The organism is Flavobacterium sp. ov086, from assembly GCF_900187965.1.
In the GTDB taxonomy this organism is placed as follows: domain Bacteria; phylum Bacteroidota; class Bacteroidia; order Flavobacteriales; family Flavobacteriaceae; genus Flavobacterium.
In genome coordinates, this window is the sequence record NZ_FZNL01000017.1 from 57672 (window position 1) to 156342 (window position 98671).

Consider the following 98671-nt stretch of genomic DNA (forward strand, 5'->3'; position numbering starts at 1 on the left):
GTAAGTGCACTGCAAAGTCACAGTGTACACCTTCGTCACGAGAAATCAATTCGTTAGAGAAAGTTAAACCTGGCATTAATCCACGTTTTTTCAACCAATAAATAGAACAGAAAGCACCTGAAAAGAAAATTCCTTCAACTGCTGCAAAAGCAATTAGTCTTTCAGCGAACGAATCAGATTCAATCCACTTTAAAGCCCAGTCTGCTTTTTTCTTAATTGCAGGAAAAACTTCCAAAGCATTAAATAGTTCTGCTTTTTCAGCTTCATCTTTCACGTAAGTGTCAATTAATAAAGAATACGTTTCACTATGAATGTTTTCCATCATGATTTGGAAACCATAGAAAAACTTCGCTTCAGCATACTGAACTTCGTTTACAAAGTTTTCAGCAAGGTTTTCATTTACAATTCCATCAGAAGCTGCAAAGAATGCCAATATGTGTTTAATGAAATATCTTTCGTCGTCACTTAGTTTATTATTCCAGTCTGTCAAATCCTGGTGCAAGTCAATTTCTTCAGCAGTCCAAAAACTAGCTTCCATCTTTTTGTACCATTCCCAAATATCATGATGTTTAATTGGAAAAATAACGAAACGATTTTTATTTTCTTGTAATATTGGCTCGACTTGTGACATGTAATTTTTGTTTAATTTTTGTACCGAATTTTTGCTAATTCAATAGACTACAAAGATTGTCATTTGTAGCCAAAAATAAAAGTCAAACTTATTCACAATCGGGCGTAGTTTTTAACAACGCACCAAAAATGAGATATTTTTCAGACAATAATTAAATTGTTGTAAATGAGTAATTTAATATTGTCATTTACACCTTAAGGGGCTGTAAAATATAGACTTTTTAGAATAAAAAGCAAGAAATTTTTAATTGTTTTTAAAAGTTTTTTTGAAGCGGCTTTTTGATTTTTTTGATCAAAAACAGAGTACTTCTCAGCAATGGTAATGGCTACCGAATTTTTAAGATTTTTTAAGTTCTTCGGCTACTTTTTCAAGCTCCAAATACCAGTCTTGGCCAAAGCGGCGAATTAGCGCTTCTTTGACAAATTTATACACCGGAACTTCTAATTCCTTACCTAAAGAACAGGCATCATCGCAAATATCCCATTTGTCATAATTCACAGCAGCAAATTCCGTGAAGTCTTTTACACGGATTGGGTATAAATGACAAGAAACAGGTTTTTTCCAATCTACGATTCCTTGATTATAAGCTTGCTCGATTCCGCAAAGTGCAGTTTTACCGTCAAAAATAACGTAAGCACAATCTTTATTATCGATTAGTGGCGTTTCAAGATCGCCATCAGTTCCTTTTACCCAGGTTCCTTGCGCTTCTATCGCAGCAATTCCTTCTTTACGTAAAAAAGGTTTTACTTTAGGATAAATTTCTTCCATGATTTTAGTTTCCGCTTCGCTCAAAGGCGCACCGGCATCTCCGTCAACACAGCAAGCTCCTTTACAAGCTGACAAGTTGCACACAAATTCTTTTTCAAGAATATCTTCTGAAATAATGGTTTTACCTAATTGAAACATGATAATAAAATACTGAAATTTATAAAGTGCAAAGATAGGCAAAGAAAGCAGATGATATGAGATTAAATTTTACTACACAGTTTGGACAGATTTTACCGCAGAGATACGCAAAGTTTTTTCGCAGAGATACGCAGAGTTAACTTCATTGGATGTTTTTTTTTAAGTCCACAAAGCTTTGAAATTTAATTTTCGCAAAGCTTATTAAAAAACTTTGTGTATCTCTGTGGTAAAACTCACAAGACTAATAAAATCTAAAAATTAACTTTGCAAAACTCTGTGAAAATCTTTGTGAATCTCCGTGGTAAAGCTATGAATTGTTACAAATATCACTTTTTTAATCAACCAAGCGTGTTTTTATAACAATAATACAATCTATCAAAAAAACACCTACCTTTATTATCTACCTTTGCACAAAATTTTAAACCCTTAAAATCAAAGTAATATGTTAGAAATCGACTTTAAAGAAATAATTACTGTTGGAATGGTTCTCTTTGCTGTAATTGATATCGTAGGATCTATTCCGATTATTGTGAATTTAAGAGCAAAAGTTGGACATATCGAATCTGAAAAAGCTTCAATTGTTGCAGGTCTTATTATGATCGTTTTTCTTTTTGTTGGAGAAGGTTTTTTAAGCCTTATTGGTATTGATGTGCATTCATTTGCCGTTGCGGGTTCATTTGTATTATTCTTTCTGGCTTTAGAAATGATTTTAGGAATCAGAATCTATCGTGACGAAGAACCAGGATCTGCTTCTATTGTTCCTTTAGCTTTTCCGTTGATTGCCGGAGCAGGAACGATGACTACTTTACTATCTCTTCGATCTCAGTTTCATACTATTAATATCATTATTGCCATTTTATTGAACATTATACTGGTTTATATTGTTTTAAAATCTTCTAAAAAAATCGAAACTTTATTAGGAGAAAACGGACTGGGCGTGGTTCGCAAGACATTTGGAGTTATACTTTTAGCAATTGCTGTTAAATTATTCGCTGCTAATGTTAAAGGTTTGTTTGTCTAACAATTATTTTTATAAATTTACCCCATAAAATTTCTAAAATATAACTTTAAGACAATTTTAAGTCTATAGTTTTACTTTATTATTTTAGGCAAACAAACAACCATTATGAAAATTTTTACTTCCATCTTAGTGCTTCTAGCATTAGCTTTAATTGTTTTTAACATTACGTTGCTAGACTTCAAAAATCCTTTTCAAGGGGATAGTGTAGTTGCTTTTATTGGAATTGCAGCTTCATTTTGTGCCGTATTAATTCTTTTGATTTTTAGAATCTCAAAAAGAATTGAAGAAAAAACAAACGGACGATAATACTTATGTATGACGTTTTAATTATTGGCGGAGGTGTTTCGGGCATGTCTTGTGCCTTAGTTTTAGGATCTGCCAAAAACAAAGCTTTTGTTACCGATAAAAAAATCGGAATTTTTACACATCAAAAAAGTTCTTCTTTACAAGAGGCAATTTTCTACAACGCTTATGGCATAACTCCAGGTAAATTAGGTTCAGAATTACTGGATGAAAGCACCGAACATTTAGCCGAAAGTTATCCGCACATTACACAAATACCAAACGAAAAAGTAGTTAAAGTTGAAGGTTCTTATCCTGAATTTACTGTAACCACCAATAAAGACTCCTATAAGACCAAAAATATTGTTATTGGGATTGGTTCTGCCAATACATTTGATATTGAAGGTTTAATGCAATATATCGAACCGCATAAAAAAGCACTTCCCGAAAAACAACGTATTCAGCTTAAAAACGACGATCACAAGGTAGCTGACGGCATTTATGTTGTTGGAACTTTAGCAGGCTGGAGAAGTCAATTGGCAATTGCTGCCGGAAGCGGTGCTGCTGTTGCTACAGATATTCTAACTTTATGGAATAATGGCGTTCAAACTCACGCGCACGATAGCATTCGATAAAATTTAAAAAACATTAAATTTTTAATTTACCATTAAGAGATTAAGTTTATTAAGCTTTGACGTTTGAAAAACTTAATAAATCGATCCCAAATCTTGTGGAGATAGAAAAAAAATTGCCCAGTCCCGATAGCTATCAGGAGCTAAGTTTTTTTACTCTTAGCTTTTATAAAGTATCCCGAAGCTCGGGACGTAAAGCTTTGTATTGATTTAGCTTTGCGAACTCTATGCTTTCTAAAGCATTCTTAGATAAAATCTTTGCGCTCTCTGCGGTAAAAAAAAATTACTGAGTATATTTCCACACCATTTAGCGTTGATCCAACTTAATACTAAAAATTAAAAAAAAATAAACTTTTATAAAAGATTAAACCATTAAGATATTAAGAAAATTTAGCCGCAAAGCTTAATAAACTTAATATCTTAATGGTTCAAAAAATTATGCTTAGTTTTTATTTAACCGAAACAATCTCCGTCACTCTGATGTGTTTTTCGTCATCAGTTTTCCAGATTTCTCCTTTTAATGAAACTACATCACCAATTTTTAATTGTTTGTAATTTTGAGGTCCGCCAAGGTTTACAATGCTGATTGTAGCAAAATACACTTCCTTAGCATCAGTAGAGATTTTAGCCGTATAACCGTCTTTTCCTGATTCGATTGAATCTACTTTACCTGTAACTGCATTATTACTGTTGCTTTTCATAGTCGCACAAGAAATTACAAAAGCCATTAGCATTGCTAAGAAACTTATTCTTTTTAGATTTTTCATGTTTTATTTTATTAACCGCAATCCCCCTATAGCTATCGGGACGCTAAGTTCTATTTTAAGGAATTATTAATTCTATTTCAATTCGACACAGCTACCGGCAATTACTTTCAGACTTTCGCTGAATTGTTTCCAAACTCTAATGTATTTAAAAACTCCATCTAACGGATTGTGATCGTAATTTCCTTTTAACAAAACAGTCACGGCAACTACAGCTATACCATCAATAATACTAATAATCTGATCCGAAGCTTCAAGTGTATCAATTTTCATTTTTCCGGAACGATAAACATTCAAATCAAACTCTTTCGTGATGGTTTGACCATCCGGTAAATTAAAGAGTAAATCATCATGAAGCATGTTCTCTAAAGCAGAAACATCAGCTTTTTTAATAGCGGTCAAAAGTTCAATCTCAGCATTTACAATGTCTTCTGTTTTCATAGAAAAATGAATTAAAATTACTTTTTCGGATTCAAAACTGCTTTAATCATCGCATCTTCTTTCAAAATCACATCATAATAATACAATTCGCCATACAATTGTCGGGCAAACTCTGCAGTAATATAACGGTTTACCAGCGCTTTTGTTTTATCTAATTTTAAGTCTAAACCTGTCACTAAAACATAGGCTTTAAACTTTTTGAAATACACATCAGAGGTTTTCATCTTATTTAAAAACTCATTAAAATGAAGTCCTGAAAAAGCATTTCGGTTTTTATCTAATTCTTCAAAAACAAAATGACCAACAATCCCTGTTTGAAGTAGATACGCAACATTTTCATTTCCGTGTTCTGCTTCCATTGGTACGAAAACATCTGGAACGATTCCGCCGCCGCCATAAACAATTTTACCTTTTGGAGTTTTAAATTTTAGAGAATCTGCAACCTTAATACTGTCTTTTGCATAAAGCTCCCCTGATTTTAAACGAGATTCTGATTCTTTAAAATATTCTTCGTTTCCTTTTTTGTATGGTTTCTGGATCGATCTTCCGGTTGGTGTATAATAACGAGCTACGGTTAATCTTACTGCCGATCCGTCGTTAAAATCCATTTCACGCTGTACCAATCCTTTTCCAAAAGAACGGCGTCCCACAATAATTCCGCGATCGTTATCCTGAAGCGCTCCAGCTAGAATTTCACTGGCAGAGGCACTATTTTCATTAATTAAAATATATACTTTACCCGTTTCAAAACTACCCGCTTTTGTAGCATAAGTTTTCTCAGTAGTACCATTTTTATTTTTGGTAAATACAATTAGCTGTTTGTCTTTCAAAAACTCATCGGCAACAGCAATAGCTTCTTCCATATATCCACCACCATTATCACGAAGATCTATTACTAAGGATTCAATTCCGTTTTGTTTCAATCTGTTTAAACCTGCTTTAAACTCATCAAAAGTAGTTTCTGCAAAGCGATTGATTTTAATGTAACCAATATTCTTTCCAAGCATTAAAGAAGCATCAACACTTTTTATCGGAATAATATCTCTTTTTACTTTAAACTTAAGTTTCTTTTGTTCAGATTTTCTAAAAACCGTTAATTCGATTTCGCTTCCTTGTTTTCCTTTTAGTTTCGAAAACAAACTATCAGATGGTAAACTTCTTCCAAATAACTTCGTTTTTCCGGCAAACAAAATTCTGTCTCCAGATTTTATTCCGGCTTTCGCCGAAGGTCCGTTTTCGATAGGTTTTATGATCGCAACAGAATCTTTATACATATAAAAATTGATTCCGATACCTACGAAATCACCTTTCATACTTTCAGCAACTTCAGCCTGTTCCGTTGGCGGAATATATACAGAATGCGGATCTAATTTTGAAAGGATATTATCTACTGTTAAGTTTACAATAGAATCTGTATTGATGCTATCAACATATTCGTTATTGATAAAATCAATCAGTTTATTCAGCTTGGTTTTAGAGTAATTTTTAGCCAACAACTGATCATCAACGGGCGCATTCATCCTGCTTCCGAGTACGGTTCCGAGAGCAAAAACAGCTCCGATAACGATTGGCAAATATTTTGGATTAAATTTCATTTACTCTTCTAAAACAGGAATATGTTCAACCTCAACACCGGCTTTTAATAAAAACTGAATCCCGGAATCATCACGATATCCGTTATGATACACCACTCTTTTTATTCCGGATTGATGAATCAATTTACTGCATTCCTTGCAAGGCGAAAGCGTGATATATAACGTTGCTCCTTCGCAGGACTGAGTTGACCTGGCCACCTTTAAAATCGCATTTGCTTCAGCATGCAAAACATCCCAACGTGTTAATCCGTCTTCGTCTTCACAGCAATTTTCAAATCCGGATGGCGTACCGTTGTATCCATCAGAAATAATCATTCTATCTTTTACGATAATTGCTCCAACTTGTTTTCGCTTGCAATACGAGAGTAAACTCCACTCTTTTGCTATGCGCAAATACGCTTTATCGTATTTATTTAATTTCTTTAGCTTCATTTAATTTATCTGTTCCAAATTGGGCTTTCGATAATCATTGGAATCACAACTCCTATAATAAAAGCCGACATTACAAGCGCCCAATCCCGTTTTGAAAAACGAAAGACCGTTTGTACAATATATGATATAACCAGGACCACAAAAACTACAACTAATTGTGCAACTTCAATACCTAGTGCAAATTCTCCTAAAGGTAGTAATTTTGACGTTGGTGAACCTCCTAAAATTGTCTTAAAATAATTCGAGAATCCAAGTCCGTGTATAATCCCGAAAAACAAGGTTACAAAAAAGACCAAATTCACACCGTCATTCTTAGATGTTTTACCCGCTGTAAGGAGGTGAAAAAAGGCTGTTATTAAAATCGTAATCGGAATTAAAAATTCAACAATATTTACTTTTATGGCAATAATTCCATAAACAGAAAGCAATAAAGCTAAGGTGTGTCCTACTGTAAAAACAGAAACCAAAAGCAAAATGCGTTTCCAGTCCTTAAACAAATAAGGAACTGTTAATGCTATTAAAAAAAGAACATGATCGTAAGCATGGATATCTAAAACGTGTTTTAATCCTATTTGAAAATAAATCCAAAATTCTGACATAGGTATACTACTATTAAATGATTAGGGGTTGTAAACTTACGATTTTATTTGAAAAAGTAATTAAGTCCAACTTTAAATCAAGGGATAAAAATAAGTTAAATTTTATGAGAACTTTAAAATTAATAATTTAAAATAAAAATTATCTTTGCAGGATAAAAAAACTATAATTATGTCATTTTCAGATTTATTTGATAGCGAATTCAAACAAAGAAACAAAGGTCACTTTTCAGCTATTGTTCGTGTAGCATTAGCAGACGGAATTGTACATCCTGAGGAAAAGAATTTCTTAGATAAATTAGCTTCACGTTTAGAAATTTCAGAAACTGAGTATGAAGAAATTCTTAACGATCCATTAAAATACCCAATCAACCCACCTTATTTACATGTTCAGCGTTTAGAGCGTTTGTACGATCTAACAAGAATGGTGCATGTTGATCATCATCTTGAAGACCAACAAGAAGTAATGTTAAGAAAATTAGGAATTGCATTAGGATTTACTCCAAGCAACGTAAACCATATCATAGCAAAAGCATTATCATTAGTCGACAAAAAAGTAGACGGTGATACTTTTGTTTATGAAATGCAACACATGCATAAATAATAGAAAAAAGCTCCTTACGGAGCTTTTTTTAATCTTACAACTAAGATATTTTTTATCTACCATTAAGATATTAAGAGTCATTAAACTTAATTATCTAATTTAGATTATTCTGAATAGTAAAAACTCCTGCATTTATTTTTTCTTTTACTTCTGTAAATTCAAATTTGCCGTTAAATCCGCCTTTAAAACTAACTTCTGCATTTTTAACAATATCAAATGCTGTCACAGGATTAGTAAACTCAAAACCGAACTTAGAATTACCTAAATCTGTAACTTTTAAGGTGTACCCTAGTATAGAATATCTTGTTTTTGATGTTACGAATTCAGAACTTACTAAAAGTTCATCTGCAGTTCCTGGTCCAAAATCATAGATTCCATTCAAATCTTTTTGAGAAGAAGGAAAAGAAATATCAATATAAAATTTTTCGTTATTTTTTTCGTCAGAAATTACAAATCGAACTTTTTTCTGTGACTCAAAACTTGCCGTTTGATAAAAATAAATCCCTTTAGTAGGTTTAAAACTCACTCCATCAATAACAATTGTCGAAGTCACCCCTCCTTTATCATCCAAATCTGATGAACATGAAGTTACAAAGCCTGATATCACCAAGAGTAATAGCACAATTTTTCTCATAAATATTTTTTTTCTAAATTATACAAAAAACTCAAATTGTACACTTTTTGATTTTTTGCAGTCGTCGTTTACCTTTTTAAAACTGATACTAATATCAAAATATAAACCCGACAGGTTTTATCCCGAGGTTTCGGGACTGTCGGGTTTGAACTGTAACTAAAAACTAAGACTGAAAACTAAGACTGAAAACTACTCAGCTTCTGCCATAAACTCTTCTGCTTTTTCTACCATATTATAACTTCCGCAGAAAAATGGAACTCTTTGATGTAACTCTGTTGGTTGGATTTCCATAATTCTTCCAAAACCGTCTGTTGCTTTTCCTCCTGCTTGTTCTGCAATAAACGCCATCGGATTACATTCATATAATAAACGTAATTTCCCTTTTGGTGCTTTTGAACTTGTTGGATATAAATAAATTCCGCCTTTAATCATATTTCGATGAAAATCAGAAACCAAACTTCCAATATATCTTGAAGTATATGGCCTGTCTTCTTCTTCGCGCTGACAATATTTAATATAGTTTTTTACGCCTTGCGGAAAATGAACATAATTTCCTTCGTTTACCGAATAGATATTCCCATCCTTTGGAAATTTCATATTAGGATGTGATAAATAAAATGTTCCGATAGCCGGGTTTAATGTAAATCCATTTACGCCATGACCTGTGGTGTAAACCAACATCGTCGAAGTTCCATAAATTACATATCCTGCTGCTACCTGATTAACTCCCGGTTGTAAAAAATCCTCGCTCGTTACCGGAGTTCCAATTGGTGTAATTCTTCTGAAAACTGAAAAAATAGTTCCCACAGAAACATTTACATCAATGTTTGAAGATCCGTCAAGCGGATCCATTAAGATCACATACTTATTATTATGACTGTTGTCGCTCCCCTGAACAGTGATAAAATCGTCGTTTTCTTCTGAAGCAATTCCACAGACAATCTCACGGTTTATTAACGTCTGGATAAATACTTCGTTTGCATATACATCTAATTTTTGCTGGTCTTCGCCCTGAACATTTTGCTCGCCTGCAGCGCCAATGATGTCGACTAAACCAGCTTTGTTAACTTTATAGTTTACGACTTTTGCCGCCAAACGTATAGAGTTGATAATTCGGGAAAGCTCTCCCGACGAATACTGAAATGCTTTTTGGTTCTCAATAATAAACTCTCCTAGTGTTTTATTGCGTTCTTCCATTACTATATCGTTGTAGATTTATTTTTAAGTCACAAATATCGTTTTTTTTGTGAGAATGATTTAAAAATTATTTTGTTAGTTTGCTACTATTGTATATTTGCTAATTAAAGTCAAAAAGTACACACAAAAAACATACTTTTTTAGCTTATAACTAATTAATAATAAGAATATATGAAATTGCTATAGAAGATTGTTGGTGCAAACAAACATCTTAAAAAAGAAAGCAATACTATATAGGATTATAAAAATAAATTGCACATAATATGAATATTAGAAAAGGAAATCCCGAAGACATGAAATCGGTTTTAGGATTAATACAGGAGCTGGCAATATTCGAAAAAGAACCTGATGCCGTTGTAATAACTGAAGAAGATTTAGTTCGCGACGGTTTTGGCGAAAAACCATTGTTTCATGTTTTTGTAGCAGAAATTGAAAACGATAAACAAGAAAAAGAAATCGTTGGAATGGCAGTGTATTATTACCGCTATTCTACCTGGAAAGGAAAAACAATACATCTTGAAGACTTGGTTGTAAAAGAAAAGATGCGTGGTACCGGATTAGGATCTGCACTTTATTCTGAGATTATGAAACAAGGAAAAAGAGACAACGTTAGAAGAATAGACTGGAATGTTCTGGATTGGAATACTCCGGCAGTTAAATTCTATGAGAATTCAGGCGCAAAGATTCTCGAAGAATGGAGAGTTGTGCAAATGGATGAAAGCGGAATTAATACGTTTTTAGAAAAATTATAAAAAATATTTGCCACTCCCGATAGCTATCGGGATATTAAGATTAAAATGATTTTAAAATCTGCGGATAGTTCGCCACGAATTTCACGAATTGGCACGAATTAAATTAGTGAAAATTTAGGGAATTCGTGGCAAAAAAATAAAACAAGATTTCATTCAAACCCCGAATCTGAAATCTAAAACCTGAAATCTAAAATTAAAAATGAGAGTATTTAAATTTGGTGGAGCATCTGTAAAAGATGCCGATGGAATTAAAAACGTATATGACGTTTTACAAAAAGTAGGTTACGAAGATGTGATTTTGGTAGTTTCGGCTATGGGAAAAACTACAAATGCTCTTGAGGTTGTTATCAAGAATTATTTTGATAAATCAGCAGAGTTAAATTCTTCTGTACAAGAAATAAAAAAATATCACAATCAAATCTTATTAGATTTATTTGAAGATGAAAAACATGCCGTTTTTACTGCTGTAAATGCTCAATTTTCAGAGTTAGAATACTTTTTGGCACATAATAAATCTCCTAATTACAATTTTGTTTACGATCAGATTGTGAGTTTTGGAGAATTAATTTCGACTACTATTCTAAGTCATTTCATGAATTTTATGGGAATCCAAACGCAATGGCTGGATGTTCGTAATTTTATTAAAACAAACGCAAATTACAGAGATGCCGAAGTTGACTGGGAAACTACGCAACAACTGATCAGTAAAAATGTAAAACGCAAAATATTAAACATCACTCAGGGATTTTTAGGTGCCGACGAAAACAACTTTACAACAACTCTTGGCCGTGAAGGTTCTGATTATACTGCGGGAATTTTTGCTTATTGCTTAAATGCCGAAAGTGTTACAATCTGGAAAGACGTTCCTGGAGTTATGAATGCCGATCCGCGTTATTTTGAAAATGCTAGTTTGCTAAATCAGATTTCGTATCGTGAAGCAATCGAATTGGCCTTTTATGGTGCAACGGTTATTCACCCAAAAACATTACAGCCGCTACAGAAAAAAGAGATTCCGTTGTATGTAAAATCTTTTATCAATCCATTATTAAAAGGAACTTGTGTTTCTAAAGGTGTTGATTTAGAGCCGCAATATCCTTGTTTTATTGTAAAAAGAAACCAGCTTTTGATTTCGCTTTCATCAATTGATTTCTCTTTTATAATGGAAGAAAATATCAGTGAGATTTTTGCTTTATTCCATGAATTCAAAATCAAAGTAAACTTAATTCAGAATTCTGCTATTAGTTTTTCTGTTTGTGTTGAAGATAAATTTGAAAACTTCAGCGAATTGAATGCAATACTTTCTAAAAAATTCAAAGTAGATTATAGCGAGAATGTAACTTTATACACCATTCGTCACTTTACAGAACAAGCTGCTCAAACGGTTGAAGACAATAAAGAAGTTTTACTAAAACAAGTGAGTAGAGAAACCATGCAAATTGTGACTAAAGAGATTAATTAGTTTTAGACAGGTTATATTATTAAATTCAGCATAAAAAAATAAAGGTCTCACCAAAAAGTGAGACCTTTATTTTTTTAATCAACCAATTCAAAAAAGGTATTTTTATTTTATAATTTTTACAACACCTGATTTTCCGTTGCTGGTTTTTACTTTTACCAATAATACACCATGTTGATTTGATAAATCATCAGAGAACAATGTCACAGTATTATTTGAAACCGTATACATATCCTGCTTTATCAATTTCCCTAATAAATCATAAACCTGAATATTAACCAGAGTTCCGTTTGTATAATCAGGCAGTTCTAATACCACATAATCTTTCATTGGATTAGGATGCGCTTTTACAGAGAATATTTGAGTATCATTCTTAAATTCGTTATCAGAAATCCCAAGATTTGCATTGTTGTCGGTGTAAACAATTCCTCTTCCTACGGTACTCATATAAACCCTACCAAAAGTATTCATATCACCAATTACAAAATTACCATTTCCTGTTCCGCCAAACTCATATGCATCATCATTTACACGAAGCCATGTAATACCCTCATCAATAGAACGAAACACACCGGTAACTCCATTTACTGTTCCCCAAATATATATAGAAGGATATGTTTTTCCAGAAGCTGCTTTACCAATACCTACAGCTGACGCAGCTGTTACATTTGCTGAAGGAACAACAAAAGTCAGACCACCATCAATTGAACGTTTTAAACCGCCGCCACTCATTGCAATCCAGATGTGTCCTGCATTACCCGGAACAGTTCGAATTAATTGTGAACCTCCTGAACCGGCATTACCTGCAGAAGCAAAATTAACCCCTCCATCAGTACTAATCATCATTAATCCTGTTGGCTGATCATAAACATAAAACTTATTATTGGTTACCTGATCAGAAACCGGGATTGCATCCTTAACACTTATACCTTTACAGATTGTCCATGTAGTTCCGTTATCAACAGAACGATATGTACTTGTTGAACCGGCGGGACAATGCAAAATGGTATTACCATCATAAGACAAGGCTGCCCTTCCTTTTTGTCCCATTAAGGCCGCTGTAGTTTTGGCCCATGTTGCACCTTGATTTCCAGAATAATACATGAACTCCCCTAACCTCACAATTTTGTTTGTGTTTCCTGCAGCATACGAAATAGAAGTTGAAGTACCCATAGTCGGAGCATGTTGCGGAGCAAAAACAGTTACATCTGTATGTTTAAATCCGTCAAAATCACCAATTACACTCATTAGCGGACCAGATGGAATACTTATTAAATCTAAAGGAACTGATTCTTCAATACCGATTGCATCAAATTTCCAGGTAGTTTTAACTGCATTAATATCATCACAAGTAAAAAGTCCGTTTCCTGAAACAATACTTGCCTGAGCTGTATTTGCCGGGTTAAATTTAAAATCTGTTGCCCAATGTATTGACTGACCGCTAACCCATGTACAACCATTAGTTTCAAAAGAAAATCCGGAATTACCAACTAAATCTCTCCAATTAGTTCCTCCATCTGTACTTACATAAAAATGATCCCCATATACAGCTGTCCCTCCAGGAGTGGTATATTGAAACGACCATGTGTTTGTCGTTGAAGCGATTAATCGTTGTGGATTTGTCGGATCTACATCAATACCTCCAAACGGCCTTGTAATACCAGCCGGCGTAATGTCTGTAAAAATTCCTGTACTGCTTAATTTTGATATTTTTCCCTGGGTTCCGTTCCATGGTCCTTCAAAGTCAGCATAAGTAATCAATAAAGATCGATTTGAATCTAAAACAGCACGCTGCGGCATATAAGATGTTGTGGCTCCTGAAACAGCAGTCCAACTAATTCCGCCATCAAGACTTTTGTATAGATTAGAGGCTCCAACTTGTGAAACCCCAGCATAAATAGTTTGTGTTTTACCTCCTGAAACAGAAGCCGGATCCAAAACAACAAAACATACCCCATTTGCATTTGAAGTTGTCGTAACTGGAAAACCTGACAACTTATTCCAAGTCAAACCGGCATCAATACTTTGAAAAATACCATTGTTTCTGGTTCCACAATAAATAATATTCGAATTATTTGGATCAACAGCTAAACGTTCCCCATTCGAACGCCCCATACCATTACCGTGTGCTTTAAATTTAGAAGTCACTTCAATTTCGGTAAATGTATTTCCTTTATTTGTGGATTTTAAAATAGCCGTTTTTCCATTATTAAAATAACTGGTTCCAACCAATAAGTAGACCACATTATTATTTTGTGGATCTATTGCCAGTGATTCAACGCCAAAATAACCAACCTGATCTATACTTAGCCAATCCAGCAAAGAGATCCATTTTTTGTTCGCAGCATCCCATCTGTAAGCACCGCCAACATCAGTTCTGGCATATTTTAAATCTGCATCATTTTTACTGGTAATAATTCCAGAGACAAAACCTCCTCCACCTATCTGAACATTCTTCCACACATTTTGTGTTTTTCCTGACAAGGAAGCCAGAAGCAATAAAAAAAGTAAAAAATAGTTTTTCTTCATTTTAGTAATCATTTAAATTATGGTTTAAGTAAATTCTTAGATCAAAAATATTCTCAATTGACTATCAAAAATATTTTATCTTAACTTATGGTTAAATCGACAACAAGTATACATTTTTATTTTTTAAATAAAAAGAACATTCAAAAACGTAACAATTAAAAAATATAATTTATGCATTTATCAAAGCAAAACTTATAATAAAAAAACGGATTACAATAACGAACCCTCCGAAGAAACCAAAAACAAATGGCATAACGATCCAAATAATTGGATTTGGGGAATTTTTATTACAATCTTGAAGATAAAAGACTCTTCCCAAAAAAAAAGAACAAAACAAATGGGATTCACAATTAACTTTGTTAATCCCAATTCTGTTTTCTTTGCAGTAATATTTATACTTATTTTATACATTATATCAACACAGATATAATCATGATAGAAATTTTCAGAGGCTCGTATATTGAAACAATGAATATTAAAAATTTATTAGAAAGCAACGACATTTTAGTTTTTACTGCAAATGAATACATCTCGAGCATTCAGCCATGGTCTGTTTCTGTAGGAGGTAATGATGCTGCAATTCTAAAAGTACAAGAAAAAGACCTGGGGGAAGCTAAAAAATAATAGTAGATTATAAGCATGGAAAATATAGTTTGGATCTATAAAATTGCATTTTTACAGGTAGGTTTAATTCCTACAATACTAATTAAAGAGTATCTTTTTAAGGCTTTACATATTTGTAGAGCCTTTTTTAGTTTTTACCCTTATTCAAATTTCTAATAATTGTCTTAAGATCATCAATTTGTAACTCATATCTTTTTATAATTTTTCTATAAACACTAAGCATTGCAATTTCGGTTAAGCGTTCTGTATTCCTCGCAGATTCCGTTTCGTCTTTCACCAAATCTTCCGGATTTATTTCAAAAACCTTACAAATTTTATTAAAATAAGTTGCCCACGAAGTGCTTTCCCCCCTTTCCATACGTGCGTATGTGGATTGCGATATATGTAAACAGTCAGCAACTTCTTCCTGAGACATATTTTTTGCCTTACGCCATTGTTTTAGTCTATTTCCTATGGTTACATTCATAATTTAACTCTTTTACCGTTATAAACATAAGAAATATTTTACAATTTTATAAATAAAAGAATTAAATAACCGAAAATCGACTTAGACTTACTTGAATTACATTGTAAGTTAATCCCACCAATAATTCAAAAGAGAAAAGCATGTCAACCTTTAGTAAATTAATGATAAATCTTTATTTAATACTTTGTATTCTTTGGATAGGCTTTGGAATTTACGAGATTATAATTTTTGGATTTTCTTCTGGAAAAGATTCTTTTCTTGGCTTTGGTCGAATCATATAGGGATCAATACCCGCATATATTATATATCGCAGATTTTATAAGAAAAAGAAAAACTGAATTACCCGAATTCCGACTTAAAATAACCGATTTTTGCATAAGGATAACTTCACGTAGCTTACAACTTTGTTTAACTAGCTAAATTATAATTCTATGAAAAATTTAATTATTTACTATTTCCAAATTTTATTACCACTATCTTTATTATGTTTCTTTGCAAAGCAAAATGATTCTGTGATGTTTGCTGTATTACTGATATCTTATTACATCTATAGAATATTCACTGATTATTACAGACTACAAAAAAAAATGTCATACAGAAAAATGATTTCTTGTTCTTTATAATTCCTTTATGGAATATCAAATATTTTAAGGAATTATACTTTGAGAACTAACGGCATTTTATACAATAAATAAACCATGAATAAAAATAACCTTTTTATACTTGTTACCAAAATAAGTATAGCCCTCGTGCTGTATTATATATTTATAGCCAGAAATTTATTTGACATGATAACACCTACAATAGTTCTAATTACTATAGGTTGTATTTATTATAATAAACAAAATAAAGAAAATCAGTAGTAGCAATTAGTTATTAGAGCGCTAACACTGAAATTAGTATGATCACTGAAAAAAGCAAACTGTTTGCCTCTTATTTATTTTTTCTATTTGCAATTTCATTATGTCTATTATATCAATTTGATAAAATTGATTTTAATCCGTGGCTTCCAACATTACTATCCATCCTTCTTGTTTTATATAAAAGCTATCTGTTTTGCAAAAAGACAAAATAATTTATTTCAGTAATTCACTCGTCACTTTACAGAACAAGCGGCTCAAACGGTTGAAGAAAACAAAGAAGTTTTACTAAAACAAGTAAGTAGAGAAACAATGCAAATTGTAACTAAAGAGATCAATTAATCTTCTTTAAAAGTTAATTATATTAATTCAATATATTCCTAAAAAGGCTTTACGTGATGGTAAAGCCTTTTTTATTATCTACCTCGCTCTATTATTCTCCGTTTGCTCCAATTCTGATTTCTTGTAATTTATTTTCTTCGAATTCCCAAAACTATACGTTGCAATAAACCTAAAGTAGTTGGTTGTGTAGGTTCTATGATAATATATTTGAGTTTGTCCCACGTTATAATCTCCGGAAACCATAAAGTCATGAAAGATATCATTTGCAGTGAAATTCAGTTTAAAAGCATCTTTAAGAAAATTTCGTTCAATTCCTAAGGTTACTGTCGATCTGCTGTTATCGCTTCCTAAACCATAACTTCTATCTCCCAAATACCACGCAAGTAGTTGAATTTTAAAAAGATTCGGAATTGTGAAGGTATTATTCGAATACAAATATAGTTGTGGTTTTACAGGTCCTAAAGCATACGAATATTTATTGTCGAAAGATTTGGTTAAATTCATACTTACTGTATTAGTAGAAGTCCACCATTTTGCTGTAAATGATTTTGAAACTGAAGCGAAATAGACCTGTTCTTTTTCTCTATTCAAAGATCTTAAAATATAACTATTGGGAGTATCACCTCTCAAAGCTGCTCCTGAAATAGGATCAGTTTTATAAGTAAACCCTATTTTAAAATCAAATTTCCTGTACATAGCACCAACTTCAAATGCATGAACTTTTTCCGGAAGTAAATTAGGATTTCCTTCGATAGTCGTAAACGGATCCTGATAAATAACATACGGATTCAGTGCCTGATATCTTGGTCTAGTAATTCTTGACACATACGAAAAATGAGCTTTCCAATTTTCAGAAAAATTCATATTTAAAAGTAAATTAGGAAAGAGATTTCCATAACTTTTTTCGAATTTTTGAATCCCGTTGGCACTAGTATACAAATTATATTTCGTCCACTCGCCTCTTACGCCAACAGAAAAATCAAACTTCTTGCCAATTGAACTTCCATAATTAAAATAGGCTGCTCCAATACGTTCCTGATATTTAAAATCACTCGAGAGTTCCTCATCAAACTCAAAATTCATATCATCTGCATCTGCAATCAAAAACTCTGTAGCTGATTTTATAGTCGCAAAACTATATTTAGCTCCCGTTTCTAATCTGGTATTTTCTTTAATTTTTTTAGAATAATCAACCTGTGTGGCGATTATATTTATGGTATTGCCAACATTATTCTTAAGATACTTTTGCGTATTAACGTCATCAACTAAACCATTTTCATCAATAAAATCTTTTACAGTTCCGTTATAATTCGAATATTGTGATCCTATAAATAATGACGAGCCTTGTTTATCTGTTATGGCATTATAATTTAAATTCACAAACTGATTTAGCAAAACATCATTTTTATCAATATCAGTGGCATAAAAACTATTTCCTGAATTATTCGTTATCGAATTTCGACTTTCGACAACTCCGCCTAAATCTTCGATATTACCACTATAAGCAAGCGAGATATAATTCTTTTCAGAAAAAGTATACTGCAAACCAAAACCAAAATTAGAATAATTATTAAACTGACGTTTCCAATCTGTGGTCAATTCTGACCTCATAAATTCCTCAGGATTCGGTCGCGTTCTGGTTGTGTATAGCAGCTCTCTACCTTTTCCTAATTGCAAACCATAATTTGTAATAAAAGAAAACTTTCCTTTTGTGTAATTAAAATCGAGTAATGTATTGGTACTAGTTCCAGCAAATTTAGAAACGGTTACTTGCTGAGTAGCTGTTCCCATAACTCCGTTTTCGATATTTTTTTTGGTAATAATATTAATTACTGCTTTTCCCTCGGCATCATATTTTGCCGAAGGATTTGAAATTACTTCAATTCTTGAGATTTGCGAAACTGGAATTGCAGCAAATCGTTCATAATTAATCAATATTCCGTTAAGATAAATTATGGCTTCTCCTTTTCCAAGTACACTAATTTGCCCTTCAGCAACAATTACATTTGGGACTCTGCCTAATAATTCATTTACAGAACTACTTGTCGAAAGCAATGTATTGGCGACATTGACATCGATGTTTCCGTTTGAAGAATACTTCACTAATGATGTTTGTTTTTTAATAACAACCTCATTTAACTCATTATTCTTATTGGCGACTTTATCTGAAATAATTTGTGCCGTTTGTGCATTTGTTCCTGTCGAATACAAAAACAGACTGTAAATAGAAAGGAGAACTGAAACTGGGAATTTCATAAATTTTAGCGATTATAAATTTGACTTTTAAATGACAAAAGTCAATCGAAAATTGCTAAATGAAGTCTCCAAAATGGAAATCAGGAGTACAGATTTATAAATCAATACCCTCTTTAAGACTTATAAAACCTGCAATTGATAGTTTAGTGGCGTTTTTCCGGTATGTTTTTTAAAGGCCGCAAAAAAAGTTGATTTAGAATTAAAACCTACATCATAGCCTATGGATTCTAAAGTAAATTTATCCGTTGATTTTATAATTTTACAAGCTTCGTTTATTCTGAATTCGTTGATAAAACTCGTAAAATTCTTCCCCAAATTACTATTTAAAAACTGAGAAAGTTGATGACTCGAAATGTTTACTTCCTGCGCCAATTCCTGTAAAGTCAAATTAGAGTTTTTATACAGTTCTTTTTGAATCATTACACTTTCTAATTTTTCAGATAAAATCATTGCTTCGTTTGAATCTATCTTTTTTACCGAAGATTTTTGTCCGTTCAATAAAAACAAATCGTCGGTTTTTTTCCGGTATAAAAGAATTGAAATTATTAAATACAGGATAAATGAAAAAACAATAGCTCCACTTATATAAGTTGCCGAAGGCGCTCCGATTATTGCAAGAAAATAAAAAAGGAATAATAAAAAGTTACCAAAAAACAAGGTACTAAACCAAACTTCAGAAGGAGATGATTTATGATTTTTGTCTACGATTTTTTTCAAAACTGCTTTAATCGTAAAACCAGAAAGTACAATACAAATAAACCATTGAAAATAAATAACCCTTATAAAATAATGTCTCCACAATTCCGGATAACCTTCATATGGAAATAAAATCCCAACGGTAACAATCACGATTCCTAAAAGTACTAATGTCACTTTCCAGGATCTTGGCATTATATTGATTTCTTCTACTGCTGATTTAAGAAAATAATACAAACAAGGTCCTATAAAAAAACAAGCTGTAAGCCCAATCTGTAAATACATTTTTGGCAATGCCGAATCAAAATACACAAAAACAGATTTCCCTATTCGTATGCTTAAAGCAAATAAGAGTGCACCCAGAAAATAATTGGTAAGGTATTTTTTCTTGGTGAAGAAAAAGAAATAGACCCCAAGAATAATTCCGTTGAAAACTCCTAAAGCACTAAAAAAGAATAAAAGTTCCTTACTAGTATCCATAATTTAAGTTGGTTATATCCCAACAAAGCTAAAAAAAAGATTGACTTATCATGCGAATAGTATTTCAAAATAACAAACTAACACTTTAATTGATACTATTATCAACCCGCAAAAGGCTTCATTATTTCCCAATTATAAATACTACTTTTGGCTTTTTAGAGTTAAAGTCTTTATGCTTAAAAAATTACTGTTTTTAACGTTGCTTATTTGGTTTTCTGGTCTTCAGGCTCAGGAAACGGAATCATCGTACAAAACCAAAAAAGTAATTGCAACCCGTGACACAATTCATCTGGAAGAATTTAGTATCAATTCGAGTTTTTTTCAGATTCTGAATACTAAAAATGAAGTACTTGATTCGACTTTTTATAAAATAAATTTCCAAAAAGGAACCTTACTTTTCAACGAAAAACTAACTTCGACTTCAGACACTTTAATTGTCAATTACTTAAAATACCCTGATTTTATTACCAAAGAATACAGTCTTTACAAATCAAATCAAATTGTCACCAATGATATTGGTTCTGAAAAATTGTACAAAATAGACAATAGCAGTGCTAAAAAAGTAACTCCGTTTGATGGTTTAAATACTTCCGGAAGCATCACTCGTGGAGTAACTGTAGGAAACAATCAAAATGCGGTTTTGAACTCTAATCTGGATTTGCAAATCACCGGAAAAATCTCTGACAAAGTTAGTTTGAGAGCTTCCCTTCAGGACAGTAATATTCCGTTGCAGGATGGTGGCTACTCACAAAAGCTGGATCAGTTTGATAATATTTTTATGGAACTTTTTAGCGATGACTGGAACATTCGTGCTGGTGATGTTTTCTTAGAGAATCGAAGAACTCAGTTTTTAAGTTTCAACAAAAAAGTACAAGGAATTTCAGCAAGTTTTGATTTTGATACTGATAAAAGTAAAACCAATATTTTCGCATCGGTTTCATTTGCAAAAGGACAATATGCCAAAAGTACTTTTACAGGTCAGGAAGGCAATCAGGGTCCCTATAAACTAAAAGGTCAAAATGGCGAATTATATGTTCTGGTCATTTCAGGTTCTGAGCGTGTTTATGTAAATGGTATTTTGCTAAAACGTGGCGAAAACAACGATTACGTAATAGATTATAATGCGGGCGAAATTACTTTTACTTCGCTTTTTACGATTACATCTGAAATGCGTATCAATATCGAATATCAATATTCGGATCGAAATTACAACCGAATCGTGACCTACGCCGGCGCTACACATGAAAATAAAAACTGGAGTTTTGGTGGCTATCTATATTCGGAAAGTGATATGAAGAATCAGCCTTTGCAACAAAATCTTTCTACAGAGCAGGTTCAGATTTTAAGTCAGGCGGGCGATGATCCAAACTTAATGAAAGCGCCGTCTGCTTATGAAGATACTTATGCCGACAATAAAATTTTGTACAAAAAAATCATAGTAAATTCGGTTGAAGCTTATGAGTATTCGAACGATCCGAGTACTGTTTTATACAATGTAAAATTTAGTCTCGTTGGCAATAATGCCGGAAACTATATCATTCAGAATAATAATTCGGTCGAACGTATTTATCAATATGTTGCGCTTGTTAATGGGGTTTTACAGGGAAATTACGAACCTATTGTACAATTGGTTGCACCTATAAAACTGCAAGTCGCCACTTTTTTAGGAAAATACAATCCTGACGAAAAAACATTAGTTGACTTTGAAGTTGCTATAAGCAACAATGATAAAAACTTATTCTCCCAAATTGATGATGGAGATAATAGTGGGATTGCTTTAAAAACGAATATCAAGAAACGTCTATTTACCAGAAATTGGACTTTGGACGCTTTTGCCAATTACCAATTTGTTCAGGAAGATTTTAGATCTGTCGAACGTTTGTATAATATTGAGTTTAGCCGCGATTGGAATTTGAACGGTACCCTTTTTGGAAATCAAAGTTTGCTGGTTACAGGTTTAAATTTTGATTTATTTGCTAAAAAACAAACTTCAAACATTGGTTTATTCACTTATCAATTTGAGAAATTAGATTATTCAGAAAGTTATTCGGGAGCGAGACATACTACAACGGCGCTTTTTAAACTGAAGCAATGGACGATTGAAAATCAGGGAAGTTTTTTAAATTCGGATGCTACGGCTTCGACTTCAAAATTCATCAGAAATCAAACCAGAACTAAATATCATTTCGGAAAAAACTGGGTTGGTGCAAGTCTGCAAATTGAGGACAATCAGCAAAAGGATAAAGTAACAAATCAATTTTCGGCCCTGAGCCAAAGGTTTTCAGAATATGGCGCTTTTGTTGGTCGTGGCGACAGCACCAAAGTTTTTGTAGAAATAGGTTATTTACAACGCCGAAATGATAGTTTGCAAAATGGTTTATTACAACATGTGAACAATTCGCAAACCTATTATTTAAAGTCAAAACTGATTCAGAATAAAAAAACAGATTTAGCGGTCTATGCAAGTTATCGAAACTTAGATTTTACAGATGCCTCCCGAAAAAACGAGCCTTCTTTAAATTCGAGAATACTTTACAACGATCGCTTTTTTAATCAATTGATGCAAATTGGTACGGCTTACGAAACCAGTTCCGGAACTATAGCGCAACAGGAATTTACGTATATCGAGGTTCAAACCGGACAGGGAGTTTATACCTGGAATGATTATAATGGTGACGGAATTCAACAATTGGAAGAATTTGAAATCGCCGCTTTCCCAGATCAGGCAAGATATATCAGAATCTTTCTGCCGAATCAGATTTATATTAAAACCAATCAAAACAAATTTTCACAATCTGTTGCTTTGAATCCAATGCAATGGCAAAACGAAAAAGGTTTCAAAAAACTGCTTTCTTATTTTTACAATCAGACTTCATTTATTATGGATCGAAAAGTAAAAAGCCAGGGCGAACGCTTAGAATTGAATCCGTTTAATTCATCCGAAGAGAATATTTTGGGATTAAATTCAAGTTTTAGAAACAGCTTATATTACAATCGCGGAAAACAAAAAAACTCTGTAACGTATACTTATCTTATTAATAAAGGGAAAAATTTACTTTCTATCGGTTCTCAAAATGTCAAAAACAGTTCACATCAATTACAATATACCCATTTGTATCAAAAAAGCTGGTTGTTTAATTTCTTTACCAAAACGATTGAAACGAACTTAGTTTCTGAAGATTTTGTCGAAAAAAACTATGATTTAAAAGGTTATCAAATGGCTCCAAAAATTAGTTATCTGTTTTCTAAAAATACGAGTTTAGATTTCTTTTATGAGTTTCAGAATAAAGAAAACAAAATAGGAAATTTTGAAACACTTGTTCAAAACAGACTCGGAACTTCTTTTTCATTTGCCGGTGAAAAAAAGGTAACCTTAAATGGGGAGTTTTCTTTTTATCAAAATAAATTCAATGGCAATGAATTTTCGTCTGTAGGGTTTCAGATGTTGGAAGGACTTCAGGCAGGACAAAATTTAGTATGGAAGCTTCTATTACAGAAAAATATAACACAATTCCTGGATGTTAACCTGAATTATCAGGGGCGAAAAAGTGAAACTGGTTCTATTGTACATACAGGAAGCATTCAATTGCGTGCATATTTTTAGTGGTTAACGAAAAACATTACAATAAATTGATTAATTTTAATTGAAATTTTAACTTTTAGCCTTATGAAAAAATTATTATTACTCTGTTTTCTAGTTGTTTTCTCCTCTAATTTCTATGCTCAGGAAACTGCTAAAACTACTAAGAGCAAAACGGAAGCTTCTACTAAAAAAGCAAAAGCAAGTGCAGACAAAGCAACTTCGGATGCAAAAAAAGCAACTGCAAAATCTAAAAAAGCAGCTGACGATGCTACTGCATCAGCAAAAAAGGAAACTGCTAAATCAAAAAAAGCAACTAGTGATGCTGCCAGCGACGCTTCTGCGAAAGCAAAAAAAGAATCAACTAAAGCGAAAAAAGCTAGTGCCGATGCAACTGACGTTTCTGCGAAAGCAAAAAAAGAAACCGATAAAACAAAAAGCGATGCTGACAAAGCTGCAAAAAAAGCAACTGCAAAATCTGAAAGCGCAAAAAATGATGTAACTAAAACAGCAGCAAAAGCAGATGCAGCCAGCAAAACAGCAAAAAAAGACGTGACATCCAGTAAAACTGCGGCTTCTAAAACAATAAAAGAAACCAATGAAAAAGCTCCAAAAGTAGCTGATAAAGTTACCGGAGAATACAATGGAAAAAAAGTTTACACAGGACCAAAGGGTGGTAGATACTATATTAACTCCAATGGGAACAAAACTTATATTCAGGATAAATAATAATTTCACATCTATACAGCAAGGAACTATCTTAAGGTAGTTCCTTTTTTTTTGCAAAAAACTTATTTATAGCAAATTGGTCGTTAACATACAAATAACCTTACACTATAAATTTTACTGTTTTTAAACTTTTTTATCTTAAAATGCCTTCTAAACCAGTATCTAGAGTTAATAATTTAGTAATACGCCTGAAATATCATAGAAAACATATTTCTTTATCTTCGTTTTTAAAAAGCGTTAAACTATGAGCATTGACTATTCTGCGAACAAAACAATTTTAGTTGCTCCATTAAACTGGGGATTAGGCCATGCGGCAAGATGTATCCCAATTATTAAAGCGCTTCAAGAAAACAATTATATTCCAATAATCGCCTCTGATGGAGTTGCATTGGCTTTACTACGTAAAGAATTTCCTTATGTACAAACTCTCGAATTACCATCTTATCATATTGAATATGCTAAAAATGGGAAAAACTTTAAATGGAAGCTGATTAAGAATTTACCCAAAATGATCGTCGCTATTCTTGATGAGAAAAAAATGGTGAATGGCTGGATAAAAAAACACGGAATTGACGGTATTATATCTGATAACCGTTTAGGCGTTTTCAGCAAAAAAGTGCCTTCTGTATTTATGACGCATCAACTGAATGTGATGACGGGAAATACGACTTGGTTTACGAGTAAATGCCATCAACATGTTATAAAAAAATATTCTGAATGCTGGGTTCCAGACACTAATGAGAAGGTGAACTTGACTGGTGAATTAGGTCATCTTAAAACAAATGATCTTAACTTAAAGTATATTGGTCCGTTGAGCAGAATGCGCAAAAAGGATATCCCGAAAGCCTATGATTTAATGATTATTTTATCAGGACCGGAACCTCAGCGTACTTTTCTAGACGAGAAACTACAAAAAGAAATTGTTAATTACCAAGGTAAAGTGGTATTTGTACAAGGTATTGTAGAGAAAACACAAAACAAATGGCAAGCCGGAAACGTTACTTATTACAATTTCATGAACTCAAAACAATTGGAACAAACGTTTAATGAAAGTGAATTTGTTTTATGCCGTTCGGGTTACACGACCGTTATGGATTTGGCAAAATTGGGCAAGAAAGCCTTTTTTATTCCAACTCCGGGACAATATGAACAAGAATATCTGGCGATAAAACTTCAGGAAGAGAACTTGGTACCGTATGCAATGCAAGACGACTTTACCATTGAAGATCTTTCAAAAGTAAAGTCGTTTAAAGGTTTAACCCAATTTAATGAAGACATTGATTGGGATAAGTTATTTTCTATATTCGAAGACTAGAGACGCACACCAATACTTCTTTTTTGCCACTAATTTCGCGAATTTGCACTAATTAATTCGTGCGGATTAGTGAAATTCGTGGTGAACTCGCACCGATTTTAAAATCATTTAATTTAGAAATTAAACTGAGCTTGCAATCTCAATAAATTTCCTTGTTGTCTATTGATTGGTAGTGCGCTGTCTTCGAAAGTACGGTCGGCAATCACATATTCTGCTGTAAGTTCGAAGGCTTTGATTGGCTGCCATTCTATACCAATTTCGTAGTCTCTAACAACATAACTTCGGGCATCTTTTTCATATTTTTTCCCTCCGTCATAATATTGAAACTTTGCAAAAGGGTATATATGTTGTTTTTTGAAGTCTAATTTATAATTAAATAATACGTAACCACCATTTAAATCTGTTTCGTCAACGGTGTTGGTAAGTGTATTGTATCGAGGTCCTCTTCCGATATTATATTCTGTTTGGATTCCGAAGGGTCTTGGATACAAGACAAATGTTGCCCCTACTCGTTGGTCCTTTACATATTGCGGATCGTTTACTTTTACTCCTGGTGAAATTTCTCCTGTAAAAGCCCATTTTCCGGTGTAAGCCTGGATTCCCGGTTCGATAATCTGACTTCCTATTACAAAAGGATACGTTACTCTGGCAACCACATTAAGATCTCTGTTTCCGTCTAGTTTATTAGCAATTTGTCCGTTGTAAACTCCAAAAGCAAAAACTCCATAATCTCCAGAACCTTTGAAGCCGTCTTTTACCAACATCTCAAAACGTTCTCTAATTTTGGCTGGTGCCCAATAAAAGAACATTCCCAAATCGCGTTCGTTTAATATTGCACTATTCATCGCATCATTTCTGTCTAAGGCCAAACGCTGCGAGCTCGATTGCATGTTTTCGAAACCATATGGAATCTTACTTTGTCCAACACGAACACGATATTCTCTTTTTTTATCGAAAGAAAGATCAAAATAAAGATCTCGAATCTGAACGAAATTTTGGATTCCCGTAACCGGTGAACTGGCAAAATCAGGTTGAAAATAGAAAAATACATTTGGATGAACCTGTCCTGAAAACACCAAACGGGCACGTCTTATAAAAAGTCCGTTGTTTGCTTTTGCATCCGGAGCTGTAGAAGTTGTTCCCCATGATTTATCACATTGCTCGCAAGAAACTTTATCATTTGTAGAAAGTAAACCATTGTATCTTATTTGGGCATAACCTCGCAATGAGATTCTATCGTACCAATGTTCGGCAGTACCTGCCCCTGATTGTGTGTCTGGAAGTTTTGCTTTGTTTATGGAATCCAGAAGACGAACGACTTCTTTTTTCACATCTTGTTTACTTAGTTCTTGCGCATTTGCTACACAAGTAATTAGCAATAAAATTGCAATTATTTTCTTTTTTATCATTTTGCTCTAATGCGCTTAAATTCAAGGTGCAAAGATGTGTCACCTATGTTAAGAAATCATTAACAAGATGTTACTATAATAAAAATTTATTGTTACGAGATGACAGTCAATATTACATTAAGGTTAAAATCCCCGTGTTTCTGCACCTCGACAGAAAATAGCTTACAATTATTTAACCTCGGCTTTTATTGCTTTTATTGCTTTTTCGAGCGTAAAAGAGAATTCTGAACCTATTCCGAATTCACTTTCTACATAAACTTTCTCTTTATGAGCTTCAATAATATGTTTTACGATTGCCAAGCCAAGACCGGAACCTCCTTCTGAACGGGTTCCGCTTTTATCAACTCTGTAGAAACGCTCAAAAAGTCTTGGAATGTTTTGTTTTTCAACTCCTTCTCCGTTATCACTAATACGAATCAGGACTTTTTTCTTGGTTAAATTTACAACCCCAACTTCAGTCAAACCACCATCTTTACCATATTTAATAGAATTCACAATCAGGTTTTCAAGCACTTGCTGAATTCTGTCCTGATCACCACGAACAACTACAGATTGAACATTCTTGCTTTCAAAGGCTAATTTGATTTTCTTTTTATCAGCTTTCATTTCTAATAAATCAAAAACATTCTGGATAAGCTCAACAATATTAAAATCAGTAAAATTTAAATCCAAATCTCCCGATTCTAATTTAGTAATCATATCAAGATCTTCGACTATATAGATAAGACGCTCTACTCCTTTTTCGGCACGTTTTAAATATTTCTTTCTAATGTTCTTATCGTCCATTGCTCCATCAAGCAAAGTCGAAACATAACCCTGAACAGTAAACAAAGGTGTTTTTAGTTCGTGCGAAACGTTTCCTAAAAACTCTCTGCGGTATTGTTCACGAATTTCCAGCATCTCGATCTCCAGTTTTTTATCTGTCGCAAACTTCTTTACTTCGCGTGAAAGCGTTTCCATATCAGTGGTTATAGGCTGATTGATAAGTGTGGTCGATTCCAGCAACGAAACCTCATCGTATATTTTCTTAACTCTTCTGTAAATAAAACGTTCTACACGATATTGTAAAACCAGAAAAGCAAATACATAAATTGAGATAATAAAAATTATTCCGAATGCAACCTGATGCTTTAGTTGATTTTTATAAAATAAAGACATTAACATCAATACAAACGCTGTTGCAAAAAGACTTATATATAATGCCGATTTGACAGCAAATTTGTATGTTTTTTTAAAATTAATTTTCATTGATAGTATTAAACCATTAAGAGATTAAGAAAAATTAAGTTTCTCTTTGAGTTAATGAAATTCTCCTAAATTAACATTTGAACTCAAACAAAGTTAACTCAAAAACCATATAAGAAATTAAAGTTCATACGATCTCTAACCCCTTATATGGTTTATTTTTTATGTAATTCAAATCCGTTTAAATCTTCAGCAAAATCACTTAATGCCTTAGTAACTTAAAAAAATTAAACTTCAAATTTATAACCAACTCCTTTTATTGTTTTAAAAAGGTCTTCTCCTATTTTTTCACGTAGTTTTCTAATGTGAACATCAATTGTTCTTCCGCCAACTACAACTTCATTGCCCCAAACTTTATCCAGGATTTCGTCTCTTTTGAAAACTTTCCCCGGTTTAGAAGCTAATAAGTAAAATAATTCGAATTCTTTTCTTGGTAAAGCAATTTCTACATTGCCTTTTATGATCTTATATTCTTCTCGATTAATCTCGATTCCGCCAACGTTTAAGGTGTCGCTGACTACTTCTTGTTCTTTTAACCTTCTTAACAAAGCCTTTACTTTGCTTACCAATAATTTTGGTTTTATTGGCTTGGTGATATAGTCATCTGCACCTGCATCAAAACCAGCTACTTGTGAGTAATCTTCACTTCTCGCTGTTAGGAATGTTATGATAACATTATTTAATTCAGGAATTTTTCTAATGTGTTCGCAAGCTTCCATTCCATCCATTTCTGCCATCATTACATCCATAATAATTAAGTCTGGCAATTCTTTCTGAGCCTTTGCAATGGCCTCTTTTCCGTTAGAAGCTGTTACAATCTGGTAGCCTTCCTGAGCAAGGTTATAGCCAACGATTTCTAAGATATCTGGTTCATCGTCAACTAATAAAATCTTGGTTTGTGTTTTTTTCATAAATAGCAAAAATTGAGATTCTTACATCAAATTTTCTTTATTATACATTCGATGATTTTCATTTGAGATGGTAAATATACTAATAAAACAACGGTCAAAAATTGCAGTTAACCGTAATTTAATCTGGTAACAATTTGATAATCTACAAGACACGAAAACATAACGAGTACCTAACATGAACTTTACACAGCGTTTCTTTCTTTGCACAAAAATAAATTAAACACAACACTGAAATGAAATTCAATTTAAAATTTCTATTTATTGCATTATTCATCTGTACGATTTCGGTCGCACAAAACAAAGGTACGATTTCTGGCTTATTAACTGACAAAGAAATGAACAATCAAGCGTTACCTTTTGCAAATGTTTTAATTAAAGGTACAAACATTAGCGCAAACACTGACATCGACGGAAAATATTCGTTGACTGTAAATCCAGGAAGCTATACTATTATTTTTAGTTTCGTTGGATATGAATCTGTAGAAAAACCCGTAACTATTAAAGCAAACGAAACTGTTACTGTTAATCAGGTGCTTTCGTCCGGAGGTTATACTCTTAAAGATGTTGTTGTAAAATCGACAGCAAATAAAGAAAAAGAAACTGCATTATTACTAGACCAAAAAAATGCTGTTGTTATCAAACAAAGTATTGGTGCACAGGAAATGGCTAGAAAAGGTGTTAATGATGTTGAGGAAGGTTTGACAAAAATTACCGGAATCACAAAAGTAGATTCCCGTGGAATATTTGTACGTGGACTGGAAGACCGATATAATAATTTATTGATTAATGATTTGGCTGCACCAACAAACAGCCCATTCACTAAAATTGTTGCTTTGGATTTGTTTCCAACGAATGTTGTTGGAGTAATTGATGTGTACAAAACATTTAATCCAAATATATATGGTGATTTTGCCGGAGGTACTTTCAATATTCAAACTTCAAAGCCAACAAAAAGCATTACGAAAATAAGCGTTGGAGCAGGTTACACAACCGGAAACAGCTTTAAAGATTTCTTATTATCAAATGATGCAGATACTGCAACAGGTTTTTTAGGTTTTAATGGTAAAGACAGAGAATTACCAAGTTTTCTTGGCAATCAGGCAACGAGACAAACTTACACAACTGACCAGGCTTTAAACTCAGTAAGTAACGATAAAGGTTTTAATGTAAATGAAACTAAAAGTCCTTTAAATACAAGTATCAACCTTTTGCATGCAGAGAAATTCGATTTGAGTAATAATCAAGCTTTCTCGTACCTGCTTTCTATAAATTACGACAATAATTTTTCAATAAGAGAAGGAGTTGACAGAACTATCGATTTACAGTCTTCCGGATCTAAATATGTAAACAATTTTATCACTACTGATTATCGTTTCAAAACCACAAATTCAGCATTAGTTGGTTTAAACTACAGCAATGACAGACTTAAGTTATCGTTCAACACATTATACATCAGAACTAACTTAAACTCTATAAAAGATCAGTACGGGCCATCAGGAGGAACAGCTGCTGAAAATGGATTTATCCGTACCAATCAATTAGACAAAAGTGATTATTTGAATGCCCAATTATTAGGTGAATACGCAATAAGCAAAGACAAAAACCAAACTATTAAAGCGGGAGCCTCATTTGCTACTACAAAATATGAGCAGCCAGATAGAAAGTATTTCTCTGGTCTTAAAACAGGCGATGATATAATAAGCACTTCTTATGGAGCAAATAATTTCCTGCGCCAATATTTAACTGTCGATGGTAATTCTTTTTATTCAGCATTAGTAGAGTATAATTTGAAATTCGGGAAAAATGACAAACAAAACAAATTAACCGTTGGATATAATGGCAGCGGATCTAAGATGGAATCTTCATACCGTTTTGTTTCAAGTACCGGTAATGAGGGGTTTACTTCAAGCATAAATAATATAGATACTCAAATAACTAACGACATTTCAGCGAATAAAATGACTTTTAGCGAAAACTCTAATGCAACTTACAAAGTTAAACTTGACGAAATGGCTAATGCAGGGTATACTAATTTGTTTTTAAAATTTGGAGAGAAACTTGAAGTAAACGCAGGAGTTCGTTTTGAAAGCACTCTTAAGGAAACTCATTACAGAACACTAGGTTCTTTTGATTCTCCATTCAGAGTATTAAAATATGATAATGCCTATTTTTTACCATCAGTAAATCTTAAGTATTTGCTGACTGACAAAGCTAACATTCGTTTTGCAGCAAGCAAAACATACACCAAACCAGTTATCATGGAGGCTTTCCCTATATCTTTCATCAATGCTGACGGAACTTCAACTCAAGGAAATTCAATTTTGAAAAACAGCGACAATTACAATGCTGACTTAAAATATGAGCTGTTCCCAACGAGTAAAGAAATGATTGCTGTTGGAATATTTGGAAAACACCTTATCAATCCAATTGAAAAAACTTTCATCTCAAACGCAACAACAGGAACAGTTACTACTTTTCTAAATTCTGAAAGTGCTAACATATATGGAGTAGAAGCTGAATTACTTGTTGGTTTAGAAAGAATCAGCGAAAACTTAGATAATTTTTCATGGGGATTAAATGCTACTTTGATGTCATCAAAAGTTACTGTAAGCCCAACTTTTGAATCTATCGATGAGGACGGGATAATTACCGTAAAACCTTCTATTGAAACACATCAATCAAGATCACTGCAGGGAGCATCAAACTGGTTAGTAAATTCAGATTTAAAATATGAATTTAATTTAGGAAAAGACATGCCAAATACTATGTCTCTTGTTTATGGTGTTTTTGGAAAAAGAATATATGCTGTAGGAACCAATGGACAAGACAATATCTATGAGTTGCCTGTACAACAATTGGATTTTGTATGGGGAAGCAAACTTTCTGATCACTTTGATGTAAAATTCACTGCCGATAACATTTTGAATTCATGGAGAAAACGTGAATTTGGAAACGAAGGAACTATAAAAGTAGATGAATCCTCTTTACTAGCAAACAGCTATAAAAAAGGAGTTGGTTTCTCTTTAAAACTAGGATATACTTTTTAGTACCCATTCAAATAAATATAAAAATGAAAGCTCCAGATATCTGGAGCTTTTTTTATTTATAAATCCTTGAAAAAAACTCATAGCGTTTTTCTGATATTTAAATGTCTTTTAGGTAACTGTAATGTAATACCTATATAACATGTTGTCAAAATTATCCTGCTAATTTTATCTGGAATTTTAAACAACAACTTATGAAAAATGTAAAATTACTATTTATGATGTCTCTGCTTTTTTTGGCAGAAATTGGATTTTCTCAAAATTATGTTACCTACAGCCCAATGTCAAAAACAATTGATGTTAATTCAGGAGTAGAAGGAACCGTTGATATATTGGTCAATTGCTATGGAAGCACCAGCGATCCTGTATTTCTTAATGCATTGCAATCATGTGCTAATAATGACGGTATTCTTTCAACAAGCTACACAAATGGGAGTATATTAACACCTGGGCAAAATACTATTATAAGATACAAGTTTAAAAAAACAGTGACAAGTAATACTCAGATTGCTTATAAATTTTCTACCAATGGCAGCTGTTTTCAAGAAGAATCTAAAATGATTAAAATTACTGTTAACTACAAACCTTCAGCTCCAATCAGTAATAATACCATTTCAGGAAATCAAACCGTTTATGAAGGACAACCTACGAATACAATAACCGGGACTACTCCGTCTGGTGGTAGCGGAAATTTTACTTATTCATGGCAGGAAAAACTTGTAGGCGGTTCATGGACTGTTATATCAGGTGCTAACGGTATTAATTATTCACCAGGTATTCCTGCTGCAACAAAATCATATCGACGAAATGTTTCATCAGCAGGTTTAACAAGCACAAGTAATGAAGTAACGATTACAGCTATTCCTGCACCTCTGATAGAAAACAATACCATCACCATAGATGGGACATGGATTTATGGCAATCCTTTACTTACAGGAGGTTTAGGTCAAAATTCTTATAGCTATATTTGGTTTGTAATTGATGAAGATGGAGAGTCGAGAGATTTAACTGAAATTACAACTGCAACTGCAACTCTCTTAACACCTGTTTTCGATAATTATAGAAGATCATCTCATAATTTTAAGCTAGGAAGGATAGTATATTCAGGAAATCAGCGTTCATTTAGTAATTATGTCGATATACCACATATTGCTGATATACAAAACAATATTATTTCAAATAATGGCTACTATGTAACGGGAAGCGTTCCTACTGGAGGAATTGGGGATTATACATATTCTTGGGCACTTCTTGCTACAAGTACTTATATAGAATTGGACGAAACTACTAAAGACCTAGATTTAACTTCTCATCCCAATTTTTTTGATGGTTCACTATTAATTAGAATAGTAACAGCTGGAATATCTTCGACTAGTAATAAATTAGCTCTTAATGCCATTACAGCTAAAGCTTTGAATAAAGAAAATATGGTAACATCTGCTGTTTATCCAAACCCTACATCGGGCTCTATAAATTTCACTACTGGCTTTTCCAGTAATAAAGAAATAGAAATAATTGTTTATTCAGAAGAATTAAGGAAAACTCAATCAATTTTTAAAGGTATTGCTACACCAAATCAAATTGTACAATGTAATATCCCAGCGAATTACCCAAAAGGAATATACTATTATAAAATTGTATCTGAAAACAAAGAAATTAAAACAGGAAAAATTATATTTCAATAAGCTATAAAATATTCTGTATTAAAAATCAAAGCTCCGAATAACATTCGGGGCTTTTTTTATTTATTGACTATCGTAGAAAACCTCTTAACATTCTCTTCACATTTTAGTTGTTTTTTGGTAACTGTAATGTAATATTCAGATAACACCCTAAAAGTATTTACATTCTACTTTTGACAAAAATAAAAACACATAATAACACAACTATGAAAACTAAACTTTTTGCTTTAGCACTTGCTACAGGATTATTTTTAAATTCTTGCTCAAGTAGTGATGATCCAACTCCTGCACCTACACCTGCAACAGGCGAAATCACTGGTCCAATCACTGCAAACAAAACTTATGCTTATGGTAACTACACTTTGAAAGGTATTGTAAAAATCAATGCTGGTGTAACTGTAACTTTTGAAGCAGGATCAACAATTACTATCGATAAAGCTACTGGAGACAACGCATTAGTTGTTTTAAAAGAAGGAAAATTAATTACAAAAGGTACTGCTGACCAACCAGTAGTATTTACAGAAAAATCAAAAGTTCCAGGATCTTGGGGAGGAATCATTATGTATGGTGATGCTCCTGTAAAAGTAGCTGGTGGAGGATCGACTTCAACATCTGAAGACGGAAACAACATCTCTTACGGAGGTACAAATCCTACTCACAACAGTGGTTCATTAGTTTACACAAGAGTGGAATACGCAGGTTCAAAATTAGCTGACGGTGCAAAAGAAAACAATGGTTTTACTTTCTACTCTGTAGGTTCAGGAACAACTTTAGATCACTTAGTATCTTACAAAGGTGCTGATGACGGATACGAATTCTTCGGAGGAACTGTAAGTTTAACAAATTCTATCTCTTATGGTAACTATGATGATTCATTTGACTGGCAAGATGGATGGCAAGGTCAAGCAAATACAAACTGGTATGCTTACCAAGTTGATAAAGGAAACTATGGTATGGAAATTGAAGCTTCTAATAATGACAATGCGTTTTTTCCAAAAGTAACTAATATCACTCTAAAAAGAGCTGCAGGTACGGTTACAGAAGAACAAAAAGAAATTCAATTGGATGCTATTCAATTTAAAAAAGAAGGAAATGGAGACTACAGTAACATCGTAATCGATGGTTACGTTAGTCAAACTACGCCTACAGCATTTAATGGTGGTGTATTACAAATACTAGACAAAGTTACTTACGATCACCAAGTTGCTGGTGGAAAAATCAAATTAAATAACGTAAAAATTACTAACTCTCCTATTACTTTCATTTCAGGACAGGCTACTTTTACATTATCTGCTGCTAGCTTTCTTCCTCTAACAAACTGGTCAACTAGTACTACTGCTACTGGAGCTACATTAATTCCTGGAGCTTGGGCAACAGTTGATGGTGTAAACTTGATCAAATAATTTGAAAATCATATTTCAAACATAAATTGTTAAAAACATCCTAAATTCTTAGGATGTTTTTTTTTGGCGTAGTTTTTGTAATTTTTTTTGTATATTTACTGTAATCAAAATAAAGCGATGGCAAAAAACTACTTTTATATTACATTCTTATTGGCTTTTTTCTTTACTCTAAGTGTTTCAGCACAAGATAGTAAGCAATTACCAAAACCTCAAGAGTCCACAACCATTGAGGGTTTAAGCTTGTACCCTAACCCAGTCTTAAACGGAAAAGTAAATATTTCGTCTAAAAATGATTTAGAAAAAGAGATCATCATTTTTGATGTTCTTGGTAAAAAAGTACTTCAAACACATCTAAGTTCAAGAGAATTAAACGTGGCCGATTTAGTTCCCGGCGTTTATATCATCAAAATAATCGAAGAAAATGCTTCGGCAACCCGAAAGCTAATCATTCGATAAAACACAAAAAAGCTCCAATTTTATTGGAGCTTTTTTTGTATCCAGTCATAGACTTGATAACTAAAAAACGGAGACCGAAAACTATTTAAATAGTCCACAATTATAATATCTTTGCACAAAAAAAGTTTTGATCACAGCCAACGATATATTTACCATTTCGAGTCATAAACAATTTGAAAAAATAGCACTAAAAGTGTTTCGTTTTCAGCATGAGAATAATCAGGTATATAGTGATTTCTGCGATTTCTTAAAAGTCAATCCACAACAGGTAAAATCACTGGAACAGATTCCGTTTTTACCAATTCAGTTTTTCAAGAGTCATAATGTTGTTTCTAACAATGATCCAGCTCAGGTTACTTTTACCAGCAGCGGAACTACAGGCATGATCACAAGCCGACATTTAGTGACCGATGTTTCCTTATATGAGGAAAGTTACCGCAACGGATTTTCTCAATTCTATGGAAACATCGAAGATTACGTTGTTCTAGCCCTTTTGCCGTCCTATCTTGAACGCGATGGATCTTCGCTTATTTATATGGTCGAAGATTTAATAAAACTATCCAATCAACCTGAAAGCGGATTCTATTTACACAATCACGACGACTTAATTAAAAAATTGACTGCTCTTGATGAATCGGGACAAAATGTGATATTAATTGGCGTTACCTATGCGTTATTAGACCTGATTGAAAAACATCAATTCAACCTTCAGAATACCATTATTATGGAAACTGGCGGAATGAAAGGTAAACGTAAAGAAATGATTCGCGAAGAATTACACGAACAGCTTTGCAAAGGTTTTGGCGTTACTGCAATTCACTCAGAATATGGAATGACCGAACTTTTAGCGCAAGCCTATTCTCTGGGCGAAGGCGTTTTCGAATGTCCTTCATGGATGCATATTTTAGTTCGCGATCCTGAAGACGCTCTCACTTACGTGAAAGATGGAAAAACCGGCGGAATCAACGTTATTGATTTAGCCAATATTAATTCATGTTCCTTTATTGCTACGCAGGATTTAGGCAAAAAAAATCCCAACAACTCTTTCGAAGTATTAGGACGTTTTGACAATTCGGATATTCGCGGTTGTAACCTAATGGTTTTGTAAAAGATTAATCGATTATTTGCTGAATCGATTAATCGCAAAACAGTTAAACAAAAAATTAATTTTCTTCGACTACGCCAATATCGTCTATTCCATCTTTCTCATTTAACTCTCTTTCTTTCTCTAATTTATTCTCGAGAAGTTTATGAGTACCATAACAGGCCAAACCTCCTAAAAACACAAAAAATATACTCCATCCAGCATTTTCAAAATTTTCATTTGCAACAGACTCAAAACCCTTAATAAGTCCTAGTACAATCCCAAGAAGAAATCCTCCCAAAATAGTACCACCATAATAAGAAGCTATTCCGAAAAAGAAATAAGTCCACTTATTTTTACCGTATTCAAGAGCCAAATTTGTGAATGCTTTCCAGATCCAATAAATAAATAAAATTCCAATCATAGTTTTTTAGTTTTTACGTAATAAACTTACTAAAATAAAATTAGTATTTGATTTTCAGCAGAATAATTTCGCTACAAAGAAATCCCAACAACTCTTTCGAGGTATTGGGATGTATTTATAATTCTGATATTCGTGGTTACAACCTAATGGTTTTGTAGTAATCTTTCTTAATTAAAATTATCCCGCTTTCGCATTTCAGCCCAATGTAAGAATATACATAATTTAATAACCTACGCTTAATATACAAAAAATACTACATTTATATTTAAAAATTACTTTTAACCTAACATTTTAAATATATAATTATGAAAAAAATTACTTTATTAGTATTTATTCTTTTTAGCTTTAAAAGCTGGTCACAAAATCCAAATTATAGATATCACGAACTACAAGATTTGGGGCCGAATATAGAATGGGCTATTGCAGTTGAATGCACCCAACACTATTCTCCCGTAGGAGTAAGGGAAGTAAATTTAAAACAAAATTTCAAATTAGAAGTTGGAAAAATTTACAAGGCAGATTTAGGTTTGAATTACGGGAACTTTGGTACACGATATTACAAGGTAACTTATGCTGGAGATGCAGGAACTGATAAGGGAGATGAAATTGATACTCCTCCTGATTTTGGTGCACCAATTACCGATTTATGCAACTCTTTATCCAGAAAATATATAAGACCAATTTTACTAGGATCAACATTACAAGAGGCTCAAAACAACTTTTGTTCAAACTTAACTGTTAATACTACCAGAGAAATGGTAAACATTAAAATAGCAAAATCGTTATCTTCAGGTGATATTTGTTTTATGGATTTTGGAAAAGGTGCTAATTACTATTTAATTGATGGAGCAGATGTAGAAAGTGGAGATGCAGATTATGAAGTAGATTCAACAGATAGCAATTCTCTTTTTTCTCTTATTACATTCAATTGCCAAAAACCAGACTTGCAAGCTGTATCAGTTGAGCCAAATATTATTAATGATAATTATTACAGAGGCTCTACAAAAAGTGCTAAATTTAACATCAGGAGTATCGGGACAAATATTCAAAATACCAATACCACAGCCACCCTTTATCTTTCTAAAACCAGAAACTTCCTAAATGGTAATGATATTCAACTGACTACTAAAGTTAGTATTCCTACAGAAGTAAACGGAAACTTTATCTCAAACTTTATCTACACTATTCCAAGCAACGTTAGTAACGACAAATACTATTTAACACTTAAAGTAACAAACAGCGAAGATTTTAATGCCTATAACAACGTAGTCTCGTCATCATCTAAAATAACTATTAAAGACGGAACTCCGCCAACAAATCCCACGAACCCAACAAATCCAACAAACCCAACAGGCAAACCAGATTTAATTATCGACCCTAATAATACAATTGTGTTCAGTGATTGCTTTGATTGTCCTGCAGCATTGAGCGATTTACAAGGAAAAAGGCACAGGATAAGTAACCAAAGCGGAATGTTAAGAATATCTTTGGTATCTGCTAAAAACACAGGAAACGGTATTTCTTCACCAACAAACGTTAGGTTTTATTTATCATCTAACACTACATTAGATACAGCAGATTTAAAATCAAATGGAGCTGCCGTATCAATAAATGCAATAAATCCCGGAGAATCTTCTATAATTTCAGGTTCTACAATATTTTCTTCTGATTTTAGCAATAGTGGTACTTTATTTCTTAACAACTGGAATATTCTTATGGTTGTCGATGACTCAAAAACAAACACAGAATTAAACGAAAACAACAATGTAACAGTTATTCCTGTAACTTTTTATAATCCTTTTGCAAAAACTGCCATAGTAGAAACTAATGAACCTGTAGAACCATATTCTATAAATGTTTATAATTTTGAAGGACAAAAAGTTTTAACAAAAAAAGTTAACTCTAAAGAGGAACAAAACAAAGTATTAGAATCATTAAAAAGTGGCATTTACATTATCAAATCTAAGTACGAAACCCGAAAAGTTATTAAATAAAAACGTTCGCAAAAACGGAAAAGCATCCGCCAAGGCGGATGCTTTTTTATTTAAAAATTTAGTTTTTAAAACTAAACCACTCTAATCACAAAATAATTTTTCTTTCCGCTTTGCAATAATACAAACTGGTTGTTGATTAAATCATTTGCTGTCAATACAAAATCTTCTTTTATTTTTTCTCTGTTTACAGAAATTGAATTTGCTGTTAAAGCTCTTCTTGCTTCTCCGTTTGATTTAAAGAAACCCGTTTTTTCATTTAAAACAGTAACAATATCCAATCCGCTTTCTAAATCAGCTTTTGCGATTTCCGCTTGCGGAACACCATCAAAAACTTCTAAAAAAGTTGCTTCATCCAATTGCTTTAAATCTTCTGAAGTTAAATTTCCAAACAAAATATTCGAAGCCTGAATTGCTTTTTCCAATTCTTCTTTACTGTGAACAAAAATTGTAATTTCTTCAGCCAATTTCTTTTGCAAAACTCTTAAATGTGGAGCCGCTTTGTGCTCTTCGATTAAAGCATCAATAGTTTCTTTATCTAAGAAAGTAAAGATTTTTATATACTTCTCAGCATCAACGTCTGTTGCATTTACCCAAAACTGGTAAAATTTATATACTGAAGTTTTATCAGCATCCAACCAAACGTTTCCTCCTTCAGATTTTCCAAATTTAGATCCGTCTGCTTTTGTAATTAATGGCGTTGTCAAAGCAAAAGCCTTAGCATTTTCTCCTCCCATTCTGCGAACTAATTCTGTACCGGTGGTAATATTTCCCCATTGGTCAGAACCTCCCATTTGCAAAAGGCAGTTATTGTTTTTATATAAATGATAAAAATCATAACCTTGAATTAATTGGTATGTAAATTCAGTAAAAGACATTCCTTCACCTTCTCCACTCAATCTCTTTTTTACAGAGTCTTTCGCCATCATGTAATTCACCGTGATACGTTTTCCAACTTCACGAGCAAAATCAATAAACGAAAACTCCTTCATCCAGTCATAGTTATTTACCATAACCGGAGCATTTGCTTCGCTTGAATTAAAGTCTAAGAAACGTGACAAAACACTTTTGATTCCGGCAACGTTTTTAGCTAAAGTTTCTTCGTTCAACAGATTTCTCTCATCAGATTTTCCAGATGGATCACCAATCATACCGGTTGCACCACCAACCAAAGCAATCGCTTTATGGCCAGTTCTGTTTAGGTGAACCAATAAAATAATCTGAACCATACTACCAATATGTAGTGAATCTGCCGTTGGATCAAAACCAATATAAGCCGTCGTTACTTCTTTCAGCAATTGTTCTTCCGTTCCTGGCATGCTGTCATGATATAACCCGCGCCACTTTAATTCTTCAACTAGATTCTTCATTTTTAAAATAATTTGTGCAAATATAATTAATTCCTTTAGGAGTAAACACTATAAAACACTCCTGTTGCAAAATATTAATTCGTTAATACCCTAATGAATAAGTTCGTATTAAAAATTATTATTATCTATTAAAAATTAAAATAAATCCCAAAAAACAACTACTTTCGGTAAAAAGTAACAAAATAACATGAAAAAACAACTACTATTAACCATTTCCTTTTTATTCTGCCTGACCTTTTCATACGCACAAATATCTTTTCAAAAAGGATATTATATATTAAATAACGGAACCCGAACAGAATGTTTCATAAAAAATCTAGACTGGAAGAACAATCCAACAGATTTTAAATACAAAACACAACTTAATGACGCCGACTATAAAACTGAAACCATTACAAACGTTCAAGAATTTGGAATTGATAATGAAAGCACGTTCAAGAGATTTAAAATAAAAATGGACCGTACAAGCGACGAACCAAATAAGTTATTAACTGATAGAAACCCTGTATTTAAAGAAGAAGTGATTTTTTTAAAAATACTTACAAAAGGTGACGCCACTCTATATAGTTATACGGATCAAAACCTTATTAGATATTTTTATGAAACAAAAACAATCCCTGTAGGACAGCTTATTTATATAAAATATTATCAGTTTGATGGTAATGATGCTCCAACAATACTGGCCGAAAATAATGAATACAAACAACAATTATTTAAAAATGTAAAAACAGAGAAAACAACCGAAAAAGAGATTATAAAACTTAATTATAATAAATCGGATCTTACTAAGTATTTCATAAAATACAATAGCACCAAACCTAATCTGACTGATGAGGAAAAAAAAAACTAAATAAAGGTCTTTTCTTTGTCAAAATAACACCAACTATCAGCTTTGTATCATTATCAACCAATAACCAATATAATCCAAACGAGAACGCACAACTAGACAACAAAATCAACTTCAAAATTGGAGCCGAAGCAGAATACATCCTTCCATACAACAAAAACAAATGGAGTGTCTTTATAAATCCTGCTTACTCAAAATATCAGGATGAGAAAACATACAATGTTCCCAGCGGTTTTATAGCAAATCCGGAAACACCTTATAATGTAAAAGTAAAATATTCTTCAATACAAGTCCCAATTGGTATCAGGCATTATATGTTTATAAACCAAACCTCCAAAATTTTTATAAATGCAGCCTATACATTTGATTTAGGAAGCAAAACAAATATCACTTATACTGATGTCGTAAATGGAAACACAACAAACTACGAAGAGTCTTTTGCCAGCAATCTGGCTTTCGGTCTTGGTTATAACTTCAAAAACAAATTTAGCCTAGAAGCAAGATTAAATACCAAAAAAGAATTAATGCGCAATTACAGATCATATTCTGCACAATATAGCTCCATAGATTTTGTTTTAGGATACACCATTTTCTAATAAATATTACATCAAACATTTGATCATAAAAACAATAAAGCAGCTTCAAAAAGTATATCTTTCAATCTGCTTTATTGTAATTTTTCTACTTTCAATCGTACAGAATTTGCATATAGATAAATCGAAAGTATTATATTTACAAAATGGTATTAGTAACTGGAGGTACAGGTTTAGTTGGCGCGCATTTATTACTTCATTTAATTGAAAATGGAGAAAACGTTCGGGCTATTTACCGAAATCAGAATAATATCCAAAAGACAAAATCAGTTTTTGAGTTGTATAAAAAAACTGATTTATTCGAAAAAATCAATTGGCTTGAAGCCGATATCCTCGATGTTCCTTCTTTGGAAATTGCTTTTATCGATATCGAATATGTTTACCATTGCGCCGCTTTAATTTCATTTGATCCAAAAGATGAAGATGCACTTCGAAAGACTAATATTGAAGGAACCGCCAATATGGTCAACTTTTCTCTAGCCAAAGGAATCAAGAAATTTTGTTTTGTAAGTTCTATTGCTGCTTTGGGAGATTTGGCTTCACATGAAACTTATATTACCGAAGAAACAGATTGGAATCCGGAGAAACCTCACAGCGATTATGCCATTTCTAAATATGGTGCCGAAATGGAAGTTTGGCGTGGTGTTCAGGAAGGTTTAGATATTATAATCATAAATCCGGGAGTGATTTTAGGCCCAATCCCTAAAACAAAAAGCCAAGAACAAGGAAGCGCTGAACTTTACTCAAAGGTAGCAAACGGACTTTCTTTTTATACCCTGGGAAGCACAGGTTTCATAACTGTAGATGATGTTATAAAAATAGCTCATCAATTAATGAAAAGCGATATCAAAAACGAACGTTTTACGTTGATAGCAGACAATATTGTTTTCAGAGATATTCTTAATACAACTGCAGAGGCTTTGAACGTCAAGAAGCCAACTATTCATGCAAAACCAATCTTCATGAATTTTCTTTGGATTGCTGACGGAGTATTTTCGACTTTATTTTTCCAAAAAAGACGTATTACAAAAGCAACCGCAAAAGCGTCTTATTCTAAAAATCTGTATGCTAATCAAAAAATAAAAACCGCTCTGGGAACGGTTTTTTCAGATGTGCATCAATACATAAAAGAAGTTTCAAAATTGTAACACTAATTAGGGTTTTTCAACTTTATCATTCTTTTGATCGAATCAATATTTATTTTATTTGATGGCTTTTTAATAGTGTCTTTCAGAGTTTGTTTCACCTCTTTTTTCTTCTCTTTAGCCGCTTTCTTTTCATCAATTTTCACCAGAGAGTCTGTTGCTCTTTGATTCTTTGCCAATCGTTTCCCAATTTCATCAAACATTTCTTTATAACTGTCATAATCGGCAGCATAATACATATTGTTTTGCGCAAACTGTAAACTATCCACTTTATACTTTTTCAGAATAAACTTAGTCGGATTCGTTTCATTTGAATCTACCGACATTGGATTTTGATATTTAATGGCTTCCAAAAGAGACAAATCATACATAATATCAATCATCTTTCCTTTCTCAATAAGTTTTGCAGGTTGTTTGACCAACTCTTTTTTACAACTTACAGAAAGAAACAAAACCAACATTATTACTATAAAATTCTTCATTTCAGCTTTTTATCTATCAAATAATAATCGTTTTCCGGCGCGAATGTCTTTAATTTTGAAATTATTATAAACCAATTCTCCGTTTACAAAAGTATGCGTTATTCTGGATTTAAAAGTATAATTTTCAAATGGAGACCAACCGCATTTTGCCAGGATATTTTCTGGTTTAACACTCCAGGGTAAACTTGGATTTACGATAACCAAATCAGCAAAATAACCTTCCTTAACAAAACCTCTTTTTTCAATTTTAAAGATTTTAGCAGGATTGTGGCACATTTTCTCTACAATTTTTTCTACTGTAATTTTTCCTTGATGATGCGCTTCAAACATTGCCACAACAGCATGCTGCACAAGTGGACCTCCTGAAGGTGCTTTTAAATACGATTGCATTTTTTCTTCTTTCGTATGTGGCGCATGATCTGTAGCAATTACGTCGATACGTCCGTCATTCAAAGCTTTCCAAAGTTCAGCTCTGTCTTCTTTGGTTTTAACCGCAGGATTCCATTTAATAAAATTTCCCTTTGTTTTATAATCTTCGTCTGTAAACCAAAGGTGGTGTACACAAACCTCAGCAGTAATTTTTTTATCCTCTAATGGAATTTTATTCGTGAACAACTCCATTTCTTTCGCAGTAGAAAGATGGAAAATATGCAAACGAGCTCCTGTTTTTTTCGCCAAAGCCACTGCTTTTGAAGACGAAATATAACAAGCTTCAGTACTACGAATTAAATGATGCGCCGTTACCGGAATATCATCTCCGTATTGCTCCTTGAATACGGCAAGATTATTCTGAATTGTAGTTTCGTCCTCGCAATGAACTGCAATTAACATTGGTGTACTTGAAAATATTCTTTCTAAAGTTGCTTCATTATCTACAAGCATATTTCCTGTTGACGAACCTAAAAAGATTTTGATTCCCGCAACATTCTTTGGGTTTGTTTTTAAAACTTCTTCAAGATTATCATTTGTTGCCCCCATCATAAACGAATAATTCGCAAATGATTTTACAGCCGCAATTTGATATTTATCTTCCAAAATTTCCTGAGTAACCGCATTAGGAACCGTATTTGGCTGTTCGATAAACGAAGTGATTCCGCCTGCAACAGCAGCTCTCGATTCAGATTCGATATCGCCTTTATGAGTTAATCCCGGTTCTCTAAAATGTACCTGATCATCTATTGCACCGGGCATTAAATAATTTCCTTCGGCATCAATAACAATACAATCGGATGTTTTTAAACTAATGCTGTCTGCAACTTCAACAATTAAGTCGTTTTCAATCAAGACATCACCTTCAAAAATAGATCCTTCGTTTACAATTTTGGCATTTTTTATTAAAATCCTATTCATTACTGTGGTATTATAACGTATTGACTAATTTTTTTAATCTAAGTGAAATCACCCCCAGAATTGCTTCCTTAATAATGGCGTTGCTCATTTTTGAAACCCCTTTAGTCCTATCTGTAAAGATAATAGGAACCTCTTTGATTTCAAACTTAGCACAATAGGTTCTGTATTTCATTTCGATTTGAAAGGCATATCCAACAAATTTAATTTTATTGAGATTAATCTTTTCCAATACTTCTCTTTTATAACAAACAAAACCGGCTGTGGCATCATGAATTTTCATTCCCGTTATAAATTTCACATAAACTGATGCAAAATATGACATTAAAACCCGGCTTAAAGGCCAGTTTACCACATTTACACCTGTAACATAACGTGATCCAATAGCTAAATCTGCGCCTCCAAAATGACAGGCGTCATATAATTTTTCAAGATCGTTTGGGTTGTGTGAAAAATCAGCATCCATCTCGAAAATAAAATCATATTTGCGTTCTAATGCCCATTTAAAACCATGAACATAAGCGGTTCCTAAACCAGATTTTTTGGCTCTTTTTTCTAAAAATAATCTTTCAGGAAATTCTTCCTGCAAAGCAATTACCTTACTAGCAGTATGATCAGGCGAATTATCATCTATTATCAAAAGATGAAAAGACTTATGTTGTGACAGTACAGCTCTAACTATACTTTCAATATTTTCAATTTCGTTATAAGTGGGAATTATGACAATACTATCATTCATTTTTCTTGGGTAATTTCACCGCAAAAGTAAACTTTTTATAGCATTTGATTCATAATAAATATATAATAAAAGTATTGATACAAAAAATTACTAATTTTGTGATCGTTATGATTGATCAACTTCACCCCCGAATTCTCGAGAACAAAGACTGGGCAACACTTTTATTTGTGTTGACTTTTGCTGTTGTTGCTATGACTAAATCAGCTTATGAAACTAGATTTAGTGAATTTAGCAAGCTTATTTTCTCCGATAAATACGCAAAAATTTACCGCGACAACAATCATCTAAAAAGTAGCTTTACGGTTGGTTTGTTTTTTGTACAAATTATTTCGTACGCTTTTTTCATTCTGCTTACGTTGCATATATTTTCGCAAAATCCTAAAACAGGAGCTTATGAAATATTAAAAACCGATTGGATTTTGTTTGTTCAGATTGCCACATTTTTACTTTATTTTATTCTGGCAAAGTATTTAATTGAGAAAATTGTAGCAGCTTCTTTCAATATCGACGAATTTATGGAGCTTTTTAACTTACAAAAAGTCACTTATCGAACATATATTGGCATTTTAATCCTTCCTATTAATGCAGTTTTGTTCTATTATGACAATATTCCAAAAACTATACCCCTCGTTATTATTGGTATTTCACTGTGTATTAGCCTGTACTCATATTTTATTTCAATAAAAACGTATCAAAACGTAATAATCGGTAAGTTATTTTATTTTATTTTATATCTTTGCGCTCTTGAAATAGCCCCTTATTATTTTCTCTATTATTGGATTACAAAAGGGAGTGCTTAGAAAATGTTTATAATATGAAAGTGAAAACAATTTTGGTGTCACAGCCTGAACCTAAAGTGGAAAATTCTCCTTACTTTGAGCTCCAACAAAAACACAAAATAAAAATTGATTTCAGACCATTTATTCATGTGGAAGGGGTTAATGCAAAAGAGATCAGATTACAAAAAATCGATCTTAATCATTATACTGCGATCATTTTGACGAGCCGTAATGCGGTTGATCATTTTTTCAGAGTAGCAGATGAAATGCGTTATAAAGTCCCGGAAGGATTGAAATATTTCTGTCAATCAGAAGCAGTAGCATTTTACTTGCAGAAATATGTGGTGTACAGAAAACGTAAAATTTACGTGGGAGCAAAAGACTTTGCTGATTTATCTCCATTGATAAAAAAATACAAAGACGAAAAATTCCTTCTTCCGGCATCTGATCAATTAAATGCAGACGCTCCTGTTACCCTAAACAACTTAAAGGTAGACTGGACTCAAGCTGTGTTTTATAAAACTGTAATGAGCGACTTATCTGATTTAGCAGATGTTTATTATGATGTTTTAGCATTTTTTAGCCCAACTGGAATAAAATCATTGTTTAAAAACTTCCCTGATTTTAAACAAAACGAAACCAGAATTGCTGTTTTTGGAAGCACAACTCAAAAAGAAGCTTTAGACTATGGTTTAAGAATCGACATTCTTGCTCCAACTCCTGAAACTCCTTCTATGACAATGGCTCTGGAAAAATACATTAGCGAAGCAAATAAAGGAAAATAATTCTTTATAGATCACAATATTAAAAATTCCAAATTCCAACTTTCTTGTTGGGATTTGGAATTTTTCTTTTTACAGTATTTTGAGATTTCACCATTAAGAGATTAAGAAAAATTAAGAAGCAATGCTTAATATTCTCTTTGAATATCAATTACAAGACAAAGCTTAACTTTACTTAATATCTTAATAGTAAAAAATCTACGCAAAAACAATTCATTCGAATCTTCATTTTTTCATATATTTTAAAGTTTTATCCTTAAATTTGATTTCTAACTCAAACCAAAAAACTAAAATTAGTTTCAAATTACAACTGTTATGAAAATCAACTCGCTTTTAATCGAAATCGACGGTATCGACAAAGAAATTCTTCGCTATTTAATGGATGATGCCCGAAAACCAATTTTGCAAATTGCCAACAAAATAGGAATTTCAGGAGCAGCAATTCATCAGCGTTTAAAGAAACTGGAACAATCCGGCGTAATTTCAGGATCAAAATTCACCGTAAACCCAAAAGTCCTTGGTTATAATACAATGGCTTTTATTGGAGTTTATCTCGATAAAGCTTCCCGAAACTCAGAAGCCGTAAAAGATTTAAAAAAAATCCCCGAAGTTCTGGAATGTCATTACACCACAGGAAACTGGTCTGTTTTGATTAAAATCATTTGTCGCGACAACGAACATTTAATGCAGCTTTTAAACACTAAAATTCAAGCAATAGAGGGTGTTTCAAGAACTGAGACGTTTATTTCGCTGGATCAGCAGATTGATAGGCAAATTCAATTATAATGAGATAATGTGGCAATTAGATAATTTGATAATTCGTTGCAACCTATAGATGAACAATTATCTACAATCTTAAAACAACAAAACCCGAAGGGTTTCAAAAACCAATCGGGTTTGCTATAAATTATCTAATTGACTAATTTTCTAATTAGCACATTAATTCCTCCTATTTCCAGAATAAATCGAGATATAGTACAACAACGTTGCGATTGAGCCAATTGCAGCTACGACATAAGTTCTTGCAGCCCATTTTAAGGCATCTTTTGCTCCTGCCTGTTCTTCTTGTGTCAGCATGTGTTTATTTTCTAACCAGGCCAACGCTCTGTTACTTGCATCGTATTCTACCGGCAAAGTAATGATTGTAAATAATGTTGTAGCCGCAAAAATGATTATTCCGATTAACAATAATTGCGGAAAAGTTCTAATCATTAATATCCCTGCCAACAAAATCCATTGTACATAATTTGAGGCAACGCTTACAATTGGCACTAATTTAGAACGCATTGTCAACCATTCATAACCTATGGAATGCTGCACAGCGTGACCACATTCGTGCGCTGCAACTGCTGCTGCTGCCGCGTTACGATGATTATAAACTGCTTCACTTAGATTAACGGTTTTATCTGACGGATTATAATGATCTGTTAACTGACCCGGAGTTGAGATAACACGAACATCTGTGATTCCGTTATCTGCTAACATTTTCTCGGCAATTTCAGCACCGCTCATTCCGTTTCGAAGTTGCAGTTTAGAATATAATTCGAACTTACTTTTTAATTTTGAACTCACCAACCAGCTGAATAACATAATTGCTCCAGCAATAATTAAATATCCACTTCCCATTTTATATGATTTTTTGATTGAACTTTAAAGTCACAAAACAAACAGCAATTTACGAACCAATTTCAAAAAATGTCATTTTGGCATTCAGAAGATTTTGTTAATTTAAAAGGTTATTTTTCAGCAGAAAAGTAATTAATTCGGCTACATTTTTGGTTTTATACTTTTGCAGAATATTACGTCGATGAGTTTGTACTGTTAGAAAACTTAAAAACAATTCGTCGGCTATTTCCTGAGTCGATTTGCCTTTTGAAAGCAGCAATGTAATATCTTTTTCTCTGCGGCTCAAGCTCGGAATACGGTCTAAATCATCAGATAATGGCTGGCTGATAATCGTTTTGACCTCATCGCTAAAAACAATTTCACCATCAATTGCTTCATCAATACACCTTTTAAATTCTTCAAACGAAGCGCTTTTAAGAATATAGCCGTTACCGCCATTCTGAATAAACTGCATTACCAAGCTTCTCTCAGATTGGCTGCTCATCCCGATAATGATCATTTTAGGATATTTTTGTTTAATTGTTTTACAAAGATCCACTCCATTTATAACAGGCAGAAAAATATCCATCAAAATTAAATCGACTTTGTTTGTTTCGATATAATCTAAAAGTGTAACTCCCGATTCTAATTTCCCCACTATCTCAACAGCATCAAAATCAGACAATAATCCGGAAATTCCGGAAATCACAATGGGATGATCGTCTACAATTACGGTTTTATAAATCTTACTCATTTCAAATCTCTTTTTTCACTTTTAATTCAATATAAACAGACGTTCCTTTATTTTCGCTACTTTCTATTTCTAATTTCCCATTCAAAAACTCAACACGGTTTTTAATATTTTTCAATCCCATTCCGCTTCTGTTTTCCGAGACATTAAAACCAATTCCGTTATCTTCAACCGTAATAAAAAAAGTTTCTTTATTCTGAGAACACGAAACCAAGATTTGCGATGCTTTTGCATATTTCGAAGCATTATTCAACAGCTCCTGAATAATTCTGTAAATCACAATCTCGTAATTTTTAGGCAAATTAGACTCTTTAATCAAATACTGGAATTCAATAGTCGTTTTTACGTTTGAATTTGCCATGCATAAATCACGCAAAGCATATTCTAAACTCAGTTTAAGCAAACTTTCGGGCATTAAATTCTGTGAAATATTTCTCAGTTCTTTAATTGAATCATCCAATAAAACACCTACTTCTTTAGTGCTTAAAGCATTTTCATTTCCGGCCAGTTTCAAATGAATTTTCAAGCCTGAGAGCATACTGCCAAGTCCGTCGTGTAAATCTCTGGCAATTCTTTTTCTTTCTACTTCTTCTCCTTCGACTAAAGCATTTGAAACCGATAATTTTTGTTGATTTTCAAGCGCTGTTAATTCTTGCTGATGATTGATCTCTTTTTGAACACTCAGCTTCTTCTGATTCTTATTCAATATCCACAGAAATAAAACCGTCAGAAACAAAAGAATCGACAAAACCGCAAGTAAAAGTGAATTCAGACGATTATTATTGACCAATAATGCTGCTTTTTCATTTTCCGATTGAAGCACTGTGATCATCTTCTCATTTTCGGCTTTTTTATATTTCGCTTCAAGCTCTACGATTTCACTTTTAAACTTCGTGTTATTTAAACTGTCATTAATGACATTGTATTTGTTCGAATAAAAATAAGCTTTATCATAATTTTTGGTCACATTATAGACTTTTGACAATTCATTGTAATAATTCTTCTTATCTACAACAAATGGTGTTTTTTCTAAAAGATATTCCAGATTACCTTTGGCTTTATCGTATTTTTTCAATTTGAATAACACTTCATATTCTGCAAATTTTAATCTGTTTAATGCAATCTGGTTTTGATTTCTTTCTGCCGATTTAATTCCTTTCTCAAAACTTACTAAAGCTTCAGGAAACTTATTTTGCTTTGCGTAATATATTCCTTCTGAATAAAAATAAGAGTCATTTAAATTCGATTCCGGGAATTTTTGCAATTTCGAAAATGCTTTATCCAATACTTCTTTTGCATCATAAAAATGCTTCAGTTCTACCAGATTTTCGGCATTAATAATATAGGTTTCCATTTTAGACTCTACGAGTGTAGGCGATCTTTTGGTTGCTTTTTCGATATAATCCTGCGCTTCCTTCAAATATTCACTTGCTTTCTGGCGCTCGTTATTATTCATTAAAATAATTGCAACCGCTTTGTACAAAGCACTTACAAGTTCATAATCCTGACTTTTCTTGGCAATTGGAATGGCTTCATTGACCAATAATTTCATATAGCCTTTTTCATTATTCTTTCGCTGCTGCATAATACCATAATTCTGTAATATAATCGCACGCAGCCTGAATGCCTCTGTATTATTGTACTTTTTAAGTTTAGTATTAGCTTCTAATAATGCTTTTTCGAAACCATCGGCATCACCTTTTTCTAAAAAACTATACGAATTGTAATAAATCGATGCGTCTCTTAAAAAAGGGAATTTAGTTTTTAACCTGTTGGCTTCTTTTAGATATTCTTTTGATTTATTAACGTCCTGAATCATCAAATACAACTTAGACAATCTAAAACTGAAAAGGCTTTTTACACTATCTGAATGTGTATTTTTAGTAATTCCGGCAATGCTGTCTATATAAACTCTATCATCGTCTAATGAAAGGATAACCTGCGAATAAGAAAGGGTCGAAAAAAGTAGAAATAGCAGAAATAGGTAAGTTTTCTTCATGGACTGTGGTTTTTTCAAATTTATTAAAATTAAAAACGTTTGAAAAAAAAATTGTGCTATTTACCTGATATCAGGTAATTAAAAATACACTTTATCAGGTATTGCCATCTCTTTTGTAAGCATCTAATTTTGTTTCAAACGAATATTAATTAATAAAAAAAATATTATGAAATCAATTTTAAGAACTCTTGCTATCGTATTAACTCTTGCTTTTACAGCAGTATCCTGCAGCAGTGACGATGATAACAGCAAACCAGGATCATCAAGAGATGTAAAATATGAGATAACAGGAAATTATACTGGAGAACTTAGCGCAACTTTTTTTGATAAAGGCGGGAATCCGCTAAATGAAGATGTTACCAAACTACCTTGGACTAAAGAAGTTACAGTCGATGCAAGTGTTCAGGGCATAACAATGAGCGCAGGTGGTCATGGTGGCGTAAAAGACCAAACATTAACTGCTAAAATTTATGTTGGTGGACAAGTGGTAAAAGAAACTACTGCAAAAACAAACAATGACGGAATCATTGTTCTAACTCTTGCTCCTTATCTTTTTCCGTGATAATTTATAAAGGTGAAGGTTAAAAAAAGAAAAAGCTTTGTAGATAATACAAAGCTTTTTCTTTTATGATTGTAATTGATTGTTGACGTCTTCAAATCTATCAATCAGTTCATTGATTTTTGATTGCTGTTTTTTAATTTGTTTTGGACGAATATAAAACCAATTAAAGCCCATCCAAAGTAAAGTTATTCCATATGTAAAAACTGCTCCCAAAATCGTCATTCTAACTACATATTCATACATATATAAACCAATCCCGATTCCGAGTAAAATAAAATACAAACTCAGCATTGTCGATTGCATAAATTGTTGTTTTCTTTTGATTTCAATTAGCTTTTGCAAATATTCCTGATTCGTTTGTGTTGTATCAATATCTTTATAAACTGAAGCCAATCTATTATAAAAACCCAAATAAATAACCATTGCCAGAATCGCTAAAACGATTCCGATTTTTGTCGAAATAAATTCAGGCTGATAATAATACCAGATAGAAACAATGAAGGCACAGGTTGCAAAAAGCAAAATATTGGTGATCCATAAATTGTGCAAACCTGCTTTTTTAAATTGCTTTAATCTCACCAATAAATCTTCGATATTGGGCTGACTTACGGTTTGTTTTTTCCATAAATCTTTAAAGTCTATATTGTTATTGTGGTCCATTTTCTTTAAATTTTTGAGTCAATTTTTCTTTTATCCTATGAATCTTCACTCTTGTATTGGCTTCTGAAAGCCCGACTATCTTAGCAATTTCTGCTTGTTTAATGTCTTCGAGTTCCAGCGAAATAATAATACGTTCCGTTTCCGGTAATTCGGCAATACATTTATACAAAAATTGAATTTGTGGCTCCAGCGATTGCTGCTTTTCTTCAATGAGATTAATTGGCAAATCCGATTTAAGAAAACGTTTCTCTTTTTCAATCTGCCGTAAACAATTATTAGACGCGATTCTAAAAATCCAGGTCCCAATGCTTGATTCATTTCTAAAAGTGTCCAGCTTTTGCCAAACAATAACAAAGGTTTCCTGAGCCAGATCCTGTGCAATTGCATAATCGTTTACAAAACCCATACAAAGCCTGAATATTCTATCCCAATACGTTTTATAGATCTCTTCAAATTCCATTCTTAAGATTTAATAAAATTATTCAACTGTCCTAAATACCATTCTGTATCATCGTACATAATAAAGTGTAATCCTTTATTTGCATACTGAAACTTTCCGGTTTTTAAATTTTTATATTGCCCTTCGATAGCAGGTTTTAAATTTATAAAATAAGATTCTAATAATATTAATGATGGACATTTTATAGCTGCAATTTTCTCTCTTAAATCTGTATTAGAAAAATCACAATACATTTCGGCAAATGTTTTTCGATCTGATTTTACACTCCAATCTACTAGCATTTCAGCTTTTGAAGTATCTGCTAAAAGTCTTGGAATCATCTTTTTTTGCATATCAGAAAATTGAGTATCGCTCATTGACGTCATTTGAGTTACCATTGCCGAACAATCATTATTTTCTTTTGATTTAAAAGTTGGATCAGACAAAGCAGCCAGACAAGGAAGCGCATCAACTACAACAATTTTACTAACCAAACCAGGATAATCTGCTGCAATTGCCAATGCTAATCCGCCACCCATACTGTGACCAATTACGATTGGTTTCTGGATTTTATTGTCTTTTATATAATTAGCGATTTCGTTTTCCCAGTTTTTAAAGCTGGCGTTTTCCTGAGGTTTTACTCCGGCAAAACCAGCCATTGTAAGTGTGTAACAGGTATACTCTTTTTCGAAATTGGTTTTGGTTTCTTTCCACACATCTCCAGAAGAAGCAAATCCGGGAATGAATATTATAGCTTGTTTTCCTTTTCCGGTTTTAAGAACCTCAAACGGATATTGTTTTGTTTGTGCAAATACATTTAAACATAATGCTGAAAATAATAAGGCGATAACTAAGATGATATACTTTTTCATTTTTAATAGATTTAAGTTGTTAAATGATTTAATTCGCCTTTTGGATACGAGAGGATTTAAAATGTTACAGATTTTTTGAAAAAAAAATAAAATTCAATTTTTTAAAATTCCAAATTCCAATTCGAGCACGATCAAATTTTGCCACGAATTACACCAATTTTCACGAATTTAATTTGTGTCAATTCGTGTAATTCGTGGCGAAAAAAAATCAAAGAAACTCCGCAATCTTGTCATTTCGAACGAGAAATCCTCACAAGTAACTCCACAAAGATTGAAGGATTAAATTCGTGAATTCGTGGCAAAAAAAAATATGAGCAAAAAAAAATCCCAAACTCCAATCGTAAAATTGGAATTTGGAATTTGGAATTTTAATCCCGAAGCTATCGGGATTGGAATTTTTATTTATCCTACAAGATTGATAATCTTTCCAGGAACAATAATCACTTTATTTGGTGTTTTACCATCTAACTGACGTAATGTTCTTTCGTCTTTCATGATAATTTCTTCGATTTGTTCTTTGGTTAAATCCAAAGGCAATTCAATTGTGAAACGCATTTTTCCATTGAAAGAAACCGGATATTCTTTATTAGTCTCCACTAAATGTTTCGCTTCAAAAACAGGAAAAGTTACTTCAGAAATAGAAGTTGTATGCCCTAGTTGTGACCATAATTCCTCAGCAATATGTGGCGCATAAGGCGAAACTAAAATCGCTAATGGTTCTAAAATCGCTCTTGAATGACAATTTTGAGTCGACAATTCATTTACACAAATCATAAATTGAGAAACCGAAGTGTTGAAAGAGAAACTCTCAATATCTTCTGCTACTTTTTTGATCGTTTTGTGTAATGATTTTAAGTTGTCTTTTGTTGGCTCGTCGTTGTTTACGATTAAACCATTATTTTCATCAAAATACAATCTCCATAATTTTTTCAAGAAACCAAATACTCCTGAAATTCCAGCAGTATTCCAAGGTTTTGCTTGTTCTAATGGTCCTAAAAACATTTCGTACAAACGTAATGTATCGGCCCCATATTCATTACAAATATCATCTGGCGTTACTACATTATATTTAGATTTCGACATTTTTTCGACTTCACGATTACAAATATATTTTTCTTCATCATTCAAAATAACAACATCGTTCAAATCATCATATCTATTATCAACTCTAAATGCCTCAACATTTAATTCATCAGTAGTTCCTTTCAATAAGCTAATATCAACATGTCTTGTTAAAACGTTTTCATTAGAACAAATAACATCAAATGATCTACCCGATTTTTCACCATATTTCTTTTCTATCCAATTTTCAACTTCATCAGGTACAATTCCAGAAATTATTTGTTCATAAGACGCCTTAGAAACTAATAACTTTACAGGATAAGGAACATCTATAGCCATATTTCCTTTATTATAACCTTCTTTTGTTTTACAATTAAGCATATAAACATAGATAAACGCACTCATTCCCAAAATCATTCCCTGATTAATCAATTTTTTGAATGGTTCTTCGGTTGGAGCAAAACCTTTGTCTTTTAAGAATTTATTCCAGAAACGAGAATACAATAAGTGTCCGGTTGCGTGTTCGCTTCCTCCAATATACAAATCAACACTTTCCCAATAGGCTAAAGCTTCTTTGCTTGCAAATTCAGTTTCGTTATGCGCATCCATATAACGCATCCAATACCATGAACTTCCCGCCCAACCTGGCATCGTGTTCAATTCAAGAGGGAAAATCGTTACATGATCTACTAAATCTGTATTGACAACTTTATTGTTTTTTGTATCCCAAGCCCAAACAGCTGCGTTTCCTAACGGAGGCAAACCATCTTCGGTTGGTAAATATTTCTCTACTTCAGGCAAAATAATTGGCAAATGTTGCGCATCGATCATCTTTGGCAAACCATTTATATAATATACCGGAAATGGCTCTCCCCAATAACGCTGACGAGAGAAAACCGCATCACGCAAACGGTAATTTGTTTTTCCCGTTCCCTGACCAAGTTTTTCTAACTCAGCAATTACTTTTTGAGTTGCATCTTTATAATTTAATCCATTTAAGAAATCCGAATTTGCAATTTCAACATTGTCTTTAGAACCGTAAGCCGCTTCTGAAATGTCAACGTTTGCAAAAATATTTTTGATTTCCTGCATACCTTGCTGCCCTTTAAAGAAATTAGCAAAAGCATAATCCCTTTCGTCTCCGCAAGGAACCGCCATTACAGCACCAGTTCCGTATCCTGCCAAAACATAATCGCCTATCCAAACCGGAATTGCTTCTTTTGTAAAAGGATGTTCCGCATAAGCTCCTGTAAATACTCCCGAAATAGTTTTTACATCGGCCATACGCTCACGCTCTGAACGTTTTGCTGTTTTTTCGATATACGCTTCAACAGCAGCTTTTTGTTCTGGTGTTACAATTTTTGCAACCAAATCATGTTCTGGCGCCAAAGTCATAAAAGTCACTCCAAAGATGGTATCAGGTCTGGTTGTAAATACATCAATCCCCCTAGCCCCCGAAGGGGGAACATCTATAGCATTTAGCAATTCATGCTTAATAATAGTTAAGACACTATCGATATTATTCAATATTTCTTTATTATTAAAACGAATTACTTTAAAGCCTTTTTCGTTAAGAATTTCTGTTCTTTTTGCATCTGCTTCTTGTTGCGAATCATGTATTCCTCCATCGACTTCAATAATTAACTTTTTTGAAAGACATACAAAATCTACTATAAAATCATCTATTAAGTGTTGTTGTCTAAATTTAGCTTCAAGACCTTTTGATTTTAAATGTAACCACAATGTTTTTTCCGCTTCGGTCGGATTATTTCTCATTTCTTTAGCTCTTTCAAGCAATAAATGAGAATTATTTCCACCTGTCATATAACCCAAAGTTTTTTTAGACTCCAAGTTCTCTTCCCCTTCGGGGAAGGATAGGATGGGGAAATTCACCATTGCACCAACCGATTTCCCAATCCAGTTTCTTTGTGATTCTTTTATAGATTCACTCCAGTCAATATCGTTTAAACCCTGCAACAAGCGCTCTGCATAAGCTGAAATTCGCATGCTCCATTGTGTCATTTTTTTACGAATAACCGGATATCCACCACGCTCAGAAACTCCGTTTACAATTTCGTCATTTGCCAAAACAGTTCCTAAACCAGGACACCAGTTTACTTCTGTTTCTGCCAAATAAGTTAATCTGTATTGTAATAAGATTTTTTGTTGTTCATCTGACGAAAAAGAATTCCATTCGCCTGACGTAAAACCTGCAATATTATCATCACAAACTGCATTTACATTTGCATTCCCTTCTTTTTCGAAAATCGAAACTAAAGTCGAAATATCTTCAGCTTTATCAGAATTCTTATTGTACCATGAATTGAACAATTGGATAAAAATCCATTGTGTATGTTTGTAATAATCAGGATTTGAAGTACGTACTTCACGACTCCAATCAAATGAAAATCCAATTTTATCTAATTGTTTTCTATATCCTGCAATTTGTTTTCCTTCTTTATCAACTCCACCATCAATATTTACACGAGTTGTATCCTCAGGACGCTGCCCCGTTTGTATCGCATATTGTTCTGCCGGCAATCCAAAACTGTCGTATCCCATTGGATGCAAAACATTGAAACCCTGATGTCTTTTGAAACGAGAATAAACATCTGAAGCAATATAACCCAGCGGATGCCCAACGTGCAGTCCCGCTCCGGATGGATAAGGAAACATATCTAACACATAATGTTTCGGTTTTTCAGAATTATTACTTGCAGCAAAAGTTTGGTTTTCAGCCCAATATTTTTGCCATTTCGCTTCGATTTCGTTTGGATTGTATTTCATTATAAAAAGGTTCAAAGGTTCTAAGTGACAAAGGTTCTAAGGTTTTGGCACTTAATTAAGTTCGCAAATTTACATTTATTACAGATTGTACCAAAGCTATTTCGTTGACAAACAAATAAAATAACAACATACGTATTTTTAATTACGTAAAAATACGTATATTCACATTGTAATACTTAGAAAACAATCTTTTGTATGAAAAATTTCAAAACAATATATCATCCAATATAAAGTTCCGTAGGAACAACCAATATTGTAGAGCTGGACTTCAGTCCAGCATAAAGAAAGAATAAATATTACATTACAATACCTATTTTTACAAGATCATTAAAAGAATCAAATGGGGAATAACAAAAAATATTCTATTGAAGTTAGACTTTGGATTGAAGAAACCGAAGGTCCTTTTCTTGGAATTGGAAAAATCTGGCTATTGGAAAATATTAGAAAAACGGGATCTATAACAAACGCTGCAAAAGAAATGAAAATGGCTTATCGTCAAGCCTGGCAATTAGTTGAAGAAATGAATCAGCGTGCTGAATCTCCTTTGGTAGAAAAATTACTTGGAGGAAAAGGCGGCGGTGGTGCAAGATTAACCGAAGCTGGAGAAAAAGCCATTATCGTTTTTTATGAAATCGAAAAACGCGTTAAAGACTTTGCTTTGAAAGAAACTCAGAATCTAAAGTTTTAAAACCATTTTATCATTCCTAAAAAAACAACCAAATAACCAAAACCATTTTTTTTAACTATCAGTATTCATTTTAAAACATACTGAAAATCAAAATCAGATTATGAAATTAAAACTATACTTATTTCTATTTTTTATCAGCCTGAAAAGCTTTTCTCAAATCCAAAAATCCAAAACAACTCAAGACAGTATCAAAGGCGAAGAACTGAACGAAATTGTAGTTACAGCTTCTCGCCGTTCCGAAAACATTATGCGATCTCCGATTAGTATCGAACAATTAAAATCGGCGGAAGCCAAAAAAATGGGTTCACCAAGTATTTATGAAGCGCTTGAAAATGTAAAAGGCGTTCAGATTATAACGCCAAGTTTGGGTTTTAAGGTTATTAACACAAGAGGTTTTGCCAATTCAACCAATGTCCGTTTTGCTCAATTAGTAGACGGAATCGATAATCAGGCGCCTCATCTGGGTGCTTCAATTGCAAATGCGCTTGGTGCGAATGATCTCGACATTGATAAAATCGAAATTATTCCGGGAACTGCTGCCGCTTTATACGGAATGAACGCCATTAATGGTCTGGCAAATATTCAGACTAAAAATCCTTTTGAATATCAAGGCATTAGTATCCAGCAATTGACCGGTGTAAATCACGTTGGAAATAATGATCGCTTTTCGCCGAAATTGTATTCTCAATTTAATTTGCGTATCGCAAAAGCATTCAATGAAAAACTAGCTTTCAAAATAAATGCTTCGACAACCGGAGGAACAGATTGGGTTGCTGATGATCGAACGGATTTGGCTCCAAATGCAAATGCTTCCACAAATTTATTTGGTACAGATAATCCGGCTTACGACGAAGTGAACGGCTACGGAAATGAATCGGCAAATAGAAAAACTTTAAATCTAAATGGTAAAAATTATGTCGTTGCCAGAACAGGGTATCGCGAAACGGATATTTCTGATTATGACATTAAAAATTACAAAGCTGATATTGGTTTTTATTTCCGTCCAAAACAAGGAAATGAGTTAGCCGTAACTTATAAAACAGTATTAATCAATACAATTTATCAGCGTTCAAACAGATTCCGATTAGACAATTATACTTTAAATCAATTTTCGGTTGATTATCACACGCCTATTTTTCAGGTAAAAGCTTATGCAACAACTGAGAATACGGGAGATTCATACAATATGCGTTCCCTTGCCGAAAACATGGATCGGGCTTATAAATCTGATGACAAATGGTTTGCAGATTATTCGACGGCTTACAAAAACGCAATAACAAACGGAGCTTCTGTTGCCGATGCACATAGAATAGCCAGAACTTCATCTGATCAAGGGCGTTTTGAACCAGGAACAGTAGCTTATGAAGAAAAGAAAAATGAATTAGTCAATATCAATAATTGGGATATTGGCGCCGCTTTACGCGTAAAATCGACTTTGGTTCATGGCGAAGGTTTGATCAATTGGGATAAAGCTTTTTCGAGTTTCTTCGAAAAAATTGAAACCAAATTATTAAGCGGTTTTGATTACAGAAACTACATTATTGTTCCTGACGGAAACTATTTTATCAATCCGGTAAATGCTTCTAAAAACTTAACCTATCAAAAACATGGTGCTTTTACACAATTAACGAAAGATTTCTTCAAAAAAAAACTACGGTTGGGCGCTACCATAAGAATGGACAAAGCTGATTATTTTGACACTAAATTCACTCCACAATTTACAGCTGTTTATTCTCCAAAAGAAACTATTAATTTTAGAGCATCATATCAAACCGGTTATCGTTTTCCGAGTATTTTCGAAGGTTTTTCGAATGTAAATTCCGGAGGTGTAAAACGTGTTGGCGGATTAAGAATTATGTCTGATGGCATTTTTGAAAATTCATTTACCAAAGCCTCAATTGATAAATTTCAAGCGCAAGTTAATACTGATGTAAACACAAATGGTTTAACTCAGGCACAAGCTATTGAAAAGAATAAAAACACGATTCAAAAGAATCCATACACGTATTTGGAACCTGAATTTGTAAAATCTTTCGAGTTTGGTTTTAGAGGAATGGCCTTGAACAAAAATCTTTTTATTGATGTTGATTTTTATTACAACTCTTATAAAAACTTTATTGCGCAAGTTGAAGCAAGTATTCCAAATACAACAGATCCAAATAAAATTCCGACAGCTTTATATTCCAAAAGCACTCAAAACAGATATCGACTTTGGACAAATTCCAAAAGTAAAATCTACAATTATGGAGCAAGTTTAGGTTTAAAATATCGAATCGATGAAACTTTTACGGCGCTAACAAATCTTACGTACACAAAACTCGATCGAACTGATGATAAAGATGGTCTTGAAGATGGTTTTAATACTCCTGAATTTAATGTAAACGGAACTTTAATGGCGCAAAATATCTGGCAAAATCTCGGCGCAAGCGCAACGGCGAGATATCAAAACAACTTTGATTATGTTTCTTTCTTAGTCTCAGGAACTGTTCCAGCTTACTGGTCAATGGATGCTCAAGTAAACTATAACTTCAAAAAAACAGGTTTGACAACTAAATTAGGCGGAACCAATATTCTAAACAAACCCTATACTTCAATTCTTGGCGGACCTTCAATTGGCGGATTGTATTATCTGTCGTTGGTTTGGGAAACGAAATAATTTAACCGCAAAGTGCGCTAAGTTTTTATCTATAGTTACGTTCACAAAACGCAAAGTACGCAAAGCTAAATCAACAGAAAACTTTGCCTGCTTTGCGTTTTTATAAAGCCCAGCACTTAAAAAAAACTTGCGCACTTTGCGGTTAAATAAACTCACAAAACAGAAAGTTCGCAAAGCAGAATCAATACAAAGCTTTGCGAACTTTGCGTTTTTACTATACCCGGCATTAAAAAAAACCTTGCGCACTTTGCGGTTAAATAACCCCCGCATTAAAAAAAAAACTTAACGTACTTTGCGGTTAAATAAACTTTTTATTAATTATCTAATCGTATATTTATTGTACGAAAGTTAAAAGTTTGATCGTTATTAACTTTAAATAAAGAAATACTTTATTATTTTTACCACATAATTTAAGCAAACTATGAGTTCTAACTTTGATAAATTTCAAAAGCGCAGGTTAATTTCCTCTTATTTTTCGGTTGTGTTAAGTGTTTTCCTGGTATTATTCCTTTTGGGAGTACTGGGATTATTCATTATCAATTCTAAAAAACTAGCCAATGATTTTAAAGAAAAAATCGCGATGACGGTTTTCTTCAAAAATGAGGCTAATGATAGTGTAATAAAAGCATTCAATACCGAATTGAAAAGGGCGCCTTTCGCAAGATCTTATGCTTATGTTTCTAAAGAAAAAGCAGCAAAAGAACATACAGATATCATTGGTGAAGATTTCTTAACCTTTTTGGGAGAAAATCCATTATTAAACTCTTACGACATTCACTTAAAAGCTGATTATGTTGAGAGAGACAGCATCTCAAAAATCGAAAGCATTTTACGACAAAATACTATGATTGAAGATATTGTTTATGACAAACAATTAGTAAATCTGGTAAATGATAACATCAAAAAAGTAAGTATGTGGATTTTGATTATCAGCGGTTTCCTTGCGGTAATTGCCGTATTATTAATCAACAGTTCATTACGTTTATCCATTCACTCAAACCGTTTTATCATTAAAACCATGCAAATGGTTGGTGCTACAAAATCGTTTATTCGTAAGCCATTTGTAATGCGTAGCGTAAAACTAGGGATGTTAGGTGCCGGATTAGCAATTATTGCTTTAATTGCCCTTTTACTTTATGTTGAATCAAATTTCCCTGGATTAGGAATTTTAGAAGACAAAGCCTTAATAGGATTGGTTTTATTAGCCGTTTTTGGATTAGGAGTTTTGATCACTTGGGTAAGTACACACTTTGCAACACAACGTTTCCTGAATTTAAGAACTGACGATCTTTATTAATTAAAGATTACTCCCGATAGCTATCGGGAGTAGATTTTAGATTTTTAAAATAAACTCATAATAAAGCCTTCTCCCGAAATTTCGGGATCGCTCAGGCTTACAAACTTATAAAAATGAAAAACAACAACAATACAGAACAACCACAAAAACAAGAATTTCTTTTTGATGGTATAAATTACAAAATTCTATTAATTGGAATTGGTGTTATCGCACTTGGGTTTATCCTAATGTCTGGTGGAGGAAGTGATAATCCGAATGTATTTAATGAAGATGTTTTTAGTTTTAGACGTATTCGTTTAGCTCCAACAACTGTTTTAATTGGTTTTGGAATCACGATTTATTCTATTTTCAAAAAATCTAAATAGACTTTTTTTTCAGACTTCTTAGACCTCTTAGATCTTTAGATTATTAGATTAATCTTTACTGAAAATCTAAGAAGTCTAAGAAAGTCTAAAAATCTAACAATCTAATACATGAATACATTACAAGCTATCGTTCTTGCCATTATTGAAGGAATCACAGAATTTTTACCTGTTTCTTCAACTGGTCATATGATTATTGCCTCTTCTTTTTTCGGAATCGCACACGATGATTTTACCAAACTTTTTACAATTGTTATTCAGCTTGGTGCAATACTTTCAGTAGTCGTTTTATATTTTAAACGCTTTTTTCAAACACTTGATTTTTACTTTAAACTTTTAGTTGCATTTATTCCGGCGGTAGTTTTGGGATTATTGCTAAGTGATTTTATTGATGGTTTATTAGAAAATCCGGTTACAGTTGCGATTTCTCTTTTAATAGGAGGAATAATTTTATTGAAAGTAGACGAATGGTTCAACAAACCAAATACAGCAGAAACTTCACAGGAAATCACTTATCTACAAGCTTTCAAAATTGGATTATTCCAATGTATAGCAATGATTCCCGGAGTTTCAAGAAGTGGGGCAAGTATTGTTGGCGGAATGTCTCAGAAATTATCAAGAACAACAGCTGCAGAATTTTCATTTTTCCTTGCTGTTCCAACAATGTTGGGCGCAACGGTAAAAAAATGCTATGATTATTACAAAGCAGGATATGATTTATCTCAAAGTCAGGTTAACTTATTAGTTATTGGTAATATTGTTGCGTTTATTGTAGCACTTTTGGCTATTAAATCTTTTATAGGTTTCCTAACTAAAAATGGTTTTAAAGTTTTTGGTTATTACCGAATAATTGCCGGAATCATTTTATTACTGATTCACTTTTTCATTCATCCCCTTACGATTTTATAATGACAACTGAAGAATATTTAGACGGACAAGTTTTATTGATTGACAAACCTTTAAAATGGAGTTCGTTTCAAGCTGTCAATAAATTAAAATACCTTTTAATTAATAAAGTTGGACTTCCAAAAAAGTTCAAAATTGGTCACGCCGGAACTTTAGATCCCTTGGCAACCGGATTATTATTAGTTTGTACAGGAAAATTTACCAAGAGAATTTCTGAGCTTCAAGGTCAGGCAAAAGAATATACCGGAACTTTTTATATTGGCGCCACTACTCCATCGTATGATTTAGAAACAGAGATCGATGAGACTTTTCCAACGTCTCATATTGATGAAGCTTTGATTCACGAAACAGTGAAACAATTTCTTGGTGAAATCGATCAAAAACCACCTATTTTCTCAGCAATCAAAAAAGACGGCGTTCGTTTATATGAACATGCGCGTGCTGGAGAAACAGTAGAAATTGCAAGCAGAAAAACAACGATTCACGAATTTGAAATTACCCGAATTGCATTACCCGAAATTGATTTTAGAGTAGTTTGCAGCAAAGGAACTTATATTCGCTCATTAGCTTTTGATTTTGGAAAAGCTATGAATTCAGGATCTCACTTAACGGTTTTACGCCGAACTAAAATTGGAGATTACGATGTAACAAATGCAATTGATATTACATTGTTTGAAGAGAGTCTAAATTTGAAATAAAAAACAATAGCACATTACAAAATGAGGCAATAGTATAATGTGCACTTCTAAGTTAAAGTACAGTTATCTCATAGTTGGCCTTTTTGGAATTAATAATGTGGGATATTTTTTCCGCCAAATAGTAAACCTGAAATAAAATCGTAAAACTTGTTAAATAACTTTTTCATGATAGTGTATTTTTTAATTGTTAAAGGATTAAATAAACACCAATAAAAAGAGTAAATCAGAAAGTAGATAATAGAAGTGGGACTATATCAGCAAGTTACAAAATTTCTATGCTACAAAAAAATATTTTAACACATTTTTTACTGTCAAAATACTTATTTTCAGTCAATTGCCCGAAAAACATAGCGTTTCAACGATTTTTTTATTATAAAAATTATAATCGGTTATATTTAATATTCTCCATAATTTCGACTAATTCCTGCTGAACAGAAACTCCTTTATCAGCCAAATACCATAATTGCAAATCGGTTTTGATTTTTTCATCAATAACTCCAAATTCTTTTTTATAGTTCGCCATTAATTCAGTAGCTCCTTTTGGTCTAGGTCCCCAATCAGCACGAACAATTCCTGCTTCTTTGCAAATCACAATAACTTTTGGAATTGCTCTTCCGCCATTCGTTAAGTAGTTATTCATCAAATCATCATTTTGGTCGCGCAAAACAATCCTGAGATCGATCTTTTTATTCGATTCATGCGCCATTTTATCAATGATAGGAAGTATTTGAGCCGCATCGCCGCACCAGCCTTCAGATATTACCAGCCAAATGTAATGATTGTCTAAGTTTTGCAGCTTTGTTGTTACCGTTTCAGAAATCTTGATAGTTTTCTCTAGTCGATTCATTCTGGCTTCATTCAGACTTGTATAATGAGTCAAACTTTCAGATTGTTCATCTCCTGTTGATTTTCCTTCTGACAATAAATCGGTAACTAATTTTCGATATTCCACATAAGAATAACTATGGAATAATGCCTTGGCTACAATACTTTTCATACATGTTTCGTTTTGAATATGCTAAAATTACAAATTAAAAGTAAACGCAAGAATGACATTTATCACATTCAACAGAAATAAATTACAAAAGCTTTATTTCCTTAAAAAAGAAAGAGCAATTAATTTTTTGTAAACATTATTTTTAAAAATCAGAATATGTCTATATTTGCACAAATTAACGCAACACAAACATGAAATATAAAAGAATTCTTCTAAAACTTAGCGGCGAAGCCTTAATGGGTGATTTACAATACGGAATTGACCCTAAAAGATTAGCCGAATATGCTGAAGAAATTAAGCAAATTCACAGTAAAGGAGTAGAAATTGCTATTGTTATTGGAGGAGGAAATATTTTTAGAGGCGTTGCTGGTGCAAGCGCAGGTATGGATAGAGTACAAGGCGATTATATGGGAATGCTTGCAACCGTAATTAACGGAATGGCTTTACAAGGTGCACTTGAAGACAAAGGAATGAAAACGCGTTTACAGACTGCTTTAAAAATGGAATCTATCGCAGAACCATACATCAAAAGAAGAGCAGATCGTCACCTTGAAAAAGGAAGAATTGTAATCTTTGGTGCCGGAACCGGAAATCCATATTTCACAACTGATACTGCAGCGGTTTTAAGAGGAATCGAAATCAATGCTGATGTGATCCTAAAAGGAACTCGCGTTGACGGAGTTTATGATTGTGATCCTGAGAAAAATGCTTCGGCGGTAAAATTCGATTTCATTTCGTTTGACGATGTTCTTAAAAAAGGACTTAACGTAATGGATACAACTGCTTTTACACTTAGTCAGGAAAATAAATTACCAATCGTTGTTTTTGATATGAACAAAATTGGTAACCTTTTGAAAATCTGCGAAGGCGAAAACATAGGAACAGTAGTCAATATTTAGACTACTTAGATTACCAGATTTTTAGATCCGATAGCTATCGGGATAGATTTCTTTAAATTTAGACAATCGTTTAAAAACAATATTCAAAAAATAAAATTATATTAGTTAGTAAATTAGAGGAATACATTTTTAGAAATCTAAAAATGTATTCTCTGAAAATCTAAAAATCTAAAAAAAAATGACTGAAGAAATAGAATTTATATTAGATAGTACAGAAGAATCAATGAACGGTTCGATTGCGCATTTAGAGAAAGAATTTCTTAACATTCGTGCAGGAAAAGCTTCTCCGGCAATGCTTGGAAGCGTTTTTGTAGATTATTACGGTTCAGCAACACCACTTTCGCAAGTATCAAAAATTAGTGTTCCCGATGCCAGAACAATCACATTGCAGCCTTTTGAAAAAAACATGCTTCAAGTTATCGAAAAAGCAATTATGGTTGCAAACATTGGTTTTAACCCAATGAATAATGGTGATGTAATCATTATTAGTGTTCCGCCTTTGACAGAAGAGCGTCGTAGAGATCTTGCTAAACAAGCAAAATCTGAGGCCGAAGATGCGAAAATTGGTGTTCGTAACGTACGTAAAGATGCTAATACTGATATCAAAAAATTAGAAAAAGAAGGAACTTCAGAAGATATTTGTAAATCTGCAGAAGAGCAAGTGCAAAATCTAACAAATACTTATATTAAAAAAATTGACGAATTGTTAGCAGCTAAAGAAGCTGAAATCATGAAAGTCTAATTTTTTAAACAATAAATTAAGAATCCGTTTGGTTAAAATTGTGCCAGACGGATTTTTTTATTCTTATTTTTGCATACCAAAAGTACATTGTTTTCGTTTTTGAAACTATAACCCTCTTTATGAAGCTATTTTGTTTTTTGACTTTGTTCTTCACGCTTAGTATTCAGGCGCAATTTCAAATAAACGGAATCGTAACAGATTCAAACAACAAGCCTCTTCCTTTTGCAACTATTACAACTTCAGACAATACCAATACTATTACAGATGTTGACGGAAAGTTTGATTTTAGAATAACCGAAAAAACAAGCTCTTTTGCTATTTCATACATTGGTTTTCAGACTAAAATTATTGCCGTTACAGAAAATAAAAAATTCTATTCTGTTTCACTTTCTCAAAAAACAGATGATTTAAAAGAAGTCGTCGTTTCTAACGAAAATCCCGCTTTGACTATCATAAAAAAGGTTATTGCTAATAAAAACCAAAACAATCCTCAAAAAAGACTCAACAGTTTTGAGTACAAAACATACAACAAACTTATTGTAACTGCCAATCCTGATTCTATCGACGGTAGAATTGATTCTTCTGCAGCTTATAAAGATTTCAATAAAAAAAAGATCAATATTGATTCATCAGATTATAAGTTTAAAGAAATTATAAACAAACAGCATTTGTTTCAAACGGAGAAAGTTTCTCAATATCAATTTGGAGATCATACACTCAAAGAAACTGTTCTGGGTACCAAAATGTCAGGTTTCAAACAACCTATTTATGAGATTATAGCATTCAATTTGCAATCTATTTCGATTTATGGCTCAAGATATGAATTGTTCGAAACCAAATATGAAAACCCAATCTCAAACGGAGCGCCTTCAAATTACAACTACAAATTATTGGATACTGTAAACATAAAAGGACGCGAAACTTATATGATTTACTTTAAAAACAAACAAAAAAGAAAATCATCCGGTTTAGAAGGTGTTTTATATATCGATCAGGAAAATTTTGCTGTCGCCAAAGCGGTAATGCGAATAAAAGGCGTTTTGGACATTAGCGGAATTCATGAATTTGAATATGTTCCGAGTGAGAAAATATGGTTTCAGAGCAACACTACTTTCAAGATTGTAAAAGGGAAAAACGACGACGACATTAAGATTTTAGGCGGAACAATTCAGTTTGACGGAGATGTTAAAGATAATTTTGAACCGAGAAAAAAATCGGCTTCTGATTTTACTTATTTACTTTCAGAAAGTAACAACTTTGATATTCATTACAACACAACTGCTCCAATAAAAAATCCATCTCTTTATATTGAAATTAAAGACGACGCAAGCAAAAAACCCGAAGAATTCTGGAATACCTACAGAAAAGAAAGTTTGGACCTGAAAAGCCAAAAAACGTACTTATTAATAGACAGTCTTTCTGTTAAAAAAAGAATTGAAAAGCGTTTGGGTCTCGGGCGAAAAATTATCAATGGCTACTTCCCAATAGGGCCTGTTGATTTGGACTTGAAAAAAATCATCAGCTACAATAATTATGAGGGTTTTCGTCTTGGTTTGGGTGGAATCACAAATGATCGTTTTTCTAAAAGCTTTAGAATCGAAGGATATTCTGCTTACGGAACCAAAGATGGCGAAGTTAAATACAGTATCGGCTCAGGCGTTTTGCTCGACAAAAGCACCAATACCTGGCTAAATGGATCTTATACAGATGATGTTCGGGAGATTGCGAGTACTGTTTTTGCAGTAGATAAGCGTGTCTTTAAAATTTATGATCCACGACCAATCAACATTAGCACTTTCTACAAATACATTAGCTGGAAAGCCAATGTTCAGACCAAGATTATTCCCAAAACTGAAGCTATTTTTGAATTAGCCCGAACCTATGTGGAGCCCAAATTCGATTATCTTTTCAATTACAACGGACAATTATATTCGAGTTACATCATGACTACGGCAATGCTTTCGATTGTTTGGGCACCTTTTAGTGATTTCATGCAAACGCCAACCGGAAGAAATGAATCTGAAAAAAGATTTCCAAGATTTACTTTTCAATACACACAATCGTTACCAAATGTTTTAGAAAACGACTTTACTTTTGGTAAAATAGATTTCAAAACTGAGTACGAAAAAAAATATCTAAACGGTCAAAAAACCAGTTTACTCCTTCAGGGAGGTTACGCAATCGGCGATGTTCCAATTACGCACTTGTATAACACAATGCCTAATAATCTAACAAAAGAAACAGTTGTACAACGTATTACTTTTGCCGGTAGAAACAGTTTTGAAACCATGTATTTTAATGAGTTCTTCTCAAGTCAATATATATTTTTCCAAATAAAACACGGTTTTGACCGAATTACAATCTTCAAAAAAGTACGCCCATCATTGGTACTTGTAACCAGAATGGCGTGGGGAAATATGGAAAACCCGGAACAGCATGTTGGTCCAACTTACAAAACACTGGACAAAGGTTTCTTTGAATCCGGAATTGAACTAAACAAGATTTTTAAAGGTTTTGGTCTTGGCGGATTTTATCGTTATGGCCCAAATCAGTTGTTGAAATTCGAAGATAATATTGCGGTTAAGATATCTTATGTTCTTGATTTAGGATTGTAGTCAAATATTATAAAAGCTATTTTCTTTTCGCTTCAACGGATTAAAATCCATCATTCGCAATCGGAATCCAATTTTAAGAATCTCGTTACCTTTTAGCAATATCTCCTTTAAGCTTTAATTTACCTTCAGCAGTCATATCACCTCTTATCAGCACTACTGAACTCAATTTTCCGTCCTTAAAATCGAACTTTAACAAGTTTGGATAATCTATAATTTTAAATAATCCATTTTTAAGATACACTAACTCAGCATCATTTTTCCCTTTAAAATGTTCTACAAGTGGAGATTCAACATACAGACGATTATTTTTTTCTACGATTTTGGTTTCCATATTCTGTCCATAAAGAAAATCATCATAAGTTCCAATTAGTTTTTCTTTTAGGCTTGAAGGCATTTCCTGAGTTTCTTCATTAGAAGCTTTATTGTCCCAGCCCATTAATGTCAGGATCTTTCTTTGAGTTTGTGCCATTACAGGAAAACGATTTGGTTTTTCGCCATTGGCCAGAAACACAAAGCCGTTTCCATCTTTCATAGTAGCAAAAACACTACCTCCAACTCCTGTATTTGAACCGTTACATACAAACCACTCATAATTATTATAACCAAAAGACTTTTGCCATCCATAACTCCAGCCGCCAACAGCATCTTTTAAAGCGCTTACTTCTGTTACTTTTTTTGCAACATTATTAGAAATCACTTTATTGTTTTTATTGCGTAAGGCATTCTGCATCTCAATAGCTAATTTAGCTAAATCTGTTGGTGTAGACCACATTCCTGATGCTCCAACTTGTGGTGTGATTGGCAAACCAGTTCTAATAATCTTTTCATTTTCATCGTGAACAAGAGCTACATTTGTTGGAAACCCTTTTTCATTAGGTTGTATCATTGTTGTGTTTTTTAGCCCAAGAGGTGAAAAAATATATGCTGCAGCAAGTTCTCTGATAGATTTACTAAAAGTATCTTCTAATGCCATTTGGACAATTACATAACCACCACCGCTATATTCCCAACTTGTTCCCGGCGTAAACAAGAATTCAATTTCTTTATCATATCTTGGAATCTTTCCTAAAAGACTTTGTTTTATTGTCGGGATTGTATCACCTTCATAATAATCTGCAAATCCACCTTGAGTTGTACCAGCAGTATGATTGAGAAATTGTCTCCAGGTTGGGCTGTTATTTTCAGTAAACTTACTCTTTGGCAAGTGCCAGCGTTTTAGATAACCATCTATAGGAGCGTCTAAATTGAGCAATCCTTTCTCTTCAAGCATAAAACAAAGAAGCGCTGTAATTGGTTTTGAAATTGAAGCGGTAGAAAAAGCGGTATTTTTATCTATTTTCTCTTTTGAATTTGCTGATTTAACACCAAATTGTTTTGAATAAACTATCTCGTAATTTTCGAAAACAACAACACTAAATCCCGCAAGTTTATATTTTTCAAGTTGTTTATCAATATTTAAACTGTCCGTAAGAAAACTATAATCTCTTTCTTTTGATATTACTTTTTTGTTTGTTTGACCGCTTGCAATTGTTACTACAAGAAGCAGTAGGTAGATAATATTTCTCATTGTATCGTAATTTTTAAGGTTAAAAATTTATTTCGATACAAAGATGCGGGAGAAATAAAACCTGTGTGACCGAATAAAAACACTCGAACGCATTTGTTTTAAAAAATAAGTACGAATAATTAAAACTACGCGTACTAGTAATTACAAAGCATTAAATGACAAGTTTTTACGATATTCAGTTGGTGTATTACTGGTGTGTTTCTTAAAAGCCGTATTAAAAGAAGATTTAGAATTAAAACCAACTTCATATAGAATTTCCAGAATAGTCATCTTACTTTTAGTACTATCTTTTAAAATTTCCATAGCTTCCTCAATGCGATAAGTATTCACGAAATCATAAAAATGCTGTTCTAATTTATGATTAATTAAAAGAGATAAATCGCGAACTGGAATTTCAATAGTTGCGGAAACATCCTGAATCGTTAAAGAAGGATTTAGAAATGGCTTTTCTTCAACCATATATTGCTTCAATTTCAATAACTCTTCGTTATACTCTTTTTCATTTGTGACTAATTCTCCATTATTTTTTTCTTCAGAAATTAAATCTTTTACAAGTTTTAATTTTGAATCAATATTTCTAAATATACCAGGATTGCTTAATGCCTTAAACAAATACCAACAAATAATAAACAACTGAAACACCAAAAGCCCAATTTTTATCAATTCTGAGATGTACAGATAATCCGAAAATTTAAAAATGTTTTTTAAAATAGCAAGCAAATACAAAACAGTCAGTACAATCGTGAACTGAAATAACCAATTGTAAGATTCAATGCTTGTTGTACCTGCATTATTTTCAAGATATAGCTTTTTGGCCTTTCTTAATACCACAAAAACAGCAATAATATATACAATTAGCTGAACATGTATAAGGATATGATTGAACTGTATTTCAATCATACTTTGATAGTTTTTGATAAAATTAATTTTAGAGGCAAAATCCACTATATAAAAGCGAGGTAATAAAACCAGATTCGCAATTAAAAATGGAACCAGATGTATTAGATATTTGGGTTTAAGTTTAAAATCTGAATAACAAACAGATAATACATATAGATAAAAAACAGGAATCTGCAAGAAAGCGGATAAAGCCCTTAACATCCCGAAATTTGATGGTCCATCAACGATTAAGTCAAATATAGTTTGACTGGTATCTATTGCAGTTAAAATTAAAAAAACAGCAAAAAGGGAATTACTTGTCTTATGCTTTGTTTTGATTGTAAGTAGAAAAAAAGCAAGAAATAAAGAAATGAATAACGAGATTACAGTCACAATAATTAATAAATTAATCTTATCATTCATTATCTTCTATTGGTATTATTAGGGTTTATATTTTTTTTAGTCTATTCAAAAATAGTAAAATTTTTATGTCATACAATTAATTCAATTAGGCACAAAAAAAGTCTATAAATCAAGATTTATAGACTTAAAAATATTTGTGGAGAATACCGGATTCGAACCGGTCACCTCTTGCCTGCCAGGCAAGCACTCTAGCCAAATGAGCTAATCCCCCAAAGCGTTAGCAAATAAAGTCAATTAATTCTCAAAAAACAAATTTCAAATCGCTTCGACTGAAAATATTTTCCAAAACCGTAACTTTACGATCAAATCTATTTTTATGAGTTCAGAAAATCAAAACGGTTCTTTACAAACCACTTTAAATAATGCTATTGCAACAGTACAATTCGGTCATCCGGCAAGCAATTCTTTTCCACGTGAATTATTAAATCGTTTAACTGCCCAAATCAATTTATTAAACCAAAATAAAACAATCTCAGTTATTGTTTTACAAAGCGAAGGCTCGAAAGTTTTTTGTTCTGGTGCTTCTTTTGACGAACTTCTGGCTGTAAAAAATGAAGAACAAGGAAAGGAGTTTTTCTCCGGATTTGCTCATTTATTAAACGCTATGCGCACTTGCTCTAAAATTATTGTTGGTCGAGTTCAGGGCAAGGCTGTTGGCGGCGGCGTTGGTATTATTTCAGCATGCGATTATGTTTTAGCCACACCCGAAAGCGCTATAAAATTATCCGAACTTGCTATTGGGATTGGTCCTTTTGTGATTGAACCCGCAGTTACCCGAAAAATTGGAAAAACAGCAATGGCCGAAATGACGCTCGCAGCACACGAATGGAAATCGGCAAACTGGGCACTTCAAAACGGACTTTATGCATCGCTTCATAATGCCGACGAATTGGATATTGCAGTTAAAAATTTCGCAGAAAAACTAAGTTTATATAATCCGGAAGCCTTATTCGAAATGAAAAAAATTATCTGGGAAGGAACAGAACATTGGGAATTCCTTCTTATTGAACGTGCCGCAATTACCGGAAAATTAGTTTTATCAGATTTCAGCAGAAATGCTTTGACTCAATTTAAGAAGTAAAAAAAGAAATTCCAAATTCCAATATAACTCCATTTCCAGTTGGAATTTGGAATTTATTATTCATACCAATATTACTATATATCAATTAAAATTTCAATAAAATGTATATTATTTCATTATTCCAAAAAGTCGATGTTGCAGAGAAACTTAAGACAGCTCCGGACAGCAGTTATCAAATTGGAGTTTTGATTGGATCATTTCTTCCATTTGTGATTTTAGTAGGAATTGCTTACTGGATGTATAACCGTGCTAAAAAAAGAGATAAAAACGGTTATTAATTCGTAAATTTGCAACCTAAAATTCAAATCGATGAGTAATATCAGAATTACAAAACAATTTAGTTTCGAAACCGGTCATGCTTTATATGGCTATGACGGAAAATGCAAAAACGTTCACGGCCACAGTTATAAATTGTCGGTTACCGTTATTGGTTCGCCAATTACAGATCGATCAAATGTAAAATTCGGAATGGTAATTGATTTTTCGGATCTAAAGAAAATTGTAAAAGAAGAAATCGTTGATCAGTTTGATCACGCAACGGTTTTTAACGAAACAACTCCACATGTCGAATTGGCAAATGAATTAAAAAATCGTGGTCATCACGTAATTTTAGTTGATTACCAGCCAACAAGCGAAAACATGGTTGTAGATTTTGCCGATAGAATCATTGCACGTTTACCTTCTGAAATCTCTCTTTTCTCACTAAAACTTCAAGAAACAGAATCGTCGTTTGCCGAATGGTATGCTTCTGATAATTTGTAAATAGAAAAAAGAAAATTCCAATCCTTCTCCCGAAGTCTCGGGGCGCTCAGGATGACATACAACCAAATCTAACAATCTAATAATCTAAATGAAAAAAGTATATTTCGCTTCTGACCAGCATTTTGGAGCTCCAACTCCTGAATTGAGTTTGCCTCGCGAACAAAAATTTGTGGCTTGGCTAGATGTCGTAAAACAAGATGCAGAAGCTATTTTTTTATTAGGCGATTTATTTGATTTTTGGTTCGAATACAAAACAGTTGTTCCAAAGGGTTTTGTACGCGTTTTAGGCAAATTAGCCGAAATTCGCGATAGCGGAATTCCGATTTACTTTTTTGTCGGAAACCATGATTTATGGATGAATGACTACTTTCAAACTGAATTAAATATTCCCGTTTATCATGATAATAAAGAGTTTACATTCAACGGAAAAACTTTTTTAATTGGTCATGGCGACGGAAAAGGTCCTGGCGACAAAGGTTATAAAAGAATGAAAAAGGTATTTACAAATCCGTTTTCAAAATGGCTTTTCCGTTGGTTACATCCTGATGTTGGCGTGAGTTTAGCCCAGTATTTATCAGTAAAAAACAAATTAATTTCAGGCGACGAAGATGTAAAATTTCTGGGTGAAGAAAACGAATGGTTGGTTTTGTATGCCAAACGTAAACTCGAAACCAAACATTATAATTATTTCATATTCGGACATCGTCACTTACCAATGATTATTCCTGTGGGAGAAGAATCAAAATATGTAAATCTGGGCGACTGGATCGGGTATTTTACCTACGGTGTTTTTGATGGTGAAACGTTTGAACTTCAAAAATTCGAATCATAATTATTTTTGATTCGCAGGATAAATTCCAATCTTGTGCGTTCTCAAAATATAATTCGACAATTGTTTACTATTAGAAAGCTGAAATTTAATCGCTCCGGATGATTTTTTCGGCATATGACATTCTACACAATTATTAGCCAATAAGCTTCCTGACGTCATTTTTAGAGTCTTTTCATTGTGTTTTAACCCCTGATGACAACTCATACAAATTTTGGAATATGAAGTGATATTTTTAGAAGCATTTTCGTGCGGATTATGACATGTAATACAATCCATTTTTTCGCTTTTAATGAAACATTTGCTTTGCGACATTAGACGAAATTGATTTCCATGCACATCAAATTTAGCCGTATCCGTTATACTTCTTGTATCTCTGTAAAATTCAGATAAATTATTTCCGGGCTTAAAATCAAAACGAGATTTCATTTTCATATCGTCATTTCCTGCATGACAAAGTGCACAAGCATCAAGTTTCTGTTGTCGATTTAATGTTTTATAACTTGTGATGCTATTTGCAATTTTTACGTTTGGATTTTTAAGATGAAATTGAACGTGATCTTTTGCTGGTCCATGGCAACGCTCACAATCAATCCCGTAAACAATCGTTTTAGGATCAATAATATCTTCAACATCCATAGACATAAAGTTTTTTTCTGTTGATTTCTGCCCCACACTTCTACTACTAATATTTGAAGCATGGCAGGAATAACAATCCTTCATCACCATTCGGTCAAAATAAGGTTTATCAGCCGGAAATCCGGGACTTGTAGCCCAACCATTTATAGCCTTATAATAAGAAACCGGTAATTCGTAGGTATTCTTTTCACGCCAGTAAACCGAAGTTTGAGCATGTTTAGCCCCAAAAACAATCTCAAAACGATGCGCCTCAACTTCTTTTCCGTTTTTATATAAAACCTGATAAAGACTATCATTGCGTTGTTCCATGACCAATTTGGTATTTTTATCATAGATAAAAACGTGACCCTTTTTATCAAAATTACCCAAAACATTGCCTAAGATCGCTGGAGCAGTTGCTTTAAAATGAGAACTTTGCAAAGCCATATCATATTGTGTTTTATGACATTGAATACAACTTTCTGAACCCGCATAATCAGTTCCGCGAGGATCAATATATTCATCAGATTTGTTTGTGCAGTTTGTTAAGAAAACCGCCAAAACAACAATGGCAAAAAGAATGCGTGATTTTTTCATTACCGTAAATATACTTTTTTTTGAATAAAATCAAAATATATTTACGGCAATGAAAAATTGTTGTTAAAATATTTAGAATACTTCTTAATTTAAGCCAACTCCATAAATATACTCATCTAAGTCAATTCGAAATAAAGAACCTTCAACTAAATCTTTAATCGATTTTAATTCCGTCATTGAAACAGCTAAATCTATAGAAGCACAAGGAGTTTTCAATAAGAATTTATGACACGAGTATTTCAATTCACAAGCTTCACAACAAGCATTTTCGATCATACTATCTTCGATTAAATCGCAAAAATGATTTAATTCCTGTACTGTAAAATAAAAGCCGGTTTCCTTAAATACCAACTGTACTTTGTCTAATATAGTTGCGTTTTCCTTTTTCCAATAAAAGGCAATTCCGAAGTTGTTATGATATATTTGCTCTATTTCTCTCATCGTAAATCATTTTATTCCAACAAATATAAATATTATTTATATTAATTCTAAATAAAAAATTCATAAAATATTGCAAAAAAATAATTTACCATATAACTAATCTAAGTTCATGTTAGACTACGCAATTAGTATTAAATGAACTTATATAACTTATATCGTGAACCCGTTTAATTCAGCCATTTCTTTACATTGGATAGAAATTCATTTTGCTGGTCTACAAACAAATAATGCGAGCAATTGTTTAATAAAGCAAAATGGTTTTCGCCAACTAAACTTTTAATAGACTTGATTTGTGCAGTCGAAAAAATGCCGTCTTCTTTGCCATAAATAGCAAAAATGGAAACTCTTTTTGCTTTTATTTTATTTAAAGCAGGTCTGCTGTCAATATTGTTTTGTTTTTCATTTTTATAGAAAAGCAATGGAGCGCTTTTATTTCTAATATTCGTTTTATAAAATTCGCTCACTTCATAATCTGCATAGAGCTTTTTTGATGCTTCAGTTGGATTTGGCATTTTGAAATAACCATTTTCACCAGCCAAATCATAACAAGCTTTTCTATATTCAGCTGAATTTTTATCTAATTTTTCAATAGAACTTATTTTCTTAAGTTCTTCAGGATTTAGATTCTTAGTATATTTCTTAGTCAGGGAATTTAAAATATGATCGTACGTTTCCTGTTGCGAAAACAAAGCACCCGCCAAAACAAGTGCACTTACATTCTGCGAATATTTTTCGGTATAAAGAGTTGCTACCAAACCACCAAAACTATGACTCAAAAGTATCGCTTTACTTAAATGATACTCTTTATAAATTGCATTTAAATCCTGAAAAGCTTCCTGATACGTAAATTTTGCTTCCGGATCTGTAGATCTTCCCTCGCCTCTTCTATCATAAACAATGACATAAAATCCAAGATCAGCCAATTTTTGAGCCGTGGTGCTTTCAAACAAAGTTGAATTTCCACTTGGACCGCCATGAATAAAAATGACAGCTTTGTCTTTTTCGTTTCCGTATGTTTTAATGTATAGATTTTGTCCGTTTCCAAAAAAGGATATTATAAAAAAGAAAGGCAATAATATTTTTTTCATTATTCAGTATTTAGATATTGACTTTTAAAAACAGAAAAATTACTTCATAAGTACAAAAAGAGTTGTGTCTTTCGCTACATCGTGATCTTCTTTAAGATCGTAATCTTTTAATATCAGGTGTATTTGTAAATAGTTTTCACGAAGTTGAACATCATTTTTTTTCAAATAAATATCTTCGGCGAAATTAAATTCTACCACTTTTTCTTCGAATAAAAACATCTTCTTTTTAATCACTTCATAATCACAACAACTGCCTAATAATCCTCCGGATTTTTTATTGATAAGAATTTCATTGTTTTCGAATCTCACGTCACTTGGCATAAATAAAAAAAGAAAAACTGATCCTAATATCGCTCCAAAAATTCCGTCTATTAACCAGCTCAAACCAATTATAATGGGAGAAAATATATATAATGAAAAATAAAAAGACAACTTATTAAAAGGTTTTAGATATAAAAAAAACAATAGCATACCTGACGCATAAAGTAAGATTTTAAATATCAAAACTAAATTAGAAATTAAACTTAACCCAAAAATAGTCTTGATAAAGAAATTAATCAATAAAAGAATTACTGATGCTAAATGTATTTTCAGGAATACTTTTTTCAGTTTTCTCATTCCATATTTTGGTGATCTTCCATATCTTTTCGAAGATCTAAATTTCTAAATGTAGGTGATTTGATTCCGAAACCTAAAACAGTCAAAAGTGTCATACTTCCTCCAAAAACTACCGAAGTTACTGTTCCCATTAATTTAGCCGTTAAACCACTTTCAAAAGCTCCTAATTCATTTGATGAACCTACGAACATTGAGTTTACAGCAGCAACACGGCCACGCATGTGATCAGGCGTTTTAAGTTGCAAAATTGTCTGGCGAATTACAACCGAAATTCCATCAGCAACTCCGCTTAAAAACAGAGCAACAACAGACAACCAGAAAATTGTAGAAACTCCGAACAATATAATACATAATCCGAAGATAAAAATCGCTGCTAAAAGTTTCATTCCCGCTTTTTCATACAACGGAACATAAGCCGAAACTAACATCGTAATAAAGGCTCCAATTGCCGGTGCAGCTCTCAGAACTCCAAAACCTTCGGGCCCAACTTTCAAAATATCCTGTGCAAAAACAGGTAATAAAGCAACGGCTCCACCAAAAAGCACGGCAACCATATCCAGAGAAAGTACTCCTAAAATGGTTTTATTATTAAAGACAAATTTGATTCCTTCTTTTAAACTCTCCATTACTGGTTCGCCAATTTTTGGATTCAGTATTGGTTTTTTCTCGATTTGCGACAGCGCAATTAAAGAGAAAACCGAAAATCCAACAACCAGACACATTGACCAGTGAACACCAATAAAATTGATTGAAAAACCTGCAACTGCAGGTCCTAAAACTGACCCAATCTGCCAAACAGAACTACTCCATGTTGCTGCATTTGGATATGCTTTTTTAGGAACAATTAAAGATAAAAGAGAGAATATTGTTGGTCCAAGAAAAGCACGAACTAATCCGCCAAGGAAGACTAAAAAGTAAATAGAATACAAGATAAGATCTGTAGACCAACCTCCAATAACTTTTGGCCAGGTCAATAAAAACAATCCAAAACTAATTACTGAAAACCCGAGAATACATTTTACCAATAATCCTTTTTTCTCGCGTTGATCAACCATATGCCCGGCAAATAATGCCATTGAAACTGCAGGAATAACCTCCATTAAACCAATAAGTCCTAACGAAAGCGGATTTTTTGTTAAACTATAAACTTCCCATTCGATTACAATAAATTGCATTGACCAGGCAAAAACCATTGCAAAACGCAATAATAAAAAGACATTAAATTCTCTATAACGCAATGCCTGATAAGGATCTTGCTTCTTTTCTTTATTCTTCATTTGTTCTGACATCTTTTAGCATAAGTTGAGTCGAAACGGTTCCGTTCCACTCATTTTCAGCCAGTGAATAAGCCAACTGAAAAGGATTTTGATTTTTTGTAATGCTTAATTTTTTCCCAAGTCCAAAACCTATTGCAGCAATTCCATCTGAATTATACTGCTTTACGAAAAGTCTTAAATGCTCTTCATCGGCTCCTAAAGTTTTGGCGTAACCTGTGTCTTTTACATTTTTGGTCATAAAAACAGGCGTCATATTCAAAGGCCCAAAAGGTTCGAATTGTTTTAAAATCCGAATAAATTTTGGGGTAATATCAGTAAAGTCTATTTCGGCATCGACCTCAATTTCAGGAGTTCGCATTTCGGGTAAAATAGTTTCCTGCACTTGTTTTTCAAAAGCGTCTTTAAAGGTTTCATAGTTTTCGGCTTTCAATGTCATTCCTGCTGCATACATATGTCCTCCAAATTGTTCTAAATGTTCAGAACAGGCATCGAGTGCATTATAAACATCAAATCCTTTTACGGATCTTGCAGAAGCGGCATATTTGTCGCCACTTTTAGTAAAGACTAAAGTTGGGCGATAATAGGTTTCAATAAGTCTTGAAGCCACAATTCCGATTACTCCTTTGTGCCAGTCTTCCTGAAAAACAACTGTCGAAAATCGATCTTCTTCGTTGTTTTCTATAATTTGCTGAAAAGCTTCTTTAGTAATTTGTTTGTCCAAGTCTTTACGATCTGAATTGTATTGTTCAATTTCTGAAGCAAATTGTTGTGCTTGCTCAAAATTAAATTCCGTCAACAGTTCCACCGCATGATTACCATGTTTGATTCTTCCGGCAGCATTAATTCTTGGCGAAACAATAAAAACAACATCTGTAATATCTAATGTTTTCTTTTTAACCTGATGAACTAAGGCTTTTATTCCAGGTCTCGGATCTGAGTTGATAACTTGCAATCCATAATAAGCCAAAATCCTGTTTTCTCCTGTAATCGGAACAATATCCGCCGCAATTGCCGTAGCAACTAAATCCAGATAAGGAACAAAATCCTGAATCGTCTCACCTCTGTTTGTTCCCAGAGCCTGAATCAGTTTAAAACCAACTCCGCAACCACACAATTCATCATAAGGATACGAACAATCTTCTCTTTTTGGGTCTAAAATTGCAACCGCATCCGGCAAAAATTCCCCGGGTCTGTGGTGATCGCAAATAATAAAGTCGATGTTTTTTTCTTTCGCGTAAGCGATATGATCTATGGATTTAATACCACAATCTAGCGCTATGATTAATGAAAATCCGTTATCATCAGCAAAGTCAATTCCCTTAAAAGAAATTCCGTAACCTTCGGCATAACGATCCGGAATATAAGTCGCAATATTTGGATAATGCGATTTTAAATAGGCAGAAACCAATGAGACAGCCGTAGTTCCATCAACATCATAATCACCAAAAACAAGAATGTTTTCCTGATTTTCAATTGCCAATTCGATTCTAGCAACAGCTTTATCCATGTCTTTCATCAAGAATGGATCATGGAGATGTTCTAATGAAGGACGAAAGAAATTCTTGGCATCTTCAAAAGTTTCAATGCCACGCTGAATCAAAAGTGTTGCTACAAAATCTTCTACATTTAAGGCTTGCGCCAAATGTTTGATTTTATCTTCAGAAGGTTTTGGTTTTAAGGTCCAACGCATTTTTTATTGTAGATTTTTGATTTTAGATCTTAGATTTAGAAATCTGAAATCGTTTAATCTGTGGCAAAATATTCGGTTTTTAACTTTGTCAAAGTTTCAAACTTTGACAAAGCTTTTTAGAGCAGAAAGGAGACTCCAGAAAATCTAAAATCTACATTCTAAAATCTAAAATTATTTTATATCCAAAGCACTTCCTTCAAACTGAATTCCATCCCAACCTAAGTTGATGAAGTTTCTAATGTTTTGATGGTTTGTTCCGTTTGGATCTCCTAAAACTTCTTCAAAATAAAAAGCTCCAAAACACGCTAAAGTTTCTTCTTTGCTCAAGTTTTGCAATTTTGCGAAAGAAAACAATTTGCAAGAACCTGAGTTTTCTCCTGCTGCATTATGTTGTGTTCCGTTTTGGAAAGCAGTTGGAGTAAAGTTGTAATTTTCCTCAATTACAGCAATAGTTTCAGGAAATGTTATTTGAGTTGGAGTTTGTTTTACTTTTTCTAAAAAGGCTTGTATGCTCATGATTATAGTTTATTGTTTTTGCCACGAATTTCACTAATTGAACACGAATTTTTAATTTATGTGAGCTCTAATTCGGGAAATTAGTGAAATTCGTGGCGAAAATTATTCTTCTTCTTTTTCTTCTTCATCCTTCGAAAACTTACTTTTCTTAGGTTCTTTTATTATTGTTTTTCCGGCAACAACTACAACTATTTCGCCGCGTGGTGCTGTTTTTTCGAAATGAGTTAATACTTCTCTTGCGGTTCCACGAACATTTTCTTCGTGCAGTTTTGATAATTCTCTTGAAACGCAAACTTGTCTGTCTTCTCCAAAATACTGTATAAACTCAGCTAAAGTCTTAACGAGTTTATGAGGAGAAACGTATAAAATCATTGTTCGGGTTTCTTCGGCTAAAGCCAAAAATCGAGTTTGACGCCCTTTTTTATCAGGCAGAAAACCTTCAAAAACAAACTTGTCATTTGGTAATCCGCTGTTTACTAAAGCGGGCACAAAAGCTGTGGCTCCAGGTAAACATTCAACTTCAATTTTATTTTCGACACAAGCGCGCGTCAATAAAAAACCGGGATCTGAGATCGCCGGAGTTCCAGCATCCGAAATTAAAGCGATATTCTCACCGGCTTTCAAACGTGCAATTAAATTCTCGGTTGTTTTATGTTCGTTGTGCATATGATGGCTGTGCATGTGCGTGCCAATTTCAAAATGCTTCAACAATTTCCCACTCGTTCTGGTATCTTCAGCAAGGATCAAATCGACTTCTTTCAGAATCCGAATAGCACGAAAAGTCATGTCTTCAAGATTGCCAATTGGCGTTGGAACGATATATAATTTAGACATAATTAAATTTAAATTAAGATAACACAGATTTCACTAATTAGCACGAATTCTGTTTGTTTAAAAATTGCACAAACTAATAATTATTAAAATTATTTTTAATTCGTGTAAATCTGTGAAATTCGTGTTTACGCGAATTTCTTCTCGATAATTCCCAGGAAACGTTCTGCATAATCGTCTTTTCCTTCCCAATTATTATAGTCCGGTTTTACCATGTTCTCGATAAATTCCTGAGCTTCGCTGTAAGTATCAAAAGTCAATAATTGATTTAGAACGCGGCTGTAATCTTCAGAACTGTTTCCGAAAAGATTTTTAGTGAATGCAATTCGGTCATTTAAATCAATATGAAAACCTTTTGCCAATTTTTCGTTCAAAGTAACAGGCTTTGGTTCAACAGGAGTTTCTAAAACGGCTGTTTCTACAATTTTATTCTCTTTGAACTCACTGATCGACGGAGCTGGAGAAACAGCTTCGAAACTATCTACTTTTACAAATTCAGCATCTGCATAATTGATTCCAAAATCTTCAAACAAAATCGAAACAGGTTCTGCTTTTGTCGAAGTTTCTATCTTCTCTTCTATTTTATCTTCTATTTTTTCCTCTTCTCTATCTAACTCAAAAGCGGGAATAAAACTAGGAATTGGTTTTGAATCACTGATTGTTGTAAATGAAATTTCTTCAAAAAGTGCTTTAGTTTCTTCTACAGGTTCAGTTTCTTTAATTGCTTCAAATTCCTCTACTTTTTCAACAACAGGTTCTTCAATAATTTCTTCATCCTGTTCCAGAATTGTTTCATCAAGAGTTTCGGCAACAACTTCTTCAATCGGTTCAGGAGTTATTTTTTCCGTAGTTTCGGCAACTACTTCTTCAACAATTACTGGTTTCGGAGTTTCTTCCACCGCAATTACTTCGGCAACAACTGGAGTTTCAATTACAACCTCAGCCGGAACTTCTGCTTCTTTTTCGAAGATCGTTTCAACTTCAGCAGTAATTTCACTGTGACTGATTGTTGGTTTTACAGTATCAAAGTTTTCGTCTACAAACTTCAATACCGCTAATTTTTCATATAATTTCTGCGTTTCAAGATACAATTGATTGATATCGGATTTGTTTTTAAGCTTTAAAATTCGATGTGCAATGCTGATTAAATCGGCTTCCAATTTTTTTTTCATAACTGTTGAAATTATAGTGAATAGGGTATTTTAGTATATTTTGTAATCTAATGCTTTTATTCTTGTGGAAAATTCGCAGAACAATTTTTTATTTCTGTTAATAAGCGTTTGCGAATCTCCGATTTGATAAAAATTTTCTACTTTTGAAAAAACGTAAAACATCAAAATTTTACGTCAATTTATTACCAGTACAAAGTAATAAAAACTATTCATTTTTAAAGGTAGAAAAATACAAAATGTTTCTCGAAAATACAGTAAATCACAAAGAACAATTTGGTTGGATTGAAGTTATTTGTGGATCAATGTTTTCGGGTAAAACCGAGGAGTTAATCCGCAGATTAAAACGCGCCCAATTTGCCAAACAAAGAGTCGAAATTTTTAAACCCGCTATTGATACCCGCTATCATGACGAAATGGTCGTTTCTCATGATGCCAACGAAATTCGTTCAACTCCGGTTCCCGCCGCTGCCAATATTGCTATCTTAGCACAAGGCTGCGATGTTATTGGTATTGACGAAGCCCAGTTTTTTGATGATGAAATCGTTACCGTTTGTAATGATCTTGCAAATCAGGGAATTCGTGTGATAGTTGCCGGACTTGATATGGATTTTAAAGGAAATCCTTTTGGACCAATGCCTGCACTTATGGCTACAGCCGAATATGTAACAAAAGTTCACGCCGTTTGTACCAGAACAGGAAATCTTGCCAACTATAGTTTTCGTAAAACAGATAACGACAAATTAGTAATGCTGGGTGAAACCGAAGAATATGAACCCCTAAGTCGTGCTGCATATTATAATGCCATGAAAAAGATTCAGGATAAATAATTTTTTTTCTTTCTAATAAAACAATCTACAAATGCAGAAACCTACAACAAAAAAGAATTTAATTATTTTAGTAATAAGTGCAATTGTAGCATTATCGTTAGTTTTAGTCTTATATTATTCTTTTAAAGAACCTGTCACTGACAAAGAAATGGTGGAATTGGTTGAAAAGTACAATCAAAATTGCCCTTTAGTCATTCAGGAAGGAATTCGTCTGGACAATGTTACTTTGCCAAAAGACAAAGTTGTTCAGTACAATTTAACCTTATTAAATGTCGAAAAAGAGAGCGCAGAAATTGAAACGATAAAGAAAAACATTGGAGAAAGTCTTCTTAGCACCGTTAAAGCAAATCCAGGACTTCAGACATTTCGTGACAACGATTTTACTTTGATTTATAACTACGATGATAAAAAAGAAAATTATCTGTTTGAAATTACAATTACTCCGGAACAATATAAATAATTAGAAATTCTATTATAAAACAAAACCCGACAGATTTTGAATTTGTCGGGTTTCTTGTTTTTATGCAATTATATCTTTTAAACTGGACTGAAGTCCAGCTCTACAATATAAATTGTTCCTTTGGAACTATTTAAAGAGCCTTCGGCTCGATGTGTATTGTAGGGCCGGATTTTAATCCGGTTTAATTACGATTATAACAATTATGCTAAATCTTCTTTCGCATTCTTGCTACCGGAATATCAAGTTGTTCACGATATTTTGCAATCGTTCTACGAGCAATCGGGTATCCTTTTTCTTTTAAGATTTCTGCCAATTGATCGTCTGGCAAAGGCTTCTTTTTATCTTCTTCCTCAATTGTATTCTGAAGAATTTTTTTGATTTCCAAAGTCGAAACATCTTCACCCTGATCGTTTTTCATCGCTTCAGAGAAAAACTCTTTAATAAGTTTTGTTCCGTATGGAGTTTCAACATATTTACTGTTTGCAACACGTGAAATTGTCGAAATATCCAAACCAACCATATCTGCAATATCTTTTAAGATCATTGGTTTTAGTTTGGTTTCGTCACCATCAAGGAAATATTCTTCCTGATAATGCATAATCGCATTCATAGTTACAAAAAGGGTTTCCTGACGTTGTCTAATTGCATCGATAAACCATTTAGCCGAATCCAGTTTTTGTTTAATAAACTGAACTGCATCTTTTTGTGCCGATGATTTATCACGAGAATCTTTGTACGTCTGCATCATTTCCTGATAATCCTTAGAAACGTGCAACGACGGAGCATTTCTTCCGTTTAAGGTCAATTCCAGTTCGCCGTCAACAATTCTGATCGCAAAATCCGGAACTACATTTTCCGTTACTTTATTGTTTCCTGTGTAAGATCCTCCCGGTTTTGGGTTTAATCTTTCGATTTCATGAATCGCTTTTTTAAGTTGTTCATTCGAAACACCATATTTTTGAAGCAGTTTATCGTAGTGTTTTTTGGTAAAAGCATCAAACTGATTTTCGATAATATCAATTGCTAAATCAACATATTCTGTTGGTGTTTTGTGCTTTAATTGCAACAATAAACATTCCTGCAAGTCACGCGCTCCAACTCCTGACGGTTCAAGTTCATGAATTACCTGAAGCATTTTTTCGACCATTTTCTCATCGGTATAAATACCCTGAGTAAATGCCATATCATCTACAATATCCGGAACGCTTCTGCGGATATACCCCATATCATCAATACTTCCAACAAGGAATTCGGCGATTTCGCGTTCTTCATCATTCAAAATAAAAGTATTCAGCTGATTGATTAAATCCTGATGAAAACTAATCGGTGAAGCAAAAGGCGTTTCACGTTCCTCGTCTTCACTATAATTGTTCACCTGAGTTTTGTAATCCGGGGTATCGTCGTCGCTTAAATATTCGTCTATATTAATGTCGTCTGCTTCGATTCTGTCCGATTCAGCATCGTCATAATCGTCGTAGTCTTCATTTGCGAATTCATCAGCTTCGTATTCCTCTTCTTTTCCAGCTTCCAGAGCTGGATTTTCGTTCATTTCTTCCAATAAACGTTGCTCAAAAGCTTGCGTAGGCAATTGAATTAACTTCATCAGCTGAATTTGCTGTGGAGATAATTTTTGGGATAATTTTAAATTTAAAAATTGCTTTAGCATTTATTTTTGTTAAAAGTTTCAAGTTTCAAGTTTCAGGTTGCTGAACGTCCAACAACCTGAAACTTGAAACCTGAAACAAATTTTATAACTTTTTTTATTAAAATTCTGCGTTACCCGGAGTTCTCGGGAAAGGAATTACATCTCTAATGTTTGTCATTCCAGTTACAAACAATACCAAACGTTCAAATCCTAATCCGAAACCTGCGTGAGTCGCTGATCCAAATCTTCTGGTATCTAAATACCATGATAATTCTTCTTCGTCGATTTCTAAAGCTTTCATTTTTTCGATCAAAACATCGTAACGCTCTTCTCTTTCAGAACCTCCAACGATTTCTCCAATTCCAGGGAAAAGGATATCCATTGCACGAACTGTTTCTCTTCCAGGTTCTGTATTATCATTCAAACGCATGTAAAAAGCTTTGATATTTGCTGGATAATCATATAAAATTACCGGACATTTAAAGTGCTTCTCAACCAGAAAACGCTCGTGTTCTGACTGTAAATCAGCTCCCCATTCGTTGATGATATAGTTGAATTTTTTCTTTTTATTTGGAGTTGAATCTCTCAAAATATCAATTGCTTCAGTATAAGAAACACGTTTGAAGTTGTTCTCCAAAACGAAGTTCAATTTCTCCAACAAAGGCATTTCGCTTCTGTCTGCTTGTGGTTTTGATTTTTCTTCTTCAATAAGTCTTCCTTCCAAGAATGCCAAATCATCTTTACAATTGTCTAAAGCATATTTTATAACGTATTGAATAAAATCTTCAGCCAAATCCATGTTGTCATCAAGGTCGTTGAAAGCAACTTCCGGCTCAATCATCCAAAATTCTGCAAGGTGACGAGAAGTATTTGAATTCTCAGCTCTAAAAGTTGGTCCAAAAGTATAAATCTGACCCAAAGCCATTGCAAAAGTTTCTCCTTCTAACTGTCCCGAAACCGTTAAGTTCGTTTCTTTTCCAAAGAAATCTTCTTTATAGTTTACTTTTCCGTCTTCAGTTCTTGGTGTATTGTCGAAAGGTAAAGCCGTAACTTTAAACATTTCTCCAGCACCTTCCGCATCAGATCCGGTAATGATTGGCGTATTTACATACACAAACCCTTTTTGTTGAAAATAGTTATGAACCGCAAATGACAATACCGAACGCACACGCATAATTGCTCCAAAAGCATTTGTACGAACACGTAAATGTGCATTTTCTCTCAAGAATTCCAAAGAGTGTTTTTTAGGCTGCATTGGGAATTTCTCCGCATCAGAATCTCCTAAGATTTCAAGTTTATTAACCTGAATTTCGTATTTCTGACCTGCACCTTTACTTTCAACCAAAGTTCCTATTACAGAAACTGCAGCTCCAGTTGTAATTCTTTTTAAAGTTTCTTCCGGTGTATTTTCAAAATCAACAACACATTGTATATTATTAATGGTAGAACCGTCATTAAGTGCGATGAACTGATTATTTCTAAATGTTCTCACCCATCCTTTTGCATTAACCTCCTGAAGCGTCGTCGTACTGTTTAATAAGTCTTTAACTTTTGTGTGTTTCATTTTATATATAATATTGAAATTAAATTATTTGTTGTGTAATAACTGCAAATATAAACGATAATAATTAAAATTAGAAGCTGTTTCCCGCTATCCGCTATATCTTTTTCTTCCTAAAGAAGTAAGAAAAAGGATACCGCTGCTATCGGGGCTAGGGCTTTAGTTTTCAAAAGTCCTGTTTTGTCATTTCGACGAAGGAGAAATCACACTAGAATTTACGCAAACAAAATCGCCAATCTTTGCCGAGTTACGTGTGTGATTTCTCCTCTGTCGAAATGACAAGATTGCGTGCAAACTTTGACAAAGATTACATGTTTAATTCGTGAATTCGTGGCAAAAAAACTAATCTTCCAAATCCTCTTTCTTAGCCTTCTTCTTCTCAAAAGTCAAAACCAAAGCCGGTAAAACCAATAAATTCGCAAACATCGCAAACGCCAATGTACAAGAAATTAATCCTCCAAGCGCAATTGTTCCACTAAAACTAGAAAGCGTAAAAGTAGCAAATCCTAAAATTAAAACTACCGAAGTATAAAAAGTACTAATTCCGGTTTCTCTCAAAGCACTAAAAACAGATTTTTTTACTTTCCCGTTACTTTGTATTAAATCATGTTTGTACTTAGCCATAAACTGAATCGCATTATCTACCGAGATCCCAAACGCAATACTGAATACTAAAATTGTAGAAGGTTTTAACGGAATCCCAAAATACCCCATCAATCCCGATGTAATACAAAGCGGTAAAATATTCGTAATTACCGATGCAAAAACCATTTTAAACGATCTGAATAAATACAGCATCAAAATTGCGATTACCAAAATCGCAAAAATCAGCGATTCGATTAAGTTGTCAACCAAATAAGATGTTCCTTTCTGGAAAACTAATGCTTTTCCAGTAACGGTAACTTCATAACGATCTTTAGGGAAAATTTCATCAATCTTACTGTGTAATTTCTTCTCCACTTTCGCCATTTCATCCGTACCAATATCTCTCATAAAAGTAGTGATTCGGGCGTATTGTCCAGTCGAATCAACATAACTTTTCATAAGATTGTCTTTGCTGTTTTTTGTTGCATTCTTAGCATACGACAAAATAAAAGTCTGTTCCTGTGAAGTTGGTAATTGGTAATATTCAGGATTTCCGTTATAGAAAGCCTGTTTCGAATATTTAACCAAATTCACCACAGAAACCGGTTTTGACAATTCCGGAAGACTTGCAATCGTATTTTGCAATTCATCCATTTTGCGCATCGTTGACAATTTCATAACACCTTTTTTGTGTTTGGTGTCAATCATTATTTCGAGCGGCATTACACCGTTAAACTCTTTTTCGTAGAATAAAATATCTTTAAAGAAAGAAGCGCTTTTTGGCATTTCACCAATCAAGCTTCCTGAAACCTTCATTTGTGCAACTCCAATAACACTAAAAACCAATAGCAATCCGTAGATCGTATAAATTACTTTTCGCTTGTTTTTTACCACATTTTCAACAAAATCCAACAAAGTCGAAATGTACGTTTTAGTCAAATGGTACAAATGTTTTTCTCCCGGAACTTCCATAAAACTGTACACAATTGGTACAATTAAAAGCGTCAATAAATAAACCGAAATCACGTTGATCGAAGTTACTAAACCAAACTCAAAAAGAAGGTCGTTTCCTGTAATCATAAACGTCGCAAAACCTATCGCCGTTGTTAAATTCGTCATTAAAGTCGAAACTCCAATTTTAGAAATAATACGCTGTAAAGCCTTTGCCTGATTGTTATGCAGTTTAATTTCCTGCTGGTATTTATTGATCAGGAAAATACAATTCGTAATCCCAATAACAATAATTAATGGAGGAATAATAGCCGTTAAAATCGTGATTTTATAATGAAATAATCCAAGTGTTCCGAATGACCAGATTACACCAACAATTAAAATACAAATCGAAATAAATGTCGCTCTGAATGAACGGAAAAAGAAAAAGAAAATCAAAGAAACCGTCAGCAAAGCCGCACCAATAAAGAGCCCGATTTCGCCTTTCATATTATCAGCATTAATTGTTCTGATGTATGGCATTCCCGAAACTTTCAAATCGATTCCGGTAGTTTTCTCAAATTTATCGATCTTCGGAACCAGATTTTCAAGAATAAAAGTTTTTCTTTCAGCCGTATTAACAAGCGCTTTATTGATGTAAACTGCTGAACGAATACTTCCGCTTTCTTTATTAAAAAGCAAACCTTCATAAAAAGGCAAATTATGAAATAAATCATATTGTACCTTTTTTAAATATTCAGGATCTGTCGCTTTCTTTTGATCTATAAATGGAGCAAGAACAAATTTCTCGTTAACAGTATCTTTTTCCAGTTTCTTTAAATCGTTCAAAGAGACTACCAAATCAACTTCTTTAGAGTTTTTTAAACCCGTCATTAATTCATTCCAGGCCGCGTAATTTTTTGGAGTAAAAAACTTAGGATCCTGAAAACCAATTACAACAAGGTTTCCTTCTTCGCCAAATTTAGAAAGGAATTTTTGATAGTCTTTATTTGCGATATGATTTTTAGGAAGCAAATTCGCTTCAGTATACGTCATAGCAAGATTCTTCCATTGATAACCAAGGAAAATTGTCAAGGCCGAAACCCCCACGAGTATCGCAATTCTATTTTTAAGTATGATTCTGGCTAATTTTTCCCAAAATCCAACTTGTACAGCGTTTTTCATAAATTCTTTAAAATGGATGCAAATGTAGTGAAAAGTGCTCGAAATCATAAATATTCGGCTCGTTTTTACTGTTTGTTAACACAATTGATATTCTGATTTTTAGGAAAAATTAGATCTTTTATACAATCCTACGTTAGCTTTTCTCATATTTGTACTTAAATTTAAAAATGAAACGAAAATGAACTGGATTTTATTAATAATTGCAGGACTTTTTGAAGTTGCATTTGCTTCCTGTTTAGGCAAAGCCAAAGAAACAACAGGAATACAATCAACTTACTGGATGATTGGTTTTTTCGTTTGTCTTTCGATCAGTATGTTTTTATTATACAAAGCCACGCAGGTTTTACCAATTGGAACTGCTTATGCCGTTTGGACAGGAATTGGCGCCGTTGGAACTGTTTTGGTTGGAATCTTAATTTTTAAAGAACCGGCAACTTTCTGGAGAATATTTTTTCTTTCGACTTTAATTGCTTCAATTATTGGGTTGAAGTTTGTTTCTAGTCATTAAGAAATATTGCCCGCGGATTTTACGGATTTACGCAGATTAATTTATTTTAATTAAATAAAAAAAGCTCTCGCAGATTAAGCAGATATTATAATTCGTGTTTATTCGTGAAATTCGTGGCGAAAAAATAGCACGCAGATTGAGCAGATTAATTAAATTTTAAATTTGTGGCAAAAAACTTTACATAACAATGCAAGAAAACAACACTATCACTTTTATTTTTCTGGCAATTCTTTTATTGCTAATTGTCATTATCTGTTTTTTAATGTATCAACTATTGCAATTCAAAAAAGCGAAAGATGATGCTGAGAAGAGTTTTTATGCGCTCGAAATGAAGGTGAATGATTTGCAGTTAGAAACTTTAGAATCAAAACTGAATCCGCATTTGTTTAAGAATATATTGAATTCAATTCAGTCGCACGCCTATCAAACTTATTTTGCTTTGGATAAATTGGCGAATGTTTTGGATTATATTTTATACGAAAGCAAAAAGAAATTTGTAACCGCCAAAGAAGAAATTGATTTTGCATTGAATCTAATCGAAATCAACAAAATCAAAATCAGTCCGCTTTTTGAATTAAAGATCAAAACCAATATTAATAAGGACGACAAGTTATACGAACAACCTTTATTGGCACCTTTAATTTCTATTGATTTAATAGAAAATGCCTTTAAACATGCTGATTTACAAAGCGCCGATGCTTTTATTTCGGTTGTTTTTGAGTTTAGAGATAATTCTTTTTTTATGACGGTTTCGAATAAGATATCCGATAAAAAAGTATTAAAAAAAGAACGCAGCGGTTTTGGCCACACTACATTAGAACATAGATTGCGCATTATTTATAAGAATAATTTCAAACTCGATAAATTCGTAGAAAACGACATTTATATCGCACATTTAAAAATAGATTTACTTGAATACAAAACTGAAATGCTTGCTTCTGGACGATGAGTTACCGGGATTAATGTACCTGAAAATGCTTTGCGAACAAATTCCTGAAATCGAAATTGTAAAGACATTCAACAATCCTGAAAAACTCCTTGCCGAAATTCCGAATCTCGATTTTGATTTATTAATATCAGATATCGAAATGCCGGGAATCGACGGTTTGCATCTGGCGGAAATGCTGGACAATAAATTAGTTATTTTCTGCACGGCTTATAAAGAATATGCCGCTGATGCTTTTAATATTGATGCGGTAGATTACATTACAAAACCGGTAAAACTGGAACGTTTGCAAAAAGCAATCTCAAAAGCTTCTGAGCGTTTTAACAAACCTGAAACGTCCAAAAAATTCATTCAGTTAAATACTGACAAAGGAAAAACCTTATTGTATTTTAATCAGATTCAATACATCAAAACCGCTGTTAGCGATAGTCGGGACAAAACAGTTCTTCTGGTTGACGGAAGTTTTCTAAACCTAAAAAACGTTAAATTCGACACGCTCTTAAACGAATTACCAGATGCCGATTTCTGCCGAATAAACAAAAAAGAAATTGTCGCTGTAAAAGCTATTAAGTTTTTTAATCATAACGAAATTGTATTGCATCATTTAGAAAAAAATGACAAAAACAGCACGTTGATTTTAAGCGAAACATATCGTTCTGACTTTTTGAAAAAGGTAAAAATCTAAATAAACTAAATAAGTTAACGCATATTAGGCTGAGCGAAGGCGAAGCCCCTTTTACGTAATAAAGCCTTCAACTTCGTTCAGGATGACAGTCGTTTTCATAACTTATTACAAAGTTTTTCGGACTTGTTACATACATTGAAAATTAGGTTTAAATTTGCTTTTTCACTTAATTTTCAGTTCTCATATTTGCACCAATAAATCTAAAAAACGAGTTATGAATAATATTAAAAACTCCTTATTTTACATTACTGTTATTGGTGGTTTCACCGCTTTAATATATTGGGTAATTTCAAAAGGCGCATCACTTGAAGTTGGGCGCGGAATCGTTCATAAAAAGATTGTAAGCAATCATTGGAATGATTTTCTTCATTCGATGGTAGAGAACTTACAACATCCTTTGGCAATTTTACTAGCTCAGATCGTTACTATTATATTAGTCGCACGTTTGTTTGGTTGGTTTTTTAGAAAAATCGGACAACCATCTGTAATTGGCGAAATGATTGCAGGTATTGTTTTAGGGCCATCCTTAGTCGGAATGTATTTTCCGGAATTCTCAGCCGCTTTATTTCCAAAAGAATCTTTAGGGAACTTACAGTTTTTAAGCCAGATTGGTTTGATCCTTTTCATGTTTGTGATTGGAATGGAATTAGATTTGAAAGTACTAAAAAACAAAGCGCATGATGCCGTAGTAATTAGCCACGCAAGCATTGTAATTCCTTTTGCTTTGGGATTAACATTAGCTTATTTTATCTATCATACTTTTGCACCGGTTGGAGTTGAATTTGCTTCTTTCGGATTATTTATGGGAATCGCCATGAGTATTACAGCATTTCCGGTTCTCGCCAGAATTGTGCAGGAACGAGGCATGCAAAAAACAAAACTCGGAACCATTGCCATAACTTGTGCTGCTGCCGATGATATTACTGCCTGGTGTATTCTTGCCGTTGTAATTGCGATCGTAAAAGCAGGTTCATTCACAAGCGCACTATATGTAATAGGTTTGGCAATTTTGTATGTAATTGTAATGCTAAAAATAGTTCGTCCGTTCCTAAAACGTGTTGGAGATTTAAATTCAACTCGCGAAAGTTTGAACAAACCAGTTGTAGCAATCTTTTTCATTACACTTTTATTCTCTGCATATGCGTCTGAGTTAATTGGAATTCACGCTTTATTTGGCGCTTTCTTAGCCGGAGCAATTATGCCGGAAAATAACCGATTCAGAAATATATTTATCGAAAAAGTCGAAGACGTTGCCATCATTGTCCTCTTACCTTTATTCTTTGTATTTACCGGTTTACGTACACAAATAGGTTTATTGAACGATCCTTATTTATGGAAAGTTACGGGAGTCATTATTGCCGTTGCCGTAATTGGAAAATTCTTTGGAAGTGCTTTTGCCGCAAAATTTGTCGGACAAAGCTGGAAAGACAGTTTGGCAATTGGAGCGTTAATGAATACACGAGGTTTAATGGAATTGGTAGTTCTAAACATTGGTTATGATTTAGGCGTTTTATCTACAGAAATTTTTACCATGATGGTAATTATGGCTTTGGTAACCACATTTATGACCGGTCCGGCCCTGGATTTTATAGGATTTATTTTTAAAGATAAAATAACCGCAATCCCACAGGAAATTGGAAACAAAAGTAAATACAAAATTCTGCTTTCGTTTGCAACCCCCGAGAGAGGAAAAAAACTACTTCAAATTGCCAACAGCTTAGTCAAAAAACAAGGTGATAATTCGATAGTAACAGCGATGCATCTTTCTCTAAGTACAGAAATACACTCGTTTGACATCAAAGATCACGAACGAAAAATGCTTGTGCCTGTTATTGAAGAATCTGAGCGTTTGAATCAAAATATGGTAAGTGTCTTTAAAGTCACAAATGATATCGATACTGATATTATTGATACTGCGAATCAAGGTGAATACGATTTATTACTGGTTGGTTTAGGTCAGTCTATTTTTGACGGAACTCTTCTTGGAAAAATCCTTGGCTTTACAACCCGAATCGTAAATCCGGATCGTTTAATCGATAAGTTATCGGGAAAAGAAGGTTTATTCGAAAACTCTCCCTTTGACGAAAGAACACGTCATATTATTGCAAAAAGCAAAATGCCCGTTGGAATTTTCATTGACAAGGAACTAGAAGAAGTAAATCAGATTTTCATGCCAATTTTTAGTAAAGAAGATGCTTTTTTAATAGAATATGCCAAAAAGTTAATCAACAATAATGGATCGCAAATTACAGTTCTCGATGCGAGTGGCGAAGTAAAAAACACTCGTGACATTCAGGAAACAATTCGTTCAATCGAACAAATTGCACCAAATCACATTATGATTATGCATGACAGAACCCTTAAAAAAGAATTCTTAGAAAGTCAAAACTTAATGATCATAAGTCTTGACAGTTGGAAAAAACTAATCGAATCTCAAAGTACATGGTTGAATAATACACCATCTGTTTTGATTTTGAAACCATAAAAGGAAAATAAATTCCATCCCGATAGCTATCGGGATTAAAATCCCAAATTCCAAATCTCTTTCGATTGGAGTTTGGGATTTAGAATTTTCAGCTTGTTTGTCATTTCGACCGAAGAGAGAAATCACACGCGTAACTCGACAAAGTTTTTCTAACCTCGAATTATTCAAGTAACGCAAGCGTTCTATTCGTCAATTCAGTTTTATACTTCAAAACATCATCAATATTACTTAATAAATACTCATTATTTTCGATAAGTATTTTCATTTTTGAATCGGTAAAAACTAATTTACAAATCACTTTTTTAAGATTATCATCAATACTAATATTAAAAAAGCTTTTAAAATCTTTGAAGAAAATTCTTTGACTCGGTATCTTTTTATTCTGTATCAACAAAGTTCTAATTGTATGATAAGCCTGAATTTCAGATTCAGTAGTAATAATGCCTCCGGTATTTGAGTTTGATTCATCCAATACTTTTTTCTCATACAAAGATTTTAGCAATGCCGAATTAATCATTTTTATCATTTTCGCTTGTGTGTCCTCAGTAAATTTGGTTTTAAAATTCATATTTCTATGAATAATCTTCAACAAATCCTTCGACGGAGCAATTAACTCTTTTAATAAACTAGCTTCGAAATCTTCTGTAAAAACACACTCCTGAGCTGTTTTTATAATCTCATTAACTACTACGTATCTTTTATCAAATTTGATTAACGTTTCTAAGTCCTTATCTGAGTAATTCAACAAATTAAACACAAAAAAAGGTTTATTATCAATTACATTAGATTGTAAAACATCTGAATAAAATCGATACTCAATTCCATTTGTCAATACAGCAATTCTTGAATTTTTAGTATTACTAAAGTAACCATTAAGTTGTCCCGCCTCTTTATCACTAAGTCTACTATTATACTTTTTTGCTTCTATTAAAATTGTATCTTTTTTGTTTAACAAAATAGCATAATCAATTTTTTGACCTATACGATCTCCAAAATCAGCGTTGTATTCTGGAATCAAATCATTAGAAATATAATTTAGGATATGAAAAAAAGGCTCAATCAAAAACTTACGGGTTTGAGCTTCATTAGTACACAATTCTATTGCATCATTAATTTTAAAACTTTCGAGAGTTTTCTTTAATTGATTGATGGATTGTTTAGGTATAGTTACGATCATTTTTGGTAGTTTGTTAGTTAAACAACTTAATAAATTAAAAACTAAGCTAATGAAAATAAATCAAACTATAAGTTTTTAAAAATCATTGCTTTAAAACAAAACAAATATCTTCATTTAATTGATCAAATATCTACGGAAAACCATACTGATTTTAAAAGTATCATTTTGCCATAATCTTTGCGGGCATGAGCGGGACGCTTGCGCAAGCAAATGATAATCCCTTCGGCATTCTAAAAGTAAAACCCTTGCAAAACTAGATTTGCAAGGGTTTTACTTTTTTTTAAGTGATTCTTACTTCTCATTTGCCGAATCATCAGGGTCGATTCTATCTTTTACAGTTTTTTTGAAATCATTATTCAATAAATCTGTTAATTTCTTTTTCTCTTTTTTATTTTTTCTGATTGTCAGTACAACTAGAATAACTACTAGTACTGCCACAATCGCTATTATAAACCAATTAATTCCCATAGCTTAAGTTTTTACTTAAAATTAAGAAACTATAATTAAACTCTGTATTATCAAAAAGTTAAGTATTACATTTTTAAGCAAAATTATCCTGATAGAACTATAATTTTTGAAAGTTATCTCTTTAAACGGCATCATTACTTTTCTATATATTAAAAATCTTAAGAGGAAAATATTTAGAAAAATTTAGAAACCAAAATACTTTCATTCTTAAAGAAATTCATTGCAATTTTAATCCTCTTGATAAAGTGGTAGAACTTTACGAACGTTTAGTTCTTGCCGAAAAAGAAAAAGTTGAATATTTATAGATGTTGTTGAAGAAGAAATAATAGAATGTATAAAGCCATTCCAGAATGAACATGCCCCAAAAAGTTAGACACTATTTGGGGCATTTTTTATGGAAAGAAAAGTAAAGTATGACTATGCATTTAAGTTAGAATGTGTAGAATTGGTTTTAAAGAAGCATTATTCAGATGGATATGTTTCAAAATTAAAACAGACTCCAAGATGGAATATTCGTAAGTGGGTCAGTTTTTATAAGGCATATGGTAAAATTGGTTTATTGCCACGAATGAATCAAAGCTATTCAGCCGAATTTAAGCTAAAAGTGCTCAATATCATAGAAAAGGAATCCCTTAGCTTGATGCAGGCTGGTATAAGATTTAATATTCCC

87 protein-coding genes, 1 tRNA gene and 2 pseudogenes (1 of these 90 running past the window's edge) are annotated in these 98671 nt (G+C 33.0%); 44 read left to right on the plus strand and 46 right to left on the minus strand.

The window, feature by feature from the left end; all coding sequences use genetic code 11:
* Together CHB81_RS17705 and CHB81_RS17710 are read right to left on the minus strand one after the other, a co-directional pair.
* Positions 1-631 carry the 5' portion of a ribonucleotide-diphosphate reductase subunit beta gene (locus CHB81_RS17705; RefSeq protein WP_089353179.1) on the minus strand. It extends 347 nt beyond the left edge of the window, so 631 of the gene's 978 nt are visible here — the first part of the coding sequence; its start codon is at positions 629-631; its stop codon lies off the left edge, out of view.
* Positions 632-967: 336 nt separating this feature from the next.
* Positions 968-1537, minus strand: coding sequence for a DUF3109 family protein (locus CHB81_RS17710; RefSeq protein WP_055093679.1), 570 nt, complete (start codon positions 1535-1537; stop codon positions 968-970).
* A 442-nt stretch (positions 1538-1979) separates the two neighbouring features.
* Between CHB81_RS17710 and CHB81_RS17715 the strand changes: the two genes are divergently transcribed.
* The 3 genes from CHB81_RS17715 (at position 1980) to CHB81_RS17725 (ending at position 3475) form a co-directional block, all read left to right on the plus strand.
* Complete coding sequence (locus tag CHB81_RS17715; protein WP_089353180.1) at positions 1980-2558, plus strand: MarC family protein; 579 nt, start codon at positions 1980-1982, stop codon at positions 2556-2558.
* 105 nt (positions 2559-2663) lie between these two features.
* Positions 2664-2864: a hypothetical protein gene (locus CHB81_RS17720; RefSeq protein ID WP_017496183.1), complete on the plus strand. Its 201-nt coding sequence runs from the start codon at positions 2664-2666 to the stop codon at positions 2862-2864.
* Positions 2865-2869: 5 nt separating this feature from the next.
* On the plus strand, positions 2870-3475 hold the full coding sequence (locus CHB81_RS17725; protein WP_089353181.1) for an FAD-dependent oxidoreductase: 606 nt from the start codon (positions 2870-2872) through the stop codon (positions 3473-3475).
* Positions 3476-3921: 446 nt separating this feature from the next.
* Here CHB81_RS17725 and CHB81_RS17730 read toward each other — a convergent pair whose 3' ends face one another.
* The 5 genes from CHB81_RS17730 to CHB81_RS17750 form a co-directional block, all read right to left on the minus strand.
* A complete protein-coding gene (locus CHB81_RS17730) occupies positions 3922-4239 on the minus strand; it encodes a hypothetical protein (RefSeq protein WP_089353182.1) in 318 nt (105 codons plus the stop codon).
* 72 nt (positions 4240-4311) lie between these two features.
* Positions 4312-4677 (minus strand): nuclear transport factor 2 family protein, encoded by a 366-nt coding sequence (locus CHB81_RS17735; RefSeq protein WP_089353183.1) that lies wholly within the window; start codon positions 4675-4677, stop codon positions 4312-4314.
* A gap of 17 nt (positions 4678-4694) precedes the next feature.
* Positions 4695-6272: a S41 family peptidase gene (locus CHB81_RS17740; protein WP_089353184.1), complete on the minus strand. Its 1578-nt coding sequence runs from the start codon at positions 6270-6272 to the stop codon at positions 4695-4697.
* Complete coding sequence (locus tag CHB81_RS17745; protein ID WP_089353185.1) at positions 6273-6704, minus strand: dCMP deaminase family protein; 432 nt, start codon at positions 6702-6704, stop codon at positions 6273-6275. It abuts the gene before it with no gap.
* Between the two features lie 5 nt (positions 6705-6709).
* Positions 6710-7303, minus strand: coding sequence for a HupE/UreJ family protein (locus CHB81_RS17750; protein WP_089353186.1), 594 nt, complete (start codon positions 7301-7303; stop codon positions 6710-6712).
* A gap of 169 nt (positions 7304-7472) precedes the next feature.
* Here CHB81_RS17750 and CHB81_RS17755 point away from each other — a divergent pair, with 169 nt between their 5' ends.
* Complete coding sequence (locus CHB81_RS17755; protein WP_089353187.1) at positions 7473-7904, plus strand: TerB family tellurite resistance protein; 432 nt, start codon at positions 7473-7475, stop codon at positions 7902-7904.
* Positions 7905-7998: 94 nt separating this feature from the next.
* Here the strand turns inward: CHB81_RS17755 and CHB81_RS17760 are convergent, their stop codons facing one another.
* Together CHB81_RS17760 and fbp are read right to left on the minus strand one after the other, a co-directional pair.
* Positions 7999-8538 carry a hypothetical protein gene (locus CHB81_RS17760; protein ID WP_089353188.1) on the minus strand — a complete coding sequence of 180 codons (540 nt, stop codon included), beginning with the start codon at positions 8536-8538 and terminating at the stop codon, positions 7999-8001.
* A 189-nt stretch (positions 8539-8727) separates the two neighbouring features.
* Positions 8728-9735 (minus strand): class 1 fructose-bisphosphatase, encoded by a 1008-nt coding sequence (fbp, locus tag CHB81_RS17765; protein ID WP_089353189.1) that lies wholly within the window; start codon positions 9733-9735, stop codon positions 8728-8730.
* Positions 9736-9998: 263 nt separating this feature from the next.
* On the opposite strand from fbp, the gene CHB81_RS17770 reads away from it, so the two are divergent.
* The gene (locus CHB81_RS17770) at positions 9999-10487 is read left to right on the plus strand and encodes a GNAT family N-acetyltransferase (protein ID WP_089353190.1); all 489 of its coding nucleotides are present in this window, start codon (positions 9999-10001) and stop codon (positions 10485-10487) included.
* 199 nt (positions 10488-10686) lie between these two features.
* On the plus strand, positions 10687-11946 hold the full coding sequence (locus CHB81_RS17775) for an aspartate kinase (RefSeq protein ID WP_089353191.1): 1260 nt from the start codon (positions 10687-10689) through the stop codon (positions 11944-11946).
* A 102-nt stretch (positions 11947-12048) separates the two neighbouring features.
* Here CHB81_RS17775 and CHB81_RS17780 read toward each other — a convergent pair whose 3' ends face one another.
* Entirely contained in the window at positions 12049-14472 is a 2424-nt protein-coding gene (locus CHB81_RS17780) for a T9SS type A sorting domain-containing protein (protein WP_176427543.1), read from the minus strand.
* Between the two features lie 432 nt (positions 14473-14904).
* Between CHB81_RS17780 and CHB81_RS17790 the strand changes: the two genes are divergently transcribed.
* Positions 14905-15096, plus strand: coding sequence for a DUF2007 domain-containing protein (locus tag CHB81_RS17790; RefSeq protein ID WP_089353193.1), 192 nt, complete (start codon positions 14905-14907; stop codon positions 15094-15096).
* A gap of 127 nt (positions 15097-15223) precedes the next feature.
* Here the strand turns inward: CHB81_RS17790 and CHB81_RS17795 are convergent, their stop codons facing one another.
* The 3 genes from CHB81_RS17795 to CHB81_RS17805 all read right to left on the minus strand — a co-directional run bounded on the left by CHB81_RS17795 (position 15224) and on the right by CHB81_RS17805 (position 20196).
* Positions 15224-15562, minus strand: a complete 339-nt coding sequence (locus CHB81_RS17795; RefSeq protein WP_089353194.1) for a helix-turn-helix transcriptional regulator — start codon at positions 15560-15562, stop codon at positions 15224-15226.
* Between the two features lie 1280 nt (positions 15563-16842).
* Positions 16843-19020: an outer membrane beta-barrel family protein gene (locus CHB81_RS17800; RefSeq protein ID WP_089353195.1), complete on the minus strand. Its 2178-nt coding sequence runs from the start codon at positions 19018-19020 to the stop codon at positions 16843-16845.
* Positions 19021-19140: 120 nt separating this feature from the next.
* Positions 19141-20196 (minus strand): AraC family transcriptional regulator, encoded by a 1056-nt coding sequence (locus CHB81_RS17805; RefSeq protein WP_089353196.1) that lies wholly within the window; start codon positions 20194-20196, stop codon positions 19141-19143.
* 172 nt (positions 20197-20368) lie between these two features.
* On the opposite strand from CHB81_RS17805, the gene CHB81_RS17810 reads away from it, so the two are divergent.
* The 3 genes from CHB81_RS17810 (at position 20369) to CHB81_RS17820 (ending at position 25820) form a co-directional block, all read left to right on the plus strand.
* Positions 20369-23800, plus strand: coding sequence for a hypothetical protein (locus tag CHB81_RS17810; RefSeq protein ID WP_089353197.1), 3432 nt, complete (start codon positions 20369-20371; stop codon positions 23798-23800).
* A 63-nt stretch (positions 23801-23863) separates the two neighbouring features.
* Entirely contained in the window at positions 23864-24505 is a 642-nt protein-coding gene (locus tag CHB81_RS17815) for a hypothetical protein (protein ID WP_089353198.1), read from the plus strand.
* Positions 24506-24749: 244 nt separating this feature from the next.
* The gene (locus CHB81_RS17820; protein WP_089353199.1) at positions 24750-25820 is read left to right on the plus strand and encodes a glycosyltransferase; all 1071 of its coding nucleotides are present in this window, start codon (positions 24750-24752) and stop codon (positions 25818-25820) included.
* A 113-nt stretch (positions 25821-25933) separates the two neighbouring features.
* Here CHB81_RS17820 and CHB81_RS17825 read toward each other — a convergent pair whose 3' ends face one another.
* From CHB81_RS17825 to CHB81_RS17835, 3 genes are all read right to left on the minus strand, one after another.
* Positions 25934-27229, minus strand: coding sequence for a porin (locus tag CHB81_RS17825; protein ID WP_089353200.1), 1296 nt, complete (start codon positions 27227-27229; stop codon positions 25934-25936).
* A 168-nt stretch (positions 27230-27397) separates the two neighbouring features.
* The gene (locus CHB81_RS17830) at positions 27398-28477 is read right to left on the minus strand and encodes a cell wall metabolism sensor histidine kinase WalK (protein ID WP_089353201.1); all 1080 of its coding nucleotides are present in this window, start codon (positions 28475-28477) and stop codon (positions 27398-27400) included.
* Between the two features lie 224 nt (positions 28478-28701).
* The gene (locus tag CHB81_RS17835) at positions 28702-29385 is read right to left on the minus strand and encodes a response regulator transcription factor (RefSeq protein ID WP_041518469.1); all 684 of its coding nucleotides are present in this window, start codon (positions 29383-29385) and stop codon (positions 28702-28704) included.
* 233 nt (positions 29386-29618) lie between these two features.
* Between CHB81_RS17835 and CHB81_RS17840 the strand changes: the two genes are divergently transcribed.
* From CHB81_RS17840 to CHB81_RS17860, 5 genes are all read left to right on the plus strand, one after another.
* Complete coding sequence (locus CHB81_RS17840) at positions 29619-32432, plus strand: TonB-dependent receptor (protein ID WP_089353202.1); 2814 nt, start codon at positions 29619-29621, stop codon at positions 32430-32432.
* Positions 32433-32623: 191 nt separating this feature from the next.
* Positions 32624-34114, plus strand: a complete 1491-nt coding sequence (locus tag CHB81_RS17845) for a hypothetical protein (RefSeq protein ID WP_141130418.1) — start codon at positions 32624-32626, stop codon at positions 34112-34114.
* 203 nt (positions 34115-34317) lie between these two features.
* A complete protein-coding gene (locus CHB81_RS17850) occupies positions 34318-35514 on the plus strand; it encodes a hypothetical protein (protein WP_089353204.1) in 1197 nt (398 codons plus the stop codon).
* A 117-nt stretch (positions 35515-35631) separates the two neighbouring features.
* Positions 35632-35970 carry a T9SS type A sorting domain-containing protein gene (locus CHB81_RS17855; protein WP_089353205.1) on the plus strand — a complete coding sequence of 113 codons (339 nt, stop codon included), beginning with the start codon at positions 35632-35634 and terminating at the stop codon, positions 35968-35970.
* A 127-nt stretch (positions 35971-36097) separates the two neighbouring features.
* Positions 36098-37078 carry an acyl transferase gene (locus tag CHB81_RS17860; RefSeq protein ID WP_089353206.1) on the plus strand — a complete coding sequence of 327 codons (981 nt, stop codon included), beginning with the start codon at positions 36098-36100 and terminating at the stop codon, positions 37076-37078.
* Positions 37079-37133: 55 nt separating this feature from the next.
* Here the strand turns inward: CHB81_RS17860 and CHB81_RS17865 are convergent, their stop codons facing one another.
* The gene (locus CHB81_RS17865) at positions 37134-37478 is read right to left on the minus strand and encodes a hypothetical protein (protein ID WP_089353207.1); all 345 of its coding nucleotides are present in this window, start codon (positions 37476-37478) and stop codon (positions 37134-37136) included.
* A gap of 305 nt (positions 37479-37783) precedes the next feature.
* On the opposite strand from CHB81_RS17865, the gene CHB81_RS17870 reads away from it, so the two are divergent.
* Positions 37784-39472: a T9SS type A sorting domain-containing protein gene (locus CHB81_RS17870; RefSeq protein WP_089353208.1), complete on the plus strand. Its 1689-nt coding sequence runs from the start codon at positions 37784-37786 to the stop codon at positions 39470-39472.
* 71 nt (positions 39473-39543) lie between these two features.
* On the opposite strand, the gene tyrS is transcribed toward CHB81_RS17870, so the two are convergent.
* Positions 39544-40839, minus strand: coding sequence for a tyrosine--tRNA ligase (gene tyrS, locus CHB81_RS17875; RefSeq protein WP_089353209.1), 1296 nt, complete (start codon positions 40837-40839; stop codon positions 39544-39546).
* A gap of 187 nt (positions 40840-41026) precedes the next feature.
* Here tyrS and CHB81_RS17880 point away from each other — a divergent pair, with 187 nt between their 5' ends.
* From CHB81_RS17880 to CHB81_RS17890, 3 genes are all read left to right on the plus strand, one after another.
* The gene (locus tag CHB81_RS17880; protein ID WP_089353210.1) at positions 41027-41689 is read left to right on the plus strand and encodes a hypothetical protein; all 663 of its coding nucleotides are present in this window, start codon (positions 41027-41029) and stop codon (positions 41687-41689) included.
* Between the two features lie 35 nt (positions 41690-41724).
* On the plus strand, positions 41725-42282 hold the full coding sequence (locus tag CHB81_RS17885; protein WP_254921162.1) for an outer membrane beta-barrel protein: 558 nt from the start codon (positions 41725-41727) through the stop codon (positions 42280-42282).
* Between the two features lie 143 nt (positions 42283-42425).
* Positions 42426-43427, plus strand: a complete 1002-nt coding sequence (locus CHB81_RS17890; protein ID WP_089353212.1) for an NAD-dependent epimerase/dehydratase family protein — start codon at positions 42426-42428, stop codon at positions 43425-43427.
* A 2-nt stretch (positions 43428-43429) separates the two neighbouring features.
* Here the strand turns inward: CHB81_RS17890 and CHB81_RS17895 are convergent, their stop codons facing one another.
* Genes CHB81_RS17895 through CHB81_RS17905 form a run of 3 tightly spaced genes read right to left on the minus strand, consistent with a single transcriptional unit; the run spans position 43430 to position 45992 of the window.
* Positions 43430-43906, minus strand: coding sequence for a DUF4296 domain-containing protein (locus CHB81_RS17895; protein WP_089353213.1), 477 nt, complete (start codon positions 43904-43906; stop codon positions 43430-43432).
* Positions 43907-43915: 9 nt separating this feature from the next.
* Positions 43916-45256: a dihydroorotase gene (locus CHB81_RS17900; protein ID WP_089353214.1), complete on the minus strand. Its 1341-nt coding sequence runs from the start codon at positions 45254-45256 to the stop codon at positions 43916-43918.
* 10 nt (positions 45257-45266) lie between these two features.
* Positions 45267-45992, minus strand: a complete 726-nt coding sequence (locus CHB81_RS17905) for a polyprenol monophosphomannose synthase (RefSeq protein ID WP_089353215.1) — start codon at positions 45990-45992, stop codon at positions 45267-45269.
* 107 nt (positions 45993-46099) lie between these two features.
* Between CHB81_RS17905 and CHB81_RS17910 the strand changes: the two genes are divergently transcribed.
* The 3 genes from CHB81_RS17910 to CHB81_RS17920 all read left to right on the plus strand — a co-directional run bounded on the left by CHB81_RS17910 (position 46100) and on the right by CHB81_RS17920 (position 48339).
* Positions 46100-46792: a DUF4271 domain-containing protein gene (locus CHB81_RS17910; protein WP_089353216.1), complete on the plus strand. Its 693-nt coding sequence runs from the start codon at positions 46100-46102 to the stop codon at positions 46790-46792.
* A gap of 14 nt (positions 46793-46806) precedes the next feature.
* Positions 46807-47556 carry a uroporphyrinogen-III synthase gene (locus tag CHB81_RS17915; RefSeq protein WP_089353217.1) on the plus strand — a complete coding sequence of 250 codons (750 nt, stop codon included), beginning with the start codon at positions 46807-46809 and terminating at the stop codon, positions 47554-47556.
* 312 nt (positions 47557-47868) lie between these two features.
* Positions 47869-48339 (plus strand): Lrp/AsnC family transcriptional regulator, encoded by a 471-nt coding sequence (locus CHB81_RS17920; RefSeq protein WP_007811264.1) that lies wholly within the window; start codon positions 47869-47871, stop codon positions 48337-48339.
* A gap of 153 nt (positions 48340-48492) precedes the next feature.
* Here the strand turns inward: CHB81_RS17920 and CHB81_RS17925 are convergent, their stop codons facing one another.
* From CHB81_RS17925 to CHB81_RS17935, 3 genes are all read right to left on the minus strand, one after another.
* Positions 48493-49179 (minus strand): zinc metallopeptidase, encoded by a 687-nt coding sequence (locus tag CHB81_RS17925; protein WP_089353218.1) that lies wholly within the window; start codon positions 49177-49179, stop codon positions 48493-48495.
* Positions 49180-49276: 97 nt separating this feature from the next.
* Positions 49277-49912: a response regulator transcription factor gene (locus tag CHB81_RS17930; protein ID WP_089353219.1), complete on the minus strand. Its 636-nt coding sequence runs from the start codon at positions 49910-49912 to the stop codon at positions 49277-49279.
* 1 nt (position 49913) lies between these two features.
* Positions 49914-51908: an ATP-binding protein gene (locus tag CHB81_RS17935; RefSeq protein WP_089353220.1), complete on the minus strand. Its 1995-nt coding sequence runs from the start codon at positions 51906-51908 to the stop codon at positions 49914-49916.
* 166 nt (positions 51909-52074) lie between these two features.
* On the opposite strand from CHB81_RS17935, the gene CHB81_RS17940 reads away from it, so the two are divergent.
* Complete coding sequence (locus tag CHB81_RS17940) at positions 52075-52470, plus strand: MmpS family transport accessory protein (RefSeq protein ID WP_089353221.1); 396 nt, start codon at positions 52075-52077, stop codon at positions 52468-52470.
* 63 nt (positions 52471-52533) lie between these two features.
* Here the strand turns inward: CHB81_RS17940 and CHB81_RS17945 are convergent, their stop codons facing one another.
* From CHB81_RS17945 to CHB81_RS17960, 4 genes are all read right to left on the minus strand, one after another.
* Positions 52534-53130, minus strand: coding sequence for a hypothetical protein (locus CHB81_RS17945; RefSeq protein WP_089353222.1), 597 nt, complete (start codon positions 53128-53130; stop codon positions 52534-52536).
* Positions 53117-53590 (minus strand): RNA polymerase sigma factor, encoded by a 474-nt coding sequence (locus tag CHB81_RS17950; RefSeq protein ID WP_089353223.1) that lies wholly within the window; start codon positions 53588-53590, stop codon positions 53117-53119. The genes CHB81_RS17945 and CHB81_RS17950 overlap by 14 nt, the downstream gene beginning before the upstream one ends.
* 2 nt (positions 53591-53592) lie before the next feature.
* Complete coding sequence (locus tag CHB81_RS17955; protein ID WP_089353224.1) at positions 53593-54441, minus strand: alpha/beta fold hydrolase; 849 nt, start codon at positions 54439-54441, stop codon at positions 53593-53595.
* A gap of 402 nt (positions 54442-54843) precedes the next feature.
* Positions 54844-58290 carry a DUF559 domain-containing protein gene (locus tag CHB81_RS17960; protein ID WP_089353225.1) on the minus strand — a complete coding sequence of 1149 codons (3447 nt, stop codon included), beginning with the start codon at positions 58288-58290 and terminating at the stop codon, positions 54844-54846.
* Positions 58291-58630: 340 nt separating this feature from the next.
* On the opposite strand from CHB81_RS17960, the gene CHB81_RS17965 reads away from it, so the two are divergent.
* The 6 genes from CHB81_RS17965 (at position 58631) to truB (ending at position 64897) form a co-directional block, all read left to right on the plus strand.
* Positions 58631-58978 carry a winged helix-turn-helix domain-containing protein gene (locus tag CHB81_RS17965; protein WP_089353226.1) on the plus strand — a complete coding sequence of 116 codons (348 nt, stop codon included), beginning with the start codon at positions 58631-58633 and terminating at the stop codon, positions 58976-58978.
* Positions 58979-59078: 100 nt separating this feature from the next.
* Positions 59079-61634, plus strand: coding sequence for a TonB-dependent receptor (locus CHB81_RS17970; RefSeq protein ID WP_089353227.1), 2556 nt, complete (start codon positions 59079-59081; stop codon positions 61632-61634).
* A gap of 421 nt (positions 61635-62055) precedes the next feature.
* Positions 62056-62931 (plus strand): ABC transporter permease, encoded by an 876-nt coding sequence (locus CHB81_RS17975; protein WP_089353228.1) that lies wholly within the window; start codon positions 62056-62058, stop codon positions 62929-62931.
* A 113-nt stretch (positions 62932-63044) separates the two neighbouring features.
* Positions 63045-63296, plus strand: coding sequence for a DUF3098 domain-containing protein (locus CHB81_RS17980; protein WP_089353229.1), 252 nt, complete (start codon positions 63045-63047; stop codon positions 63294-63296).
* A 108-nt stretch (positions 63297-63404) separates the two neighbouring features.
* Positions 63405-64202, plus strand: a complete 798-nt coding sequence (locus CHB81_RS17985) for an undecaprenyl-diphosphate phosphatase (protein WP_089353230.1) — start codon at positions 63405-63407, stop codon at positions 64200-64202.
* Positions 64202-64897, plus strand: coding sequence for a tRNA pseudouridine(55) synthase TruB (truB, locus tag CHB81_RS17990; RefSeq protein ID WP_089353231.1), 696 nt, complete (start codon positions 64202-64204; stop codon positions 64895-64897). The genes CHB81_RS17985 and truB overlap by 1 nt, the downstream gene beginning before the upstream one ends.
* 379 nt (positions 64898-65276) lie before the next feature.
* Here the strand turns inward: truB and CHB81_RS17995 are convergent, their stop codons facing one another.
* Complete coding sequence (locus CHB81_RS17995) at positions 65277-65894, minus strand: thioredoxin family protein (protein ID WP_089353232.1); 618 nt, start codon at positions 65892-65894, stop codon at positions 65277-65279.
* A gap of 191 nt (positions 65895-66085) precedes the next feature.
* Between CHB81_RS17995 and pyrH the strand changes: the two genes are divergently transcribed.
* From pyrH to CHB81_RS18010, 3 genes are all read left to right on the plus strand, one after another.
* Entirely contained in the window at positions 66086-66793 is a 708-nt protein-coding gene (pyrH, locus tag CHB81_RS18000) for a UMP kinase (protein ID WP_026983543.1), read from the plus strand.
* A gap of 178 nt (positions 66794-66971) precedes the next feature.
* Positions 66972-67535, plus strand: a complete 564-nt coding sequence (frr, locus tag CHB81_RS18005) for a ribosome recycling factor (RefSeq protein ID WP_089353233.1) — start codon at positions 66972-66974, stop codon at positions 67533-67535.
* A gap of 119 nt (positions 67536-67654) precedes the next feature.
* Positions 67655-70150 (plus strand): DUF5686 family protein, encoded by a 2496-nt coding sequence (locus tag CHB81_RS18010; RefSeq protein WP_089353234.1) that lies wholly within the window; start codon positions 67655-67657, stop codon positions 70148-70150.
* Between the two features lie 85 nt (positions 70151-70235).
* On the opposite strand, the gene CHB81_RS18015 is transcribed toward CHB81_RS18010, so the two are convergent.
* The 3 genes from CHB81_RS18015 to CHB81_RS18025 form a co-directional block, all read right to left on the minus strand.
* The gene (locus CHB81_RS18015) at positions 70236-71717 is read right to left on the minus strand and encodes a serine hydrolase (protein ID WP_089353235.1); all 1482 of its coding nucleotides are present in this window, start codon (positions 71715-71717) and stop codon (positions 70236-70238) included.
* A gap of 141 nt (positions 71718-71858) precedes the next feature.
* A complete protein-coding gene (locus CHB81_RS18020; RefSeq protein WP_254921159.1) occupies positions 71859-72617 on the minus strand; it encodes an AraC family transcriptional regulator in 759 nt (252 codons plus the stop codon).
* 539 nt (positions 72618-73156) lie between these two features.
* Positions 73157-73230: transfer RNA gene (locus tag CHB81_RS18025), tRNA-Ala, on the minus strand.
* Between the two features lie 105 nt (positions 73231-73335).
* Between CHB81_RS18025 and CHB81_RS18030 the strand changes: the two genes are divergently transcribed.
* The 4 genes from CHB81_RS18030 to CHB81_RS18040 all read left to right on the plus strand — a co-directional run bounded on the left by CHB81_RS18030 (position 73336) and on the right by CHB81_RS18040 (position 75694).
* Positions 73336-74100 carry an enoyl-CoA hydratase/isomerase family protein gene (locus CHB81_RS18030; RefSeq protein ID WP_089353237.1) on the plus strand — a complete coding sequence of 255 codons (765 nt, stop codon included), beginning with the start codon at positions 73336-73338 and terminating at the stop codon, positions 74098-74100.
* A gap of 101 nt (positions 74101-74201) precedes the next feature.
* The gene (locus tag CHB81_RS26925) at positions 74202-74378 is read left to right on the plus strand and encodes a hypothetical protein (RefSeq protein WP_165902285.1); all 177 of its coding nucleotides are present in this window, start codon (positions 74202-74204) and stop codon (positions 74376-74378) included.
* Positions 74379-74409: 31 nt separating this feature from the next.
* Positions 74410-74862, plus strand: coding sequence for a 6-carboxytetrahydropterin synthase (locus CHB81_RS18035; protein ID WP_089353238.1), 453 nt, complete (start codon positions 74410-74412; stop codon positions 74860-74862).
* Positions 74863-74950: 88 nt separating this feature from the next.
* The gene (locus CHB81_RS18040) at positions 74951-75694 is read left to right on the plus strand and encodes a UDP-2,3-diacylglucosamine diphosphatase (protein ID WP_089353239.1); all 744 of its coding nucleotides are present in this window, start codon (positions 74951-74953) and stop codon (positions 75692-75694) included.
* Here the strand turns inward: CHB81_RS18040 and CHB81_RS18045 are convergent, their stop codons facing one another.
* The 9 genes from CHB81_RS18045 to CHB81_RS18085 all read right to left on the minus strand — a co-directional run bounded on the left by CHB81_RS18045 (position 75695) and on the right by CHB81_RS18085 (position 84539).
* Positions 75695-76906: a cytochrome c3 family protein gene (locus CHB81_RS18045; RefSeq protein ID WP_089353240.1), complete on the minus strand. Its 1212-nt coding sequence runs from the start codon at positions 76904-76906 to the stop codon at positions 75695-75697.
* Positions 76907-76990: 84 nt separating this feature from the next.
* Entirely contained in the window at positions 76991-77347 is a 357-nt protein-coding gene (locus tag CHB81_RS18050) for a hypothetical protein (protein WP_089353241.1), read from the minus strand.
* 167 nt (positions 77348-77514) lie between these two features.
* Positions 77515-78435, minus strand: a complete 921-nt coding sequence (locus CHB81_RS18055; protein WP_089353242.1) for an alpha/beta hydrolase — start codon at positions 78433-78435, stop codon at positions 77515-77517.
* Between the two features lie 39 nt (positions 78436-78474).
* Complete coding sequence (locus tag CHB81_RS18060; protein WP_089353243.1) at positions 78475-79053, minus strand: hypothetical protein; 579 nt, start codon at positions 79051-79053, stop codon at positions 78475-78477.
* Positions 79050-80330, minus strand: coding sequence for an MFS transporter (locus CHB81_RS18065; RefSeq protein WP_089353257.1), 1281 nt, complete (start codon positions 80328-80330; stop codon positions 79050-79052). Before CHB81_RS18065 ends, CHB81_RS18060 begins: the two co-directional genes overlap by 4 nt.
* On the minus strand, positions 80320-82020 hold the full coding sequence (recJ, locus tag CHB81_RS18070; protein ID WP_089353244.1) for a single-stranded-DNA-specific exonuclease RecJ: 1701 nt from the start codon (positions 82018-82020) through the stop codon (positions 80320-80322). Before recJ ends, CHB81_RS18065 begins: the two co-directional genes overlap by 11 nt.
* 171 nt (positions 82021-82191) lie before the next feature.
* Positions 82192-82536, minus strand: a complete 345-nt coding sequence (locus CHB81_RS18075) for a HopJ type III effector protein (RefSeq protein WP_089353245.1) — start codon at positions 82534-82536, stop codon at positions 82192-82194.
* Between the two features lie 102 nt (positions 82537-82638).
* Positions 82639-83370 carry a 16S rRNA (cytidine(1402)-2'-O)-methyltransferase gene (gene rsmI, locus CHB81_RS18080; RefSeq protein ID WP_089353246.1) on the minus strand — a complete coding sequence of 244 codons (732 nt, stop codon included), beginning with the start codon at positions 83368-83370 and terminating at the stop codon, positions 82639-82641.
* A 125-nt stretch (positions 83371-83495) separates the two neighbouring features.
* Positions 83496-84539, minus strand: a complete 1044-nt coding sequence (locus CHB81_RS18085; RefSeq protein WP_089353247.1) for a hypothetical protein — start codon at positions 84537-84539, stop codon at positions 83496-83498.
* A gap of 236 nt (positions 84540-84775) precedes the next feature.
* Here CHB81_RS18085 and CHB81_RS18090 point away from each other — a divergent pair, with 236 nt between their 5' ends.
* The gene (locus CHB81_RS18090; RefSeq protein WP_072965237.1) at positions 84776-85366 is read left to right on the plus strand and encodes a thymidine kinase; all 591 of its coding nucleotides are present in this window, start codon (positions 84776-84778) and stop codon (positions 85364-85366) included.
* A 31-nt stretch (positions 85367-85397) separates the two neighbouring features.
* Entirely contained in the window at positions 85398-85826 is a 429-nt protein-coding gene (locus tag CHB81_RS18095) for a hypothetical protein (RefSeq protein ID WP_089353248.1), read from the plus strand.
* A 205-nt stretch (positions 85827-86031) separates the two neighbouring features.
* On the opposite strand, the gene rpoN is transcribed toward CHB81_RS18095, so the two are convergent.
* The 3 genes from rpoN to CHB81_RS18110 form a co-directional block, all read right to left on the minus strand.
* Positions 86032-87492 (minus strand): RNA polymerase factor sigma-54, encoded by a 1461-nt coding sequence (gene rpoN / locus CHB81_RS18100; RefSeq protein ID WP_089353249.1) that lies wholly within the window; start codon positions 87490-87492, stop codon positions 86032-86034.
* Between the two features lie 97 nt (positions 87493-87589).
* Positions 87590-89035 (minus strand): asparagine--tRNA ligase, encoded by a 1446-nt coding sequence (gene asnS, locus CHB81_RS18105; RefSeq protein ID WP_089353250.1) that lies wholly within the window; start codon positions 89033-89035, stop codon positions 87590-87592.
* Positions 89036-89374: 339 nt separating this feature from the next.
* Positions 89375-91732, minus strand: a complete 2358-nt coding sequence (locus CHB81_RS18110) for an RND family transporter (RefSeq protein ID WP_089353251.1) — start codon at positions 91730-91732, stop codon at positions 89375-89377.
* Positions 91733-91910: 178 nt separating this feature from the next.
* Here CHB81_RS18110 and CHB81_RS18115 point away from each other — a divergent pair, with 178 nt between their 5' ends.
* From CHB81_RS18115 to CHB81_RS18130, 4 genes are all read left to right on the plus strand, one after another.
* A complete protein-coding gene (locus tag CHB81_RS18115; protein WP_089353252.1) occupies positions 91911-92240 on the plus strand; it encodes a multidrug efflux SMR transporter in 330 nt (109 codons plus the stop codon).
* Between the two features lie 187 nt (positions 92241-92427).
* Positions 92428-93189, plus strand: coding sequence for a sensor histidine kinase (locus tag CHB81_RS18120; protein WP_089353253.1), 762 nt, complete (start codon positions 92428-92430; stop codon positions 93187-93189).
* Positions 93152-93871 (plus strand): LytTR family DNA-binding domain-containing protein, encoded by a 720-nt coding sequence (locus CHB81_RS18125; protein WP_089353254.1) that lies wholly within the window; start codon positions 93152-93154, stop codon positions 93869-93871. Before CHB81_RS18120 ends, CHB81_RS18125 begins: the two co-directional genes overlap by 38 nt.
* A 214-nt stretch (positions 93872-94085) precedes the next feature.
* Entirely contained in the window at positions 94086-96356 is a 2271-nt protein-coding gene (locus CHB81_RS18130) for a cation:proton antiporter (RefSeq protein WP_089353255.1), read from the plus strand.
* Positions 96357-96516: 160 nt separating this feature from the next.
* Here CHB81_RS18130 and CHB81_RS18135 read toward each other — a convergent pair whose 3' ends face one another.
* A complete protein-coding gene (locus tag CHB81_RS18135; RefSeq protein ID WP_089353256.1) occupies positions 96517-97533 on the minus strand; it encodes a type I restriction enzyme HsdR N-terminal domain-containing protein in 1017 nt (338 codons plus the stop codon).
* Positions 97534-97824: 291 nt separating this feature from the next.
* A complete protein-coding gene (locus CHB81_RS26930; protein ID WP_176427544.1) occupies positions 97825-98001 on the minus strand; it encodes a hypothetical protein in 177 nt (58 codons plus the stop codon).
* Positions 98002-98219: 218 nt separating this feature from the next.
* On the opposite strand from CHB81_RS26930, the pseudogene CHB81_RS27175 reads away from it, so the two are divergent.
* Both CHB81_RS27175 and CHB81_RS26935 read left to right on the plus strand, forming a co-directional pair.
* A pseudogene (locus CHB81_RS27175) lies at positions 98220-98306 on the plus strand (transcriptional regulator); the annotation flags it as partial.
* Positions 98307-98395: 89 nt separating this feature from the next.
* Positions 98396-98671, plus strand: a pseudogene (locus CHB81_RS26935) (hypothetical protein); the annotation flags it as partial.

Excerpts from the sequence above, each read along its gene's own strand:
- CHB81_RS17710 (WP_055093679.1), bottom strand. The coding sequence starts at position 1,537 with ATGTTTCAATTAGGTAAAACCATTATTTCAGAAGATATTCTTGAAAAA.
- CHB81_RS17715 (WP_089353180.1), top strand. The coding sequence starts at position 1,980 with ATGTTAGAAATCGACTTTAAAGAAATAATTACTGTTGGAATGGTTCTC.
- CHB81_RS17720 (WP_017496183.1), top strand. The coding sequence starts at position 2,664 with ATGAAAATTTTTACTTCCATCTTAGTGCTTCTAGCATTAGCTTTAATT.
- CHB81_RS17725 (WP_089353181.1), top strand. The coding sequence starts at position 2,870 with ATGTATGACGTTTTAATTATTGGCGGAGGTGTTTCGGGCATGTCTTGT.
- CHB81_RS17730 (WP_089353182.1), bottom strand. The coding sequence starts at position 4,239 with ATGAAAAATCTAAAAAGAATAAGTTTCTTAGCAATGCTAATGGCTTTT.
- CHB81_RS17735 (WP_089353183.1), bottom strand. The coding sequence starts at position 4,677 with ATGAAAACAGAAGACATTGTAAATGCTGAGATTGAACTTTTGACCGCT.
- CHB81_RS17740 (WP_089353184.1), bottom strand. The coding sequence starts at position 6,272 with ATGAAATTTAATCCAAAATATTTGCCAATCGTTATCGGAGCTGTTTTT.
- CHB81_RS17745 (WP_089353185.1), bottom strand. The coding sequence starts at position 6,704 with ATGAAGCTAAAGAAATTAAATAAATACGATAAAGCGTATTTGCGCATA.
- CHB81_RS17750 (WP_089353186.1), bottom strand. The coding sequence starts at position 7,303 with ATGTCAGAATTTTGGATTTATTTTCAAATAGGATTAAAACACGTTTTA.
- CHB81_RS17755 (WP_089353187.1), top strand. The coding sequence starts at position 7,473 with ATGTCATTTTCAGATTTATTTGATAGCGAATTCAAACAAAGAAACAAA.
- CHB81_RS17760 (WP_089353188.1), bottom strand. The coding sequence starts at position 8,538 with ATGAGAAAAATTGTGCTATTACTCTTGGTGATATCAGGCTTTGTAACT.
- fbp (WP_089353189.1), bottom strand. The coding sequence starts at position 9,735 with ATGGAAGAACGCAATAAAACACTAGGAGAGTTTATTATTGAGAACCAA.
- CHB81_RS17770 (WP_089353190.1), top strand. The coding sequence starts at position 9,999 with ATGAATATTAGAAAAGGAAATCCCGAAGACATGAAATCGGTTTTAGGA.
- CHB81_RS17775 (WP_089353191.1), top strand. The coding sequence starts at position 10,687 with ATGAGAGTATTTAAATTTGGTGGAGCATCTGTAAAAGATGCCGATGGA.
- CHB81_RS17780 (WP_176427543.1), bottom strand. The coding sequence starts at position 14,472 with ATGAAGAAAAACTATTTTTTACTTTTTTTATTGCTTCTGGCTTCCTTG.
- CHB81_RS17790 (WP_089353193.1), top strand. The coding sequence starts at position 14,905 with ATGATAGAAATTTTCAGAGGCTCGTATATTGAAACAATGAATATTAAA.
- CHB81_RS17795 (WP_089353194.1), bottom strand. The coding sequence starts at position 15,562 with ATGAATGTAACCATAGGAAATAGACTAAAACAATGGCGTAAGGCAAAA.
- CHB81_RS17800 (WP_089353195.1), bottom strand. The coding sequence starts at position 19,020 with ATGAAATTCCCAGTTTCAGTTCTCCTTTCTATTTACAGTCTGTTTTTG.
- CHB81_RS17805 (WP_089353196.1), bottom strand. The coding sequence starts at position 20,196 with ATGGATACTAGTAAGGAACTTTTATTCTTTTTTAGTGCTTTAGGAGTT.
- CHB81_RS17810 (WP_089353197.1), top strand. The coding sequence starts at position 20,369 with ATGCTTAAAAAATTACTGTTTTTAACGTTGCTTATTTGGTTTTCTGGT.
- CHB81_RS17815 (WP_089353198.1), top strand. The coding sequence starts at position 23,864 with ATGAAAAAATTATTATTACTCTGTTTTCTAGTTGTTTTCTCCTCTAAT.
- CHB81_RS17820 (WP_089353199.1), top strand. The coding sequence starts at position 24,750 with ATGAGCATTGACTATTCTGCGAACAAAACAATTTTAGTTGCTCCATTA.
- CHB81_RS17825 (WP_089353200.1), bottom strand. The coding sequence starts at position 27,229 with ATGATAAAAAAGAAAATAATTGCAATTTTATTGCTAATTACTTGTGTA.
- CHB81_RS17830 (WP_089353201.1), bottom strand. The coding sequence starts at position 28,477 with ATGAAAATTAATTTTAAAAAAACATACAAATTTGCTGTCAAATCGGCA.
- CHB81_RS17835 (WP_041518469.1), bottom strand. The coding sequence starts at position 29,385 with ATGAAAAAAACACAAACCAAGATTTTATTAGTTGACGATGAACCAGAT.
- CHB81_RS17840 (WP_089353202.1), top strand. The coding sequence starts at position 29,619 with ATGAAATTCAATTTAAAATTTCTATTTATTGCATTATTCATCTGTACG.
- CHB81_RS17845 (WP_141130418.1), top strand. The coding sequence starts at position 32,624 with ATGAAAAATGTAAAATTACTATTTATGATGTCTCTGCTTTTTTTGGCA.
- CHB81_RS17850 (WP_089353204.1), top strand. The coding sequence starts at position 34,318 with ATGAAAACTAAACTTTTTGCTTTAGCACTTGCTACAGGATTATTTTTA.
- CHB81_RS17855 (WP_089353205.1), top strand. The coding sequence starts at position 35,632 with ATGGCAAAAAACTACTTTTATATTACATTCTTATTGGCTTTTTTCTTT.
- CHB81_RS17865 (WP_089353207.1), bottom strand. The coding sequence starts at position 37,478 with ATGATTGGAATTTTATTTATTTATTGGATCTGGAAAGCATTCACAAAT.
- CHB81_RS17870 (WP_089353208.1), top strand. The coding sequence starts at position 37,784 with ATGAAAAAAATTACTTTATTAGTATTTATTCTTTTTAGCTTTAAAAGC.
- tyrS (WP_089353209.1), bottom strand. The coding sequence starts at position 40,839 with ATGAAGAATCTAGTTGAAGAATTAAAGTGGCGCGGGTTATATCATGAC.
- CHB81_RS17880 (WP_089353210.1), top strand. The coding sequence starts at position 41,027 with ATGAAAAAACAACTACTATTAACCATTTCCTTTTTATTCTGCCTGACC.
- CHB81_RS17890 (WP_089353212.1), top strand. The coding sequence starts at position 42,426 with ATGGTATTAGTAACTGGAGGTACAGGTTTAGTTGGCGCGCATTTATTA.
- CHB81_RS17895 (WP_089353213.1), bottom strand. The coding sequence starts at position 43,906 with ATGAAGAATTTTATAGTAATAATGTTGGTTTTGTTTCTTTCTGTAAGT.
- CHB81_RS17900 (WP_089353214.1), bottom strand. The coding sequence starts at position 45,256 with ATGAATAGGATTTTAATAAAAAATGCCAAAATTGTAAACGAAGGATCT.
- CHB81_RS17905 (WP_089353215.1), bottom strand. The coding sequence starts at position 45,992 with ATGAATGATAGTATTGTCATAATTCCCACTTATAACGAAATTGAAAAT.
- CHB81_RS17910 (WP_089353216.1), top strand. The coding sequence starts at position 46,100 with ATGATTGATCAACTTCACCCCCGAATTCTCGAGAACAAAGACTGGGCA.
- CHB81_RS17915 (WP_089353217.1), top strand. The coding sequence starts at position 46,807 with ATGAAAGTGAAAACAATTTTGGTGTCACAGCCTGAACCTAAAGTGGAA.
- CHB81_RS17920 (WP_007811264.1), top strand. The coding sequence starts at position 47,869 with ATGAAAATCAACTCGCTTTTAATCGAAATCGACGGTATCGACAAAGAA.
- CHB81_RS17925 (WP_089353218.1), bottom strand. The coding sequence starts at position 49,179 with ATGGGAAGTGGATATTTAATTATTGCTGGAGCAATTATGTTATTCAGC.
- CHB81_RS17930 (WP_089353219.1), bottom strand. The coding sequence starts at position 49,912 with ATGAGTAAGATTTATAAAACCGTAATTGTAGACGATCATCCCATTGTG.
- CHB81_RS17935 (WP_089353220.1), bottom strand. The coding sequence starts at position 51,908 with ATGAAGAAAACTTACCTATTTCTGCTATTTCTACTTTTTTCGACCCTT.
- CHB81_RS17940 (WP_089353221.1), top strand. The coding sequence starts at position 52,075 with ATGAAATCAATTTTAAGAACTCTTGCTATCGTATTAACTCTTGCTTTT.
- CHB81_RS17945 (WP_089353222.1), bottom strand. The coding sequence starts at position 53,130 with ATGGACCACAATAACAATATAGACTTTAAAGATTTATGGAAAAAACAA.
- CHB81_RS17950 (WP_089353223.1), bottom strand. The coding sequence starts at position 53,590 with ATGGAATTTGAAGAGATCTATAAAACGTATTGGGATAGAATATTCAGG.
- CHB81_RS17955 (WP_089353224.1), bottom strand. The coding sequence starts at position 54,441 with ATGAAAAAGTATATCATCTTAGTTATCGCCTTATTATTTTCAGCATTA.
- CHB81_RS17960 (WP_089353225.1), bottom strand. The coding sequence starts at position 58,290 with ATGAAATACAATCCAAACGAAATCGAAGCGAAATGGCAAAAATATTGG.
- CHB81_RS17965 (WP_089353226.1), top strand. The coding sequence starts at position 58,631 with ATGGGGAATAACAAAAAATATTCTATTGAAGTTAGACTTTGGATTGAA.
- CHB81_RS17970 (WP_089353227.1), top strand. The coding sequence starts at position 59,079 with ATGAAATTAAAACTATACTTATTTCTATTTTTTATCAGCCTGAAAAGC.
- CHB81_RS17975 (WP_089353228.1), top strand. The coding sequence starts at position 62,056 with ATGAGTTCTAACTTTGATAAATTTCAAAAGCGCAGGTTAATTTCCTCT.
- CHB81_RS17980 (WP_089353229.1), top strand. The coding sequence starts at position 63,045 with ATGAAAAACAACAACAATACAGAACAACCACAAAAACAAGAATTTCTT.
- CHB81_RS17985 (WP_089353230.1), top strand. The coding sequence starts at position 63,405 with ATGAATACATTACAAGCTATCGTTCTTGCCATTATTGAAGGAATCACA.
- truB (WP_089353231.1), top strand. The coding sequence starts at position 64,202 with ATGACAACTGAAGAATATTTAGACGGACAAGTTTTATTGATTGACAAA.
- CHB81_RS17995 (WP_089353232.1), bottom strand. The coding sequence starts at position 65,894 with ATGAAAAGTATTGTAGCCAAGGCATTATTCCATAGTTATTCTTATGTG.
- pyrH (WP_026983543.1), top strand. The coding sequence starts at position 66,086 with ATGAAATATAAAAGAATTCTTCTAAAACTTAGCGGCGAAGCCTTAATG.
- frr (WP_089353233.1), top strand. The coding sequence starts at position 66,972 with ATGACTGAAGAAATAGAATTTATATTAGATAGTACAGAAGAATCAATG.
- CHB81_RS18010 (WP_089353234.1), top strand. The coding sequence starts at position 67,655 with ATGAAGCTATTTTGTTTTTTGACTTTGTTCTTCACGCTTAGTATTCAG.
- CHB81_RS18015 (WP_089353235.1), bottom strand. The coding sequence starts at position 71,717 with ATGAGAAATATTATCTACCTACTGCTTCTTGTAGTAACAATTGCAAGC.
- CHB81_RS18020 (WP_254921159.1), bottom strand. The coding sequence starts at position 72,617 with ATGATTGAAATACAGTTCAATCATATCCTTATACATGTTCAGCTAATT.
- CHB81_RS18030 (WP_089353237.1), top strand. The coding sequence starts at position 73,336 with ATGAGTTCAGAAAATCAAAACGGTTCTTTACAAACCACTTTAAATAAT.
- CHB81_RS26925 (WP_165902285.1), top strand. The coding sequence starts at position 74,202 with ATGTATATTATTTCATTATTCCAAAAAGTCGATGTTGCAGAGAAACTT.
- CHB81_RS18035 (WP_089353238.1), top strand. The coding sequence starts at position 74,410 with ATGAGTAATATCAGAATTACAAAACAATTTAGTTTCGAAACCGGTCAT.
- CHB81_RS18040 (WP_089353239.1), top strand. The coding sequence starts at position 74,951 with ATGAAAAAAGTATATTTCGCTTCTGACCAGCATTTTGGAGCTCCAACT.
- CHB81_RS18045 (WP_089353240.1), bottom strand. The coding sequence starts at position 76,906 with ATGAAAAAATCACGCATTCTTTTTGCCATTGTTGTTTTGGCGGTTTTC.
- CHB81_RS18050 (WP_089353241.1), bottom strand. The coding sequence starts at position 77,347 with ATGAGAGAAATAGAGCAAATATATCATAACAACTTCGGAATTGCCTTT.
- CHB81_RS18055 (WP_089353242.1), bottom strand. The coding sequence starts at position 78,435 with ATGAAAAAAATATTATTGCCTTTCTTTTTTATAATATCCTTTTTTGGA.
- CHB81_RS18060 (WP_089353243.1), bottom strand. The coding sequence starts at position 79,053 with ATGAGAAAACTGAAAAAAGTATTCCTGAAAATACATTTAGCATCAGTA.
- CHB81_RS18065 (WP_089353257.1), bottom strand. The coding sequence starts at position 80,330 with ATGAAGAATAAAGAAAAGAAGCAAGATCCTTATCAGGCATTGCGTTAT.
- recJ (WP_089353244.1), bottom strand. The coding sequence starts at position 82,020 with ATGCGTTGGACCTTAAAACCAAAACCTTCTGAAGATAAAATCAAACAT.
- CHB81_RS18075 (WP_089353245.1), bottom strand. The coding sequence starts at position 82,536 with ATGAGCATACAAGCCTTTTTAGAAAAAGTAAAACAAACTCCAACTCAA.
- rsmI (WP_089353246.1), bottom strand. The coding sequence starts at position 83,370 with ATGTCTAAATTATATATCGTTCCAACGCCAATTGGCAATCTTGAAGAC.
- CHB81_RS18085 (WP_089353247.1), bottom strand. The coding sequence starts at position 84,539 with ATGAAAAAAAAATTGGAAGCCGATTTAATCAGCATTGCACATCGAATT.
- CHB81_RS18090 (WP_072965237.1), top strand. The coding sequence starts at position 84,776 with ATGTTTCTCGAAAATACAGTAAATCACAAAGAACAATTTGGTTGGATT.
- CHB81_RS18095 (WP_089353248.1), top strand. The coding sequence starts at position 85,398 with ATGCAGAAACCTACAACAAAAAAGAATTTAATTATTTTAGTAATAAGT.
- rpoN (WP_089353249.1), bottom strand. The coding sequence starts at position 87,492 with ATGCTAAAGCAATTTTTAAATTTAAAATTATCCCAAAAATTATCTCCA.
- asnS (WP_089353250.1), bottom strand. The coding sequence starts at position 89,035 with ATGAAACACACAAAAGTTAAAGACTTATTAAACAGTACGACGACGCTT.
- CHB81_RS18110 (WP_089353251.1), bottom strand. The coding sequence starts at position 91,732 with ATGAAAAACGCTGTACAAGTTGGATTTTGGGAAAAATTAGCCAGAATC.
- CHB81_RS18115 (WP_089353252.1), top strand. The coding sequence starts at position 91,911 with ATGAACTGGATTTTATTAATAATTGCAGGACTTTTTGAAGTTGCATTT.
- CHB81_RS18120 (WP_089353253.1), top strand. The coding sequence starts at position 92,428 with ATGCAAGAAAACAACACTATCACTTTTATTTTTCTGGCAATTCTTTTA.
- CHB81_RS18130 (WP_089353255.1), top strand. The coding sequence starts at position 94,086 with ATGAATAATATTAAAAACTCCTTATTTTACATTACTGTTATTGGTGGT.
- CHB81_RS18135 (WP_089353256.1), bottom strand. The coding sequence starts at position 97,533 with ATGATCGTAACTATACCTAAACAATCCATCAATCAATTAAAGAAAACT.
- CHB81_RS26930 (WP_176427544.1), bottom strand. The coding sequence starts at position 98,001 with ATGGGAATTAATTGGTTTATAATAGCGATTGTGGCAGTACTAGTAGTT.